This is a genomic window from Candidatus Paceibacterota bacterium, from assembly GCA_028714635.1.
GTDB lineage: Bacteria > Patescibacteriota > Minisyncoccia > Phycocordibacterales > JAQTLZ01 > JAQTLZ01.
This window is the reverse complement of sequence record JAQTLZ010000001.1, coordinates 115,343-230,685: the sequence shown is the minus strand read 5'-3', so window position 1 is coordinate 230,685 and position 115,343 is coordinate 115,343. Positions and strand designations below refer to the sequence as shown.

The following is a 115,343-nucleotide window of genomic DNA, read 5'->3' as shown; positions in this document are numbered from 1 at the left end:
AGCAAAAATCCCCAGATCGGTCTTTCCAGAATCTACTGCTTTCAGTACATTCTCTGCAGTCACCAAAAACTTTGGTTCGACTCGCATCTCCGAAATTCCATTTTCCTCGAGAAAACGCAAAAGCGCTTCATGAGTAAAGCATCCGTCGATACCGTGTATTCCTACGGTAAGAATTTTCTTCTTTGCAGGAAAAATATTTTTTATTGCTTCCATCCACTGAATATTCAAATTCGGCTTTACTCGGCTCTCTTTTGCGGATTTGAAAAAAGTCTTGGTCGAATCCACAAACCACTGATTGATCCATCTTCGGATACGATCTCTTTCTGCCGGAGCAATTTGAGTGATCTTTTTTGCTTGAGTGGCAATAGATTCCTCCACGCTTTCGAGAGAAATATTCTGTATTTCTTTGCAGGCTTCTTTTACAGACTGAAGCAGGTCGTGCGGGGCTTCGCGGATAATTTCGTTTCGAAGCCATTCGGGAGTGCTGTTTATCGTATGCGCGTATGCTCCAAAAATGGCGTTTGATGCCGGAACCGCCCATCGCATAAGTTCTTCCTGGGTCGGAGAAGATTTTCCAGCATCTTTTGCATAATTGCCAATAACTTTTTCTAAAATAATGGTGAGAACTTCCGGGACACTTAAAGTGATTCCCATCATAAAATCATGCTGATCTTCCGAACTGGCCGATAAAAATGCCACGCCTTGTTTTTTAAAAAAATCTATAAGCACTTTTGCATGAGGATTTTTCTCTCCATGAGAAGAAGTCTCAATAATCGCCCAGCGCTGGCCAATAAGAGGCACCTTCGCCCCATGAAGCGGATGCAAAGAAAGATGGGTTGCGCCAGTTTTCTCTATCACCTTTCCCAATCCCCTTTTGAGAGAACAGAGATCTATAAGAAGTTGTTTTTTGGTAAATTTTTTGCCAGAAAGCATTTCATCCAAGGATGAGCGAGGAACGGAAAGCCAGATCGCATCGGCTCTCCAAGCCTTATCCCAATCTGCTTTGGAACTATCGCGATTCACTTTCATTATTTTAGAAACGGGAGAAAGGGTATCGACCAAAAACTGGCCCATACTGCCTCTGGCGCCAATAATTGCTTGTGTAAATGTAAATTTTTTTGAATCCATTTGAAGAAAAATAAATTTGGGCTCTCGTCTGGATCTGTTAAAAATCCGACGAGAGCTCAAATTAGTTACTTTCGCACTTTCATGCAAAAGTCACTGGGTGCTTTTGAGGAGTTTGAATCCCGATGCGGTAATCCCACCGAAGAAAAGCATCGGCGGGGAGCCGAATACGTGCACCATGGTCAAACGGTGAAGCTTGCGAGCCGACTCAGTCGTCATGCAAGCTTCCACTTCGCCAACTGCGCACATCTCGGCCGCTTGTGCGTTGCTCTTCGCATCAACAAGTGTCGCCCTGTTAGCGACAAGTGTATCGAGAAGCGGAGCTGGAGAAACATGACTAGCGATCTTAATCCCCGAAAGAGCGTTCGGAGTCCCGCCTTGCTCGACGATTAAGGAGAGGTACTTCAGATTACGTACGGCAAGCTGCATTTCGTCGAGAGCCATTTGCTGTACGAAGAAAAGCGGCAACGTTGCGGGATTTCCGAAGAAAACCTTATGCAACCGAGCAAACACGGCGCACGTCCAGAACACTGCAAGAACACCGTCCTCCTGCATTGCAATTGCCCTTTTGACCGCCGTTTCTGGCAAATCGCAAAGCTCAATAACCGCTTTGTTCTCGATACCCATGTGAGCATGCCAGAGCCGCGCGACCTGCTCCATGTTAGTGCCCGCAGGCCCGAGAGCGTAAGAGACAACCGCCCTAATCCTGGGAGACAACAGTGCTTGGCGTTTTGCCAGATCATTCCACCTCACAGCGTCGCACGCTGGAAATGTTGGTAATTGGTGCATACGACCTCCCTTCCCCAAAAGCATGAAGAACGCATTCTGCCCGAAATGGGCATCCACAACCCGCACGGGCATGAATCCAAATCTTCTGACCTGGAAATTGAGAACTTGCTTTTTATCCAAACGCTCAATTTCCAGATGAGAAAAAACTCCCGTTTTGCGGGAGTTTTTCTTTGCTAGGTTTAAGTTATAAATAGCAACAAAATCTCCCGTTTAACGGCTAAAATAAAAGAAATGAAAGAATTTGTCAGCTAACATACTCATAAATCCAGTTTATTCCTACGCATCATTTTTGTCAAACAAACTGTTATACTACCCCAATGAGCTTCGTAGTAAAGATATTTGTCGCGGTTCTAGTCCTTGGCGGAATTTTTTTCCTTTTGGAAAAAAATTCCGCCTCTGTCACTCCGATTATTGCACCGACGATATCCCCTACCCCAACCATTTCCTCCACACCATCCCCTGTTTCAACTCCGAGAGCAAACCCGACCCCCGCTCCGTCTATTTCAATCACGCCAGCCAAAATCATTCAAGGAGAACCAATCCTAGTACAAATAAAAAGCGCCGACTTGCCGGAAATTAAAAATATTTCTTTCGATGGAAAATTTTTAGGAGTATTTTCATACAAATCGGAACCGAGTGCTTTGATCGGTATCGATCTCAATCAGAAACCTGGAACTTACAAACTTCTCGCAACTTTAACTACCGGAGAAAAACTTGAAAAAAATATAACCATCGGCATACGTCCAAAAGTCGAAGCCCCGCTTGGCATTCCAGAAAAACTTGGGGGAAACACAGAAGAAGCAGTAACGAATGTCATTAGCACTATGGCGCAGGAAAGCCAAACCCTCCTCGGCATTAAAACGGCAAGCACAGCGCTTTGGACAGTGCCTTTCCGGTTCCCGCTCGCAGGCAAGATAACTGTTACTGACGATTACGGCTACGTTCGTCAAACCGTCGGTGAAGCGATCAATCATAAAGGCACGGATTTCCATGCAGACGAAGGGACACCGGTACTCGCAATGAATACAGGAATTGTAAGAATCGCAAGGTTATACCAAATTTACGGAAACACTGTCGTCATTGACCACGGTCTCGGGCTTATGAGCATTTACATGCATCTCTCAAAAATAAATGTGAAAGTGGGAGAGAAAGTAAACATCGGACAGACAATTGCTCTCTCTGGCCAAACCGGCTACGCAGAAAGTCCGCATCTTCACATCACAGTAAGAATCAACGACATCTCAATTGACCCAATGAAATTTATGGCGTTTTTTGCCAAATAGGAGAAAAATGTTAGTATTCTCCGCGTGTGCGGCCCTATCGTCTAACGGTCAGGACGGAGCCTTCTCAAGGCTCAAATCAGAGTTCGATTCTCTGTAGGGTCACAAATAGCAAGGAAACGGTTTTCAAAGGCTTCAAATCCTTTTTTGACCTTGAATTGCAACACATCTTGAGCAATAGAAAGTTCTGAAAAGATTACACGAACAATCTGCTCTTTTTCGTGTGGTTTTGCGAATTGATAATATAGAGCAACGTTTTTGACGAGTTCTGAAAGTTTTTGAACCTCTTTCATTGTCTCGTGCATTGCGATGTCTGATGCTTGCTCTTCGCTCTGCAACAAAGAAAGTTCACTATCAAGTTTTGTTTCCTCGGTAACATAACTCTCAGGTGTATACACTCCAGCCTTCAAGAGAGGTATTTTGTTCGAGCGTAGGTATGCAAGGTCTTCTCGTATCTTTTTCTTTTTTCTCTCTACTTGGTCGAGTGTTTTATGACGCTTCTCTTCGAGCAACGCAATCTCTGTACCTGCACGAGCATCCATCTGTTCTATTTCGTCATCGGTAAAATGCAGACCTGTAATAAGTCCACTGATTTTCTTATCAATCTTCTCAAAACTCAAGTTCTTGTCCGTATTCTTACAGTCTTTTGTACAGCGTGAATTGTAGTATTGAATACCTTTCTTTATGTATGGTGTGTATACACGTTCACAATGTGCACAACGTACAACACCTCGAAGTGGCTGGTCGAGTTTTTCCGTATAGTGAACGCTCACTTTCTTCTTTTTGAGCACAGCCTGAACGTCATCAAAGAGCTCATCGCTTACGATAGCTACGTGGCTGATACTTTGGATATATTTACCTTCTGAGTTGAGGGTCCTTCCTGTATAAAAGCGATTAGTAAGTATTCTGCTGATATGGTTTTCGTTTACAGGACGTGAGGTCTTTTCTATTTCCTCAAACTCGTCTTCCTCAGCGAGCATTTCTTCTTTTGTCCTTCTACGCCTCATCGGTACTGTGGTAAAACCTTGGTCATTTGCAAAGCGAGCAATGTCTGACAGGCTCCAGTCTCCTGTAGCGTAATACTCATACATCTGCTTGATTATGGGTGCACGGAATGGGTCTAGTGGTTTATCTTCCATTTTCCCTTGATTGAGATAGCCGATTGGTGCTCTGTAAGTACATATGCCTTTCTCTCGTGAGTTACGGATGGTGAGCGTTACTTTCTCACTTGTAACACGTGAGTGATGTTGAGAGAACATTCCATCAATATCCATATGAAGAGCACCTGAACTTGTCTTCTCGTATTTAGCGTATACAAAGCGAAAATCTACACCCTTACGCATAAGCTTTCGGATAAGAGTGTCATCTCCTTTATTTCTACTGATACGGTCCCAACAAAGACATACGACACCTTTGAAATACCCTTGGCTAACGAACTGAAGCATTCTCTGGAACTTTGGTCTATCAATTCTGTATTGAACCAAACCGTCATCGGTAATGTTTATATCATCGTCCTCAGTAAACCCTGAGTGCTTTTCGGAAATGATGCCGTCAGCAGAGAAACCTTTGATGGTGATTTGTGCTATGGAAAGTTTTTCTCGATGTGCAAAACGAGTGTTCTCTATCTTTTGATATGAAATGGAGTTCTTCTGGTTGTCAGCTTCGTCCGTACTCTTTCTGTTATATATCAAATGACAATCACGGTATTTACCAGAGAGTATTTCGGCAATCAAATCTTTTTCAGTTTTGATATTAGGCTTTTTCATATACATTTACATTTTGCGGTACTACTTTGCGGATGTTTCCATCTACAATTTCGTATCCTTCAGATACCATTCTCCTGTGAATGTTCCTGAGAACACCACCGAGTTCTTCCAAAGCATCAAGGGTATCTTTCGAGAGCAGGTGCTTTGGACCTTCACACAAAAGCTGGTCCTGCTCCTTGGAAGGTTGCGGTTGCGGAGCATTATTCAGGCTTTCGTGTAACTTACTCATAATAACATTTTTGATTAGAACTCTCGACCTTTTTTGCTGACTTTGAGACCTTTTTCAGTCTCGTAAAAAGCACGATGCTGGAGCATTGCTTCTCGATAAAGCTTTTCTAGTCGCATCCGCTTCTTGGTTGGTTTTCCGTTGTATGTGTGTCGATGTGACTTCTCTTCGAGCCTGTCTATTTCCATCCTTAGCTCAAGAACTCGAAACATCGGATAGTGTTTGTACCCCTTGTTTACGTTTTTTGATTTGTAGGTGAGCTCGTAACAATGACGACAACCGAACCAATCACCATCTTTGTAGAGCACACCAACACGTCGTCCACATTGCTCTCCGTTTTTGAATAGAGAGCACTTGAACCAATATCGTTCTCCACCTAGATGACAAGGTGTGGTGATGATGGGGACCTTGTAGTCGAAGTCCTTCTTTTCACCTGTAGAATGGTCAGTTTGCGAGTAAATAAAGCGAGCGTATTTTTCTTCGTCCCATACAGATACCTGCACAGATACGCTTCCGTGTGAACCATTTTCACCCCAAGAAACAGTGGTGTATTTGTAACCACCTTTCTCCTTGATGTCTCGCAGGAGCCACCATATTTCTATTTTCTTGCAGTCATCTGCTTCTGTTTTACTCATAATGTTTTTATCTTCCGAAATCAATTGAGAACCTCACTGTTATTGGTCATTTTTGCGAAACGAACTATCCACGTTTACATCGACCACGGCTGGAATTGAAACGTCTTTCCCGTTTCTTTTAGCCTGTATACGCTCAAGCTCGTGAAGAGCCCTGAAGATGCTTCTTTCAATGGTTGTCTCGTATCGAAGAATGGTCTCGATACTTTCGTTGCTCAACATATTCTTTACGTTCTGTCGTTCTTGTTGCTCATCATCCTGTCCAATTGGAAAGAGATTGATGTCAGCTCGATACCAGTTCATCGTTGCAGTCTCGACAAAGACAGCTCTTCGTAGTCTCCAGAGATTTGATACAACACGGTCTACCAGCATCTTTTCTATCGGTCCTACTGGCTGAAATTGGTCGTGTACGCTTTGATTGAGTTCTAGGAGTGTCTTCTCATCTTCACCATCAACAAGCACCTCTTTTGAGAGCAATCCGTGTTTGATTGCGTTGTACTTCGAGATTGCCTTTCCTTCAGTTGTTTTTGGACCACCTTTTGACTTGTTTTCCATAAGAATGATTTAGTTATTGGTAATAGCTTCAGCATCGTTCACGACATTCACTTGTTCACCACGAATATCCGCATCGGTGATACCAAAGCGTTCCTTCCACATATCCAATCGCTTCCTGTTTTCCTTGAAAGAAAGTACGTATCCTTTTCGAGTTTTATAAGGCTTGAGTTGTAGTTTTGCTCGTAAATACCACCCGACTTTTCGAGCCTGTAGGGTGTCATCGCTTACATCTATTTCCTTGTTCACTTCGTCAGTAATCTGTTTGACTGTTAGCTCGTTTCCTTTCAATTCGTACTCCAATTTCAGGACTGCAAAAACAATGTCGCTTTCCCACGAAAGACCACGGTCTGCTACCAGTTCAGCGTTGTATTGAACAATGAAAGTCTTGAGCTGATTTCTGATACTCTCGTCTTTGATGATGGATAAAAGTGGCATAACGATTTGGTTCAGTCGTGGATGTATTCCTTCAATCAAATCGTGCCTACGTTCTATCGGCTCAAAGTAGTTCTTCAGTCGCCACATCAGGAGCTTGTTTCGTATCAATTCAGCACCCTCATAAAAGCTCTCATCAAGAGTGCGTGGGATGTCGGTACGCAACTTTCCAGCACCCATTTCTTCAACGAGAAATCGGCTCTCAAGTGCCTTGTCAGCGAAGGTCTCACGAGTGGCTACAATTTTCGGACAAAATACATCGTAGGCTTTTACTTCAAAGGTCCCTTTTCCTTCAGAACGAAGCACGGACATTCCTTTCTGGTATCCAGTGTTCAATATCTTCACAATCTCTGATGTCATATCCGAGAACTTGAAGTCAGCTTCGTCTATGATGAGCGTTCCTTTTACCTCATTGATGATGCGGAATATCGGACTTGGAGTAGTCGCACCTCCAGTAAATACAGGCTTGTAGCAGAGTATTCCGATAGCTTGGAGAAAGCGTGATTTACCGCTTCCAAAATCACCAATTGCTCGTAGATACGGGACCTCATTGAACTTGTCGAATAGCCACGTAAACAGAACGTAGTAAGTAGCTATACGCTCGAATACCTCAGAGATGTCTAGGTGTTTATGGATAAAATGCTGTACTTCAGTGAGTATTTCTTCCTCGCTTTCATAAGGTGTAGCAAGTGATGGAAACAAGATGACGTTCTTGTCCACGAGGTTGTAATCAGATGGAAGTGGTCGATACTTTCTTCCGCCAATTTCCACCTCTTCCAGCAGGGTCTCAATTTTTCCATCTCTATCAATTTTTATGAAAGAGGTTTTGTTTTCACTTCGGTCAAACACCATTTCGTAGAGCTCGTTTGGCGTTGTGATACTTGTCTTCAGGATAATTTTTTCTTGTCTTTCTTCTTTGTTTTGCATATACATTTCATTTATGGGCTAGTAAGTTTTCCGCATTCCGAAGATGCGTGATTTCAGATTTTTTCTGACGTTAGCGAACTCAAGAGGTCGGACCTCAATTCGATTGCTCCAAAAGCCTTCAACCGCATCCGTAATTGCAGGATGATTTTTGAATACGAAGGTAGCCTTGTTGTGGCTTATCGGTGTGATGTCTACCAATTCATATCCTTTACATATGAGGGTTGATGCGACATCAATATCGTTCGAGTAGTAATAGTTTTTGTAATCGTCCAAAGGGACGTTGTGGAGCTCATCGCTCTCATTGTTTCTTTTCATAATCATTTACATTGGTGTTTTATGAGTAAGTGAACTTCCGCCAAGAAAAGTTCTATAGATTGATTTTTGCTTTTTGAGATTGTTCTGCGTACTTCCTGAACATTCAGGAAAACGAAAAAACACCCTTTATTTCAAAGGTGTTTTAGTCAGGAGAACTTATCTATTCTCAGGAAGTTTCAGGATTAGCCAGCTTTATTGTTGAAACGCACTCCAAAGCCCTTTATAACTTCGATGAGTGGCTTGGAATTGTCCTCCGTATTTGGCAGTTTTGCATAGCGGATAAAGCCGTTGCTTTTATCAGTGAGATTACCTTGTATAAGCTTTCGCATTTCTTCGTCAGACTTCGCTTTGGTCTTCGGTATTCTGCTTTTGATTTCAGTTATAAGAGGCTTGTATTCAATTTCTCCACCTTGCGGAAGGAGTGCGTATAAAGCACAAAAAACTTTGTAGTAGTCGGCTTTCTTCGAGAGGTTCAGTAGCTTTCCTTTGTATCGAAAATCATCACCTTGTTTTGTGATGTATAGCTCTTCGGATGGAAAGATATTGGATAGCCTTTCTTTCTCTGCTGGTAGGTCAGTATCGTAGAACTTCTTTGTTTGCTGGCTCATATACCCATTGAGAGCCTCAATCTCTTTTGAGATAGCATCCAAAAAGCTCAACACCTCAACGTGAACTTTGTGAACTTCTGACTGATTATCAAACAGGTCTCTATCAGCTATGTCTTCACGGAAATTGATGAGCATAGGGAGCACGCTTTCTTCCCACACGACTTCAAGATAGTCCTGACTTGCGTAAAGGCTTGTTACAGGCTCAATGAAGTCCGTATAAGTGGGCGACTTCTTCATTTCAACAAAAGTGTCGTATGTATCGAGTAGCTCAATCATTCGCTTTCTGAGGACCTTGAAATAGTCATTGAGGTCATCAATGCCTGATGTGAGATAGAACAATCCTGAGCCTCTGTATGCACGAATAATCGCATCGTAGTAAGAGAACAGAACCTTTAGCAGATAGATACGCTTGTTAGGCTCCATCTCCTTGAAATCAATACTATTGAAACCCTTTATGAGTTCAGCCTTAGTCTTCAGCTTCTGAACTTCTGGTTTGGTGCTTCCGTCAGCAATTTCTGTAAACAGTAAGCGTATCCCTATATCACGTGCCTTTGAAGTAAGGTCCTTTTCAATAGCAGACATCTCTTTGCCTGATGTCAAAATGTCGGTCTCCGCACACTCAACAAGTTCCAAAATAATACCTCCAACTTTCGCATCATCTTCTACACTCCAGATACCACGTAGTCGGTTTGCTTTTGATTTACTTGGAAAGTCCAAGTCGTACATCTCACTGTAGACCGAGATATTGAAGTCATCTTTGAGGAACTTCTCGAATGATTTATCAGTAAAACTCAGCACATAGCCACCTTCCATATTGAAAAGCTTTTCAAGTATCTTCTTCTCAGTGGTTTTGAGGCTACTCATATACATTTACATTGGTTTTCACGGTCCGTGCACATTGTGAACGTTGTGAAGGTTATGTATAATAATGTTATCAAATGTTAGGTATGAAATCAACGAAAAAAACACCGCAAAATGATGGGGATTTGCCAGAACTTCTCACTTTGGAAGAAGCATCTGCTTATCTCAAGTGTCATCCCAACACGCTTCGGCAATGGGATAAGAAAGGCATACTTCCTGCCATACGAATTGGTGAACGTAGAGCAAGAAGATATAAAAAAGAGGACCTCGAAAAGTTTGTCCAGTCGCCAAAGTAACTTATTAGCTAATCAACCAAATGTATATGAAAAAAGACAACGAACAACAAAAGAACGGACAGACCAAGAGTGGCTCACTCTATCTTTCTGACAACGAAAAGCGAGACATTGTGAAGTTCCTCGAAGCTGGAAAACCCCTTCCAGAAAAGTACCGCTTCCTTCTCTTCAAAGATGACCGTGAAGTCGAGCTTGTTTGGAATGGAAAGACTAACGAAGTTACAAACGTAGTTCTTCCATTCCAAGTAATTGAGCAGATTGATGAACCACGAGAAGGTAAAGAGTTTGGCGACAAAGGTACGTTGTTTGATTTCTCTGGTAAGCAAATTACTGGCTGGACCAACAAACTAATCTGGGGAGATAACAAACTCATTCTCTCATCTCTCAAGAACGGTCCAATGCGAAAAGAGATTGAAGCTCAAGGGGGTCTCAAACTTATCTATATTGACCCTCCTTTTGATGTGGGAGCTGACTTTTCAATGAACATTTCAATTGGTGAAGAAAATGACAGCTTCACAAAGAAGCCCTCTGTAATTGAAGAGATTGCCTATCGTGATACGTGGGGTAAAGGTGCAGACAGCTTTATTGCAATGATTTACGAGCGTCTGAAGTTGATGCACGAGCTACTCGCCGAAGATGGAAGTATTTATGTGCATTGTGATTGGCGAGTTAGTGCTTTTATGAGAATGTCGCTCGATGAGATATTTGGAAAAGAAAACTTCAGGAATGAAATTATTTGGTATTACTCAACACTAGGAAGACCAGATGATAGGTTTGCACAAAAGCACGACACTATTTTTTACTATGGAAAATCAAACAAAACGTACTTCAACGAAAAAGGAGCTCGTGTTCCTTACTCTGATGAATACATAAAATCTCACTTTAGGGATAAAGATGATAATGGAAAAGTGTGTAGAAAAAGATTTGATGCAGGTAAATGGAGAACCTACTATCCAGAGGAAGGAATGATACCGAACGATGTGTGGGAAATCCCTTACGAAAACTCGATGTCAAAAGAGCGACTAGACTACCCGACACAAAAACCATCTGCCCTCCTAGAGAGAATTATAAAATCCTCCTCAAATGAGGGAGATTTAGTAGCTGACTTTTTTGTTGGCTCAGGCACAACGATTGCAACGGCTGAAAAACTTGGTCGTAAGTGGATAGGCACTGACCTAGGTAAGTTCGGTATACACACCTCTCGAAAGCGAATGGTTGGTATTCAACGTGAACTCAAAAAAGCAGGAAAAGATTTCCGTGCATTTGAGATATTGAACGTTGGTAAATACGAGCGTGAAAGCTTCCTAAATACTAACGATGACTTACGTGCTGAAGAGAAAGCAAAACAAGCAGACCGAAAAGAAAAAGAGTTCATCAAGCTTATTCTCTCTGCCTACAAAGCTGAACCTGTTGAGAGCTTCGCACACGTTGTAGGAAAGAAGCGAGACAGATTGGTAGCAATCGGTCCTATCAACCTTCCTGTATCTTCAAAGTTTATTCGTGAAATTGTTAGTGAGTGTAAGGAGAAAAATCTTACTAAAATTGATGTTCTCGGTTTCGATTACGAAATGGGAATGAACTTTGGTGAGTATGCTGACGAAGGTATTGATGTTGCTTTCAAAATCATTCCACGTGAAGTGTTTGATAAGCGTGCAGTTGAGCGTGGTCAGGTGAACTTCTATGACGTTGCCTACATCGACATCAAACCAATTATTACTGGTAGAGGTTCAATGAAAGAACTCTCAATTGAGATTACTGACTTCTCTGTTTTCTACAACCAAGACAATGGTGCAATTGATGAAGAACTAAAGGCTGGAAGGTCAAAAGTAATCATCGAAAACGGTCAGGTATTGAAAGTAACAAAGGACAAAGATACCGAACTTGTATCACGAGAGGTCCTCACAAAAAAGTGGAGCGACTGGATTGATTACTGGGCGGTTGATTACAACTTTGCGGACCGTAAAGAAATCATCAAGGTTATTGAGGACGGTGAAGAAAAAGATGTTTGGACTGGAGACTATATCTTTGACAACGAATGGCAAAGTTTCCGTACAAAGAAGAATAGAAATCTTGAGTTCAAGTCTGCACCAAAAGAGCTTCCAAAGGGAGACTACAAAGTTGCAGTAAAGGTCGTGGACATCTTCGGTAACGACACTACCAGAGTGATTGATGTAAAACTATAATCCTATGGCACTACACAAAGATTTTCCAAAAGACCCATACGCAATCCTCAATCCTGAAATTAGGTGGTTTCCTGCTGATGAGGACCTTCGAGAAAAAGGATTTGAGAAGCTCATTCCTCCTCTCGTTGCAGAACTTCGTAAGCAAGTAAAAGCGTGGCGAGATAATAATTATGAGGGTGCTAGCGATACCTCAAAAGCACTTTTGACGTGGTGGTTCAAAGAAGAACACACTCTCTACAATCAGGACGGTACATCCTACAACTTCCGATACTACTTCTCTCAAAGAGAGGCTCTGGAGACCGTTGTATGGCTCTACGAGGTCGCTCAGGTGAAGGATAAGTACGATTTGATACGCTACAACTCTACAGGCGTTTTGAGCCCTCAGATGTTCACCGAGGATTGGCTCCGATTTGTCATCAAGATGGCTACAGGAGCTGGTAAGACCAAGGTAATGAGCTTGGTGATTGCGTGGGCGTATTTCCATAAACTCTACGAAGAAGGCTCAAATCTCGCAAAGAACTTCCTACTCATCGCACCAAACGTAATCGTGTTCGAGCGTATCAAGAATGACTTTGAAGGAAACAAGATATTCTTCTTGGACCCTGTTCTTCCTGATAACGGTTATATGGGTCAAAACTGGCAGGATGATTTCCAGATTACACTTCACCTCCAAGATGAGCTCAAAAACGTCTCTGATACTGGAAACATTTTCCTCACTAACATTCACCGAGTGTTTGAAAGCGATGTAAAAGATTACGATGCAGACGATGAGGATGCTTCTGAGTATTTCCTTGGAGATAAGCCAGTTACTAAAACAAATCAAGGAACTGTTGATTTAGGAATGGTAGTCCGAGATATTGATGAGCTTATTGTTATCAATGACGAGGCTCACCATATCCACGAAGAAAATGCGTGGCTCAAATCTATTCGTGATATTGATAATAAACTCAAGCAAAAAGGTGGCGGTCTTTCTCTCCAATTAGACGTAACAGCAACACCTAAAAACAACAAAGGTGCGATTTTCGTACAGACTATTTCTGACTATCCGTTGGTTGAAGCAATTCACCAGCGTGTTGTGAAGCAACCAGTTGTGCCAGACGAAGCAAGTCGAGGAAAGCTCAAAGAAGGTCAAAGCGTTGTATTCACAGAGAAGTGGAGAGACCACATTCACCTTGGTGTTGAAGAATGGAGAAAGACATACGAACAACTCCTACCTACAAACAAGAAGTCCCTTCTCTTCATAATGACTGACGATACCAAGAACTGTGATGATGTCGCTCAGTATCTTGAAATGAACTACCCTGAACTAAAGGGTGCGGTCCTTACTATTCACACGAACAAGAGTGGTGAGATTTCTGAGAGTACAACAGGTAGAAATCAAGAAGAACTTGAACAACTCCGAAAGCAATCGAACGAGATTGATAGCTGGGAAAGTCCTTACAAGGTCATCGTGTCTGTAATGATGCTCAAAGAAGGATGGGACGTAAAAAACGTAACTACTATTGTTGGTCTCCGACCATACGCTTCAGATAGTAAAATCCTTCCTGAGCAAACGCTTGGTAGAGGTCTCCGAAGAATGTATTTTGGAAGAGATGACATTGATGAATACGTGAGTGTTATCGGTACTCCAGCCTTTATGGACTTCGTAGAGAGTATCAAGGGTGAAGGCGTACTCCTTGAAAAGCGTTTGATGGGGTCTGGTTCAAAACCTATTTCTCCTATGGTGATTGAGATTGATAAAGAGAACACCAAGAAGGACATTGGAAAACTGGATATTGAAATCCCTGTAATGACCGCCAGAATACAGCGAGAGTACAAAAATCTTGCTGACTTGGATGTTTCTACTTTTGGAAACGAGAAGGTGCAGGTAAAGACGTTCAGTGAGCAAGAGAAACGAGAAATTGTCTTCAAAGATGTGGTTGCTGAAGCGGTCCATCACACTACGATTTTGAGTGGTGATATTGAACCAAACTACCAGAGTGTCGTTGGCTTCTTTGCACAGGCAATAATGCGAGAAATGCGTCTATTCGGATGCTATGACATCCTCTTTGGCAAAGTGAAGGATTTTGTTGAGAACCATATGTTTGAGAGCAAGGTTGAGCTCACAGACCTGAATGTTCTTCGTAACCTATCCGAAGTTGAGTACATAAAACTCATCAAAGACGGCTTCAAGAAATCAATCAACGAGCTAACGGTCCAAGACAAGGGTGATACCGAAATCAAGAACTACATCAAGGTAAGTGATGCACGCCCTTTTGTGGTAAATGATAAGGCGTTCCTCATTCCTCAAAAATCCGTATTCAACCGAATTGTGGGAGATAGTAACTTTGAGCTTGAGTTCTCTGCTTTCCTTGAAAAATGCGATGACACTATCTCGTTTGCGAAGAACTTCCAAAACAAGGAAGCGACTGCTCTCCGTATTGAATACAAGAATGCTGAAGGCTTTATCGCTAATTATTACCCAGACTTCTTTGTGAAGGTTGATGAGAAACAGGTGTACATCATTGAAACAAAGGGTCGTGAAGAAGAGGACGACAAAATCAAGTTTGAAAGACTTCAAAAGTGGTGTGAGGACGTAAACGCTCGACAAAGTAGAGTTGTTTACAAGGCTCTATACGTCAAACAAGAAGACTATGAAAAAAATCCAGCCAAGAACTTCGATGAGCTGGTCCGACTATTCTCAAAGTAGTTGGTGAATGAGTGAACATCGTGAACCATTATGAAAATACTACTCGCAGGACCAGGGACTGGTAAAACAACAAACATAAAGAACATCATTCAATCAAAGCCAAATCTTGATGGTGTTTTGATTATCTCTTTTACCAACGCAACTGTTGAGGACCTGAAGAAGTCCCTGATACCGATTGGTGTCAGTCCTGAGAATTGTATGACCCTTCATAAGTTTGCTGTGAAATACAATCACGACAAAAGTAGGCACGTTCTCGATATGCTAGAGATTAGTGAGCTTTCTCAAATCTCAAAAAGCACTTCTATAGGGTTCGATGATTTGTGCAATTTCTTCTCAGCAACAACTTTTGACCAGATGATTGCTCGCTTTGTCAGCTATGCAAAATCAAACCCTGCATACCTCAAAGATAAGCTTTCAGCGTACTCCGTATTGATAGTGGATGAATACCAAGACTTCAATAAAAATGAGCAAGAACTCATTGATTTGCTCGTAGAAGTAATGAGCGAGAGTTATATTCTTGGTGATGATGACCAGTGTATCTACGACTTCAAAGATGCCGATAACGACAAGATTATTTCGCTCCACTCAGACCCTTCTCACGAGAAGCTTGAGCACGAACACAAGTGCTACAGATGTCCTGACAGTGTGGTAGATAGTGCTACGAAACTGATAAAGAACAACACAAAACGAGTAGACAAAAAATGGGAGAAGACAGGTAAAGCTGGGACTATTGTACAAAAACAGTTTCCTTCAAACACCAACACGGCAGACTATATCTTGGATGAGGTCCAGAAGGTCATTGGAGCTTCAACTGACGAGAAGGTTCTGATACTCAGTCCTGTGAGATTTCTCGTGGAGAACCTCACTAACCGACTTGATGGTTCTGGTATCGACTACAAGAACTATTTTGTTGCTAAAGTAGAGCCCGAAATCATTAGGAAATCGTGGGTACTGAGAAGTCTTTTTGGTAAGCATAAGTACCTCAATCTCGCATTGATTGGATACAATGTTTTGTCATCAAGAAAGAAGCTCTACGAGACCATCAAGAAACACTATGCCAGTGGACAGGACTTTGCAGAGCTATTTGGTGTGGTCGCAAGCAAACTTCCAAATGAAGCTAAAGCAACATATGTAGATATTGATACGGCACTTCAGGAGCCTTATTTCCTAGACCTAGCAGATTTCTACAACAATGCTGAGGGTGATACCGAAGACGAAAAGCTTGAAAACCTATTCGTGCTCATTGAGGAAGATGTGGAAAAACGAGTAAACATAATGTCTATACATAAGTCGAAAGGACTTGGTGCGGAGCACGTGTTTATGATTGGTCTTATTGAAGGTGTTATACCAAATCGTGCCAAAGGAAACGACACTATTGAGAGCCAACGAAGACTTTTCTATGTGGGTATGACAAGAGCAAAGAAAGCCCTGCATCTCATCTCAAGTATCAGTATTGAAGGAAAGCACGTGAACACAGTGAACAAAGATGACTTCAAGTTTGATGTACGTTCACGACTATGGAAAGGAAAAGCTTCGAGATTTATCGAAGAAATAAACGCATAGTGAATATGTGAACGTTGTGAACCATTCTATGATTACCCCTAAACCAACCAAAAAAGAAAGACAGATAATCACAGAGGATTTTGTACAAAAGTCTGTCATTAGACATCTTGAGCTAAACGGCTGGAGCAAATCACTAACTAGTAAGGAGTTGTGGGAGCAAGGTGTTGATATAAAAGTCCGAAACAATAACTTTGCACGATACTGGCTTATAGAAGCCAAAGGAGACCCCTCAATAAAGGTTATAAACCCTTCAGGGAGCCAGAGTAGTAGCTTCAACTCTGCACTGGGACAGATACTGACAAGAATGCACCGTAATGGAGCAAGAGGTTACAAGTATGGCTACAAATACGGAGTTGCTTTTCCTACATCATTCAGAAAAATGGTCATACGAAAGATGCCGTTTGATGTGATGGATAAATTGAACCTGTATCTCTTTTTTGTGGATGAATTAGGTACGGTCGAAGAATTGAGCTGGAAAATGATAAAGGAAATCAATGGTAGTAAAAAATAATAAAGTCCCGAACTGGACCAATGAAGAAAGAGATAGGATTGTTGGAGCGTTCCAAATACTTCTCAGGGCAGACAAGAAGCAAAACCCTCACCTATATGAAATCAAAAAAGAAACCAGTAATAGACGAAACAAGAAAGATACGAAACATAAGTGATTATGTTTATGATTGTCTCAATCGTCTACGAGACCAAGCCGACCTCATTCTGTATCTTGGCAAACACAAAGATGACTTTGCTGAAGATGAGCCGAAGCGAAGTCTAACCATTATTATTTCGATGGTTGATGTCTATTCACGAGATGCGATTGTCATTCTCGGTACAATTCTCGATGAAAACAGGCAGACATCATCGCTCTATACGATGACTGACCACATCAAAGATGAAAAGAAGCGTAAGCGTTACCAGAAAAGACTGGATAGTATAAAAGCATCAATAAACCAGATAGTCCGTGCCAGAGGAAATCAGGTTGGTCACTTCAATACAAAACTAAATATCCACGAGAATGGCTTCGTCCATATTAACGGTATTTTTCAAGTGGACCCACGTTTTACAAAGAAGATAGCGAACCGCATAGAAAGATTTTACTGGGATATTAGAGAAGAACTTGGTGTTGAAGGAACTTTTGTCTTTCATAAAGGTGAACCAATCGCAAAATCATTTGCGAGATTGGTTGGTAAAGGACCTAAGAAGCCATAAGTGCTTCAAGCTTTTCGACTGCTAAACCGATATACTGTCTCTGTTTAGTAAGTTCTGAAAGCCACGCAATGGGTTCACAGTTCAAATCTACCTATCCGGCGGAATTTCGTAATAATTTATGAGAAATTTTGTGATGTCGAAGAAAGAAGTGGTCAGCGTCTCTGACGCATAATTCGCTCCTTTTGGGTACACCATATACATAAAGACCAAAAACTTCGGATTATACGCTGGGAAATAACCGAAAAAGGAGTGGAGATAGCGGTCTGCGTAATAACCTTTTCCTGCCGGGTTTGCGATCTGGGCAGTACCGGTTTTCGCCGCTACGCTCCAATTCTTGAGCTTCATGGTGCCATGACGAAGTGCTTTATCCACCACTTCTACAAGCATTTTGGTGATGGTTTCTGAAGTTTCTTTTTTGAGAACTCGTTTTTCCTCTCTGCCAGTGAACAGATCTTTTGAAAGCCCGACCGTGTATTTGAGACTTTTTACCACATGCGGATCAATGAGAACCCCGCCGTTCCCAAGCGTAGAAAGCGCGCGGACAGTGGCGATCGGCGTAAGTGCAATTCCCTGCCCATACGCTGCTGTGGCATGCTCGATATCTCGAGGGCTTTTTAAGTTTTCTACAAGTCCAGCTGATTCATTCGGGAGGTCAATTCCAGTCTCCTCGCCCAAACCGTAATTCAACATATATTTGGAAAAGAGGTCCTTCCCCATTCGAAGAGCGACGGTTGCCGCTCCGGTATTCAAAGACTGATTGAGCACTTCCTGCATGGGAACAACCCCACGGCCGCGAAAATCGAAGTTCGAAATTTTCAAACCGTTCAGTTCCAGAAATCCTCTATCATCGTAAGTTGTTGTAGGAGTGACAGTGTCCGAATCAATTCCGGCTGCCATGGTAAGTGGCTTTACGATCGAACCCATCTCATACACGCTATCGACGAGCGGATTGGAAAAAACCCGCGGATTTTTTTGAAGATTAAAATTGTTTGGATCGAATGTAGGAAGCGAAGCCAACGCATACACTTCACCATTTGTCGGATCGATAATAATCGCGCCTGAAGTATCAGGATTCCATTCTGCTTGAAGCGACTTTAATTGTTTTTCAAGAAAAAGCTGGACTGAAGGCTCTATGGTTGAAACAATGTCCCCTTCCGCCTGTTTGTCGTCGACGAGCGTTTTGCTTACGTCAGAAAATATTTCAGCAAAAAAATTTACATTCAAATTTCGATCACTCCGATTCAGCTCGGCTTCATAATATTTTTCGAGACCATATTGACCGGCAACAGATTTCCCATCAGAACCAACAAACCCGAGCACGTTCGCGGCCATAGTTGTTCCAGGATAGTACCTCCATTTTTCTTTATAGAGAGAAACTCCGGGAAGTTTAAGGCTCTCGATTTTAGCGGCATCTGCTTCAGAAACTCTTCGAGCCACCTCCTCGTATGGATCAGCTTTCTTGCCCGCTTTCTCCAAAAAAGATTCTTTTTCAAGCGGAATCACGCTCTCCAACTTTTCGAACGTGGTTTCGGGATCTGTCACCAATTTAGGACTGAGTGAGACAAGATACCCAGTTTTCAAGGTCGCGGCGCTGACCAAATCCCCGCTTCGAGTTTGAAAAAAAATAGAACCTCTGTCAAAAAGGTTTTCGTTCGGTTTTACATACTGGCGATCGGCTTTGTCAGTATAAAGATGGCCATCTACCACTTGAACAAGATATAACTTTGCAACAATGAGTACCGCGAACAGAAAAAGTCCGATAGAAATGATGCGTATTCTAGATAATGAGTGGATCTTCATGCGCTCTCGAATTACTCAACCGAATTGACGGAGAGTGCTTTCGAAAGCGCTGTGCGAGAAATAAAGACAGGATTTTGAACCGTCTGAAACCCGAGCGATGATGCTAGATCGAGGGTAATTGAGTCTTTAAGGACGATATAGCGAGATTCAAGCTCTCCCACTGCGCCCCGAATTGAGGCGATGCGTGTCTCTGCCTTTTGTCTTTCTACCACATTACGGATAGTGCCGTTGAGAAAATACACATAAGAACAAACAGAAACTACCAAGAGCAAAAAAGCACCCCAGAAAAAGAGTTTTTGATAGTGATTGAATTTTTCTACATTGCTTCTCATCTTTTTTCTAAAATACGCAGTTTTGAACTTCTTGAACGCGGGTTTCTCACTACTTCCTCTCGGCTCGGCACAATTGGTTTTTTTGTTATTAAAATAGCTTCTTCAGCCTTTTCTTTTGATTTAAAAAATTGTTTTACGATCCTGTCTTCGATGCTGTGGAATGAAATGACCGCTATTCTGCCTTTCGGAGCGAGGATCGCGTATCCTTTTTCCAGTCCTTCTTTGAGCGCTCGGATTTCATCGTTTGCAGTAATGCGCAGTGCCTGAAATGTTTTCGTCGCGAAATGGATTTTTCTGCGGTGATACGGTGCTGGGGTCGCATTTTTGATTATTTCTACAAGCTCTCCCGTTGTTTCGATGGGCTTCACCGCTCTCGCTTCCACAATTCCCTTCGCAATCCGTCGTGAAAATGTTTCGCCTCCGTATCCGTAAATCACATCCGCGATATTTTCTTCGTCCCAGCTGTTCAAAATTTCTTTTACCGTCAAATCAGTTTCTGTCGGCTTTTCTTTAAAAGTCATAAGAAGCGGTTCGTCTTTTTGGAAAGAAAAACCCCTGCCCGAGTCTTCGAACTGATTGGAAGAGAGTCCCAAATCGTACAAAATCTTGTTCGCCCGTTGTATGCCAAATTTTTCAAGCACTTTGTTGACATTTCGGAAGTTATCCTGCGCAAGGAGAAACTTTGCTTTCTGTACCAAGAGCCGTTTTTCAGCCCTTTGGAGCGCACTTTCATCCATATCAATTCCGATGATTTGCACAGCTTGTCCGAATCGCTTAGCTACCTCTTCGCTGTGGCCTCCGCCGTTTATTGTGCAGTCAAGGAAAACATCACCATTTGTGATCGCTAATCCATCTATTGATTCCTGTAAAAGAACACTCGTGTGGATCATAGAATTCCGGCCTGTCCTAACTTCTCTGCCAATGAATCCGCCTTCTTCTCCACACTCTTCTTATATTCACTCCACGTCTTCTCATTCCAAATTTCCGCCCGATTTTCTACTCCGATAATTACTACTTTTTCCTGTAAATTTGATCTTTCGCGAAGAAAATCTGGAACCAAAATACGTCCGATCGAATCAACTTCCGCCTCTGTTGCGCCTGCGAACATAAACCGGTTGAAGCTTCTGTTGTCTCCCGACAGCATAGACGACTGCGAAAGCTTCTCCGAAATCTTTTCCCATTCCTTGGGGGCAAACACGGACAAACAATTGTCGAGCCACAGCGTGAGCACCACTTTTTTTCCCAATTCTTTTCGAAATTTTACCGGAAGCGAGAGCCGGTTTTTGTCGTCGATTGTGTGAGTGTATTCCCCGATGAGCATGATTCATAGTATAGAGTAAAAAATTATTATTTACCACTCTTTCCCACCTAGGCTCTATTTTATACCACTCTCCCCCACTTACCAACAGAGTTATCCACACCAGAATGAGACGAAAAATCGGCCCCGCAGGGCCGATTTTTCGTCGTTTTTCTTTCTTCGCTTCTAAAAATAGATGCGCTTAATGAGCGGATTAATACGAGTCACAATTTCGTTGTGTCCCGTATCTGCATGTTCTGCAAGTTCATACACGTCAATAGATTCATCTCGATCATATCCTATAAGCGTCACAACATCGCCAACTTTCACTTCAGGAATATCGGTGCAATCAAGAATGATCATATCCATCGAAACAAGTCCGATGATTTTCGCTCGCTTGCCGTTCAAAAGCACTTCAGCATTATTAGACAAGGAACGCGGAAGCCCTTGCCAATATCCAACGGGGCAAATTGCGATCTTCGCTCGCGAAGAAAGCTTATATGTTCGTTCATATCCCACAGACTCTCCCGCTTCAATTTCTTTTACTTCTGAAATAAGCGTTCTCCAAGAAAGTATGGGAGTAAGATGTATTTTTTCCTCAAAAGCTTCTCGTAATTTGTGAGATGGCCAGAGTCCAAAAAGGCCGGAAGCGATACGAACCATATCAAAATCTGCCTCTGGATAGAGAAGGGTGCCCGCTGTGGCGCCCGCATGGGTAACGAGAGAAAACCCTTTACTTTCAAAGCTTTTCTTCCATTCCAGAAACTGGCTGATCTGGCCTTTCGTATATTCAAGCGAAGACGGATTTTTCGCCTCTGCAAAATGCGTATACAACCCCTCCACTTTTACGAAATCTTTGTATTTTTCTAATGCTGAAAATAATGTCTCCTTATGTTCAGAAAGAAAACCTTGCCGATGCATTCCCGTATCGACTTCAATGTGAATATGTATTTTCTGCGATAATTTTCCTTTCGGCAAATTTTCAAAAAAAGACAGATCTGAAACGGTGAGGGAAATGTTTTTCTCCGCCGCTTCATGAACAAGTTCAGGCAAAGTGTAGCCAAGAACTAAAATCGGAAGCGTAATGCCTTCTCGTCGCAAAGCAAATCCTTCCACAACAGAATCAACACCGATCCAATCCGCGCCGAGTTTTGAAATCTCTTTCGAAAAATCGACGAGACTGTGGCCATAAGCATTCGATTTCACCACCGCCATCAACTTGCACGATTTTGGAATGAGCTTTCTGAAAATTTCGTAATTATGCGCGATTGCGCGAGTATCCACCTCGATCCACGTTCGAAGCCCCATTCGGTCATTTTTAGCGATCATAGCCTACAAAGTAGCAAGATTTCTCGTTCTCTACAACCCTGCCAGCCCGGACAGACGGTGTGTAAAACTTATCAAACAAGAAACGTCTTTCAGGATATACTGTATTTATTAAAAGGTAGGACTTATTCACCCGCCAAAGTTTTCGGGTGCATAATAAAAAAATCGATTTTTAAAATTAATTTATAAATTTTCTATAAGGCTGAGGTTGGTAAGAGCTATAGTAGAAAATTTAGGCGGGCAAAATGAAAAAGATATTTCTCTTTACAATAATTTTGAGCTTGTTCTCATCCGTTTCGGTCGCGCGCGCAGACGGAGCAAAAAATATGCTTTTCATCTTCGACGCTTCCGGCTCGATGCTCGAAAGCTTCGGAAACACCACCAAAATCATTGCTGCAAAATCAGCGCTCTCTGACATCATCACAAGCCTTCATGGAAGCATCATAACCGCGCTCCGTCCATTCGGAAATGTAAGAAAAACTACTCAAGCAGAAGCCTGCAAACAAACAGAGCTTCTCATGCCGTTCGGATCTGACAGAAATGCGATCATCGGCAAAGTAAATGCGATCGATGCTATTGGAACATACACCCCTACTGCATATGCTTTGAGCCAAGCTCAAAATGATTTCATAGCGGGAAATGACAACAGTATTATCCTGCTTACCGATGGAAAAGATACCTGTGGAGGCGATCCGGTGGCTTCTGCTAAGGCACTTTTGGCATCGTCCGCAAAGATAAAAACCTATGTTATCGGGCTTGGAGTTGACGACGCTTCACGAACGCAACTTTCGGCAATCGCGACAGCTGGCGGAGCAAAATATTTTGACGCCACAGATTCAGCATCTCTTATCTCCGGATTCAAAGCAATTCAAGATATCGAAAAGCCAATAGACAAAACAAACACCGATAAAGATATCGCGATCGCAATTCGAGGAGGAAATGGGTATGACACGGCGGTCGCGATCGATCCGGCCTCATATCATCTTGATCACAATCAGAAAAACGGCGACTACGATTATTTTAAAATCTCCGTAACAGAAAATGTCCCCATCACACTTACTCTCATCACAACTGACAAGGCAATCGGGTATGATTCCGCGACAAAGAGTTTCGTCCCAAGCAAGCAAATAAATGCAGGACTTAAAATTCAAGACAAGGACAGAGTGGAGATCGGCAAAACATACAGCGTGCAAGCTTCTACGAAAAATGTAGTTTCTTATACGCCAAGTTACACCGGATTTATTTATCTTTTAGTCGGACCGCTTCCCGATTATTACTCGAGCGCATATTATTCGATGGATAAAAGCACAACCTTCAAAATTGAAGTTGCACAGCCGAGTCCAACAGTCATCGCAGTAGCTGCCGGACAAGAGTTGGCTGTCACTCCAGTTGCTGAAAGTTCGGCCGTTCCCTCTCCTTTTGAGGGAGTGATGATGTATGTTGTTATGGGAATTGGATTTTTTGCACTTCTCATCATAGCTCTCATGATAAAAATCTTCCGAAGAAAAAGTTCTCCTGTTATTCCTTCTCCGGGCATGATGCCACCAGTTACAATGAAGCCAAATTATATTCCGCCTGCTTCAATGCCAGGAGCTTCTCCGATGTCCTCAATGCCCACTCCGCCGAAACCAGTCTCCACGGCTCCTGCTAGCACAGCATCGGTTATGCCTTCGACAATCCAAGTAATGCCGACCTCCCCGGCACAAGTGGCGAAACCAGCATTCGTTCCGCCAGTTGTCATTCCTCCTACTCCTCCAGCACCTCCTGCATCCGTCCAGCCTCCGCCACCCCCACCTCCACCAGTACAAACCATGCCAGTAGCTCCTACTCCGCCTCCCGCTCCAAAACCGGTATACGTGACACCAGTAGCGTCTCAAGTTGCCCCAACTGTTCCCACGATGCCGGTAACACCAGTAGCGCCGGTCATACCAACTCCGCCTCCACCTATTCCAATGCCAACGCCTCCACCACCGCCAGTGCCTCCGCAAATCCCGCCTGATATTCCAAAAACAATGCCTCCAGTAGGGTTATAGAGACTAAAAACTTCCGCTTTTGCGGAAGTTTTTAGTTATTGTGCGTCGGGTTGGAATTTCGGTTCTTACAGAACCAGTTTCCTCGATGGAGATTTTTTACGTTCGATTACGAACTTAAAAATCTGCTTATCGAGGCTTCGAATCCAACCACGCAAGACGCCCCCCCCCCGCGTCTTGCTCGGCCACAAATTAAAACTCCCCTTTCGGGGAGATTTAATTTGTGCGTCGGGTTGGATTCGAACCAACGAAGGCGTAAGCCAACAGATTTACAGTCTGCTCCCGTTGACCACTTGGGTACCGACGCATTTCCGTTACCTCATTACCCTACAAAGGTAACAGAAAATTCTTGAAAAAACAATGCGAAAGCCGCGATTGCCTTCAGACAATCGCGGCTTTTTAAGTATTCGTATTTTAAGCTACAAGTTAATAGCTACAACCTACAAGCTGCCCCTTTACTTCACCCCCTACCCTTCCCCCACCCGAATATTAAGACAAGAAAAAAGGACGGAGAGAATTCTTCTCCGTCCTTAACGCTGGCTGATAGGAACCTGCTTAAACAAGTTCCATGTCGAGCTTGCCACCTTCTTGGACAATACCGAGACCACCAGAAACGGAAATGAAGGAGAATCCCTCCTCTCCAATTTCTGTGAACCCGTGTGGTTCTCGCGCCGCTTTAGTGATAACATCACCCGCTTTCACCCTTTCGGCGTTTCCGCGCTCGACAAGTTTGCGAGCTGATCCGTGAGTAACGATCATGGTCGCTGCGCATTCGTGCGAGTGTAGTGGCACCTCACCACCACGCTCGATTGTAACTCGCAAGAACTGCCTACCGAGGGCGCTCGGCAATTCCTCAACCACTGTTCCCGGACAACCGGGTACTGCAACGGTGTTCATTTCTTCCTCCTTTCTTACCTATTCCCAATTCGATTATAAGTATGATATATTAGATATCAACAAAATTTCGAAAAACAGGCATTTTTTAAACAAATGGTTGAATCAATACTCAAGGAACGCAAAAAACTAGCCGAAACAATCTTAGAAGCTCTTTCTACAGAGCAATTTCTCAATGCATCCCAAATTCATAAAAAAGTAGTAGAGGTTGGCGGCAGAAAGTATACAATTCAAGGTCTCTATAAAGAATTAAAGAAACTCCAAGAGGAAGGAATGTTATTTAAACTAGAAACTCGCTATAGCTTACGATTACCGTGGGTGCTCAATTTTCTTTCTCTTGCAGACACTCTTTCCTCTACCTATATCGAAAGGCCTCGATCTCCGCTCGTTTTACCGGAAATAAATAAAAAGGAGATTTGGCATTTTACAGATTTACTAAAAATGAATGACTTTTGGTCTCATCTCCTTCTCATGATAATCCAGCAGTCGAAAAAGAAGATACTTCTTGGGTGGAATCCGCATCCGTGGTTTCACTTAGTTCAGACGAAACAGGAGAAGCAATATATTGAATCCTTGAAATTGGCAAAATCAAAACTTTATCTTATTGTTGGAGGTAATTCTTTTCTGGATAAATGGACAGAGAAATTTTGGGATAAAAAAGCAGTTGAGTATTCATTCAGTAAAAGCGACTTTCAAAACGAACGATCAACCTATATAAACGTCGTCGATGATTTTGTTGTTACAGTAAAACTTGATCCAAAGACGGCTGAGGAGATTGATCGAATATACGAAAAAACAAAATCATTAAATGATCTTGATCTCCAAGCTGTTCTTGCCATATTTCGAAAGAAAACAAAATGCAGTATCTGGCTCGAAAATAATCCAGAGAAAGCGAGAAAGATCACCATTAAGTTTAAAAAGTTCTGGGGAGTAGATTTTTAGACAATTTTCTAATTTTTAGAAAAATGATCGACGACAAACCAAAAGAATACAAAACACAGAAAGTCGATTTTTGCGGTGAGACATTTTATATTGACGAACGCGCTTACATCCCAACCATTGAAACCGAGCAGTTAGTGAATCTTGTTAAAGAGGAAGCGAATAATCCGTCATCGATTGTCGATGTTGGTACTGGTTCAGGCTGTATTGCTGTTACTCTTGCAAAGGAATTTCCGAGTGCAAAAATCTACGCCGTTGATATTGATGAGAAGGCTTTGAAGGTTACGCGCAAAAATGTAAAAATACACAAAACAGCAAATATAATCTGCAGCTCAGGTAATTATGTAGATAATTTAGATATTTTTTCCCCCAATATCATAGTTGCAAATCTTCCGTGGGGAGATGAAAGGTACGTGCTGAAAAGTAACTCGCCAGAAAAACTTAAGTTCGAGCCGAAAATCGCAATTTTTCATCCCAAAGGAATTTTGGGAGCATACGAAGAGCTGATCGCCTCTATCGTTGCCAAAAAATGGAAAACTAAATTATATTTTGAAACGGGTGAGATGCCGAAAATAGAAATCCAAAAAATAATTCCGAAAAATTTGAAATGGGAATACTACCGGATGCAAAATTACTCAGTTTCTAAGGTGGTCTTTACATAAACACAGAGATATTGTAGAAATAGTAAGGACTAGGCCTGGTTTGGAGGAATCATCATGGATGAGAAGGTTTTCTCTCATGTCGGCGATTTAAGGCAATTGGATTTAAGGACGGCTGAAAATAGCGTACTTTGTGCCGTGCTTGGCAGAACGTCTGCCGGGGATTTCATGGGCGAGTGCGTGAAGGCGTTGGCAGCTCGGGAACGAATTCCGGAAGATCTCAAAAACATTCCGGGAATTGGCTTCTGGCCGGTTCCGTTGTACTTTCCACTCATCTTGGCGCGTACGCTCTTCCTGCTCGAACAAACCATCGGAACACTTCGAACTGAGCGGGAGTGGTCTAAAGCGAAGAAGTTGGCGGAAGCACGCAAGATATTTGTCCACCTCTCGTGTGGACAAGAACTTGTCGAAGATGAGCAAATGTCCGATCTTAGCGGAGATCATTGCAGTGTGTTTCTCGAAGATCACCCCGCGATTCTCCGCCTTGAAAGGGGTACTGAGAAGAATCTGCCGTGGTGGCCATTCTGCCAATCGTTGCTCGCCAAACCTTCTGTCTTTCGTTTGCTTGGAGCGGTTAGTGACAACGAAGACGGCTCAATGGGCGAAGTACATGCGCTAGCCGAAACTGGGCTGTTGGCGGATGGGAAATTCTTCCGTTTGCACAGCGTCGCCGAAGAAGAACATGCGCGGTTAGCCAAGCAGATGGAGGAAATCATACTTTCCGAGCCAGAATGGTCACACGAATATCTGGTGGGAAAAGTTCAACATCGTATGCTGTACGCGCAAGTTGCGGGGGTGTGAGGAGACAGGATAATCGGAAGCATCTCCGGCGACGGCGATGCTTCTTTTTTTAAAGCCGAATCTCTCTGGTTACTTCACCCCCTCACCCTTAGAAATCTGAATATCAGAGACAACGCTTTTCTTTTCGCGTCGGCCAACTTTTTTCACTTCAAAAATAAATTCTTTTCCTTTCATTCCGACATACACCTCTCCGCCTTTCATAACCCCACGGGAAATCATAAGATTTGCGACTGGCGTCATAAGTTTGTCCTGAATAAGGCGTTTCAAAGGCCGAGCACCGTATTGCGGATTGTAACCTTCCTTCGCCAAGTATGTGAGCACATCTTCGCCCACATCGAGCTTGATTTCCTTCGAAACAAGCCTGTCTTTCACAACTCCGATCTGAATATCCACGATTTCTTTGATAGCTTCTTCGCTCAAAATATCAAAGACGATAACATCATCGAGACGGTTCAAAAATTCCGGTCGGAAATGATCTTTGAGCGCTCCTTGTACTTTTGATTTGATCTCCTGATAGTCGCTCTTTGCGTTTCCAGAACTAAAACCGATCTTCTGCATCTTATCAATGTAATTTGCGCCAATATTCGAAGTTAATACGATAATCGTATTTTTGAAATTTACCACACGACCCTTTGCATCAGTAAGTCTTCCATTATCAAGAACCTGAAGAAGAATGTTGAACACTTCCGGGTGAGCTTTCTCGATCTCATCAAAAAGAAGAATTGAATATGGCCGGTGTCGCACCATCTCCGTAACACCTCCCCCCTCCTCATGTCCTACATAGCCTGGAGGCGAACCGATGATCTTTGAGACAGAATGTTTCTCCATAAATTCAGACATGTCCACTCGGATGAGAGCTTTCTCATCGTCGAACATAAATTTCGCAAGCGATTTCGTAAGCTCTGTCTTTCCAACTCCAGTAGGACCGAGGAAAATGAATGAGCCGATCGGACGATTCGGATCTGCGACTCCAACACGAGAACGCTTCACCGCATCAGAGATCTTTCTTACCGCCTCATCCTGTCCCTTAATTCTCGATTTGAGTTCCTCCTCCATTCGGGCAAGCTTGCCGGCCTCCTCTTCGAGCATTCGAGTCACAGGAATTCCCGTCCATTTCGAAACAATGCCCGCTATGTCATTTTCAATAATTTCTTCCTTCAAAATTCGGCGGGAACTCTGTAATTTCTTAAGTCTCTTCACTTTTACTTCAAGTTCTTTTTCAAATTCAGGAATTTTCCCATAACGGATTTCCGCTGCCTTTGAAAGATCCGAATGCGCTTCTGCACTTTCTCCTTCCATACGAAGACTTTCGAGTTCTTTCTTAATTGTTTTGATTTCAGAAATGGTTTCTTTCTCGTTTTTCCATTTGAGTTCGATCTCCGCCGTCTTTTCTTTCAGATCAGCGATCTCTTTTTGAATTTTAGCCACGCGAGATTTTGCGATCTTTGATGTTTCAGCCTCTTTTTTCAGAGCTTCTTTTTCAATTTCAAGACGCATCACTTTTCGGTGGGTTTCTTCAAGAACTGGGGGCATATCTTCCAGAGAAATTTTGAGCGAAGATGCAGCCTCATCAATAAGATCTACTGCTTTATCAGGCAAAAATCTGTCGCTAATATACCGGCTTGAAAGATTTACTGCAGCGATGATCGCATCGTCGGTAATACGAACGCCATGGAAAAGTTCGTATTTTTCTTTGAGTCCCCGAAGAATTGCGATAGCGTCTTCAATAGACGGTTCGCTTACGTGCACGGGCTGAAAGCGTCTTGTAAGCGCAGGATCTTTTTCTATGTGCCGAGAATATTCTTTAAGCGTTGTCGCGCCGATCGCACGAAGCTCTCCGCGAGCAAGCGCAGGCTTTAGCATGTTTGATGCGTCCATCGAGCCTTCTGCAGCTCCGGCACCGACGATAGTATGAATCTCATCAATGAAAAGAATAATTCTGCCTTCGGAACGTTCCACTTCTTTAATAATATTTTTGAGACGCTCTTCGAATTCTCCGCGATATTTTGTTCCGGCAATGAGAGAACCGAGGTCAAGCGAGACGAGCTCTTTGTCTTTGAGAGACTCGGGAACATCTCCGAGCGCCATTCGACTCGCAAGTCCTTCTGCAATAGCTGTCTTTCCCACACCTGCCTCGCCGATAAGCATCGGGTTATTTTTGGTTCGACGGGAAAGGATTTGGATGATGCGGGAAATTTCAGCATCTCGGCCAATCACAGGATCAAGTTTATTTTCTCTCGCAAGCTTCGTAAGGCTTCGGGTATATTTTGAAAGTGATTTGAATTTCTTCGGCTGATTGACATCGGTAATTTTTGCGCTTCGAAGTTCTTCGAGCACGCGTAGCACGCCTTCTTTGTCGATTCGAAATCTAGAAAGAATTTCTCGGGCGCTTCCAGGAACTTCAAGGATAGCGATGAAAAGATGTTCTGTTGAAACGAATTCATCCTTAAGTCCTGCGGCAATTTTTGAAGATTTTTCGATCGCTTCCGCAAGTTCTGGGGTCAGATAGATCTGATACGATGGAGCGACAACAGCTCCAGATTCCGGGCCTTCGATGGCTTCAATGAGGGAGTCCGAGAGAAGAAGCGTGTCCACCTCAAGTTTGTCGAGAATAGACGCAACCATACTCTCTTCCTGGAGAAGAAGAGCAGTGAGAAGATGGAGAGGATTCACGTGGTTTTGTCCGCGCTCAATAGCAAGCTCATGAGCCCGGCGAATCGCTTCCTTTGCTTTAGTTGTAAAATGATTGAATGGAGGCATAAGATTATATATTTATTAAGAGATTTGCCTGATATACCTATAAGACGCTCCAAATACTCTTAATTTACCGTTCCCTATCTTGCATTATACAGTGAAAAAAGAGCAAATCAACTTTGACCGCTTTTCCTAAGCAAACCAGAGGAAAATTAGTTAGAGGAAGGAGGAATCTCGCCCTTTACTGTGTTTATCGGAGTATAACTGCTTCTCGAGGAAGTACCGTCACCCAAGAGATGAATACCAATGATTTCTCCGGAAAGATTTAAAAGGTAGTATCCGGAAGCCGGATCTCCCGCATTCAAATTTGTTTTTATAAGTGAAGGAATTTGGGGCACTGTTTTTGCTTTCTCCGTATCGGGATTGTTCATCAAGGAAATGCCAGAAATCACTCCGACACCGACAACATTTCCCGCGTCGCCTGCTCCCAAAGATATGACTGTTTGTCCAAGACGAATAGTGTCTGAATTAGAAATTTTTACGGGAGTGAAGACATATTTATCTTTTATACTATCACCACCAGTTTTAAATATTGATACGCTTTTCCCTGTCGTCTGCATCGCGAGGACTGGGTAGGATTTCCCATCGGAAAAAACTGCGCTCAACTTTCTGTTCGGGTCAAAAGCGACGCTGTCAGAAAGAATAATGCCATCCTTTGAAACGACAATTCCAAGCTGTGAAAAGCCTGGGATGTCCGCATCCTTTATCTCCACAAGACTTTTTGAATTCTGGTTCACTGCGGAGACGATCAGGTCTTCGTCGGTTACAGGAACTTCTTTTGTGACAATGATGGGTTGACCCGGAACAACTTTCTCGACTGTTCTCTCAACTATTCTATTAATAGTTTGGGTAACTCCCGGTGGAGCCTGATCCAAAAGAGAAACTGTTACGATTCCTGTCGCGATAGAGGTAATAAAACTCACGAGAAGCGTCAGTAAGATAATTTGTGATTTAGTTAATTCCTCCATTTTAGGTAGCTTGTAGCTTTAATACTAATGCGAAAAAGAGAAACAATCAATTTAAAATTTTTGGGAGAATTTTAAGAACTTTATCAAGTTCTGCTTTTGTTGTGCCTCTTCCCAGAGTAAATCGGAGCGACGAGCCCTTGCATCCATCTTTTCCCGGCAATGCTCCGATAACATACGAAGAAGGATTTTCGGAGAGATTGTTGCAGGCACTTGCCGATGCGCAGGCAATTCCCACCTCATCGAGTTTGATGACGGCAAATTCTGCATCAAGCCCCGGAAAACAAATATTTATGTTATTAGGAAGCCGAGCTTCCAAGTCGCCGTTCGGCGAGGATTTCTGGAATTTTTTCAAAATTTCAGCAATAAAAAAGTCGCGCAAAACTGTGAGGCGGGAAAATTCGCGCAAACGAATTTTCCCGCAAATCTCCACTGCATTTCCCATCCCCACAATCCCTGGGACATTTTCAGTCCCAGAACGAATCCCCCCTTCTTGTCCCCCACCAAAAAGAATCGGCTCCATTGCAACTTCTTTTCTCTTATACAAAACCCCGACTCCTTTCGGGCCATATATTTTTGAACCATCAAGCGTCATCATCGAAACCCCGAGTGAATCAACTTTGAGCGGCAAATAATTAGCCGCTTGCGAAGCGTCAGTATGGAAAAATGGATAGCTTGTAGCTGGTAGCTTGTCACTTGTAGCTTTTTTAAAATTTCTGATAACTCTCGCGATTTCGGAAATGGGTTGAATCGTGCCAATTTCATTATTTGCATACATAACAGAAACAAAAACCGTATTTTTTCGAAGAGCCTTAGCAATATCCTTGGGATTTACAATTCCATTTTCTCCAACTGAAACATAAGTTACCTCTCCCCCTTCGCGCTCGATTTGTTTACAGACTTCGAGAATCGAAGGATGTTCAATTGCCGTTGTAACAATATGAGGACGAGAATTTTTTTTCTTAGCAGAACGAAAAACCCCAAGTAGCGCCAGATTATTTGCTTCGGTACCACCAGAGGTGAAGATAATTTCTTCCGCGCGCACCCCAAGCTCATGCCCAATAATTTTCCTGGCCTCCATCACAGCCTTTTTCGCAAAAACTCCTTCCACATAAAGAGAGGAAGGATTCTCAAAATTCTCCGAAAAAAACGGCCTCATAGCTCTCAAAACCTCCTTATCCAAAGGAGTTGTCGAGGCATAATCAAGATATATGCGTTTTTTTACCATTGCCGCACAATATAGCAAAGACCTGTCAATTTTCCCAATTTTTGTACCCTGTAGTAGATTTTGCCATCGCGCCTCGCAAAAGGCGCAAAATGAACTCGGAATGGCAAAATTCACTACGGGGTGTTACAATTCCCTCCTATACGTGAACGCTATTGCGATGACGAAAAAACACTTAAATATCTGCCATGAAGCCCGAAAAGAACAACACGATAGTTCGCCCGCCTGTTATTGCAATAATGGGTCATATTGACCACGGCAAATCAACTCTCCTCGATTACATTCGAAAATCAAATATCGTAGACAAAGAAGCCGGAGGCATTACCCAGCACGTCGGTGCGTATGAAGTCGTCCATAAAACTGCCGACGGCAAAGAAAGCAAAATTACTTTCCTCGATACTCCCGGACACGCTGCTTTCACAGGCATCCGTTCTCGCGGAGTGCGCGTGGCAGATATTGCCGTGCTTGTTGTTTCTGCAGAAGACGGCGTAAAAGCGCAGACTATTGAAGCACTCAAAACAATTCAAACAGAGGAAATCCCTTTCATCGTTGCAATTACGAAAATCGACAAACCAAATGCAAATATAGAAATGGCGAAGCAGAGCATGGCAACCAATGAGATCTATGTCGAAGGGTATGGAGGTTCTATTCCCTGCATTGCTATTTCCGCAAAAACTGGCGAAGGCGTGCCCGAGCTTCTCGATATGATGCTTCTCGTTTCTGAAATGGAAGAATTGAAAACAGACACCTCAAAACCAGGAGAAGGAATAGTCCTCGAAAGCAATCTTGATCCGAAAAAAGGAATTTCTGCAACACTCATCCTCACTGACGGCACATTAAAGTCTGGCTCATTTGTAGTCTCCGGCAAAAGCACAGCACCCGTACGAATCATGGAAAATTTTGCTGGTGTGAAAATTACTGAAGCTACCGCTCCCTCTCCTGTAAAAATTATCGGTTGGAGCGAAATGCCCCAAATTGGAGAGCTTTTCAAAACCGTAGAAAATAAAAAAGAGGCGGAAAGTTTAGCTTTGGCATTCAAAGAAAAAGCAGATGCAACTCCGGAGAAAAAAGAGGAAACGACTGACAGACTTGAAATTCCCCTCGTCGTAAAAGCAGACGTATCAGGAAGTCTTGAAGCAATTCAAAGTGAAATCTCCAAAATCCCTCAAGAAAAAGTAAAATTAAAAATTATTCAATGCGGGATCGGAACCATTTCTGAAAGCGATGTGAAAGTTGCAAACGGAAGTGTGGGATCAATCCTCATCGGCTTCAGCGTAAAGATCGATTCTCAAGCAGAGAGCCTTCGAGAGCGACTTGGGGTACAAATGCAGATGTTCGATATCATATATAAACTTGTTGAGTACCTTGAAGAAACTGTAAAAACACGAACACCGAAAGTAATGACGGAAGAAGCGACTGGCCGGGCAAAAATTCTAAAGACATTCTCGAGAAACAAGGACCGACAAATTGTTGGGGGCAAAGTAGAAACAGGTGAAATAAAAACGGGAAAAGAGGTAAAAATCCTTCGCCGAGATGTTGAAATTGGGCGTGGGCGCATCAAAGAACTTCAGCAACAGAAAGCCAAAGCGACAGAAATACGAGAAGGATACGAATTCGGAGCTGATATTGAGGCAAAAATTGAGATCGCTCCGGGAGACCGAGTTGAATGTTTTGACGTCGTAGAGAAATAAACAATCATGGCCGAATTTCGAGACGAAAAAATCATAGCGATTATTAAAGAAGCGGCAGCGCAATTTCTCGCGCAAGAGTCCACTCGCGCTTCCCTTCTCACTGTCACAAAGGTAGTGCTCTCAACAGACGGGAAACAAGCGACCATTTTCTTCACCGCCTTCCCAACAGAAAAAGAAGAAACTGCGCTCCTTTTTGCAAAGCGAAAACGAAAAGAGTTTCAAGAATACATGCGAGAAAAAACTTCCCTCGGCCGAATGCCCTTATTTGATTTCGCAATCGATGAAGGAGAAAAGAACCGCCAAAAAATAGATTCTCTGTCGCAAAAAATCTAAAAAATGCTACACTAAACGGGTCGTGTTCATACGGCCACGTAGCCAAGTAGTAAGGCAGAGATCTGCAAAATCTCTATACGCGAGTGCGATTCTCGCCGTGGCCTCAGTCAATTTATAATTGCCCGGGTGGCGAAATTGGTAGACGCAGAGGACTTAAAATCCTCGGCCCCTTAAAAGGCATGCCGGTTCGAGTCCGGCCCTGGGCACAATTTGCTGAAGAGTCAAAATTCTGTTAGATTTTAGCCTGTTTAAAAAATTAAATAATGCGCCCATAGCTCAGCTGGTAGAGCAGATCCCTCTTAAGGATAAGGTCGAAGGTTCGATCCCTTCTGGGCGCACAGAAAATTTTGAAGAAATTTTCAGGCGCCCAAGCAAAGCGCGGGGCGCTTTGCGGGAAGGGATCGAAGCCCCGATGAGCAGATTTTTAAGTTCGTAGTCGAACGTAAAAAATCTCCATCGGGGATACTGGTCGTGTAACGACCGATATCCCAGGTGGACGCACCTAGTTAAAAATATAAATGCCGGGGTGGCGAAATTGGCAGACGCACTTGCCTTAGGAGCAAGCGGAGTAATCCATGGAGGTTCAAGTCCTCTCCCCGGCACAAATTAAAAACTCCAGCTTTTGCTGGAGTTTTTAATTTGGCACGGGAGTAAGTGCCAAAGGGCACTTACGGGAGAGGACTTGAAGCCCGATTGAGCATTTTTTCTAGCTTTATCGAGTGAAGAAAAAATCCAATCGGGGTACTGCTCCTGTAAGGAGAAAGATTCTCTCCCCCGACTTCAGCGAAATCGAAAAGTACCGGGCGTAGCCGACAAGTCCTCTCCTTTTATTCCAATAAAATCATCCTCTCGTCAAATTGACTTTTCTTTTAATTTATGCCATAAATAGCTACTGTTTCTCGCTTTTATAGAGAGAAAAGGCCGTAGCCTCGGCGGTTTCCGTGGCGTTGGTTCTTTGACGTTCAAGCAAAATGAGAGGAGTAACGCCATGGGTATCTTCACAAATGGTTTGTCAGCGGGAACGGTTGTTCTAATCATCGGAATCGTCGCAATGTTCATTTGGGCGGCATTTGAAATCGCGACGCTTTACGGCAAGCTGGAGATCTGGGTCAATAACTGGATCAAGGAAAAAGCGAGGGACCAACCCCCGCCGAAACCGAAACCGGGAGAGAGGCCGATTCCCGACAAGAAAGCGAAGTTCTTCGCTCTTCCCGTAGAAGGCGGGACGGTGGTGGCAGAGTTGAATCAGTCGCGCCATCGGCAGATCTTCCAGGAGAAGGGTTTTTTCTACGATTACAAGTACAGTATGCGAACGCCGGATGGGATGCATTTCAACCCCCTTTGGGAAAAGGACCACACACTGGCAAAGTTTCTTCCGGGAGAGCCGACGTACGAGCATTATGATCCGTTCTGGGATTACTATGGAGTTCTCAGACGACCATTTATCAAATGGTTCGATGAGTTCCTCTATAAAAAATACAAGGTGAGGTGGATCGGTCTTTTCGGAAATCAAAAAAGGTTCCGGGTCCAGTGGAATGGCGCCCGCAAGGAAGGGACGACCCAAGAGGCACCGAGGGATCAGGTCGAAAGCCACAACGAGCTTTTGAACTACATCCCCCATCACACATACGTGATTATCATCCTCAAAGACATCGAGGGAAAAGCCAATATTAAATCGGACTTCTGGGTTAAGACGAGCTACACAGCAGAACGTGGCGCGGAGCTTCTTTACTACACACTGCCTCCGGGAGCTTATATGGTTGACCTAGAAACCGGCATGCGAGCGCCCTTCCAGGATGTAGTCGCGAACAAAAGCGTGAAAACAGTTCGCGCAAATGCCGATATTGAAAACGCCGGCATCTTCAAAGGATTTCTCGCGAAGGTTCGCGACGAAATGCTCACAAAGACGCAGGGAAATATTTATATCGATAACCTTGCGCGCTTTGACTTTGAGACTGACGATGTCGCCGCAAAGGCCGAAGAGGCGGCGGAACTTGCCATACACAAGGCAAACGAGCAGACTGAATTAGCTCGCGGCAAAGCGGCAGAAGTGCTGGCGGTGGGCTTGGCAGAAGCAGAAGTCGCTGCGGCCAAGGATAAAGCCAAGGTGGCTGGCGATATTGAATATGCAAAGACGCTGACAAATATTAGCCCCGAAGCCGCGCACGTATTGGCTAATCAAGCACTTTCAGAGCTTTCGGAGACGAAAAATCTGAATAGCTTAACCTTGATTTTCGGTGATACCGGTGGCAAATACATACTCCCAGTATCGGGTGGCAGCAATCCAGTGCCAGCTCCTCAGGGCGACAAATCTTCCTCAAAGAAAGGAGGCAAAGGGGAAGAAAAAGCGGACACGTCGGCAGACGCTTCCGCAAAGCCCGAAGAAGCAGCCACACCGGCTCACTAACGCCCCAATTGCTTGAATATTGTAATTCCTATGGCCACTTTTCTGCGAAGAAGAGTGGCTATTTTCATATATATTTTACCTATCCGAAATATTTGACTTTTTATATGTTTTATGCTAGTATAAAATCTGGAATTTGGGTTGTTTTTTGAAAAAAACTTGGAACTTTTTTGACCCCTAAAGGGGCAGATTGGAGACACAAATGTTCGAATCGGCCATAGTTGTCGGAGGATTAGTTGCGATTATCGTGCTGGCGAAGGTGGCAAAGATCTTGCTGTCAGATCCGCCAGCACCAGTGGTGGTGCAAGTGCCTCAAGCACCTGCTCCACCTGTTGCGCCAGCAGTTCCGGCGCCAGCAGCTCCCGCAGCGCAAGTTGCAGGAGCAGCGAACCCGGCGGCTCCGGCGGCAAATGCGCCTGTGGCTCAAGCGGCTCAGGCAGCAGCGGCGCCGGCAGGACAAGCTCAACCGGCAGCAAACCAGGCGCAGGGACATCCCGTCCCAGCACCGGCAGCTCCGGCGGCACAAGCAGGACACCCTCCGGCCCAAGCGCCCGCAGCGCGTCCAGTTGGCTTTGGGGAAAAGGCTTGGAAATTCATCTGGACAGACACGTGGACGAACCCGTCAAAAGCGAGACTGCTCACCTTGGGTCTGCCCGCACTTTGCGTGGTGTTCGCGTGGTCGTTTCCGGATGATTACAAGGCAATGTCCTCCGAGTTAAAACAGAAGATTGCTGTAGCTCTCTTTTGTCTCCCCTTCTCCAGTGTCTTTTGGAACTGGAAAGGGGAAGGTGCTGGTAAACACTAACTGAAACCTGAAAGGAGATCGGCATGAGTGCAAGCAGCGGTGGAATCAATCTGAAACCGGGCGAGATCATAATGAAACTGATCGCGCTCGGTCTTCTCATCATTCCCATCTCGAGCGTAGTGATGTATATCCTCGAACACGGATATGGCACCACCACCCCCGAGGCAACAGCGCAACAGGCGCTGGAGTTGAAGAAAATCGAAAAAGCGCTAGCGCCGCAGAAAACAGCAAAAGCGCCAGCTCCATCCACCCGGCCCACGAAAACTGTAGTTCGGGTGGTCACAGCGAAGGTGATCCAACCACGGGTGCCTGTAAAGCTACCGTGTATCGTGGAAGTCCCTCCGGGCAAAAGCAAATTGGTTTGCCTGCCTGACGGAGGAGTGCACTACGAAATCCCCTCTCCGCCGAACGACTTCAATCCGCAGAAATTCAGCCGAACTTTCTACAGGGAAAGCGAGGCGGCTCCGGATGAGCGGACTGCGGACAAACGGATCGGCGCCAGCACGCCAAGAGACTATGAACCAAAATGGGTACTCATAGAAAACCTGAATCCAAGTCAGGTAAATGTAAAAATAGAACCCAGTAAACAATGTACAAATATTAGGTGATGGAAAATAGGCGAGGAGGGGCATTAGCCACTCCCCGCCTATTATTTTTGCCTAAATAAATCAGATGACTTAGAAAAGAATTTATGCTTACTGTATTGTGCTTTTGATAAAAGATTTTATAGCAATCGCAGCGGTCATAATAAAAAGCCCGATAAGTCCCCACATAATATGTTGGGCTCCAACTTGACGCGCTTCTTCATCATCGGATTTCCAGATAAATTGAACAACCCCATACACAAAAATAACTACCGCAACTCCAAAGAGGATTATGATAACGGGATTTAAAACGGCTGTTTCTAATTTACCAAGTAATTCCATAGGAAAAGAGGACGAAGAAAAGAGCTCGTGGATGAGCTCTTTTACTTTTTAATTATGAGTTGCAGGAAGAAGATTCGGAACGTTGTTTGCCTGATTCAACTGGAGCGAATCTCGAAGAAGATTCACCAAACCCCAGACGGATACCATCACGAAAATTGCGATAATACCGTAGATCATCGTGTTTCGCCCCGCTGATCGCTTTTCTTCATCTCCTCCCGCAAGAATATAAGTAAGAACACCGTAGAGAAAAAGTACGACTGCTGCAGAAATAAAAAGAGGAACGAGCTGGCTCAAAGTCCTTTGAGCAAGACCGATGATATTATCAAAACCCGCTGCGAACGCTAAGCCAGGAAGCGCCCAAACTGAAGCAATGATGAGAGATTTTTTCATACTATCTATTAATAAATAACTTAATAATAAAGTTTCGTTGAACGACTTTTTTAATGAAACGTACTTTAATGGTAACAAACCGAGGGAAATCAGCAAGAAAGACGTGTGGATATGAAATACGGCTTTATTGAAGGCCCGGAGTAAGTTGTGGCAACACTGGATTTGTACCAACGACACTTAGGGTAATAATCCCGACAAGAGCCCATAGTGTGGTGATAACGGCCAAACCGACAATACCATAAGTCATAAAACGTACTCCCTCTTTTCGTTTTTCTTCATCCCCTCCTGAATAGATATAACGGAGTACTCCATAGAGAAAACCGATGACAGCAACCCCGACCAGGACAGGAATAATCTGTCCCAAGTACCTTGTCATACAATCTGCCAAAGTGGTGAAGTCTATCGCACATGCTGCAGCAAGATTTTGTGATGGATTCATAGTAAATAAATAAATTATTAAATTATTGTAATTGTTTAATGGTGTTCTCAATGATTTTTGATAGAACAGTCGCTCCGAGAAGCACCCCTGCCCCAATCACTGTCCACATAAATGCCCTCTTTGCTGTTTCAAGCTCTTCACTATTCCCGCGAGCTTTTACAAAGAGAAAGCCGGTGTAAATAATAGCGAGCACAATGATCACTCCGCCAATCTGTTCGGCAACTTTTAGAATTTTATTGAGAAGCGTGTACAAATCACATGTATTTCCAAGAGGATTCGGCAATCTGCCATTGCTACCGGAACAACTGCCACCAGTAGTACCGAGATCAAACGGCTTCTTGCCCGTGTCACCCAAATCAAAGGGTGCTGGAGATTGATGAGGACCTCCCCCTAAAGCAGGATCGGAACAAGGACCACAAGAAGGGCTATCAATGCCTTGGTTCGCCTGACTATTTACACACGCAGACAAAGAAGGATAATTCGTGCCGTTTGCATCACAATAAGCTCCCGGCTCCGTATTGAGAGTAGGAAGCGGAGTCGTATTCCCCGCACCCTGATCTTGGCAAGGAGAACATTTTTCAGGCGAACCAGCCGCGGCAACACAACTGCTGAGACTATAGAATACAACATTGCCACCTCCCGAAGCGGCACACCAAGTCTGATTAATTGTATTATCCGCGGAATAAAGTGACATGTACGATCCAGAGCCGAATCCCAAAAGAATTCCATTTAAATTGAAATTAAAAAGGGAACCGTTTGTGGGTTTCGATGTTCCGTAATAGCCTTTGAGCTTATTGTTGATGGTAGCAATATCTGTAGAGGTACACTGCCTACAAGAACCGCCGGAGACTCCCGAATTTGCAATAGACTGGACACAGGCATCATTGGTGGGAAAAGCATTGACCGCTTTTTTGTCTTTGCCAATGGCACACCATACGACACAAGTACCGCACACATTCCAGGAAGCATCTCTTCCTTGGGTACACGCTGGACCCGAACCAAATACATGCACTACATTATTTGGATCTTTTGAACACCAGGTAGCAGCTGAAGCGGACGAAGGAAGCGCTCCTAAAATAAGAAACGAGATGAGAACAAAAAAGATTCCGAAGAAAAAAGCTGATTTATTTTTAAGTATATGTTCCACTTTTTCTACTGTTTTCATGGTAAGCATCTTGCGAAAATTAACCGAGCAAATTAAAACCTGAACCTTTCTCGACGAGCGCAGTAAGTATGGTATTTATGATGAGCCACGCAGCAAGCATAATAATAATTCCGACAAGCGCACTCCAAAAGATATGATGAGCCTCTTCTATTTTCCCAGGATTTCCTCCTGCGGTCAAATAAAGGAAACCGGCAAAAAAGAACGAAACAGCTGCAATTGGAATCGCGATATAAAGAAGAAATTGAATGATGTTGGAAACAAGCTGGAGGAAGGCGTTATATCCACAACCACTTTGCCCCGTGCGGGTGTCATTGAGATCAGAATTTTCTGCTGTAATCGAACCATCACAAGGAGGAACAACTGGCTGGAAAGGACTCCAGGCAAAAACGGGCAAAGCAACACTGAAAATAACGAAGAAAACAAAAAACCCGAGAAAGATTTTCGAAAGTATATTTTTTGAGGAAGATAAGTCTGCCATATTTTAGTTATTTTGGTTAAACAAAAGCTGAATCGCCTGGCTTCCCAACCCTATCGCGTCAGAATATTTTTCCTGGCCGGAAGATACTGTTTCGATCATCCGCTGGAAAATGTTTTTCGTCTCTGTCGGATTTGGGTCAAACCACGCGCGGGAACGAAGCGCGGAAGAATACATTACTGGACTCAATGAATCTTGCGGGGGTACTGCCAAAAGATCGAGACGGGTTGGAGGCAAGCCGCTGACTACAGCAAAATTTCTTACCACATCTTGCGACGTGAGATACGTAATCATATTGAGAGCACTCACGAAGTTCGGCGAAGTTTTGAGAATTGCGAGGCCGTACATTCTGCCAAAAGTCATTGAAACTGTGACTTCTTTCGGCTGAGGCATAAGTGCCATATCGAGATTGAGATTCGGATTTTTCTGTCGAAGTGTCTTGAGTTCCGACGCAAAACCAAAATAAACAGCGAGCTTGCCAGAAGCGAATGAATCAATAGAAAGAGGAAGAGAGCGGTTCCAGGTGTAGGCCTCGTTGGTCGGATTCCCGAACTGGGCATAAAAACGAAGCCCCTCTTCGGCGGAGTTTCCCGATGAATCAAGAGCAGAAACCCAGCCGATCTGGTCATATTTTGTAATGGGATTGCCCGACTGCAGAAGAAGTGTCGCTAGAATTTCTTTTGCATTGGAGACATTTTTAAACTCCCCCATCGCTCCCGCACTTTGAAGCAGTACGGATGCATTATTTTTAAGCGTGAGCTTTTTAGTAAATGCGATGAAATCACTCCAATTTTTCGGCGGAGCAACTACGGAAGCATTCGTGAGAAGATCGCGATTCCAATACATAACAAGCGGGTCGATCACGAAAGGCAAAGCGAGAATTCCATTGCCTGTGAGATACATATTCCCCTCTTGTATGAAAGTATCTTGAAATTGTCTTTGCGTAAGAGCGGTAAAAGGAATAAGAGCAATCTTTTCAGAGTGGCGGTAGATTTTATCTTGTCCTAAAAGAAATATGTCGGGACCGTGGCCTGTGGCGATAGCTTCTGCTAAATCAGTATCGAATGTGGCTTCATCTTTTTCAACATAACTTACTTTAAGCTCCGATTGCTTCCCTTGATTGAGCGCGGTGAAAAGAGCGTCAAATGTTTGTTGGGGAACCGTACCCCAGATCACCACAGATGCGGTCGCGCTTCCTTCCGGCGCCCTCACAATTGCAAAAGTAATGAGGCCGACGATAGCAAAAAAGATGAGAATTCCGATAAAAACAATTTGAAAATTGGACATAGCTATTTTTTAAAAATGAGTCCGTAATGATGATCCCCTGCCCGGATTTGGGTTTGCAGTGTGAGCCCCGCTTTCGTGAAAAGTTCTTGCGCCTTTTTTGCCGTAAAAATCGCATCAAATGCCGGCCCCATTCCCCCGTACGAATCGGTCCAATCAATCACCAGAATGCGTCCGCCTGATTTCACAATCCGCTTTGCTTCTGCGACGGCGCCGACTTTATCAGGAAGCTGGAAAAGAATGTTTGAAATGAGCACCGCATCAACTGAATCCGCTTTCAAATGCGTGCCTGCCGGTTTTTCCACATCCGCCCAGATGATTTCGATATTTGTAAATCCGCGTTTGCTTCCTTCATTTTTAATTTTTGCCAAAAGATCTTTTTGGACATCAATCGCATAGACTTTCCCCGCCCCGCCGACAGCTTTTGCAATTTCAAAAGCATAAAAACCGCTGCCGGCGCCGAAATCTGCGACTTTCGCTCCAGACTGAAGTCCAAATTGCTGTATGTTGTGTTCTGGGTCTGTAAAGGCCATAAAAAAGCTTATTAGCTGCCTGCCCCGTAGTGAGCTTTGCTCTACTACTGGGGTAGCTTTTAGCTGGTAGCTTCAATCCATATATTATACAAGAAGAAACCCCGCAAAAGAATGCGAGGCTGGGGACAAACTTTCATTCAAACTGATGCGCAGAAAAACAATCCGGCGCCTTCACGAAGGCACCGGATTGTTTTTTAGCTGATAATTTTAAGTTCGAGATTAGTGGAGCGGACAGTTCTCTGGAGCAGTGAATCGAGCAGCAAGAGAGCTGTATGCGCTGTCTGTGCCCGGAACTGCTGCGTTGAATGCATCGATGATCTCTTGAGTAGTGAACCCTGTCGTGAGTCCAGCAGAGGTGTTCAAGAGAGCGTTAACTGTTGCTCGGGCGAGCTGATTGATTCCACCGCCGTTCGCCTCAAGTGCTTGCTGAAGCGTAGGATTTGCCACTGGAGAAGGCTTGCCTTTTGCGCTCCACATAATTGAGATCTGTTCGAAGACACTACTGAAGAGCTGGCTTGGAGTGTATCCTGTCCAACTTGCTGGATGATTCTTCCAATATCCTGGAGAACAATATTGCAAGACTGGAGCTTTCGTGTTCGTGATCGTACAAGTCTTTGTCTCCCCTGGACCTACTGCAACATCCGTACAGGTATTTCCAGTCATGTTCCATCCTGATGGGGTGTTTTCCGTTACTGAATAGGTGCCCGGGGTAACTTCGTAGTCTTTATTTGCCGCATCAGTTATTGTACCTGCTCCACCACCAGTGATCGTTCCGCTTCCTGTTGCATTAATTGGGAAGGAAGTCGTATCGCCGGTTGGGTCGGTTACCTTATCAACGATAAGATGGCCTTTCTTTGTGTTGGTGAAGGTACATGTTACTGTCTGACCTGCAGCAAGCGTGATACTTGCTGGGGTATTTCCTTGACCGTCACACGTTGCGCTTGTCTGAACCCATCCCGATGGAAGAGTTTCAGAAACAGAATAGGTACCAGCGTTTAGAGTCTGGTCATTTGGTGCCGTAGCGTCAGTGAGAGAAAAGTTTGTGTATCCTGCACCTCCTGCAGTGAAATCAAAGCTTTGTGAATCGCCAGAAGGATTGGTTACTTTATCTACAATAATATGACCTTGAGAAACTACTGTGAATGGTTCACATTCGCCATCTGCTGCTGAGTAGGTCGCATCACCATTGTAGTGAGCTTTGAATCCGTAGCTACCTGCAGAAAGTGGTCCTTGGCTCGATGAAGGGTGTGCAACTCCGGAAACCAGAGAAACGCCTGAACCAGAAGGTGTTGCCTCACTAGAACAAGTGGTTGATGTGTAGAATGAGAAATCTACAGTTCCGGTTGGAGTTCCACCTGAACCTGAAACAGTAGCCTTATCATGCACTGTTACCGGAGCTATCACTGAACCACTGACAACCGCTTCAGAAGCATTGTGAACTTCCGTGACTACTGATGGAGTGAGCTTGTTTACAGTTAGAGGTTCACATGCTCCCTCGCTCGCATTGTAAGTATCGTTTCCTGCATAGCTAGCTTTGTAAGACATCGCTGGAGCAGCTGCAGCAACAGGAGTTGTCTCTGCATGTCCTGTGCCATCAAGTGCTACTACTTGAGGAGCACCATTTGTTGCAGTACATACGCCATCGCTGTAAAGCTGGAAGGAAACATTGCCAGTTGCAGTTCCACCCGTACCAGTTACAAGAGCATTATCATGCACCATATCCCCAACTGTTGCGGAAGTAATAACTGAGTGATTAGCACTGTGAACATCTGTAGAAGTGCGGGAATCAAGTTTTGTCGCCGTTAATGGCTCACATGCACCATCCGCTACAAGGTAATTACCGTCACCATTGTAGTGAGCTTTGTAAGAGAGACCTGTTGTCGGAACGGTTGTTGCGCTGGATTCTCCTACTCCCGCCGTCAAAGCAACTCCTGATTGCGTTGTCGGAGTCGCCTCACAAGTTGTGTTTGGGTAGAGATTAAAATTAACAGTGCCTGTAGGAACAGGACCGCCAGTTTCGCCAGTAACCGTTGCTTGGTCGTGTACAGAAGATCCGATCGGAGCTGAAGTGATGACAGCATGGTTTGCGTCATGTACGTTCGTAGTAACTGTAGGGGTGTGAACAACTTTCAGAATCTTTGACGCGCCAAGAGTTGGGCCCGCTGTCTCATCAAGAGTGTCAGCATGAGATTTTCCTCCGCTGTAGCTTGTGATCGCATCAATATGTCGTGTGGAATTCACCTGTTCATCTGCATGATTCACTGTGTAAGGAATGAGAGCCGATGAAAGACTCGCAACTCCCGTACCTCCAATTCGAGGCACAGCGCCCAAATTATGAGAAACACCATCTGGAGTAGTAAGTGTCCACGTTCCGCCTTCAAAAGCACAGTTCGGAGTAGGGAGTGCGGAAAGTGTCGCTTTATACTTAATAGCTTCACCGTCGGTCACTGTTCCTGATCCGATATTTGTCGTTCCATCAGCACGAAATGCTGCGACAGAGACTCCTCCGCCGTTATCGGTACAACCTGCCGGGTCAACGTCTGCTCTTGCAGGAGTTCCGGCAAAAGCGACCGCGAGCATGAAGCTCAAAACTGAAGCAGAAAGTATTTTGCTCCAAAACGATCTTTTTTCTATTGTTATCTGTTTCATAATGTTTGTATTAATTCTTGTAATAATTATTTAATTTTTAAATGTACAATTTTCGACCTCGTCATTATTTCCTAATTCTACCTGGTCTATTTTTTGATTGCACTCTTGATTTACGAATTATGTATTGTGTAACCCGTCCTGTATATAACCTGTGAATTAAATGTGGATAAAATAAAAACCTTTCATTATTCGACCTCTTTAGTGGTAGACGATGGGAATAAGCATTTCTTACTGAATAAAAATCCCCGCGAGAACCCAAAGGTTCTCGCGGGGATTTTTAAAAACCCGGGAAAAAATTAGCGAGTAACTGAAATAGTTTGACTAAGCTCAGCGTCTGGAGCCGATACAACAACACGATTACCAGTTGTCGTTGCAACAGTGTAATTAGTGTCATAAGTACTGCAGTCTGTATAAGAGCCGGTCTTTGGATCAAATGGTAGTGCTGGTATATAAGTAGGAACAAGACTCGAACAAATATCAGCTCCTCCGCTTTTTTTAATCTCTCTAACAGTATTATCAATGTTCGGAGGCAACTGGCCTTTATTGTCAGCACTGTACTGTCCGATAGCATTCAAAATTGCATTTACATTACTTACTCTCTGTGTGTTATTTGCTTGTGCAAACTGGCGAGCTGGGTTAATGGCAATAAGCACAATAGTTGCCAAAATAGCGATAATACCGATGACGACGAGAATCTCAATAAGAGTGAATCCCCCCTTTCTTGCAGATAATTTCTTAAACATATTTTTTATCTAAATTAGTAATACAATCTTCTGTTGCTTATATATAGCACCGGCAGACAAAAAAGCAAGCAATTTTAGTTAATCCTTAATTCTAAGGCACTTCTTCCCAAGAAAAAACTGAGAAATTCGCAGTATTTATAGTGACTTGCAAATTGGTTCGGAAACTGCTGTAAAGCGCGTGAGTTTTAATGACCCCGGCACTTATAGAATCTATATAACACTTGTCAGTGCTGACAGACACAAGCTCCGGGTAAGTATGAGCCGAACCATCTGCTACATACAAAATTGCTTTGTCCACGCAAGCTTCGGCGAGAGCATTTGTCCGCTCCTTGAGTTCCGAATCCAAAATATCAGAGCGCCCATAAAACCCGGTTAAGCTCGCCGTGCTCACAACAAGAAGCAAGACCACCGAGATGACGATGGTGGATATAAGAGCGATGAATCCTTGTTTTTGTTTTAAAATCATTTTCGTATGTATTTCGTTATTTCAAATGGAACAGTTCCGAGAGTAAAAGAAACTTTCACACCCGCTGGTCCCGTGCCCATCGCCGGTATGTAATGAAAAAGCAAATGAGTTGCCGCCACATTGGCTGTAGTGATCGGCAGATATGTCCCGCCCGATTCGCTCATCTCGATTTTGTCCGTGTTCAACCGAAAACGCACCTGATTCCCATCGTATCTGGGTATGGTAATGGTGTCGGCATCAGAAAAAGAAGAGAGGATATTTGAAATACCGCCAAGCGCCCAATCGATTTTGTGCAATACAAAATTCGCCTCTTCTTGTACCGCATTTATTCCAGATAGAGTATTGCTTCCCTGCAAAATTTGATACACCAGAGGCAAGACTCCTCCCATGATGAGGGCTAAAAGAGCGACGTAGACAACCGATTCGATTAAAGTGAAACCGCCTGTTGTTTTCATAGTCCTGGATATGCGACAAGGATTACCCCCTTATCGTTACTCGTCCTATACGAACCAACATAAATATAATTTCCCTCGCATCCTGATGCCGAACCGGTTGACCCGCTATGCACAATGTCGGGCATAAAGAATGATTTGACCGCTAAAATATTTGAGGGGTTCGAAATATTCCAGATTTGAAAATAATTAGTGGTGGTCAAAAAAGCGAGATAATCGCGGATAAGTATTCCGTTTGCGCTTTCGGCAGTGGCCAAGGCAAGAGTGCCGAGCGGAGCAGCTGGGAGAGAGGTGGGATTAGCATTGTTCAAAATGTAAAACTCTGGACGAGAATCCGTTGCTCCGGAAATTTTTGTCGCTGTCCTTCCAAAATATAATTTGTTGCCAACCAAACCAAGGCTTTTCCCGTTTCCCCCGACACCGCCGCTATCAAAAAAAGAACTGACGCGCTGGGGACTGGATAGATTGCTGATATCAAGAACTGTCAATTGTTCCGAAGACCCGCCGGCGAGGCCTGTAGGATGAGCGAGGTATGCATAATTATTCTTAACATAGATTGCGTTAATGGGGGCGCCCGAACTTCCAAATCCCAGTGCTGGGGATGGCCAACTGCCAACCCAGCTTGGATGCAATGGATCATGCACATCAATAATATGAAAACCTGGCCCATTTGAAGTGGTCGTCAATCCAAGATAAACATATCCATCTTTATAAAAAATACTTTTCCCGACAGCTTGATCGTTGGAACTTGTGACATTTCCCAGGACATACGGTGCCGTGCTCGTTGGAAGCAAGAAACTAGCTACGACCGAAGGAGAACTTGGACTCGTAACATCTATCACTTGCAGTTGCGAACAACCCGGTCCAGACGTACAGGTTTTAAAATTTCTATCATTTGCATTCCCTACATACGCAAACTGGTTTGCGCCATTTTTCGAAACTGTCACCGCATTTAATCCAGGAGTCAAACCATTCGTATCTCTGCTTATTATCTGGGTGGGGTGTTTGGGATCAGCGGAAAGATCGTATATATAAAAATCATCATTATGCCCATGAGTATTTGCTGTCGTAAGATAGAGTTTTTCATTGAAAGCGTACACGCTGGTCACGGGATTTCCGCTGGAGGTCGTACCCACATCAATCGGCTCGGTTATTTGCGCATCATTCCAATTACCCTCAAGAACAGAACTGCATGTATCTCCTCCGGCTACCGCCTGAGGGTTGGTAAGAAGCGTACTGAGCGTTACGGAGAGATTGCGGTCATTCGGACCAAGCCAGCTTACGATACTCTTTACTTCCTTGGTAAATAAATCCACCTGGTGCACTTCAAGTTTTTTTGTATAAGCGAGCGAACCGCTCACTTCTATTGTTGTGGTCGGATTGACGAGGCCAAAATCGAAGCGAGAATCGGCACGCGCACCCTCAAGCAAGGCTTCCGCTTTATGGAGCGCTTCATTGCTTACCTGAGTATCAATTAAGATCGATTGATTGCCGAAGACCACGAGAATAAGCGCCGTCAAAGCCAAAATGAGAATAGAAAAAGCAATGAGTATTTCAAGCGTGCTGAAGCCTCGAGAGTTTTTTATCTTTGGTTTTGTATTTTCAGTTTTCATGTTTGAGTCAGAAATTTTTACGCCTTCGGCTAAAAATCTTCTGACATGATTTTTGTGGTGCAAAAATCACCAATTGATCGTGCCTTCATTGTTGATTGAAATAATTGAATCGGGCCGGTCGGCCTGCTTTATGGTGATGATCAATTCGGTTGTCGCGGGAGAAAGTTGCGGGTAAAGTTTTCCGGTCAGCTGATCAAATACCACATCAATAGGAGTTATGATGGCTGTCGGATTAGCGGGGGTAATTTGATCGACCTCACTGTCACGACTGGCATAGTTTCCTCCCTCAAAAATCACGTATTGGTTGGACTGAATGGAGATACCGTGTCTTTTTCCTCCGACGCAAGAAGCGCCAAAACAAACATTATTCATTGCCTGACTGCGCGCCCTTTCCAAAAGACTCACCACAGTATCGCGCTCGGAACGCGAAGAAGCTCCGCGATAGGAATCAAATGTCATAAACAACCCGAGGCCAGAGAGAAGCGTGAAAATCGCCATCACGACCAAAATTTCTATTAAAGTGAAACCGCATGTCTTCTCTTTATGGATGAAGATTTTGGGTAATTTCATAGATAGGCGTTATGACCGAAACAGCTATAAATCCAACAATAAGGCCCATAAAGACCATAAGCAAGGGCTCGATGGAATTGGAAAGATTTTTGGTCAGATCGTCCACTTCCGCCTCTTCGCTTTCAGAAAGATAGATGAGCGTGTTGGAAAGGTTTCCCGTCCCCTCCCCGACCGCGACCATATGAGAGACAAGATCAGGGAAAAGTTTTCTATTCTTCTCCATGTAGAAAGAAAGTTTCTCGCCTCTCAGCACTCCTGCGGAAATATTATGGAGCTCTTGTTTGTAGATGACGTTAGCTGTGGTATCCGCGGTCACAATGACCGCCTCGCTCAATTTGACCCCGCTTTTCAAAAGAAGCCCCAAAGTGCGGGTAATGTTAGCAAGGTTATATCCCTGAAAAATCGTCCCTAAAAGCGGAATGCGAAATATATTCCTGTCGAAAAATTTTCGGAAACCTTCTGATTTCTTGAGGAAAATCAAAAATACTATAGCGGAAACGACGAGCGCTGCCAAAAGCCAGAGCCCATAGGCGCGAAGAAATGCGCTTGTAAAAATAAGTATTCTCGTGGTCAAAGGAATCGCAACCCGAAGACTAGTGAAGATCGGCTGAATTTTAGGAAAAATAAAAATGGTGAGCAAAATGGTGAGGGCCAATGTCGTTATGGTGATAAAAATCGGATAGACAAGCGCGCTCAATACTTTATTTCGAAGGACATTTTTCTTTTTCAGCTCTTCGGCAAGATACTGGAGATTTTGGTTTAAGGTCCCGCTTGATTCACCGACTCGAATAATATTCACTGCAAAATCATCGAACATTCTCGGAAATTTCACGAGTGCCTTCGAAAGCGTCTGGCCATTTGAAATATCAGCGATAATAGAATCGAAAAATTTCTCTTTCCTCCGGGAGCGATTTTGCTTTTGAAGCACAAAAAGAGCCTCGAGAAGCGGCACTCCGCCGGAGATAAGAAAAGAAAGGCGTTTGGCAAAATGGGAACGCTCTTTCATGCTGAGCCGCAACCTATTTTTTTGATCTGTTTTCCAATATGCTTGGACTTTCATCCGGAAGCCTCCCATTTTTGCTCTTATTTTTTTGCTCGAATGAGAAAGTTTGGGAACAATTGCGTGCCCGAAATGTTTTTTCTTTTCGACTTTGGGAAGAACTTTTTTCGCCATTTCAGAATGGAGAGACGGCCGATGGGAAGTGCGTTCTTTTGAAGTGTGGCGGGGATTATTCATGGCCGACACGCATTACTTCCTCAATGGTAGTGAGACCGCGAGCGGCTTTTTCAAGACCATCACGAACCATGGGAGTCATGCCTTCTTGCAAAGCTATGGTTTTTATTTCAGCGGCTGAAGTCTTCCGCAATATTGCCTCTCGAATAGCTGGGGACATGACAAGGACCTCGTAAAGGCCGATTCGTCCGCGAAAGCCTGCAGTGCTGCATTCGTCGCAGCCTTTCGCTTCAAAAAACGTGGGATTTTCCGGAAGCGGAACTCCGGCAAAAATGTCTTCGAGCGTTTTCTTTTCCGCTTCTGTAAGCGTTTTCGGCACCTTGCAATGCGGACAGAGCGTGCGCACCAGCCGCTGGCCGATAGCGACAGAGACAGTCGAAGCGACCAAAAATGGTTCAATGTGCATATCAAGAAGTCGCGGAAGCGTTGTCGCCGCATCATTTGTATGGAGCGTAGAGAGAAGCAAGTGCCCTGTGAGAGCGGTGTTGACTGCAATGCCGGCAGTTTCTGTATCACGGATCTCACCTACCATGATAATGTTCGGATCTTGGCGCAAAATAGAGCGCAAACCATTTGCAAAAGTGAGCGAACTTCGCGGGTCTACTTGGATCTGTTCAATCCCCTCAAGCGCGTATTCGATCGGATCTTCAATGGTAATAATCGATACTTCTTTGGTATTGAGCATCTTCAAAATCGTATACAGCGTCGTGGTCTTTCCAGAACCGGTCGGACCGGTAGCAAGGATCATTCCCGAAGATTTCTGCACAGCTTTCTTAAGTTTTTGGTAATCTCTCTCGTTTAAACCAAGCATGTCCAAAGAAATGCTTTCCGCTTTGTCTGACAGAAGCCGGAGCACCGCATTCTCGCCGAAAAATGTTGGAACAATAGAAACTCGCACATCTATCGGGAACTTCGACTTAAGCGAAATCCGGAAACGTCCGTCTTGGGGCGATTGATGCTCGTCAGTGCGCAAAGATGCCAGAATTTTGATTCGGGAAATAATTTCTGGATGAATGTCTTTCGGAAATACACAAAGCTCTTCCAAAACGCCGTCAATACGAAGCCGCACTCGCACTTTTTTCTCCGATGGATCAATGTGAATATCCGATGCGTGGTTTGCATGAGCATACTCAACAAGCGAATCGATAAGATTCACGATGGAAATATCCTTCCACTCTCCGAGCTCTTTTTTGATTCTCTGTTCTGCCATTTGTGTTTAGATTATGATCACCTGCGGGAAGAGAATTGCCCGAGAGAGGTAGAGTAGCACAAGCACTAATGCTAAAACAAGAAATCCGTACAGAATATGTTTTGGGTGCTGTTTTTTAACTTCAATGAAGATAAGAAGGACAAGTGAAAGAACAACGATGCCGGCAAGGACAATATATGCATCGCTCACTATTTTGGGATACAAAAGCACCGCTCTTTGATACCACGAAAGTTTCGGAAAAGAATTTCCATCTATAGCTTGTTGTGCGGGTGCGGAAGATACAGCGGCCTCATTTTTCACAGCAACAAAAGTCTGAAGCGGCGCTTCTGCCTGCACAAAATCTTTTTTCACACTCTCACCGGCTACTTCAGGAGAGACTTGTACCTGTGAAATAGGAGCAATGCTTTTCACCTCTTTCAAAACCGGCCGGACATTCCCCTCTGCAGATGCGAGAGATGGAGTTCCAAAATCTTGGACGACGAAAATCGTATCTCTTCCTTTATATACTCCGTGAGAAGTGGCGATGCCAATCTCCGTAAAATGATTATTGAGAATATTTTCCCGGTGCGTCGGAGAATTCATCCACGCATTCACTACTGTATCCGTGTCAGAAAAATTCACAGCAAGATTTTCTCCGGCATAGATATACGCGTAGCCAGCAAGATCAAACCAATGCCATGGAGTGAGCCCTTCCGGAGAGGTGTGGGCAAAATATCCTTTCTCCGCCATATCTTCTGCCTTGAATCCCGCCGATTTTTCTAAAAGCGGATTTACTTGGAGAGGAAGATCGCCCTGTGCAGTTCGGTTTTCATTTGTAAGATTAACAACCAGAGACGGGTAAATAGACGCCAAAATATTTGTTTTGGTCGCTACAATTCCATACGAAATTGAACCGAGAAAAAGAATGAGAGCAAGAGAGATGAGCGAAGCAATCGAAGCTTCTCTTAAAAAGTGTGGCTTGTATTCATTCCCTTCATGGGGAATAAAGTGGTGCTTGAGAAAATTACCCATGAACTATTAGAACACAAAAGGCAATTGAAAAACAAGGAGGATTTCCTCTCTCAAAGCATTTTACGGAAGTTGCGGAATCGGAAGGTTGAGAGTCGGACAAATATAATTATTGATGAAGCGTTGTGTGGTCTTGTAAACATATCCGGTCGGAGTATGTGCCGTTGGCAAGCCGAATGGTACCCAAGGAGCTAACACTTCTTGCCAATTCATAACCTGGAGTCTATTTACGGCGTCTCTCGTCATCGGACCATAAAAACCGCTAATTGGAAGATTGATTTTCAGATAGCTATTGAGCAATGTCTGGAGTCTTTTTACATCTTCTGGATCATTTTTCCATCCATAATGTATATATGTTTTGAGATACACACTGCAAGCTTCAGCTCCAAGCACTTCACCAGGCCCAGTGGATATTCCAAGCACACTACCACCTCCGCCCGTACCTACACGTCCCCCAGAAGATCCTGAATGATGCGGTTTCGGAGTTGGTGATGGCGTGGAAGAAGGAGTCGGAGTTGGTGTAGGATTTTCGCCTCCGCCATTGTTAGGAGTAGGAGAGGGAGTTGGTTCTGGAGTTGGACTGGCTGTTGGTTCAGGAGTCGGAGAGGCAGTAGGCTCGGGTGTTGGAGACGGAGTCGCTTCTGGAGTCGGGGTTGGAGTTTCCCCTCCGCCACCATCTGGAGTAGGTGTAGGACTAGGAGTTATTTCCGGAGTTGGGCTTGGAGTTGCTTGTGGAGTTGGGGAAGGAGTAGGTTCTGGTGTCGGTGATGGTGTTGGTTCCGGCGTTGGAGACGGGGTGGGTGATGGCGTGGGGCTTGGGGTTGGCGTCACGCTTGGTATTGGAGTTGGTTCTGGGGTGGGCGAAGGAGTAGGTTCTGGTGTCGGTGAGGGAGTTGGGCTCGGTGTTGGGGTTGGAGACGGTGTGGGGGTAGGTGTAGGAGAAGGAGTTGGAGTCGGAGTTGGACTTGGTGTCGGCGTTGGAGAAGGAGTTGGAGTGGGCGTAGGGGTCGGAGGAGGGACAAAAGTGTTCGTAACCGTGCAGGTCTTACTGTCTCCGGACGCTACTGAACCAGTACAATCGGCTGAAAAAGACGCGGTGTAGTCCGTAGTACTCGCTTCAGAAACACTGTAATCACCAGGCTGGAGACTTACAACTTGCCCCGGATATTCAACACCTGGAAATGATGCGGGAGAAGCGCCATTACCAGTTACATTTATAGTGAAGTCATCGGCTGATTGAGTACTGTTAACCACCTCTTTAATAACCGTAAGAGTCGCAGGAGGAATAATTACTGGAACATCGATCGTTGCAACATCCGAACCTTCTGCACCAGTAGGGTTTGCATGATAAATTCTAACCTGAATAGTATAGGTGCCGGCATTTGCATATACATGAGAAGCTGCCCAATCAGTTACTAAAACCTTATCATTGCAACCAAAATTTTGTAAAGTAACATCTTCGGGTGTAGGTAGCTGACCATGTGCAACATCCCAACTCAAAACAGAAATATGTTGTGCATCACATTTCCCGACAATAGGATCACCGCTTGCAGTACCGTTCAAAGTTATAGAAAATGGTCCAACCTGTTGCGAACTAAGAGTTATCTCGTAGTTACCAGCAGCAGCTGTCGCGCTCAAAGGAGCCACAACACCTAAAAGAAGTGAGGAAACTGCGATCACAGAGACAAGTCGATGGAGTTCTTTCCCCCACCGAGACGAGATGAGAACTTCGTCTTTTTGTATAATTTTTTTCATATTACCTAGTATTAAAAACTTTTAAAGATGCTTAATGGATGACGATTGCCCAAACAATAAATTACGTAGCCTTTCTCCCTACGAGAATTCTCGGGAAATGACTTATCTATACTCTATTTAAGAGCCTATACTCCTTAATGTCAATCAAAATAAGGTACTTGACTTTTTAAATCAGATATGGTAGTATTATAATAGGTAGTAAAGTTCACATGTTTACGAAGCGAGAAGAGCGGGGAGTCCGTCCCACCTGGTAGTTTCGATTTTTTCTTTTTCATCTGAAATTTTCGAAATACTCCCACCCCATATCCGCAGTTTTTAGCGGAATCCCCCTCTTCTTACTTTTAACCCCGATCTCACATGGAGATCGGGTTTTGCGTTTTCTTGCTTGTCCGCGCAAACTTTTTAAAAAGTTTGCGCGGGCGTATACTTATTTTCTATGAAATGGTTTATCATCGCACTCGCACCTCCCCTTCTCTATTCAATCAACAATCACGTTGACAAATACCTTGTCGAACGTTTTTTTAAGAACCGCACTTCTGAAAAAGGCGGAATTGGCTCTCTCGTTATTTTTACTGGCCTCATAAGTATCCTATTTTGCCTTGTAATTGGAATTTCAATTCCTTCCCAAATCAGCATCTCTTTCCCTCACGCCCTTGTCATCATCCTAAGCGGAATGTTTTTGGTTGGTTCCTACGTTCCCTATTTTTCCGCACTTGAATATGAAGAAGCTTCTGTCATCACACCATTATGGCAATTCATTCCTATTTTCGGCTATATTCTCGGATTTTTCTTTCTTGGAGAAACATTGCGAAATATACAAATTATCGGAGGATTTTTAATCATCTTGGGGGCTATCAGTATCTCAATTTCCTTTGACAAGAAATCGGCACAAATTAAAAAAGGTATTCTCTTGAAAATGATGGGCGCGGCGTTCTTGGTCTCACTTTCAATTCTCCTATTCAAAATCATCGCGCTCCAAGAGAATTTCTGGGCAAGCGTATTTTGGGAATATGCCGGTATTGTGATTTTCTCTCTCTTTTTATTTATCTGCATCAAATCTTATCGACAGCAATTTTTAAGCCTCATGAGACAAAATACGGCAGGATTTGTTCTTGTAAATATCCTGGGGGAAGTCCTAAGTTTTGTAGCAAAACTTGCTTCCAACTACGTAAGTCTTTTGGTACCAATCGCACTTCTCCTTCTTGTAAATAGTCTCCAGCCCCTCTTCGTATTTATAATCGGTATCATACTTACTGTTTTCCTCCCCAAATTGGGGAAAGAAAAACTCTCTGGACGAGACATCCTACAAAAATTTTTTGCAATCGGTGTAATGATCGCAGGAACACTGCTTCTTATTTTCTCCTAACATGAAAAACGGTAAAAAAGTTTTAGTTTTTGGCACCTTTGACGGAGTACATGAGGGACACCGGCATTTTTTGCGCGAAGCGAAAAAGTTTGGCGACATACTCATCGTAGCAGTTGCTCGTGATGAACACGTTGAAACATTAAAGAAACATTCTCCCCGCTTTTCGCTCCAAAAAAGAATTGCGGATCTGGGAGCAGAAAAAATTGCGGACTACGTAATTGAAGCCGATGAAACACTCGGAACATGGAATGTCATTCTCAAAAACAAGCCAGACGTGGTCGCGCTCGGATATGATCAAGATGGTTTAGGAAATGCGCTGGAAAATGCAAAGGGGAAATTCCCCTTCCCGATTGAAATACTAAAAATAAGTTCTCATAAGCCGGACATTTTCCGATCGGGTCTTTTAAATAGATAAAGGGGGTGCGGCAAAATTTTCTAGAAAATTTTGCCGCGGGGTGCTATACTAGGAGATTACCCCTTTTATTTACCATTTCTATGCAAAAACCTCGCGCAAAAATTGGGAAATATAAGACAGTTTTCAAGGGACACACCTTTGAAGTGAAGCGCGCTATCGCGGTAATGCCTTCTGGTAAAAAAGAAGTCTTCGAGACAATGCATCGTCCGCCAAGCGTTATGATCCTTCCTATCGATGCGAAGAAACGCCTTCTCCTCATCCGCGAATACCGTTCGCGAATCAAAAAATATATCTGGGCCCTGCCAGCAGGAAAAGTAAAGAAGGGAGAAACCCCTGTTCGGGCTGCACAAAGAGAGCTCCGCGAAGAAGCGGGAGTGCGGGCAAAAAATCTGAAACTTTTTCGTCTCGCAGAAGGCGGGCAATCCTGGGTATGGAGACGCTTCGCTTATGTTGCAACAAAACTCACTCCCGATCGTCTTCTGAAAGATGAGGACGAGGATATTAAGGTCGTACCCGTCTCTATAGACAAAGCATTTCAAATGATAAAAAAAGATCTGATCTATAACGAGAATATGGCATGCATGATATTCCGCCTCTGGTCACTGCGAAAAAAATTCGGAATCTAAAATGAAATTTTAGCAAGAGGCATAAGTGCTATACTAAATGAAGCAAAAGAGTTCTTGTTTTATTCATTAATATTTAATTAAATGGAACCAACAACAAATTCAAGTTCGAAAAATATGATTATCGGCATCGTAGTCGTTATTGTCGTCCTCGCGCTTGGAACATATCTTTTTACTAGAAATTCTACTCCATCAACGACAGAGGCAACGCCAACTCCAACAAACACAATGGTTTCAGCGGGCGGCGATAAGCTCGCAGTAGGTGCGCAATTCCCTGGCAGTACTCTCTATCTAGATTCAGTAACATTCGCGAATGGAGGATGGGTAGCAGTGCATGAAGATAATGCGGGAGTTCCCGGAAAAGTTATCGGCGCAAAATATTTTCCTGCTGGAACAAATCCAGGAAGCATCGATCTTGGCAACAACAAAATGGTTGAAGGAAAAGATTATATCGTAATGCTCCACTCTGATGATGGAGATGGAAAATTTGACGAGGTCAAAGACCCAGTCATTCGAGACACTTCCGGAAATATCATAATGCTCACGGTACGAGCTTCGAAGACGCCTGAGGAGGTGAAGGGGTAAGAAGACACTCACCCATACCTTTTGGAAAACAGCCCCACTGGTTCTCCGCTTAAACAATAGTCACTTTTCTTCACGGAAAATTGAAAACTCGAAAACCGCCCTTCTTACAGAGGGCGGTTTTCTCAAACAATTCAATTTTCCTAAAAAGCTCCTTTGTTTTGCGCAGAGCCCAGTGAGTTTCCCAAAAGATATGGGACTCGCTTACGTGGTAAAAAATAAAAAATGCTCCGGGTTCTACCAGAGCATTCGTCTTCATCTTCAAAAATCCCTACATCGCGAGTCCGCCGTCAATTGAAAGAACTTGGCCGGTGATGAAACCAGCTTCGGCAGAGCACAGGTAGGCCACAAGGCTGGCCACCTCTCCCGGCTTGCCGAAACGCCCAAGCGGAGTTTCTTTCAGGAACTGTGCCTTCTTGTCGAGCGGAATTCCGGCCGTCATGTCTGTCTCGATAAATCCGGGACAGATGGCATTCACTGTCACAGCCCTCGAAGAGAATTCGCGCGCAAGGGATTTAGTCATCCCGATGAGCGCAGCCTTGGCGGCGCAGTAATTTGCCTGGCCAGCGTTACCGGTAAAGGCAACCACCGAACTGATGTTCACGATCCTGCCCTGTTCCGACCTCATGAGCGCCCGAGCGAGAGCGTTGGAAAACAAGTATGCTCCGTCCACGTTAGTGGTAAAGACTTTTCTCCATTGCTCCAAGCTCATCCTCATGAAGAGGCCGTCGGCCGTGACCCCCGCGTTGTTGACCAGGATATCCACCGAACCGAAATCCTTGAGGATCTGTTCCACAGCACTCCGAACAGATACTTCAACCGAGACGTCAGCGGCGTAGTTTTTCTTCCCTGCGCCTTCGACCAGTATAGTGTCGGACTCCAGATCAGGATGTCTGCTCACGCACGCAACCCGCGCGCCCTCAATCATCAGCCGATTTGCAATGGCTTCGCCAATCCCTCGACTGGCACCCGTAACAACCGCTTTCCTACCTGTAAGACTTCCCATGGCACCTCCTCCAAACGTGGTTTAACGCCTAGCACTTCTCCAATTCCAGAACTCACAATAGAGGCCTTAAACCCTCCTGTCAATAAAAAAGCAGAGTTTGACTTTTTAACAGAAATTTGTTTAAATAGAAGCACGAAATTGAGCGATCGCTCGTTTTTTATTTACCAAAATGGAGATACGCAACATAGCAATCATCGCGCACGTCGACCACGGGAAAACCACTCTCACAGACGCAATTCTGAAACAAAACGGAATGGCGGAGGAAGGCGCTTCAATGGACTCAAATGCACTTGAAAAAGAGCGTGGTATTACTATTTATGCCAAAAACACTTCCCTCTTCTATAAAGACACAAAGATAAATATCGTGGACACTCCGGGACACGCCGACTTCGGTTCTGAAGTAGAACGCGTGCTTCGTTCTATTGATACCGTGCTCCTCATTGTCGACGCGCAGGAAGGTCCGATGCCACAAACGCGATTCGTGCTCAAGAAATCTCTCGAACTTGGTTTGAAGCCGATTGTCGTTATCAACAAGATCGACAAGCCTGCCGCAGACCCAGAAGGGACAAAAGAAGCGCTTCATGAACTCTTCCTCGAGCTCGGCGCAAATGACGACCAATTTAATTTCACGACAGTCTACGCTATCGGTCGACAAGGTATTGCAAAACGTGAACTCAAAGACGAGAGCGCAAATTTAAATCCCCTTCTCGACGTAGTTCTCGAACAAGTTCCTGCTGCAAACAAAAGTGCAGAAGCCCCGCTTCAAGCGCAAGTTTTCAACCTCGCATACGACAACTTCCTCGGACGCATGGGTATCGCGCGTGTCTACGAAGGAACAATCAAATCTGGAAGCAACGTCATTGCAAAAGATCCAACTGGAAAAGTGATCAAAGGAAAAATCAGCAAGCTTTTCACATTTGAAGGAACAGCTCGAAAAGAAACTCAAGAAGCTGTCGCTGGTGACATCGTCATGCTCGCCGGAATTCCAGAAATTTATATTGGAGAGACAATCACCGACAAAGAAGAAACTGTCGCTCTTCCAGCTATCGCAATTGATGAGCCGACTATTTCCCTTGGGTTTCTCGTAAACGATTCCCCTTTTGCCGGACGCGAAGGAAAATTTGTGACTGGAAGACAAATCCGCGAACGGCTTGAAAAAGAACTCGAAGTGAACGTCGGACTCAAGGTTGATTTTGATTCAGATCCGGAAGCCTACCGGGTGTTCGGACGAGGCGAACTTCACATTGGAATTTTGCTTGAAACAATGCGCCGAGAAGGATTTGAGCTTCAAGTGTCTCAACCAGAAGCGATCATTAAAGAAGTGAACGGCGTGAAAATGGAGCCGTACGAGGAAGCGATGATTGATGCGAAAGAAGAAGTAACGGGAGCGATCATCGAGAAAATGGGACGTCGAAAAGGCATTATGAAAGATATGAAAGTGAAAGACGGAAACGCTCGAATTCTTTTTGATATTCCAACTCGAGGGCTCTTGGGCTATCGAGGTGAATTCGTCATTGATACCAAAGGCGAAGGAATTCTTTCGTCACGATTTGTAGAATTCCGAGAATACGCTGGAGAAATTCGAAAGAAACCTGAAGGCGCAATGATCTCTATGGAAGCTGGAAAAGCGCTTGCATTCGCACTCTGGAATCTTCAGGAGCGAGGAGTCATTTATATCGAACCCACAACAGAGGTCTATCAAGGAATGGTAATTGGAAACACAACAAAAGGCGAAGAAATGTTCGTGAATCCATGCAAAGGAAAACAACTTTCCAACATGCGCTCATCCGGAAACGACGAAGGAATTTATCTCGTCCCCGCGCTCACCGTCACGATCGAGCGAGGACTTGAAACAATGAATGAGGATGAATATCTAGAAATTACTCCGAAGAATGTGCGACTCCGAAAGAAGAGTTTTGAAAACAAGAAGCGTACGTAAGAAAATTGGAAAAGCGCGCGAGTCGCCCCTCAAAGGACATTGGGGCGACATGATTTTGCTAAATCAGGTCGCGCGCTTTTTTGTTGATTATTTTTTTCTCAAGAGTATAGTAATTCCTAGTCCAAGAACATTTTCGAAGTTAATTCTAGCTAGGGAGTCGCGCAGATGCAAAAACATGAAAAAAATCCTGACACTCAACGCCTGGAGAGGCTCGGGGCGCTGGAAAGAGTAAAGCGTGATGAAGCACTCTTCCAAGTTCTCATGGAAAGCAGCAACACGTGCAGGAACAAGAGTTTAGGAGGCACCAGAAAGTGTCTCAGACCTCGTCAGATCAAGAAGCGCGCGACTAGTTGCTAGTCGCGAGTTTTTTTATTTGATTATTTTTACCCCAAGAGTATAGTAATTCCCAGTCAAAGGGTACCCGTCTCATTGTGGAGGTAAATGCCATGTCATGGAACAACTCTTTTTACGCACCCTCTCGCGAGGATTACGAAAGGAAGCCCGACCCTTTGCCACACTGGCTCAAGATGAAACCACCGAGCCCGGGCAAAATCAAGGCAGCCCAAAACCGACAGAGGCGCCACGGTCGCGGTCGAAATCGCCACCTGCGCCCGACTGGCCTGATTATCAACAACCTGATGCCGATTTAATCCTCGCTTCAGGTCAGTAACGCACGCACCTTCACTGGTTCGTGCGCTTTTATTTTTCTATACAATAATTTCCCACTTTTGTGCGGACAATATTGAGAGCTAATGCACCAGTTCCTGTCTTCTTGCCAATTTCGTGTGCAAGTGAGCGCATATAGGTCCCACTACTACACGCGACTGCAATTTTAATTACAGGAAAATTTTGACCAAAGAGTTTTGAAAGCGTTTTTTGCCACAATTTAAGAATTTCTTTTTGGCGGAAATCTCCTTTTACACGGGCAATGTCGTCGGAAATTTTCGCCAGAAAATTTCCGACCGAAATCTTGTATTTTTCTAAAAGTTTTATTGAATAAATCTCAATTTCTTTGGTGGGAATCTCAATATCATCAAGTTCGCCGCTTTTTGCCAAAGCAAAAAGCGGCTTCCCCCCCACAGTCTTCGAGGAATATGGCGGATAGGATTGGGTACGCTTTCCGACGAAAATTTTGACGAGCTCGTCAAAATTTTCGTCATCCTTTATCAAGGTTAAACCTTGATAATTTGTAACCTTCCCCAAAATGTCATAAGTATCCGTCTCAATCCCCATCAGGACATCCACTTCATACTCTTTATCGAGTCCCAAATATTTCTCTTTCTTTTTACATTCCTCGCCGACAAGCGCGATCAAAACTCCCTCAGCAAGCGGGTCCAACCGCCCAGCATAAGTCATCCTCTCTTTCACTAATTCCGGCCGAGTAGCCCGAAACCGCTCCAAACACTCGAGCGGAGTCTCCCCTTTTTCTTTCCACAAAGAAATCATTTCAGTACACTAAATCTTTCTAATGCTTTCTTTGCAACATCGACATGCCAGTTTTCATCAACCCCATACCATTTGCCAGCACTTTGGATCTCACTGTAAGCGTATGGAGTGGTGGTGGGCCTTTCTTCTGGCGGTAAACAAAAACTCGACCAACGTAAGAACTGAAATCCTTTACACTCGGAAAGCGGGACGACCACATTCCTCTCTTTCTTCTCATCTTTATAGTCCACAGCAAGCAAACTTCCGGGCGGAATACGAATATTGTTCATAGTCACTTCCGTAAGAAGAAGCGCTGATTTTTCGCCGTCAAATTTATGAAGCGCAATCGGATTCCCCGCATCATCAACTATCAAATTGAAATCTCTCGAAGCAGAATCCTCATCATTCATAAATTCAAAAAAGAATTTTTCTGCACTGGTACAATCCCCCACTTTCTCTACCGTCCTCTCAACCGGTAAAGTCGGTAAGTTTTCCGCAATTTCCTTTGGACATCCAAAGACAACATCATGGATCGTCCCGGTCACTATTTTTTCTCCGACAGTTTCCGCACGTTCTTGAATGTCGAGGAAAACTTTTTCATCACAGAAATCTTTCAACTTTGGCACCATAGCATCCAACTCTCGTGATTCCATGTTTGGATTCTTTCTGTACAATTCCTCCTCAGCATTATCCCGAGCAATCACCGCCGGAGTTTTATCAGAAAAAAGAAATTGTTTTTTCCTTCCCTTCTCATTCGTAAAATCCCGAAAACACTTACCGGCCTGGAAAAAAGCTCCGCCGTGGCGCATTTGCATCCCATCTTTCACTACCTCATTAAATTGAGATACATAGAGCTCATAAAGCGGGTAACCAAGAGCTTCATACGCTTCCGGAATACGCTCGATGGGACTTTGAAAAACTTCCGCCGTAGACAACTGCGGAGGTCTTTCTTCCATCTCATCTGGTTCTGGTGTTGTCGGTGCACTTTCAATCATGGTATTCTATTTTACCAAATAATACGCTACAATACTCACATTATGTCTGACAAAAAACTGTCTACTGATGCCTACAAGGGCGTTCGGGATTTCTATCCCGAGGATATGGCAATACAGAACTATATTTTTTCAATCTGGAAAAAAGTAGCTGAAGAATTCAAATATCAAGAATATAGCGCCTCTCTACTCGAATATGCCGAACTTTATCGAAGCAAAGGAAGCGATGAAATCGTCAATGAACAGATGTATATTTTCACCGACAAAGGCGACCGCGAAGTAGCACTTCGACCTGAAATGACGCCGACCCTCGCCAGAATGGTGGCGGCAAAACGAAAATCCTGGAAATTCCCCCTCCGATGGTTTTCCATCCCGAATTGTTTCCGCTATGAACGCCCGCAGCGAGGCCGCAAACGCGAACACTGGCAGTTAAATTGCGATGTTATGGGTATCGCAGGAATTGAAGCAGAAGTTGAGATCATTTCTCTCGCCCACAAGATAATGAAAGAATTTGGCGCGAAAGATGAGGATTTTGAGATACAGATAAATTCAAGAAAATTGCTTCAAGAAAAATACGGAAAAGAAATGTTCCGTCTTCTTGATAAAAAAGAAAAAATGGAAAAAGCGGAGTTCGAAGCGGAGTGGCAGAAACTTTCCGGCAAACCGTATGAAGAGGCGGAGCTTTCCGAGAGCCCGGAGCTTGCTCAAATCATCGATGCACTCGAAAAAAAAGGAATCAAAGCGAAATTTACCCCCTCAATCGCCCGCGGTTTCGACTATTACACCGGAATGGTCTTCGAAGTATTCGATACCAATCCGGAAAATCGCCGAGCTCTTTTCGGTGGAGGCAGATACGACAATTTACTTGAAATGTTCGGCGTAGAACCAGTTCCCACCGTTGGCTTTGGAATGGGAGATGTCACTATGCGGGATTTTCTGGAAACCCACAAGCTCCCGTTAACAAAATAAAATTAAGAAAACCGCTTATTATGCGCAAAGTAGTTTTTGATATTGAAACAAAAAACATGTTTTCCGAAGTCGGTTCGAATGACCCAGCAAAACTCGATATTTCTATCGTGTGCGCTTATGATTCCGAGACCGGAGAATATTCTTCATACCTCATGGAAGAATTGCCGAAGCTTTGGCCTATTATAGAAAAAGCAGATATGCTCGTCGGCTACAATAGCAATCACTTCGACATTCCCCTCTTGAATAAGTACTATCACGGCGATCTTTCAAAAATAAAAAGCTTAGATATTCTCGAAGAAATTCGCAAAGTCCTCGGCCGAAGAGTAAAGCTCGACCAAGTTGCCGAAGCGACCCTTGGCACCAAAAAATCCGGCCACGGCCTTGATGCGATCGTCTGGTGGAAAAAAGGCGAGATAGATAAGATCCGCAAGTACTGCCTCGATGACGTGAAAATTACAAAAGACGTCTATGAATACGCCCTCAAAAACGGAAAGCTTCTCTTCAAAGAAGGCGGAAAAGCAAATGAAATAAAGCTCGATACATCAGGCTGGGAAAAGAAAAATGAAAGTGCGATGACGTTTAGTTTGCCGTTCTAAAAAGAGTGCTATAATAGCCAAACATTACCCATACATTAACTAATTCCTTATGAAATTAAGCACCCCAGTCGCAATCATCGTCGCCGGAGTTATCATTGCCGGAGCAATTCTTCTTGTACAAACAGGTAAAGTCGGAAATAATAACTCTGGCCAGAATGGAGTTGCAGTGCAAGATCACAACGAGAACATAGCTCCTGTTACGGCAGATGAACATATCCAAGGCGATATACATGCACCAATCGTAATGGTTGAATACTCCGACCTTGAATGCCCATTTTGTAAGATATTTCACGAGACAATGGAAGGAATCTGGAGTGCTTATCACGATGACGGAAGGATTGCTTGGGTCTATCGTCATTTCCCTCTTGATAGACACCCAAAGGCACCAGCTGAAGCACAGGCGAGCGAATGTGCTGCAGAACTCGGCGGAAATATTGGATTCTGGCATTTTATAACCCAACTATTCGCGGTCACTCCTTCGAACAACGGAATGGATATCGGAGTTTACAATACACCAAAACCAGCTCCTACTGATGAGAATGGTAAGCCATATTACAAAGAGGCAAAGCCAACAAGCGCAAAAGACGCTGGAATGCTTTCAAAGATCGCTGTGCAAATCGGACTTGAGAAAGCAAAGTTCGAGGACTGTCTTGCAAGCGGAAAGTATAAGCAGAAAGTGGCTGATCAGCTGGCCGACGGAGTGCAAGCTGGCGGAAATGGAACTCCTTACACGATAATGGTACTTAAAAATAAGATTCCCGACGCAGCAAAGAAATATATCACCGATACAAATACTGGGTTCTTGAAGCAAATTAATTCTCCCGGCACGCCAGACCTCCTCTTCGTCACAAATGATGGAATGAGAATTGGAGTGAGCGGTGCGCAGGATCCCGCTGTGATGAAGAAGATTGTTGATTTGGTGCTGGCAGGAAAATAAGTAGCTCGAAACATCTTTTTGAATCAGCAGAAAACCGCCCCAGCCGGCGGTTTTCCTCATCCTCGGCGGGTTCCGCTGTGGTATAGTTTTTGCCCGAAGCAAAAATTACACCACATCGGACCGTGCAACCTCGCCTGCGGACTGATTCAAAAAGATGTTTCTCGCTCGCGCGCTAATTTGTTTTATTGACATTTTAATATAGATGATGTATAAAATACGCCAGGAAGGAGGTGTGCTTTGTTGGACAAAGACAAGCAGGAAAAACTGAATCTGAAGGTGGCTGAAATGCGAACAGCATTCGAGAAATACGCCATTTCCGAGGGAATGATCCCCGATGGCAAATCTCTCACCATTCGGTTCAGTGTTGCTTCACCGGTTGTTGAAGTTTCCGAGAATGAGACCATCGACGACGGAAAGGAGGAATTACTCTCGATGCCCCTCAGAAGATTCTTCACCGCAGAAAGACTAGCGGGAGCAGGAATAAGACGCACTCAGGCCATTGCCCGATTACTTACGGCGTCAGACCGTTCAGAGGGTAGTGATAGTCTAAAGACCGTGGAAGACTTGACCCGCCGGACGAAGACAGAGCTGATGCGTCGTTATAAGAACTGCGGCCAAGTGGTGGCAGAGAAAGCCAACCAGGTTCTCATGCAATGCGGACTTTCGCTGCGAAAAGAATAGAGGTGCGGGGTTCAGACAATCACCATTCGTCTGGACCCTGTTTTATTTACAAAGTTTCTTTTTTCATACCGCACCACTTGCAGTCCTTGTCGTCGCAGGTTTCAGTCAAAAATGCGCCGGACCAGACACTCTCGATGAGTGATTGGATTTCGTCTTTCACTCTTTTTTCATCTGCCGAAGTTATGGGGAGTGTTATCGTCGGACATCTACCTTTCGAGTCCGGTTTTATGAAAACAAGCGCGGGTTCGATAGATTTATTTTTGTACTTTGTGTTTCCATCGAGGAGAATCTTGTAGAAAATGAGCTGGCGGAAATAGTTGCCGTCGCTGTCGGTTTTCGTCTCGCCTTTGAGCGCATTGACGCTCATCGCCTCGCGAGTTTTGTAGTCATACACCAGCGTCTTGTCCTGCCCGTCCACCACGGCGTCTAGCTTCCCGTGAAGCCTCAAAATGACCTCTTTTGAGGCATATTTGCCTTCATACGAGGCCTCTACCCACGTCTCGGTCAATACCTTCCCCTCAACATTTAGAAGCGAAATAAGGGCTTTTGCCACTTTCGGAGCATCTGCGAGAAGCGTCTCCACTGCCCCCTCTTTTTCAAAAAGTGGAAGGAGCGAGTGGTCGAAATAGGCCTTCACCGTACTCTCTATCGTCGCAACAATCATCTGTTCTAATTTGTTTTCCCTAAACCGAATCTGCTCTGCAGATTCGGTCGGGCGAACATTTTCTTCTGAAAATGTTTTAGCCTGATGCCACACATACGAAAGTGCTTCGTGCATTGCATTTCCTTTTTCCGATGCGACACTCGGCGCTTCCGGCACTTTCAAAATACTTTTGTATAAAAATTGGCTGGGGCAGGTCAGAAAGTGATTGAGTGCCGTTACCGAAAGCCCCGATTCGGTCAAAACATTTTTTGCATACTCCATAATCTCCGCCTTCTGTTTTTCATCCACATCTCCGTTTGATTTTGCCGTATGATTTTCAAAACTCGCTGGTAAGTCAGTCTGCGAGACGGATTTCGAGTCGAGTTCGGAAATAAACCGAAGCGGAGTAAATTCTTTTTTCAAAGCGTCTTGGAGCGGAGCAATGATTGAAGCGTGTTTTTTGGCACGAGTCAGTGCCACATAGAAAAGCCGCCTTGCATCACGCACTTCGTCCTCATCCCCTTTTTCACGAGGCAAAATAAACGAGCTTCCGTGTCCGCGGGAAAGCCACGCTTCGTCTGTCGCATATGGCAAAAAGACATAATCAAACTCAAGCCCTTTGGAGCCGTGAGCAGTCATCACCCGCACCTGCGAATCCGGCCGGCCGACTGTTATCTTGACACTCTTCGTCTCCGCCGATTGCCGGTATGCCAGAAGTTCTTCAATTAAAACGCTCGGTGATTGAATACTTTTTTCCACCGCAATGTCTCCCGCGAGAGCAACAATCGTTCGCCAAACTTCGGCAGAAAGAGGATTTCTTTCCGCGACCGCTTCAAAGCCAGAAAGTTTCGCAGCCAAAACGAGAAAGTTAATCGCACCGTCTTTGGTAATTTCTTTCTGAAGCTTCGCAATGGCGGGAATTTCGCTCCGCGAAATTCCCGCAAAGTCCCCTGCTCGTATCAAACGAATAAGTGCAGTCTTCCGCGGAAAATCGAGATGCCACAACCCCCCAGCAACAGTCCTCGCCAGAGCCTCCACATTCCCCGGATTCGCCAAATATTCAATCAAATCAAAATACAGCGCCCCGACAGGATGCGAAAAAATATCCGCTCCGCGTTCCGCCGAAGCCGGTATTCCATTTTGCTGAAGTAAGGCAAGTATGCGCTCCACATCCCGATTTCGTCGTACAATTATGGCAATTGTTGGTTTCTCTCTCACGCTTCCATTGTATCAAAAATCAGAATGGAAAAAATTAGATAAATGAAAACCCGCAAAACTTCTGCAAGGTCTTCTTTAGATCCTTTTAAAGTTTTGCGGGTAGTTAGATCGCGGTCTCTGCTTCTTTCGCCCAGATGCGCATCTCGCGCACACCGAGATAAGAGTAGAGAACGCCACTTGCCCCGAGGAAAATGATTCCGGCAACTGGAGATGCTTTCAACAATTGAATAGCAACCCAGAAGAGAATGTTCAACCCCGGAACGATGGCGAGGGAACGAATACAAAAACTCGTATCGTCCCACTTTTTTACTGCCTTTTTCATGGCTTGTCTCCCAAAGAGCCCAAAATCAAACCTTCACTGATAGTATTATAGCATATATACTGCCTTTTTGTCAAGTATATTAAGACTTAAAAATAGCCCTTAGTTGAGAGCTTTTTTACCTTAACATTGAGCCCCTCCCCCAACCTGCTATAATCAGGATACATGGGAAACTCAAGCGGAAAAAACAGTGGTGGTGGTGTCGCCCGCCTGCGCGCGGCGCGCGGGCAGGTACATAGCATGCCGGCGGATTTGCGAAAGGCCATTGCCTCTGACAAAGCGGTACTCTCACTCTGGCAGGATATTACGCCGCTCGCACGCAATGAGTGGATTTGCTGGGTCATCTCCGGCAAAAAATCGGAGACGCGAGACATCCGCATCAAAAAAGCCCTCTCGAAAATGAGAGGCGGAATGCGCCGCCCGTGTTGTTGGGTGGGCTGTACTCATCGCACGGACAAATCGATGAGTCGTTCACAAAAATTTGTGGTTGGAAGGGGGTCTAAAAAAACTTAAAACAAGAACCTTTCGCAAGGTCGATCCTTGTTAGCTCAAAAACCACCTTTTGATAGCAACGAAATGAAGACCGTTTTGCCGTCTTCCGAATAATTTGCGATTAAAACCGCCTCTGCGGTTTCCCCCACAGGAATTGGTTTGAGGACTTGGCCCGCGCCAAAAACCTCGTTAAACTTCTCAATTTCTGCCATGAGTTGCTGACGATCCAGATTTGAATGCAAAATCCTTCCCATCTCCTTCGCAGCCGCTTGATTCACACGGCTCATTGTCTCAAAAGAATTGCCTACGACATTGGTGATAGCACTCGATGATTTCTCTGCGTGTTCCATAATAGATAGCTTAATTTTTAATATCCATATTATAGCAAAAGTAATATTACATTTCGATCACAACCTTCCTTGGGCTAGCAAGAACAACTCTTGCGAGCTATGGAACCATTCGTACGAATGGTTCCATGAAATGCAATAAAAAAAACCGGCGGACAGTGAAGCTCGCCGGTTTCGAATCATAGATTCTGTCCCCAATAATAGAGAGCAGACAAACTCACCGCACTAACGCAAACAACTTGCTCGGGCTTTCTTCCAGAAGTTTATTTTCGGGAAGAGAAAGAATATCCCTGAGCGCCTGAAGCGGTTTTCTCCGGAGAGAATCGGCTCTGAAAATACCGAGGGCATCCTCCATTCCCCGCAGAACCGCTTCCTTGTCCGATTGAAGAGAGCGGAAACCTCCTTCGGCTCGAGCCGAGACAAGGAGCTCAGTGAAAGCCTTGCGAATATTCACAAAGACGATCTCCTCAACATCCCCAACCTCTACGTTTCCCGGCACACAATCCTTGAGCGCTTGCACCGCTTCATCCGCCCGAAGCAGACCAGAAGAAACAATAACGAGCATGATTTCCACCTCCTTCATCAAAAACTGCGCCAGAAAATCAACAATTCGTGTGGGGAATGGGAATTCCCCAGTCTTGCATCGCCTTAGCTCTCGCCAAAGCCCTGCGAGCCATCGCGCTGAGAGATTCGTCGGAAGGAGTCGCCTCCTTTGAACCGACTTCTCTTTCAGCATCCGGTACCGCATCTTTCTGTTCCATGACAAAATCCTCCAGGTTCCAAAAACACATTAACGCTAATTTTTCAAAATGTCCACTATTTGTTCCACCAAATACTTGTCTCCCGCTTCTACATTCCCCGCCATAACAATTTCGACAGGCTTGGCGGCCGCGCCTTCGGGCGCGGCCGCTTTCAATTTCACTCGCAGATTCTTGTGCTCCCCATCGGCATAGTTATTCTCAATCATAGCAAAACTGGCGTCCAAAATACTCTGATGCGAGCGGTAGTTGCCCGTGAGCGAAATGACCTTCATGCCCTTCCAGAGATTTTGAAAACGCAAAAAGTTCTCGACAGACGCGCCCTGAAAGCGGAAAATAGCCTGCTTCTCATCCCCCACCACGAAGAGATTGGGATTGTCGAAAAAGTCTGCGATAGCGCGAATGAGCATATTTTGCGAATCATTGGTGTCCTGATGCTCATCAACGAGAATGTAGAGAAATTTCTCCTGGAGCATTTGGAGAAGTAATTTGTCGGTACGGAGAGCGGTGAGAAGCTCGATGATGAGATCGTCAAAATCCATCTTCCTATCAGCACGTTTCTTTTCTTCGTAGGCGAGATAGGCATCGGCAAAGATAATCGTGCGCTCGCATTTTTCAATTCGTTTCAATGCATCGCCTTTGAGCTGCCCCTTCGTCGGCCCGCGGGTAGAAAGAGAAGATTCGTCCCGCTTCACCCGCTCAATTTCCTCTTTGGCAAACGTGCGCACAATTTCCGGCGTCCAAGCTTCTTTTTTGGAATCGCGGATTGCGCCGAGAATTTTGCCAACATAGAAATCAGGCTCGCCGGCAGGGCGCAGTTTCGCAAATTTCTTGTCGCGCAAAATCGTGCGGACGAGAGTTTCCGATTCGATATCGGTGATCTGTTTGGTGCGGGAGAGATGCGGAAAATGATCCGGGAATTCAGCAATGACAGACCCCGCAAAGCCGTGGTAGGTGTGGACACGGACTTTTTCGGCATCACTGCCAATAATTTCCCGGAGTCTCCTTTTCATTTCCTTGGCACCAGCCTCAGTGAAAGTAAGGCAGAGAATCCCGTCCGGCGAAGTCCCATTTCCACTAAGCAAGATTTTGGCGATTCTTATCGCCAAAATCTGTGTTTTTCCAGTTCCGGGTCCTGCGATTACCATGACAGGTCCGTCAATCGTGTCGACAGCTTCCTTTTGCTTGGAATTTAGATTTTTATAGAGTTCGTTGAATTTCGCCTCGTTCATGCTGATATTGTAGCATTGAAATTAGGGCGGAGAAAAAACTTATAGATCCTGTAATTTCAGGTCCAAATCTTCATTTGCCCGGGAAAATTCTCTCTTTATTTCCTCTTTTTCTGTATCAATATCAAATAGCTTTGCAGTTTCTGAAAGTTCTTTTCCTAACTTTTCTAATCTACTCTTCTTCTCTTCCAATGAGCCAGAACCTCGAAAAACGCTTGCTAAATCTTCCCTAAATTTTTTTAACAAAATACCCGTCAGCTGAGATTTACACTCATTCGGAAAGTAATCAAGCATTTCCGGATGAGAAACAAGAAATGGAATGAGTAATTGTGTACGAGAATGTGATCCCGAAAATACGTAGTCCCTACATATATAAGCAAATGTTTCTGATGCCAAATTCGGTCTTTCTTTTGTAAACTGTATCGCTTTCTCTATCAGGGATGAATGAGAAAGGATGTCTAGCTTACCCTGAAGCGCATTGTCTGATTCCGAAACAGGGTCGGGAGAAAAAGAGGGTGGTGTCACAATGCCCGAATAGAACATTATATTTATTGCGTCTCGTGTCCCTTGTGGCGGTAAATTTTTCAAATCAAAACTGGTGCTAGAAATTCTTGGCAACTTACTCCGTGGTGCCATTTCCTTGAAAGGCCGATAACCATAATCATATTTAATAATATCTTCAGGCTTACCAAACTCAAATGGCTGGTCCAAGTGAAAACCACTGAAACGTATCGCTCTGTTATCTAAAATTTCGATTACACCTCCTTTATATGACTCCCCGCCAACAATTTCTACCTTTTTGGGAAATTGTATTTGCTCAATTTTGCTTTTTTGAACAAGAGCGCCCTGTTCATCAGGTTGTTGTTTGTTTGGATCTTCGATATTCATAGAGATACTATAGCGTAAGACATAAATTCAGCAATAAACATCCAGGCGGCGCTTCATCTCCTTGCCAAAAGTATTTTTCTGCTGAAAAATCTTTCAGCCCTGCCTCGGCACGACTGCCTCCGGCCTTGCGAAAGTGATACCCATCACTTTCTCACTCCAGCTTCGGTGAAAGTCAAACACAAAATCCCGCTGGCAGGCGTGTCAGTCTTAAGCAAAATATTCCCAATCCGCAAAGCCAAAATCTGAGTCTTCCCAGTCCCCGGCCCCGCAATGACCATAACTGGACCTTCAATGGTATCCACAGCTTCCTTTTGCTTAGCGTTGAGTTTCTTGTATTCTTCCTCAAATTTCATGCCTCAATTGTAGCATCGAAAATCGGAACAAAAAATGACTACTGTTCAAATGAAACATGCCCACGGCCCGCCTGAGCAACTGAAATAAAGGTTGGTGGAATTATTTTTCCATCACAATTTTTAAACGTAACCATAGAACCTGAGATAGCAGCCGCAGCAGCTAACTGGACCATGACTTGTGGAATGACTATTTGCTTATTTAAATCTATTGTCAGATTTGCACCTGACTGCACAATCTGCAACATTGTCTGAGGTATTAACATGGTCTGTATTATTTAAATATGATTAATTCTCCAAGCATTTCCTTCGCTATCATACCCAACGATGAGTATTTTACCAGATTGAATATTTTTTTCGTCAAAAACCTCTGATACAGTAAAAGTATCTCGAAGAGAAAGAATTTTTTCAGAAATTTCCTCTTTTTTGCGAGCAGAGAAAAAGACATTGACAGGAAGAGGTGACGACAAAGACGTAATCCAAAATTGAAGTTCAGGCATTCCAGGAACATCTTCCGAAGAATAAGCAAAAATTTTGACGAGTAATTCCCCAAAGGAGTCCCATTTTTTCACATCTTCGACCATTTCTTTTAAAGGAAGATTGGCGAGAAAAAACTTAACTTGCTCAGTATCCTCAGCACCTTTTTCCTTATATTCGTTTAATACAACATCAGCCACTTCATTGAAAAGAATTTTGGCGTCCTTGCCTATTGTCTCTTTATGACCAGCCGACAATTTATTAAAAATATTTGTTCCTAATGTTATCATTTTTTTGGTATTTCTCTTACAAGGGCAGCCTTCAGTGCAATATCAAGTAAATCTTTCTCGATTTTATAGGAATCGTCAATCTTAGTTAGAAGTCCTTGATATTCACCAATATCATCCGGTCGTAATTCAAATCCAGACTCCACTCTCTCAATGGATCGCTTCGCCCCAGTGAGACAAATACGAGTCAGAGGAGCTTCTGCAACAGACGCAAATGCCGAGGCCGCTCTAAACCACCAAAGAAATGCTGTTGCGTAACTTTTTTCACTATCCCAAAATTGCCCGAGAGTACGATAAGTTTGCCCTCTAAGAGTACCTATTGCCGTATCATGCTGAGCCATGCCCGTTGAGAACATACTCTCCAAGTTTTCCGTTTTTTCGTCAAAATCTTTTTGAATCTGTTTTCTAAGTTCAACAAAATGTAAATCAGTTTCTTTTTTTATATGTTCTTTAGAGGTTTTCCAATTGAAGAAAATATAAAACGCTATTATCGCACCAACGATTAGTGAAAAAATTGCAGTTTGAGCCTCAAGAATATTAGAGAAATACCCTTGTGCTATCTGGAATTGATCTGTAGCATGTTGAACTTCTGATGAGGTTGCGAGTGTTGATAAAGAAGTAGAATTAGTCACATTTTGTTTGGTTGATATATATTCTAGCATAAGAAAAATCTAAGTGAGAACACTTTCTTCCAAATCTTCTGACTTATCATTCAACATTGGAAAACATTCCTTTATCTTTTTTGAGCTTAGAGCTGATACGCCTCTCTGCTGAGAAAATCCATAAGCGAAATCGACCAGACCAGAACGACCAAGCAACACAGCAATAAGATGGGCGCAGGTCAGCAGGTTGTTAGGCCTTCCAGCGTTCGGACTATATAATTTTCCCCTACTTCGTCCCTTAGTATGATATTTTACATCTTCATTCAGAGCGATAACATCCAAGTAATGCAGAAAAACCTCAAGTGGAACATTGAAAACGCTGGGAATATCTTTCTGAATTTCCTGAATAATTTGTAGGGAAGGATTATATACAACTCGATTATCTTTTATTTCGTGGTCCAACATGAGAGCTGAGCGCGCAAGCAAACAGGCTAAAAGTTCCAGAGACTCGCGGCTCTTATTCACCATCTGTTCCAATTCATGAAAGATATCTCTAAACGATGCACTTTTGGGTTCAAAGTCTTCACCCTTTCTCATATACGGCCACATATCGTTTATGTTTGCGTCTTTTCTCTCTGTCTCTTTCCCAGGCTTTCCTACTCCAACTTCATAGCCACCACCAATCCATAATTTGTGATAAATACGAGCTTTCTGGGAAGGTCCAGCAGGAAGAGTTATAGCATCCTCAATACTCTTGATTCGTAACGCTTTTGCGTCCTTTAGCCCTTTCTTATCGAGACGTAGAATAGCGTTGAGTTTTAACTTCATGGGAGGTTTGGTTAGTAAAAATATTAGATAACACCATTCACAATAGATCAAGATTGATCAAATGTCGATCAAATGATAGAATTAAGAGGAAATGAAAAAGCTCACAAAAAAGATACGAGTTGCTGAACTTTTTGCCGGAGTTGGAGGATTCCGGATCGGACTTCAGCAAGTAGCTTCATCCGAAGGAGAATTCGACGTTGTGTGGAGCAACCAATGGGAACCCGCGACCAAGACTCAGCACGCATCAAATATATATGTGAAAAGATTTGGAGTTGATGGACATTCAAATGAAGACATAGCAACGGTTCCAACAAAAAAAATACCTGAGCACGACCTATTGGTCGGAGGATTTCCTTGCCAGGATTATTCTGTAGCGAGAACTTTAAGCCAAGCCGCTGGGCTTCAAGGAAAAAAAGGTATACTTTGGTGGTCCATACATCGAATCCTAAAAGAAAAGGGAAAAGATGCTCCTTCTTTCTTGATGCTCGAAAATGTAGACAGATTATTAAAATCTCCAGCCTCGCAACGAGGACGCGATTTTGGGGTCATGCTTGCTTCCCTCTCTGACCTCGGTTATGCAGTTGAATGGAGAGTGATAAATGCAGCTGACTACGGAATGCCACAGAGACGAAGAAGGATCTATATACTTGGTTACAAAAAAGGAACAGGAGTGCATAAAGACTTGTCATCTATTGGAGCAACAGAGTGGCTTACTAATTCTGGCGTAACTGCCAAAGCATTCCCTATCGAAAAACCTGATGTGGCAGAACCATTTGAAATAGAGGGCGACCTCTCAGATGTGACGAAAGACTTTAATAAAGAAAAGTTTTCTAGTCCATTCGGAACTTCAGGGGTCATGATAAATAGAAAAGTTTGGACATTCAAAGCCATTCCTAAATACAAAGGTAAAATGGCAAAACTCAAAGATTATCTCGAACCTGACAATAAAGTTCCCGAAGAATATTTTATTGATGAGAAGTCATTAAAAGAATGGAAATACTTAAAGGGTGGGAAGAAAGAAAAAAGAAAAACTAACGCTGGTTTTGAATATGAATATAGCGAAGGGCCAATGGCTTTTCCTGATGCTCTAGATAAACCTTCAAGAACAATAGTTACTGGAGAAGGGGGTCCTACTCCATCCAGGTTTAAACATATAATCCAAACAAGGTCAGGAAAATTTCGACGACTTACACCAATCGAGCTTGAACGACTTAATATGTTCCCAGACGGACATACAGAGGGAGAATCTGCCGTCAAAAGAGCTTTCTTCATGGGAAATGCTCTGGTTGTTGGTGTGATCGAGCGCTTAGGAAAAGAATTACTTAAATTTTCTAACGGGAACAAGAGCCCTCAAAATTCTATTAGAAGTCGGGCCTGGGCGCTTCCTAATCTGGCACTCCCAAAGAACTAACACTTTCCAACCTTCTTTCTTGAGGCGAGCTTTAATCCTCCTATCTCTGAGAACATTGGTCTCAAATTTTTTTCTCCAGAATCCCCTGTGGGTCTTGGGCAGTCCATCCTTGCAATAAGGGCAGCGGTGCCAATAGCAACCATTTACAAAAAGGACCAAATTCTCTTTAGGAAAAACAATGTCGGGCCTTCCGAGCAGGTTCGAAGGATTTTTTCGAAATTTAGGAAAATCCCCTTTTCTCAAGATACTTTGCACTATTTTTTCAGGCTCAGTATTCTTAGCCCGATTTGCGCTCATGACCCTAGAGATAGTGGTAGACTTTGGTTTTGGAGCTCTTCCATCACGTAAATATCGCATAAATTAGATTAAAGCATTTTTTGTGTAACAAAAACAGCCGTCTTACCAGCGACTGTTTTCATGGTATATTATTTTGTTTCCTATACCGACCCATTACTTATTTAGTGCCATAAGGACTTTGGTTCGTCGGCTTTAAACTCACACCGTTTTGTCCTGCTCGATTACGAACAGAATCCTCTGTGCGACCGAGAAGTAAGCCGATTACTCGTGTCGGGGTATTCTTCTTAGCCAGTTCTGAAAGTTTTCTTTCATTTTCAGGCGTCCAGGGCTTGCCTGTATTTCTAATATATCTTGGTTTCATCTTATTTTTAGACTAAAAACTATTTCTAAGGTATCGACCTTTCACCAAAAACAAAAACGCGACCCTTTCGGTCGCGCTTTTTGGTAAGATTTTGTATTTTTTGTTAAGCGTGATCGAAAGGTGAAAAAGTGTTGTGTTCAAAATAAATTTGTATTGTGAACCCCCCGATTTTAAATGTCTCGTATTTAGATTTTGATGAACTACTCAAAAGTTTACTCTTTTTAATGCGAAAGTCAAGAAAAAAAACAGAAAAATTATTCCAAACCTTCTCTTTCCGCCCAGATGCGAACTGCCTCATGACTTCCCTCCCAAGCATCCCACACAGACTGTGACCATTCGTTGATGCGCGTGTCAAAAGTATTTTTCTGCTGAAAAATCTTTCGACCCTGCCTCGCGTCGACACGCTCCGGCCTTGCGCCTTGGGTCCCATCCCAAGGCTCACTAGCCGCGCCGGGCGAGATATTCATAACATCCGAAACTCGAATCTTCCCTCTTTCTTTCGGCAGAGCAAAAGTCGGCCAAGGCTTTTTGTCCTTATTATGATTCGCGAGAAGCATATGAGGATTTTCCTCTATGGAACCATTCGAGCGAATGGTTCCATAGAGGAAATGGAGCAAAATATCAGAGCATATCTATAACACTTTTTACAATCACCGGAAGTTTTGGCGCAAGGGAAAATTGAGCCGAGAGACTTCTCTGTTCCCTCTCCACAATATCAGCACCAAGAAGCACAGCGAGATGTTTGGAGGTGGCTTTAAAAGAAAGCTTGATATTCTCAGCGATCTCACCTACATTCGCCTCTTTGTTTATTTTCAAATATTTTATAATCTCGAGCCGACGACGATTGGCAACAGCTTTGAGAGGTTTTTCATACTGCTTCATATATTTTATTATACACCCATGGAACCATTCGTACGAATGGTTCCATGGGTGAACATGAGGCGATAATTACATGTTGCATTTTTTACATCGTACCCCACCAAGATTCAATTAAGAATTGCGTTTTACCGCTCGCAAAAAGTAGACGGCGACGATGATGGCCGCTACGATGAGGGTGATGTGAAATCCAATATCAATTTTGATGAGGCCGGAGAGATTCATGCCGTTGACGCGGTGAAGATTGTCATGTGGCCACCAATTCATAAGAAGCCACGCGATTGAGATGTATGTTGCGAGAGCTCCCCTTTTCGCTTCAGGCATTGCGTTTTTTACCGACTTGTATCCAAAGAGAAGGAATGAGACACCAAGACCAAAGGCAATATCTTCCACGATTGCGACAATGATAAAGAATGGGAGCTGGAAGCTTGTCGGCACTGGAGCGCCCATCATATCTGGCCAAATGACCCGGGCAAGGAGAAACGTAATAACGGTGAGCACAAGAGTAACAATGATGACTTTTGTTTTTGTTTTCATATGCAAATATAGTACACCTTTCAGATTTCATTTGCTAGAAAGTGGCGCGGCCTTGAAGGCCGCGCCGCATTTAAGTGCTATAATCAAACAGTACTTATTATTTTTTTATTTATATATGAATAAAATTATCACCACAATAATCGTGCTCGCAGTCGTTGGCTTTGCTGGATATTATTTGGTTTTCAATAAAAATTCGGGCCCTGCACCGGAACCCTCACCTACTCCGACGCAAGAGCCAGTGACTACCACTCCTGCCTCAACAACAGCTAACATAATTATTCAAAATTCCGCTTTTAGCCCGATGACTATCACCGTCAAAGCCGGAACAAAAGTCGTCTGGACGAACAAAGACGGCGTCGCCCACACAGTCACATCTGATGCCGGCACGCCTCAATCCTTCACCTCACGCTTCCCTGGCGGCGGAACATTCGGCGCAATTTTGACCGCACCAGGCATTTACCACTATCACTGCGACGTGCACCCGGGGATGACAGGCACTGTAATAGTGACGCAATAAAAAAACACCTCCTACTGGCAAGGACAGTCCTTTGCTATGGGCAAAATTGACAAAGTTTGGGAAGAGGCACAGTATTGAAACAGATTCGGTTTAAGAAACCCTTTTGAAAAAGAAAGCGAGGTGCACGTGCCCAATTTTCGCTTGAAAAGAAGTATGAAAGGACAATTCGGAGGGTACGGTTTTGTCATACCCCTGGTGCCTTTCACAATGGCCATGGTTTTTATCCTACCAGCAATCGGTAGGATGCTACACGGACAAGAGCTTGGTACTAGGGGCTGGTTTTCGCTTGCGATTGGGACCATAATGCTGGGCCTCAGCGTCTGGACCTTTCTTACAACCCCTCAACGCTTTTGAGTTCCAAAGAGGCTTTGCTGTTTTACCGGCAAAGCCTCTTTTTTCATTTCGCAAGAACAGTGATTCATTTCGCCATAGGGTCAGGTTGGAAGATGCCGAAGGTATTGCCTTCTAGATCGAGGAAATAGCCTTGCCAGCATACACCTCCGACTGCAAATTTTGGTAATGCCACTTGACCGCCAAGGCTCGTGATCTTTTGGGCTGTTTCATCGAAGTTTTTCACCTCCATCGAGCAAACATAGGCATTGGTTCCGGACTGCGGAGGCGGAGTTTTTGCTGGACGCTTGAGAAGTCCGCCGCGCGGGCCTTCTGTTTCTATGCGCCAATATTCAATAGGCAATCCTTCTGCTTTGGTGAATTTCCAGCCGAAAACTTCTCTGTAGAAGTTTTCGGCTCGATTCACATCATCCGCCTGGATTTCAAAATATGATGGTTGGTTCATATAAGTAGTTTTAGTGGTTCCCTCTTACATACTCTTCGGCTGAAGGAGACTCACGCGATTGCCTTCGGTATCTTGAAAAGAGATCCAAAGACCGACACCGGGAATATCCTGCGGTTTCATCGATTGCTTACCGGATTCGTCCATCGCTCCCAAAATTTTCCCTCCACCTTTTTCGACTTCCTTCATGGAAGCTTCAATATCTTTGACCGCAATAACGACTGACGGCGCGTGAGAAAGAGGATTTTCGGTCTTTTTATAAAAGCCTCCGTTAATATTGCCCGGTTTTTGCACCATGCCTTTGGCGTCTGTTTCTGTCGTCTGTGCCACGATATAACCCCCCATCTCTGGCCCCATCTGCTGGAGCTTCCAATCGAAAACGGTTTGATAAAACTTCTTCATCCTCTCTCGGTCATTATAGCCCATCTCGAAATGTACGACTGGATTGATATTTTTCATAGTTTTTTTAATGAGTTAGTAATATGGAACATTCCTATAGACGTTGCACTTATCATTTTACAACAGAAATCGAAAATTGTGCGTAACTTTTCCCAACAAGCCACGTCTACAAGGATATGAACTTAGCATGGCTAAAACAAGCGCGGAACGTTCTCTCTCTCGACTATGTTGAAGTGTGTTTTGTGGCTGGGTTCAATGTACTCATAACGCTCGCAATGCTCGCGGGAAGGATGAAATTTCTTCAAAGCACCTCTCTCCTTATGGGAGTGGCAGTGATCATTGCCACGCTTGCTTTTATTCTTATTGAGCGAGTTTCATATAAAATGACAACACGAGAAGAGAATACTGACATAATCATGGCAATCTTTTTTGAAGCAATTCTCCTTTTCGGCCTTCCGATTCTTCCAGCAACCGCAAGCGTCCTGTTTCTGGCCTTGCAATTCCTTGCCGTTTTGGGAGTTCAATCACTCGCTATCGCCTTCTTTTGGAAAGCCTTCAATATTGAAATCGCCGAGATCTTCGTGCTCGTTGGGCTTACTGGAACGATCGCCTCCGAAAGAGCTTCGCACCAGCTTTCATATTTCACGTCTGGAATGAAAATTATCCGGGCGAGACTCGGCCAACTTCATATTCTTCACGCACTCTCTGCAAAGAAAGCCAAAGCTTCTCCTTAGCCTTCTGCTTTTTTATTCTCCAACACAAAGGCCCTTGCCGAGACAAGAGCCTTTTTCATACGGAACTTTTCTATCGGACATTCAGTACGGTTTATTTTTTCTTTTCTTCTTCATCGTCCTTACTACTAGCATCATCATCGTCGCCATCCATATCCAACATAAAAGCGTTTCTCGAGTAAGCGAACGTTCGCGACTCCCGAAGATTCAAAGTGAAACCTTTTCCAAGAGGTTTATTCCCCATATCCATTACATACTTCTGAAGTCTCAATACGCTTTGGTTTAACATTTTAGTTTTGGTTAGTTATTAAAGGGTCTCGGAGCCCTAAGTATTGATTTTAGAAACCTTTACTTAGGGACAATCAACCCCATTCACCTTCGCTTAAAAGTGGTGCATGTATACTTCATGTATACCGCAACGAACTCGCTAAGCTAAGGCAAAGAAATACGACTATTTCTTTTCCACTATCAATGACGCCTGGTGTTTTCATTTGTTACAGAAGAAATAACAGAACAATGGATAACATTGTTCTGTCAAATTTTTGCTATAGAAATTAACCCTATTTTAACAAATAGAGCTCTTGATTATACTCCCCCACTCCGAGATACTCCGCTTCCCCCTTGAGAATTTTTTCGAATGGCCGGCATGCAAAACAGCCTTTTTCACCTTTTGGGCAGAGAAATTCTTTTTTCTCCCGCGCTTCTTTCACTTTTTTGGCTTTTTCTAGGACATCCGCCCGGGCCTTTTCGTAATCAGGCAATTTTACAGCGATTGGAGTATCATCTTTGTCTAAATACCAATACGAGGCCCCTGTCACTTTTCTTTTCTGGAGATTTTTCAAAAGAAGCAAATAGATGGGGAGCTGGAGTGAATCTTCTTTTTCTTCATTTTTACCGGTTTTGAAATCGAGAACGCGGATACTGTCATCCTCTGGAATATATTCGATCCAATCAATTTTCCCGCAAAGAATGATGTTGTCGGATTCTGAAAGAAAGAAATTTGGCAGCATTTCCCTTTCCGGCAATTTCACTGTTTTATTTTTGAGAGGTCCAGGATTTGCGATAACTCGGCGAATCATTGCGAGCCCGCGTTCTTTTGCCTCCTTTTCGTCTTCTGCACTCAAAAATCCCCCCTTTTTGCCGGAAAATTTCTCCCAAGCTTTCTGAAATTCTTCTTCAAGATTTTGCGTAAACCTTTCTTCAACTTTAAAAGCACCGAGCCCTTCCACTACTTGATGTACTGCGGAACCAAGCGAGAGCGCAGGACTGACAATATTTATCTTCTTCCCAGTTTTTGGATTTTTGTAGACATTTTTCAAATAGTAAGAACGTGGACATTTCAAAAAATCCCCGAGAGAGGAGTGGGAGACCCAGACCGCACTGTATTTATCTTGTGGCATAATGCATCCAAATCCTTCAGTCCTTAATTCTACAATGCAAAAGGATAAAAACGAAAATCTTGCATTCATTGTATTGAAAAGCTAGTATGACAGAAAATGGTTCTTACAGAGGAGGGATTCTCATGCAAACCCCGTCACTTTTAGCGGTAGGAAGGGATAACAACATTCCAGTTGATTATACACGGGAACTCGGGGATCACCTCAAGACTGCCCGCGTGTCAGTATCAACCTGGGATTTTGCTTGCAGTACCAGTCCAATTGCCATTCGAGATCGAGACAAAGATCAAGCTCTCATCTCAGTCGGACATTTTGTGCCGATAGATTTCGATCCCTTAATGCACGGCTTACCTCGCCTGATTCGAGAGGCAAGGAAATACGGCGAGCCAGCAAGTGTGCTCGAGCTTCTGGCTCTGAAGGCGGGAGGGGAAATATTAAACCTCCTAACTTCAGAGACAAATCCTCTAAGCAGATTGCCAGCACTTGGCACACCTTTAGAAGATTGCGCCATCGTGCCAGGAATCTCCAGAATTCCGCAAACCAAATACTGGAGGCTCACACCGATACGGGCACATGAGTGGCTCTCCGCACCTCACAGTATGCTCATCAGTGTGGTGCTAGAAAGAAATGACTTTAAAACGTCGGCCGAATCAGAATACTGATCCGGTCGGTTTTTTAATAAAATTTTTGTTGAGCACGAAGAAAATTCCGCCACTGGCGGAATTATTCAGTTTTCCGAAAAGGTATGGCTCGCTTCTTAATAATTCTTCAAGCGATTCACCTTATCATGTGAGCGGATTTTTTCGTGCGCCTTTGCTTCAATTTGTCGGATACGCTCACGGGTCACGCCGAATTTTTGTCCCACTTCTTCGAGGGTATGCGTAATGCCGTCAATGAGGCCGTGACGCATTTCGAGGATCATTCGCTCTTTCGGAGGCAAGTCATTCAAAATTTCTTTTACTTGGTCGGCAATGATTCTACGTGAAGATTCTTGATCTGGAGAGAGAATCTTGTCATCTGAAATAAAATCCCCAAGCGTTGATTTATCATCTCCTTCATCCCCCACTGGGCTTTCAAGCGATACCGTGTTTTGATCGATTTTTTCAATATTGTAGACTTTATCTACGTCCAATCCCATCTCAACGGCAATCTCTTCGGGAAGCGGGTCTCGTCCCAAATCCTGCGAGAGTCGGCGAACAACCTGCTTGTATTTTGCAATTGTTTCCACCATGTGCACCGGCACGCGAATGGTACGTGACTGATCTGCAAGCGCACGAGTAATAGCCTGACGAATCCACCACGTAGCATAAGTAGAGAATTTATATCCTTTGGTCCAATCAAATTTATCTACAGCTTTAAACAATCCCAAGTTTCCTTCTTGAATCAAGTCCAAAATAGTAAGATCCGGTGAACGACCAACATACTTCTTTGCGATCGAAACGACAAGACGAAGGTTTGCGCGAGCAAGGAGATTTTTCGCTTCGGTATCCCCTTTTTCAATTCGTCTTGCAAGCTCTTTCTCCATAGCAGCGGGAATGAGCGGATACTGACCGATCTCTTTCAAATACATCTGGATAGAGTCGTAGGAAGAATCGCTTTTGCCTCCGTAGGTATATTTCTTTTTGGTAACATCTTCTTCGCCCGCTTCATCCATATCCAAAAGTCCCCCGCTGTCGAGAATATCAATTCCGCTTGTGTGAATTTTTTCGTAGAGAGAATCGAGAAATCCGATATCGTCTTCGATCGTCGGGAATTCTTTCAAAATTTCGTCGTAGGTGACGAACCCGCGTTCTTTTCCTTTCTTGAAAAGGATATCCGCTTTTCGATTAAGCTCGATTTCTTTTTTGTTAAGTTTTCCTGATCTCTGGATGAGCGGACTTACCTTTTCCACTTTCGCCTTTTTTTCCTTTCCAGGAACAACCTTTTTCTTGGAGCTCTTCATCCGAGCCAATTTGGCCTTTTTGAAGACTTTTGGAGAAACTTTTTTCTTATAACCTCGTGTTTTCTTGTGTTTTTTAGGCATAAAATATTCGCTGATTATACATTAAAAGTGAGATTTATTCTAGTTTTGGAAGTCTTTGCGAAGTTTGGTTAATTCCTCCCCTATTTCTTTGCATTTCTTAAGAAGTTCAGCTGCTTTTTCACTTGATTTATCCTTCTCTGCCTGGACGAGCTCGTTCATGGTTTTCGCGAACTCGGCTTTGAGATAATCTTCTTTCAAATTAAAAATGAGCTCTTTCAGATCCTTTTCCAAGTTCATCGCTCCGGAAAAAAATGTTTCTGCCTCAAAAATGACTCTGTTTTTCTCTTCTTTTGATTCTTCGAAACGCTTTAGTTCATTTTTTCCGGCAATTCTCTCGAATTCTTTTCTCACTTCAACTGTATCTATCACTGACTTCGGCAAACCTTCCTGCCAAAGAATGAGCCCGACAAGTTTTTCTTCAATTTTATTTTTGCGATGACTCTCTTCTTTCTTCTTCTCGCTTTTTAACTCTTCAGCATTTTCTTCTTTAATACCTTCGGTCTTTTTCAAATCTTCCCAAATAGCGTCCTCGGGAATATTAGTTGCTTCGGAAATTTTTCTCACGAAATGCGATTGTTCGATCCTGCTTTCAAGGGAAATAACATAGGGCAGGACTTTTTTACGGATTTCTTTGCCAAGCTGGCGTTCATCTTTTTCGTCTTTCATCACCTTGTGAAGGAGAAAATCGATGATATGGATCGCTTCTCCGACCGCCACTTTCCAGTCTTCCGGATTTGAAAGAATGAGATCTGCCGGGTCTTTCCCGCTTTTTATTTCAACCATTTTCACTTCCATTCCAAGCGAGAGCGCGACACGAGCGCTTTTTTCTGCTGCATTAAAGCCGGCGCTATCAGCATCAAATGCGAGCACCACCTTTTTCGACAATCGGCCAAGCATTGAGAGATGTTGCACTGTGAGCGCTGTGCCAGAAACTGCAACGGTATTTGTAAGGCCCGCTTGCTGTGACATAAGAAGATCCATCTGGCCTTCTACAAGTATTGAGAAATCCTGTTTTTTTATTCCCCACTTTGCGATATGGTAGCCGTAGAGAACTTCGGATTTGTTGAAAAGCGGAGTATCGGGACTGTTTAAATATTTTGCAGATTTTTCGTCGTCTACCAGAATTCTCCCAGAAAAAGCGATGACTCTGCCGGACGAATCAAAAATCGGAAACATAACCCGGCCACGAAATCTGTCGTAGAGACGAGGCGCTCCTTTGTCTTCCACTGTGCTTTCTGCTTTTTTCACAAGCCCTGCTTTTTCCATAACCCCCTCACTGTATCCTTTGTTGTTGAGATGAGTAAGAAGCACTCTCCAATCAAGAGGAGCAAATCCGATCTGCCAATCTCGAACCGTTTCGATTTTAAGTCCGCGTTTTTTTAGATAGAGGAGCGCTTCTTTATTTTTCGCCAAATTTTCTTGGAAGAAGCGTGCTGATTCTTTCATCACCGCATACAATTCATCTCGTTCGCTTTTTTCTTTTGGATTCTCTGCGACAAGCGGAACTCCTGCTCTTTGGGCCAAAACTCGAAGCGCGCCCATAAAATCCAATCCTTCAAATTCTTCGACGAAAGTGAAGATGTCGCCTTTCGCTCCACAACCGAAACAATAGTAGGAATTACGAGCCACAGACACGAAGAAAGAAGGCGTCTTTTCGTTGTGAAAAGGACACCTTGCTTTCATATTAGCTCCAGCTTTTTCGAGTTTAAGATAGGAGCCAATAACATCGGCAATCCCGAGCCGTTCTTTTATTTTTTCTACAGTTCCACTAGACATAGGGTGTAGGGTACAGGGTTGAGGGTTGAGGCAGAGAAAAATACAAAAGAGAACGAATTATCTTTTCCACCCTTTCCCCTATCCCCTTTACCCTTCTTAGTTTACTCTTCGGATGATTCGTTTTCCACCACTCCGTCTTTCTGCATCAGTTTCCACTTCGGACCGCCTTTAAAACCGGTTCCGGCAGGGATGAGCCGTCCAATAATAATATTTTCTTTAAGACCTCGAAGCGAGTCGGCAGTACCTCGAATTGCGTTGTTGATGAGTACGCGAGTAGTGTGCTGGAATGAAGCAGCTGACAAGAAACTCTTTCGAGAAAGCGAAACTTCAGAAATACCCATGACGATCTGTTCTGCTTGTGCGGGCGCTCCACCCTTTTCTTTCATTCTCACATTTTCAGCAAGAAGATGGGTGTTTTCGATAATATCTCCTGAAGAGAATGCTGAATCTCCCGCGTCAGTCACTTTTCTTCGAGAGAACATCTGTCGAACAATAACCTCAATGTGCTTTCGAGACACCGTTTCTCCCTGAAGTTCGTAGATCTTATTTACTTCGCTGATGATGTAGCCTTCAGCTTTTTCTTTGCCTCCGTATTTGAAGATCTCATCAATATCAGCGGAACCATCGGTGAGAAAATCTCCTTTCTTTACTTTGTCTCCGACTTTCATGAGCACAACTCGCTTGTAATTCGCACTGTATTCAATTTCTGCATCTGGCTTCTTCTTTGTTGGCTTTATTCGGTCTTCAAGGTCAGGCAAAACGGTGATCACTTTTTCTTTTCCGAGATCTTTTACAGCAGTAACAACTCCTCCCACTTCGCATACAACAGCGGGATTTTTTGGCTTTCGTTTTTCAAAGATTTCCTCAACTCGAGGCAAACCTTGAGTAATATCTCCGCCGACTGACGCAGTACCTCCGGCATGGAACGTACGCATAGTAAGCTGTGTTCCAGGCTCTCCAATAGCTTGAGCGGCGACAGTTCCTACTGCTTCACCAAGACCGATGAGCTCATTCCGTCCAAGATCAAATCCGTAACACTGGATACAAACTCCCTGCGCAGATTTACAAGTAAGCGGAGAGCGGACAGAAACTTCGACAGCGTCAGAAGCTTCAATTTTCTTCACATCTTCCTTGGTCATGAGATGTGCTTTCTTAAAGAGCACTTTGCCTTTCGAATCCACAACATCCGCCGCAGTAACTCTTCCTTTAAGATTTTTTCCGAAGTTTGGATCGATAGAATTGCCGTGCATTCGAGAAATCTTCACATGGTCTTTCGTACCGCAATCCTCTTCCTGAATAATCGCATCCTGTGCAACATCGAAGAGACGTCTCGTGAGATATCCTGCTTTTGCCGTGTTGAGAGCGGTGTCAGTCAAACCTTTTCGAGAACCGTGAGTGGTAATGAAATATTCGATCGGAGTAAGACCGTTTTTGCTTGAAGAAAGAATTGGGAATTCGATCGTCTCTCCGGCGGTATTGGTGATAAGACCTTTCATACCAGCCATTTGAGTGATCTGAGAGAACGAACCTCGGGCACCGGAATTGATCATGTCATAGACAGAGCCGTGCTTTACAAGTGTGTCTGGCATGAGCTTTTCAACTTCATTTTTCGCCTTGTGCCAAATTTCAACATTCTTTCGAAGCCGTTCTTCTGCTGAAAGAAGACCTTCATTGAATTGCTCCTGAACAGTTTCAGCTTGCACTTTTGCTTCATTGATAACCTTCATTTTGTCTTTCGGTTCCTGAATATCATCAATTCCCCAGGTGGTTCCGGAAAGGGTAGCGTGTTTGAAGCCGAATGCTTTGATCTTGTCCACAATGTCCGCGACGTTGTAAATTCCATACCTATCGATGAGATCATCAACAAGCACAGACATTTTCTTTCGGGTCATTTCCTCGTTCACGTACGGATAATCTTTTGGAAGAACAGAGTTGAAAAGAAGCCGGCCTACAGAGGTTTCGAATATCTTTCCTTCGAATTTCGCATAACGAATATCTTCAGTCGGAAGCACTTTAATGAGTGCTCGGTATGACACCTCGCCGAAATCGTATGTAGTGATAGCGGTATTTGGTCGAGAGAAATATTTTCCTTCGCCTTTTTCGCCCGGAATAATTGTGGTCATCCAGTAACAGCCGAGCACGATGTCGAGCTTGTCCACGGAAATAACGATGTTTCCTGATCCAGGTTTTAAGATGTTTTTGTCCGACGCCATGATTTCCTTTGCCTCGATTTGTGCTTCGCGAGAAAGCGGAACGTGAACAGCCATCTGGTCTCCATCGAAGTCAGCGTTGAAAGCGGTACAAACAAGCGGGTGCACTTGAATAGCATTTCCTTCAATAAGAATAGGTTTGAAAGCTTGAATACCAAGTCGGTGAAGGGTCGGTGCGCGGTTCAAAAGCACATATTTGTTAGAAATGACTTCTTCAAGAATCGCCCACACTTCCGCGATACCGTCATCGATAAGTCGTCCTGCTCCACGAATGTTATAAGCAAGTTCTCGTTCAAGAAGTTTTGAAACAACGAATGGTCGGAAAAGTTCAAGCGCCATGTGCTTTGGAAGGCCGCATTGATTGAGTTTGAGTTCAGGTCCGACAACGATCACAGAACGTCCAGAATAGTCTACTCGTTTTCCAAGAAGATTTTGTCTGAAAAGTCCTCGCTTTCCTTTCAGGTTATCTGAGAGAGATTTGAGTGCTCGTCTTTGTGATTGGGTGAGTGCAGCTGAAGAACCTCCTCCATGTCGGATAGAGTTATCAACAAGAGCGTCAACTGCTTCCTGAAGAATTCTTTTCTCGTTTCGCAAGATTACATCCGGAGCAAAAATCTCTTTGAGTTTCTTGAGACGATTATTTCGGTTGATGACGCGTCGGTAAAGATCGTTTACATCTGATGTCGCATATCGTCCTCCATCCAATGGGACCATCGGTCGAAGTGCGGGAGGAATAACTGGAATAGAAGTGAGGAACATCCATTCTGGACGAATCTCGGTATTGATCATTGATTTCACGAGACTCAATCTCTTGTTGAGCTTCTCTGTCTTCATTGGGCCAGCCTTCTCAATTTCCGCTTCAAGATTTTTCGCGAGTTTCCCGAGGTCGATCTTTCGGAAAATATTATAGACCGCTTCAGCTCCGATTCCAGCCTCAAAAAGCGTGCCGTATTTTACGGAGTAGTTGTGATACGAAACCTCATCGAGCACCATTCCTTCCTGAATAGCTTCAATTTCTTTCTTAGTTGCAGAAAGTTTTTCTTTGATCGCGTCCCGAGATTTTTCATCAACGAGAGGCTTCACTTTTGCTTTGTATTCAGAATCTACGTCTTTCAAAATTCTTGCTCTCTCTGCCTCATCAACTTTCGTGATGATGTACCCAGCAAAATAGATAACTTTTTCAAGGTCAGCAGTATTCATGCCGAGGATCATTCCGATTCGAGATGGCATGCTTCGGAGAAACCAAATATGAGAAACTGGCGTCGCAAGCTCGATGTGTCCCATTCGTTCTCGTCGCACTATTGAACGTGTGATCTCCACTCCGCATTTCTCGCAGACAATTCCTTTATATCGCACTCCCCGGTATTTTCCGCAGTAACATTCGAAATCCCGGTCAGGTCCGAATATCTTTTCATCGAATAGCCCGCTCTTTTCAGAACGCTGGGTTCGGTAGTTGATTGTCTCCGGCTTCAAAACCTCTCCAAATGACCATTCTTTAATTCGATCAGGAGAAGCGAGCTTCAACGTGATCATGTCGAACTCATTCAAATCTCCCGGTTTTGTGATGTTTGTTTTCATAGTTTTAACAGGGTTTAGCGTAAAGCGTTTAGCGTTTAGGAATCCCCTATCCGCTCGACGCTATCCGCTGTCAGATTACTTCTCTGATGAATTAGCTGATAATGATTTTTTGTCTTTTTTGAGTTCGATATCAAGCGCGAGTCCTCGAAGGTTGTTGAGGAGCACGTTGAATGAAGCAGGAATATTCGGTTCTGGAATTGGCATGCCCTTCACGATTGCATCGAATGCAGCAGAACGTCCTACAATATCATCTGATTTTACGGTCAACACCTCGCGCAGAGTATGAGCGGCACCGTGACCAAGGAGCGCCCAGACTTCCATTTCTCCAAATCGCTGGCCTCCTCCCTGTGCCTTTCCTCCAAGAGGCTGTTGGGTAATGAGAGAGTAGGGACCGATTGAACGCATATGGATCTTGTCTTCCACCATATGGTGAAGTTTCAAGATGTACATGTATCCGACTGCAATATTTTGCTCGAATGCCATTCCAGTTCGTCCGTCATAGAGCTTCATCTTTCCATCCTCGCTGTATCCTGCCTTTTTGAGCTCTCCTTTGATTTCAGCGTGAGTCGCTCCGGCAAATGGAGGAACAACTGCTTGGTAATTCAAAGTATGCGCAGCAAGTCCGAGGTGAAGCTCGAGAATCTGTCCCAAGTTCATACGTGATGGCACACCAAGAGGAGTCAAAATAATATCGATCGGAGTTCCATCTTCCATGTGCGGCATATCCTCGATAGGAAGAATCTTTGAAATAACTCCTTTGTTTCCGTGTCGTCCTGCAAGCTTGTCTCCCACAGACACGCTTCGAAGCTGTGCAACTTCAATATGGATTTTCTTTATGATTCCAGATTCAAGCTTGTCTCCTTTTTCTCGGGAGAATACTTGTACGCCGATAACACGTCCCCGCTTTCCGTTTTCAATTCTCTTTGAAGTGTCTTTGACGTCTCGAGCCTTTTCACCGAAGAGTGATCGAAGAAGTCTTTCTTCAGGAGTAAGCTGTGTCTCACCTTTTGGAGTAATTTTACCAACAAGAATATCGCCAGGGCGTACTTCTGCACCAACGCGGATAATTCCTTCTTCATCAAGATTCTTGAGTTTCGCTTCTCCGACGTTTGGAATATCGTGGGTGGTAATTTCGGGACCGAGTTTGGTGTCGCGGACGTTTACGGTAAATTCCTCGATGTGGACAGAGCTGAATTTACTCTCTCGCACCAGTCTTTCAGAAAGAATGATAGCGTCTTCGTAGTTGCTACCACTCCATGACATGAAGGCAACAAGAATATTTTGTCCAAGAGCCATCTCCCCCGCATCGGAAGAAGAGGTATCAACGAGCACATCTCCTTTCTTCACTTTTTGACCGACATTCACTGCTGGTCTTTGGTGGAAAGAAGTAAATCCGTTTGTTCGTGAGAAATGCACAAGCCGAGTTTCTTGCTCTTTTCCTTTTGTATTTTTGACGACAACTCGATCAGCATCTACGTGAGTAACTGTTCCTTCTTCACTCGCGATGACAAGTCGTCCTGTGTCTCGAACTGCTTTTGCCTCAATTCCAGTCGCAACAAGCGGAGCTTCAGGCAAGATACAAGGAGTTGCCTGCTTCTGCATGTTCGAACCCATGAGCGCTCGGTTTGCATCATCGTGGTTTAGGAATGGAATAAGGGAGGTTGCAACAGAAAATGCCTGATTCGTTGCCACGTCAATAAAATCAACTTTATTTTTATCTACAAGACCCGGATCTCCTTCGATGCGAACTTCAACTTTTTCGTCGAGAATATTTCCCTCTTCGTCATAGTTAGTCGCAGCGTGAGCAATATTAAATTTCTCCTCTTCGAGAGCGTTCAAATACAAAACTTCGTCAGTGATCTTTCCATTCTTTACTTTCGCATAAGGAGTCTCGATCATTCCGAAATCATTGATTCGAGAATAGAGAGCGAGGCGCAAGATAAGACCGATGTTCGGACCTTCTGGGGTGTGGATAGGACAAAGTCTTCCGTAGTGCGAAGGGTGCACGTCTCGAACTTCGAATCCTGCTCGAGAACGAGTAAGACCGCCGGGACCGAGCGTGGAAAGGGTTCGAAGATGCTCGATTTCCGTGAGCGCATTTTCCTGCTGCATAAATTGTGAGAGCTGGTTGGTCGTGAAGAATTCCTTAAGTCGAGCTTGAAGCGGTTTTGGAGAAATAAAATGCACAGGAAGCGTCATGTTCGTGTCTATAGTAGACATCCTGTTTTGAATATTTCGTTTCATCTGGCTCATTCCAACACGAATTTTCTGTTGCATAAGCTCTCCCACATATCGAACACGTCGGGAACCGAGGTGATCGATATCATCTGGAAGAGAGCCGGGAGTTGTGTTCAATACAATAAGGTGATTGATGATGGTAACAAGATCATCGAGAGTAAGGGTTCTCTTTTCGATATCTTTTTCCGCCATGCTCTTTGCAAATCGGCTGTTGAATCGGAATCGTCCCACTTTCGAGAGATCGTATCGTTCTGTTCCGAAAATAGATTCGATAAATTCTCGCGCGTTGTCAGGTGTTGCAAGATCTCCGTCTCGAAGTCGCTTGTGAATTTCAATCGCAGAATCATCAGCAGATTTTGCTGGATCTTTTTCGATTGAGTTTTTAATGTATTCAGTCGCAGTGGAATTTCCTTTGAAAAGCGCGAGAATTTTCTCGTCTGTCGGAGCGCCCATAACGCGAAGGAGAGATGCAAGGGAGAATTTTCGCTTTCGGTCAATGCGAACATAGAACGTATTGTCTACGTCTGTTTCAATTTCTACCCATGCTCCTCGGGAAGGGATGATCTTTGCGCCAAAATATTTCTTGGCCTTGATTTCTGTTGCAGTGAAAAATACTCCGAAAGAACGCGCGAGCTGTGGAACAATAACACGCTCTACACCGTTAATAATGAATGTTCCGTGGCTTGTCATGAATGGAAAGTCCGCCATGAAAATTTCCTGTTCTTTCGTCTCACCAAGGATCTTATTTTTGAGCTTTACTGTAACTTTGAGAGGCGCTTCGTATGAAAATTTCTTTCGTTTTGATTCAAATTCGTCGAGTTTCGGAAATCCGAGCTCAATTTTTGTGAACTCGAGATCAAATTTCTTTTCCGAATAGTCTTTGATTGGAGAAAATTCCTTGAACACCTCCTTGATCCCCTCTTCCATGAGCCACTTGAAAGAAGCCACTTGGGATTCCACCAAGTTTGGCATAGGGGTCAGAGCCTTTTTCCATCTTCCGAAATATTTCTTCGGTCTCTGTCCAACTGTCAGCACAGACACTTCCATTTTCTTTTCTTTCGGACTAGCCACTACGTTTGAAGATGTTTCCATAGGTTTTTTCTACTAATGCTAATAATAAAGATTAATAAAAGCTCTTTGCGCGCACAAAACAAAAAAGTCGCCCGTTGCCGAGCACTTTTTTGTTTTTTATTATTTATTTCGTCTTGTGTTGCAAGATATGCAATGCTTAAAGAGCCAAAATGGCTCTAAATAATGACGAAAATCACCCGTGACTCAATCTTGCTGAAGTGGCAGAATTATATTCCTTTTCAAATTGAATGTCAACAGGGTAAAAAGAGCGTTGGGGATAACTTATTCCCCTCTCAAACCGCCTTGGGGATGGATGTTTTTATCCTGTATGCTATAGTCTCTTCTACAAGATTAATACAATCATATGTCTATAGAAAATAAAAAGATTCTTATTATTGAAGACGATGCATTCTTTGCTGATCTCGTCACGAAAAAGTTAGGGAAAGTTGGAGCGGTCATGTCTCACGCAGGAAGCGGAGAAGAAGGACTCAAGATGGCAGAAGAAGGAAAGCCGCAACTCATTCTCTGTGACGTGCTTCTTCCTGGAATTGACGGATTTGAAACGGTGAAGAGACTCAAAGCCAGCGAATCAACAAAAATGATTCCGATTGTCATCCTTTCAAATTTCGGTTCCGACGATCAGATCAAACAAGGACAAAAACTCGGCGTTACAACATATCTCATTAAGGCAACAGTAACTCCTGAAGATATTATTAAGGAAGCGGAGTCGATACTCAAATAGGCCGCTCCCCACGAACTTTTCGGAAACCAGAATAATTCCGCCTGCGACGGAATTTTCCTCACGCTCAGCTCACGGCTGTCAATGAGCCCCGCCTCTTACAGGGCGGGGACGTTGACAGACCATGCCCGTGGCTTCCGCGATGTTTCCGGAAAGTTGTAGGTCGCTTTAGTGCTAAATCTAACTTTGTATTATTTTCAATACTTTCTGAAAAGTCGCCCTGGGATCATTCTCAGTATTATCTATTTTGTATTCATTCTTTAATAATTTTCTTTCTTTCAATTTTTGATTCCAAGCGAGAGCTTTCTCTGTATTGACGAAGCCGCTATTACGAATCGTTATTCTGTTTTTGAGTTCTTTATCGGAATCTACCACAAGAGAAAGAATTACGAAATTATCTTTCGAAAATAATTCTGGACACATCTGTACCCTTTCATCTGTTAAATCAGAGACGAGGATGTTTTTATATCCATTTTTTATATAATTTCGGAGAATGTAGACTAGATTGTCGAAAGCAATTCCCTCTTCTTTTTCACTAGCATCACTCCAATCTGGTTTCAAATGAAATTCACGAAGCCAGCCAAAATCAATATAGGGACACTGAAGTTCTTTCTGAAGAAGTTCCGCGATAGTCGATTTGCCGCTTCCTGGAGCACCAGAGAGAATAATCAAGTCTTTCATAGTAAAAGTATAACAGAATTGAGGTTTAGACCGCAGGAGCTGGAGGTATTGGCGGATTCGATGCTGGTGGAATTTTGTTTTGGACTGTTGGATCGGGATTTCCAGCATAGAGAGGTACGGGAGCTGGCGTTGGCGGAACTGGGGCAGGAGCCGGAGTTAGTGGTGCAGGCGGAGTCGTCGGTGGTGTAGGTGTTGGTGGGGTCGGCGGAGGTAATGGTGGATTTGTTGGAGGGTTGGGCGGAGGAGGAGTTTGGTCCTTCAGCACTCCGGAAGTTGAAATGGTGTAGCTCTCTTTGATCATTCCGCTCTTCCCTGCCTGAATGGTTGGAGAAGTGAAGACTTTCGTGTATGTTCCGTCATCATTTTTCTTTTCAACTGTAACGTAGTAGTTCCCGAATGGAACAAGACAGTAGTATCTGCCGTGAATATCGGCAACTCGATGCGTCATCTCTCGACCAAGGCTTACAGAAAACACGCGAACGATTGCAAATGAAAGTGGAAACTTGGTTTCTTTATCAATAAGACTGCCAGTCGGCGTCGGTCGGAAGACAAAGTATTTAAGAGCAAGCATAAAGAGGTACACAACGAAGACAATAATATTGTAAGGCTCTGGAGCAACGAGAAGCGCGGCAAAAGCGATAACAAGACCGACGTAGAAAAAGATGTTTGAAATTCTGTGAATGAGAACATCATGCTTTGAATAGAATTTCGTAAGCTGTTGCTTGCCTTTTGCAAATTCATTGAAGTCGAATTTTATTGGGTCGAGCGGAATATTTTTTGTAACCGTCTCCCCCGCTTGGCCCACAACGATCGGCTCGCCGAAATAGAGGTCTTTGTAGAGAACGTCTTCTGTCTTGCCTGCAAGTGCCTTAGAAGGGAATGTATAGTTCGTTTTATTTGCCACCAGTTTATACGTTCCAGGCTCAAGCAAAAATCCATAACGGCCATCGAGGTCGGTGATTGACGAAGTGATTTCCTCACCCTTCCCGTCCTCAAGAACAACGTATGCGGGATCGAGAGGCTGTTTGGTTATTGAGTCGTAGACGACTCCCCACGGCTGGCGTTTTTTCTTTTTCAGACCAAAGAAACCGAGAAGGAGGCTCCATAATCGAAGAGGCAAAAAGATAAGCTCTGAAAACACAATAGGTGTCGCAAAAACAGCCCCTGCTGCAGCACCCGCTTCCGTAACAACTCCGACAGTCGGCAATACTTTAGTAAGCACTCCGCCGGAAGGAGTTTTGATTACTTCTCTCACAGTAGTTGCTCCAGCATCAATTGCATTCTGTACGGCAGGGGGAAGCGGAGGGAGCGGAGGGAGATCAAGAGGCGGGAAAAATGGTTCTGACGTCGGCGTCGGAGCCCCTGGACCCGGAGTTGGGGTCACTCCAGGCTCACCTGATGTTGTTGGTGTCGGCGTTTCGCCTGGCCCAGGAGTCGGTGTCGCTCCGATTGGAGTTGGCGTAGGTTCATCGGGACCTGGGGTTGGTGTTGGAGTTCCGCCTATCGGTGTCGGAGTTGCTCCAAATGGAGTAGGGGTCGGCGTCTCACCTACCGGAGTTGGGGTGGGGGTCGGAGTAACTACGGGGGTAGGAGTCGGTGTACTGCCGCCCCCGCTGCTACCTCCTGGAGTTGGCGAAGGAGTTGGAGTTGAAACAGGATCAGTTTCATCATCATCAATTCCAGTCGAACAACCCGGATCATCCGGATAGTCGATTATCGTGTCTCCATCATTATCAGTACTATCACTACATTGAAATGCTCGGGCACTCGCGGGTCTCCAGTCAGTAGAAACTTTAAAATTCCCCACTCCCAAATCGTGTGTCGCTTTATTAAAAACAATCCAGCCGTAATTTTGGCTCCACGCATATCCGTTAAAATCTCCGTTGGAGTCAATGGTCACCGGCGCTACCCCGCTGAAAGTTGGATGAAAATTTACCCATCCGGTTTGTTCCCCCCAGGCTCCACCACTCGGACAAGCATTTCCCAAATTTCCTTCTCCATCGTTTGTTACTCCGCAACCAGGTGGTGTCAGATTTATCCATCCCACGCGGTCTCCCCACACGCATCCTGTAATGAGAGTATCGGTTACATGCACGACATCTGTCGTACAGGGCGTTGTAGAACCGATCACGCCAAAATTTATAGTTCCGAGACTCGTGTCGTAAAATTTCGCATACTTGTTTGTAGAATCAATTGTCCCATCCGTGTGAGAAGCAGACGCACCGAACGCAAAAAAAGTTGCTCCCAAAAGGATCAGTATGGAAAGAAAAAAGATACGTTTCGCCGTAGAAGAAAGAAACTTCACACCTCTATTGTACTATGAAAAAAGGAGGTCTTTTAGAGAAATGTGGAAAAGCTCAACAACACTATAGGGAAAACAGAAGGTTTATTTTCGCGCCCTCCACTCGTCAATCTTGCCGTGATGTCCAGAAAGAAGCACTTTCGGTACCTTATATTTTTTACCCTTATGAGTGAGCACTTCTGGCCTTGTGTAGACTTCAGAGCTTGAAACACGGGATTCTTCGAGAGAATTGAAATTTCCTAGTACCCCTGGGATCTGACGGGAGACAGAATCAATGAGAACCATCGCCGGCAACTCTCCTCCAGTTAACACATAATCGCCGATCGAAATACTTTCAGCCTTGAGAATTTTCTGCACTCGTGCGTCAATACCTTCGTACCTCCCACAGATAAGAATTACATCCCCCACTTTATGAGCTAGTTCGCTTGCTTTTTTCGTTGTAAATTTTTCTCCGCTTGGCGTAAATAAAATTATTTTTACTTTCTTCTTGTTCCCTTTTGCTTTTGCAACAGCTTTCAAAATTGGTTCAGCTTCCATCACCATTCCTGGTCCCCCACCGTATGGCTTATCGTCCACCCGAGCATAATTATTATCCCTGCCTCCCCGCTTGCTCTTAGGTACAAAATCCCGAGGATTGTAAAATTTCACAGAGATTTTCTTCTCTCGAATTGCGCGAGCGATAATAGACTCATTGAGATATGAGGAAAAAGAGTCGGGAAATAAAGTAATAACGCTGAAATTCATTGTGCTACTCTAACACATTTTTGACTTTTTTCAAGATTTCACAAACCTCGCACCAAAAGTAAACCCTGGAAAATTTTTGAGAAGAAATGCTTCTCCGTAATTCGGTTTCCCGTCATTATCAAACTTTGCTGAACTTCTCTCTTTGGTGAATGGAAACTCGATCAAATCATCCAGAGTTTTCAGCACCTTGAGACTATTCTTTCCTGCCAGAGAGATAAGTTCTCTTTTCATTCTTGTACTATCGCGCTTTTTTGCAAAATTTCCGTACAAATCTTCTGCGATAACAAAACTTCCACCTCGTTTCAGTACTCGTGATACTTCCTGAAACACAATTTCGATATCTCTTTGGTGTCCGCTTCGCCTCACGAGATCATGAAAAAGCCTGTTCGTAAAAACGTAATCAAAAATTTCCTCGCCAAAGGGCAAGTTGCGAGCGTCTGTCTCCATGACATTTTCTGTATTTCCCCATTCCCTTTTGATTTTCTCTACGGATACAGGATCAATATCAACAACAAACGGTTCTATTTTCTGGGAGATTTTTTGTGCAAAATTTTTAAATTCGCGGGCAGAATAAGACCCGAGCGAGCCCAGGAGAAGAAATTTTGCCTCGCCTACTGCGCGAAGTCGTAACACTTCTTCTGAACCTATGAGCTCGCAGTAGCTCGGCTCGTCGGTTCCAAAAGTGACAGCTTGCGTAACAAAATGCGTATCGAGCGTGTCCTCGAGTTGCGGAATTTCCGAAACCACACTTCGTTTTATTTCTGTTTCGATAAATTCTTTTTTGCTACCGCTATAGCCGCGTTTGAGAGCTTCTTCATAGATACGGGAAATGTATTCTTCCATATATACACTCTAGACCATTCCTGTATTTTCTCAAATTTTTTAACTTAACAAAAAATATCCGATAAAAAAACGAGGTCCGTCATAACAACGAACCCCGCGAACACCACATTTACAAACTATAGTACTTACCTTCCCGGCCAAATTGGACCTTGGCGCACAGAGGAGTGAAAAGTTTCTGGACTTCGCCTTCAAACTTTTCGAGGTCCCCAGTGTGCCGCTCCGGATCATGGTGTCCGAGAATAAGAGTGCCGATCGGCTCCTTACAAAGCCTCACGACTTCGTGAAGCATTTCAGGCGTGGAATGCCCCCAGCCTTTTCGAGGCATCGGAGTGCCACCGCATATTCCGACCGTACCATCATACTCACGAGCACGGTACTGCAGATCGTGATAGAGGATCTTTGCTCCCGAGAAAAATGCTGCGCATTTTTCTCGGTACGTCGGGTCCTGTCCGATTTCATGATCTGTAGCGACAACGATTGTTCCCCGAGCCGTCTCCACTCTGAAACCCAGAGAGAAACCAGGAGACTTGCGAACCACATCAAAGCCGTGGTTTTGCAAATACGTCGCCACTTTCACGGCGCCGAGATCGAGCAGAGATTCGGGCATAAAGATCTTCGGCCTTTTCGTCTCCACCGGTCCGACCGGCCAATCCATAAACGATCTCTGGAACGTATCAGCAGACTGTCCGAGAAGTCTCGGCCAGAAATACTCTTTGAGCATTCCTGCCGATTGCCCTAAGAATGGATTTCTGTGGAGCGTATCGATATGGTCCTTGTGTTCGTGAGTTTGAAGTCCGTAGACAGAAGGAACTTCGAGAAGCTTCAGAAACTCAGCAACGTCAGTAATGCCGCTTCCCGAATCCACAAAGATCCCCGTGTCGCCCGCCGCGATTCCAAGCGACGTGGTATGAATGCCGAAACGACCGCGTTCGAGAGGAGCTTTGAACAGCGTCTCCCCTTGAAACCACATCTTCTGAAACACTCTCGGGCTGCCTGAACCGGACACGCCTCCGAGAAACAATCCGTACCTGTCGGCCATGATAGGCCTCCTTTCCGGGCATGATAGCCCTGTTTGTAAATGCTTGTAAAAGAACCTTTTCGCATTTCCTCTTTCAATGTACCTTTTCTAGACAAGCTCACAATGGGTTTTGTCGAAAATTTGGACAAAATTTTCCTTTTCCTGTAAACTCTAGATATGAAGCCAGAAAATATAGCTCTCGCCTGCGGGCTCACAGAGAAATCAGCTAAAGCTTATGCCGCGCTTATTTCTCTTAATGAAGCGACTATGGCGGAAATTGCCGTAGCATCGGGAATAAAACGAACGACCCTCTATTCCCTTCTTCCGGAACTTGAGAATTCTGGGGCAATCTTTGAAATACTTCGGGGTAAAAGAACGTATTGGAAAGCAATCGCCCCAGAAGAGCTCGCGAAATTGGCGGAAGAAAAAATCCAAGACGCAATGGCGATGCAAGGACACGATTCGGTTCAAAAAAAGCGAAATCCCCTCCCCCGTATTTCTTTTCTTTCCGGGCCAGCGGGATTCAAAAAAGTTTGGAATATGCTATTTGAGTCGAAGGAGCGGGAGTATCTCATTATCACCGATGGACGAAGCTTTCTGGATTTTGTGAAAGAAAAATATATTTTAGACGACATTATCGACAAAAAAAAGAAGTTAGGGATCAAAAGCAGACAGATTATTACTGATACAATCTATGCAAGAAAGATTACCAAGAAGGACATTTCTGAAAACCGCGTTTCTCGGCTCCTTCCGGAAAAACACGGGATATTTTCTTCTACTGAAATTATTTCGACTAAATTTGTGGCTTTTCTTGCACGGAGATACGAGGGTTCCCTTTTCATTGTAGAAGATCAGAAATTCGCAGAAGCCAGAAAAATACTTTTTGAAACACTTTGGGATTCACTTCCCTCTCCGGAATAGAACAACCCTACTAGTGAAGACTCTTCCGCAACTCTTTCCACCGAGGAATCTGTTTTGCGACCAATGCCCAAAATGCGCGGGAGTGATTGAACTCGCCCAAGTGGCAAAGCTCGTGGACGATAATGTAGTCGCGATGCTCCGGCGGGAGAAGGGCGATTTTGTAATTAAATTGAAGATTTCCTTTCCGCGACGCGCTTCCCCAGCGGGTTTTTTGGTTACGAATTGAAACTTTTTTATATTTAAAATTGTAAAACTGATTGAAATGTTCGAGCCGGGAGATTGCGAGCGCGAGCGCCGATTTTTTAAGGCGCAAAAAATCGGCTCGACTCGATTTGATATGAATTTTGTGTTTCCTCTTTTGAAAATACAAAACTTTCTTCTCGATCCGGGGGCGTACCTCTTCGAAAAACGCCGCAAGTTTCCGCTCCGAATACCCCACCGGCATAACTGCTCTTACCTTCCCATCAACTTCGACAATAACCCGCAAATGCCGAGCTCGCGAACTTTCTTGTATTTCTACCTTCTCCCCCAAAATAGAAATTTCCATTATTTATTTCCCCTCATCCAAAGACGTTTAAAGAGAGAAATTGAAAGCGTAGAAAGAAGAAATCCAAGAGTGGGGACAATAGCATTCACAAACGGATTTGGTAAATGAGCAAAAGTGAAGAAAAGAACAATGACAATGTACGTCAAAACGGCAATGAGAATCTTACGAAAAAGACTTGTTTCCCAAGCCTTGTCCATTTCAACTCGAGTGTTCCTTTCCTTTATCTCCTGTATATCCTTTTTGACTTGTTCCAATTCGTTCATTCCTAAATGCTAGCATTTTAAGAACAAAAGAAAAAATCTCCTTTCGGAGATTTTTTCTTGAAATTTTTGTATTAGATCTTCAAATCCGCCATAGCTTCATCAACACTTTTCATATTCGGGGTTTGAGAGGGGTATTCTTTTTTCATTCCTCCTTCCGGCTCATTGATCTTCAAATTTACTCGAGCATTATTCTTCATTCCGACAACTCGCAGTAATGTTCGAATAGCCTTTGCAGTATTACCCATTCGTCCGATGATCTTTCCCATGTCCGCTGGATTGACAGAGAGAGTCATGAGAACTCCCATCTCATCCACCGTTCGCACAATCTTTACGTCCCCTGGATTGTCTACTAAAGCCTTCACTGTGTACTCGAGAAACTGCGTGTCTTGTTCGTTCATGATATTTGCCTTAAACCTCCACTTTTTGAGTGTGCGGTCGTTCTTGTAATGAAATTATAATACTGTAATTCGGAAAAATTATCAAGAACAGTAAAACCCTCGTTATTTCTTGTGTTTCTCCGCAAGCGCGACGATAAAAGCCTCGGCAAGCTGGCGATTGGTGATAAGAGGAATATTGTGATCAATCGCTTTGCGTCTGATGATAAAGCCGTCTTCGCGTTCGCGGGAAAGTGCTCGGGCCGGAATATTAATAATAAGGTCAAGATTCCCGCCTTCAATAAGCGAGAGCACATTCGGAGTTGAACCGGTGTGAATTTTAAAAACTTTTTCGCATTTTATATTCTGCTCATTCAAAAAATCAGCGGTATGTTCCGTCGCATAAAGAGTAAGTCCAAGCTGTGCAAGCAAGTGAAGCGCCGACAAAAGTTTTATTTTATTTTCTTCCTTGCCGAGCGAGATGAGCACATTTTTCTTCGGCAGCCGCATTCCCGATGCCTGCATTGAAGAAATAAGTGCTTCTCCAAATGAATCTCCGAAACAGGCCACCTCTCCCGTCGAACCCATCTCCACATAACCGATCGGATCAGCGCCTTTGATGCGTCCGTATGAAAATTGGGGTGACTTTACAACCACATGATCAAGGTCCAGCGTTTTATATTCCCCGCGCACATCCTTCCCGAGCATTGCCCGAGTGGCAATTTCGATAAAATTATATCCAGTAGCTTTTGAAACAAATGGAAAACTTCTCGAAGCCCGGACGTTGCATTCAATAACCTGAATACGATTATCTTTTGCCAAAAATTGAATATTAAATGGACCGGTAATTTCAAGCTCGGCAATCACCGCTTTTGTAATTTTTTTAGCGCGCCTCACTGTCTCAAGGAAGGTGCGTTGAGGAGGGAGCACAATTGTAGCATCACCGGAGTGAGTGCCGGCATTTTCCACGTGTTCGGTAATGGCATAAATGACAAGTTTTCCGTTTTGTGCAACGCCATCGATTTCTATCTCGCGTGCGTTCTCGATAAATTTTGAAATGACTACAGGATGATCACTTGAAATATCGGCCGCTTTTGCCAAACATTGAATAAGAGACTGCTCATCATAAGCAACACTCATAGCCGAACCGGAAAGCACATATGAAGGCCGGACCAAAACGGGATAGCCAAATTCACTCGCATAGCGAAGCGCCTTTTCTCTGTTGGTTGCCTCGATCCACTGCGGTTGATCAACTTCATGAAGATCAAGAAGTTTTGAGAATGTGTGCCTATCTTCCGCTCTATCAATATCATCGGGAGAGGTGCCGAGAATTTTCAAGCCGTTATTTTTGAGCAGAAGCGCAAGGTTATTGGCGATCTGCCCGCCAGTAGAAACTACAATTCCTTCAAGTTTTTCAAAATCCGCGATATCGAGCACTCGCTCAAGCGTAAGTTCTTCGAAATAAAGCCGATCCGATTCATCATAATCAGTGGAAACCGTTTCGGGATTGCAATTTATCATCACAGTCTGGCGTTTTTCTTTGCGAAGTGTTTTCAAAACCTGCACGCATGACCAATCAAATTCAACCGAAGATCCGATACAATATGGCCCGCTTCCAATAACAGCGATCTCCCGCTTCCCAGGTTTTACGTCATCTTCCGTACCATGGTAAGTCACATACAAATAATTTGTCCGCGCGGGAAATTCTCCGGCAAGGGTATCGATCTGTTTTACAACCGGCAGAATTTTTCTGCCTTTTCGAATGGTACGGATTCTTTCTTCCGTAGTTTTGTGAAGAGTTGCGATCTGGAGATCAGAAAATCCGTTCTGTTTCGCTTCCTTCAAAAGAGTGTCATCGAGTTTCCTGGCCTCTTGTATCTTCTCCTCTGTGAGAATGATATTTTTCATTTTTTCGAGAAACCACTTGTCGATCTTTGAAAGTTCATGGATTCTCGCAACGCTCATGCCCGAACGGAGTGCTTGAGCAATCGCAAAAATTCTTCGTGTGGTCGGCTCGCGTATCTCTCCCTCAACATCAGCGATTATAAATCCCCCATTATGCTGGGCGGTAAAACCATCTGCACCGATATTCAGCGACCGAATCCCCTTCTGAAGCACTTCCTCAAAACTTCTTCCGATCGCCATCACTTCCCCGACGCTTTTCATCTCCGTGCCGATACGCGTCGCGGCATTTTCAAATTTCGCCAAATCCCACCGCGGAATTTTCATGACGAGATAATCGAGCGCTGGTTCAAAGCATGCAGTCGTACTTTTCGTTACATTGTTTTTAAGCTCGGGCAAGGTGTATCCCAAAATAAGTTTTGCGGCGACGAATGCGAGCGGGTATCCAGTTGCTTTCGAAGCGAGAGCGGAAGAGCGCGAAAGCCGAGCATTCACTTCAATGACCCTATACTCGCTCGTTTCAGGATTGAGAGCGTATTGAATATTGCATTCACCAACAATTCCAAGATGGCGGATCGTTTTGATAGCCACTTCGCGAAGCATATGGTACTCGCGATTGGAAAGCGTTTGCGATGGCGCAACTACGATTGATTCGCCTGTGTGAATTCCCATCGGATCGACATTTTCCATATTACAAACAGTGATGCAGTTGTCAGACACATCCCGCACCACTTCATATTCAACTTCTTTCCATCCGCCAAGATATTCTTCGATGAGAACTTGTGAGACAGAGCGAAATACTTCTTTCGTTTTTATCTCAAGGTCTTTTTGATTTTTTATCATCCCTGAACCCTCGCCACCCAAAGCAAAACCAGAGCGCATCATGAGCGGAAAGCCGATTTTCTTGCCAGCTTCAAGGGCTTCTTTCGTATTCGATGTGGCAAAACTTCTCGCCGTGTGAACATCAATTTCTTTCAAGCGTTCCGTAAAAAGGGCGCGGTCTTCCGTATCGCGAATAGCTGAAGTTGGAGTTCCCAACACGATCACTTTATATTTTTCCAAAATTCCGCTTTCTTCAAGTTCGAGTCCGAGGTTCAGCGCCGTCTGTCCGCCAAAAGAAAGGGCGATGGCATCGGGGCGCTCATCGGCAATTATTTTCTCAGCATATTCCAAAGTGAGCGGGAGAAAATACACTTTATCGGCAAATCCTTCATCGGTTTGAACTGTCGCGATATTTGGATTCATGAGGACCACTCGAAGGCCGTCTTCTTTGAATGCTTTGATCGCCTGTGAGCCGGAATAATCAAATTCTCCCGCTTGGCCGATTTTGAGTCCGCCGGAACCAAGAAGAAGTATTGATTTTATTTTATGATTCTTTTTCATTTACCCGCCGAAATTTTCTACTATGACTTGTAACACATTAAATCTTTATAGAAAATTGGATTAATTGATTAAGGATTTTTATTTATGCACCCGAAAACTTTGGCGGGTGAATCTTGATCGAATTTAAAAATTCATCGAAGATCCACGCGGTATCTGTCGGACCCGGTGCTGCTTCCGGATGAAATTGAACGGCTCGAAAAGGGAGAGATTTGTGCATAATACCCTCCACACTTCCATCATTCGCGTTGGTAAACCACACCTTCCAATCTTTCGGCAGACTTTTTGCGTTTACCGCAAATCCATGATTCTGCGAAGTGATATAGCACCTTCCTGTGAGGAGGTCCGTGCAAGGCTGATTTTGCGAGCGATGTCCATATTTTAATTTGAACGTCTTCCCGCCTGAAGCAAGGGCGAGAAGCTGGTTTCCAAGACAAATACCGAGGATTGGCTTTTTCATTTTCATCGCCTTTTGGATATTCTCAATTGTCGTTGTGCACATCGCGGGATCGCCGGGACCATTGGAAATAAAAAGGGCGTCATATTTTTCTTTCGTAAAATCATAATTCCAGGGCACGCGAACAACGGTAACACCGTCGCGGGCAAGAGAGCGTGCGATATTTTCTTTCATTCCGCAATCAATAGCAATGATTTTTATCTTGCCCGAGCCATATTTTTGTTTCTCTTTTGTGGAAACTTTTGCGACAAGATTTTCTTCATTCGGATCGGTAAATTTTTTCGGCACTTCTTCGGCAAGCGCACCAAGCATCACTCCGCGTTCGCGAAGTTTTTTGGTGATTGCGCGCGTATCGACTCCGGTAATTGCCGGGATTTTAGCTTTTTTGAGCCACTCTGCGAGAGATTGTTTCGCTTCGTGGTGCGAATAATTTTCTGAATATTCCGATACTACAAGTCCGGCAATTTGAATTTTTTTTGATTCGAACAAAGAAGAACTTGGTACGCCGTAATTTCCAATGAGCGGATAGGTACAGACGAGAATTTGGCCTGCATAGGACGGGTCGGTCAGACTTTCCACATATCCAACCATGCTCGTATTAAAAACTACTTCGCCGTTCATCGAAACTGGTGCGCCAAAGCTTTTTCCTTCGTATGATGACCCGTCTTCAAGAAATAATTTCATAAAGTAGAAAAAATCCCCTGAAAGGGGAAATAATGAAAACTATTCTTTGGGGAATTTTGCTTTGTTGGTTTTTGGAAGACTTTCTGTATACCGAGGCTCATTAAAAACATACTATACACCTTTTTAGAGAAAAAACAAAAGCTAAATTTAATGCGACACACATGTTAGCGAAGGAAAAGCCCGCGACTAACGTCGCGGGCTTTTCGAATTTAATTATGCTTTTGCTTCCTCTTTTTTCTCTTCTTTTGGAGCTTCAGGAGCAGCCTCCGCCTTAGGAGCCTCTGGTGCCTTCGCAGCCTCCTCTTTCTTAATAGGAGATTTCTTTGGCAGTACGTTTCGTTTCTTTCCGGTAATGATTTTCTGGCTAATGAGGAAATTGTGCATCGTGTCGGTTGGTTCCGCGCCCTGTGCAATCCAGTGCTTTACTCGCTCTGCATCCACAGTCTGTCGTTCATGGCTTCGAGCATCAAAAGAGCCGAGTACTTCAAGGTACTTTCCGCTCTTGGTAGAGTTCTTAGAATCAGTCAAAACAACCCGGAAAACCGGTTCATGCTTGCGTCCTACTCGCTGTAATCTGATTTTTAACACCCGAAGATAGTAGCAAAATGAGCCTGAAAGGTCAAATTTGGGCAAATGAAAAAGCCTCGCATGTAGGAGCCGAAGCTTTTCCATACGAGGCCAGTATCCCAACCTTACTACTTTTTTTGTCTCTCCTCCCAACTGGTAACCGGAGCGATGTTCCCTTCACGGATTCGCCAATACAAATTTTCGAGATCATTCTCGTCGCCGCCGTTGAGGGTAGAAAGCCGGAGGTAATACTCTGGACCACTACCACTTGGACGAAGATCCAGAAAACCGCGGGCTCGTCCTTCTTCATGGACGACCTCATCAGGAACATCTTGGTACTCTCCTGTGCAACGATGAGCCACTTTCAGCCAAGAGGCAGAGAGGCTGAAAAACTCCACCGATTCGAAAAAATCCTCGGGAATCGACTCACCTGATTCCATGGTGAAAAAAAGCCTGCCAAATTTATCCCGGGAAAGCGGAAAGTTTTTCTCTCCCCAATAAATACTCCCTGGCGCAACGTCTCGGAACTTTTCATTCTGTGCAACGCCCGCCTTAAGGTACACTCGAATCTGCATGCTACTACTCCTTTCTTTTTCGCTCCGTCTTTTTCCGCGGGGTTTTGGCCTCCGACGGGACTAGATGCGATGCCTGCTGGATTCCAATCCAACAATAACAGTATATTATCATTTTTATATACTTATGTCAATATTTACTTTAAACCCTTACAAAACAAGGTATTTTCTGCTATAGTAGCCGAATGCACAAAAAGACTCAAGGCGGACACGAGAAACACGGCAAAAAGACCGATAAACCCCACTCAAAGTCTCATCACGACAAAACTCCAATCAAAGGCCCGCTTCTCATGGGAAGTATTTTTGTTACTGCAAAAGGTGTTGGATATGCTGAAATTCAAGGCGCCCCAGAAAGTGCAGAGGATATTGAAATTGCTCCGGAACATTTAAATACTGCTCTCAATAACGACGAAGTAGAAATCGGCCTGTTCCCTCTCGCACCCGGCAAACGACAAACTGGAAAAGTCGTACGGATTATAAAGCGAGCGAAAAATACTTTCGTCGGCACAATTCATATCAACAAAAACACTGTTTTTCTTATTCCTGACGACAAAAAAGTTTACAAAGATATTTATATTACCGACACGGGCACCGATAAGCGGATGAAAAATAAGATGAAAGCGCAGGTAGAAATTACCGAGTGGACAGATCCGGAAAGAAATCCGAAAGGAAAAATTATAAAAATAATCGGCAAGAAAGGCGACAATGATGCAGAAATGCATTCAATCGTCCTCGAAAAAGGATTCGACACCGACTTCCCTCCTGAAGTTGAGGCTGAAGCGGAGCATATCGAGAGAACTGAAAAGCCGATTCCGCAAGCAGAGATAGCAAAGCGAAAAGATTTCCGCCATACGCTCACTTTTACCATTGACCCTGTTGATGCGAAAGATTTCGACGATGCGATTTCTTACAAGCCACTCGAAGACGGTAATGCAGAGATCGGCGTGCATATTGCTGATGTTTCGCACTATGTGCGAGAAGGGACCGCGCTTGACCGCGAAGCAGTCAAGCGCGGGTTTTCCGTCTACCTTGTAGACCGCACTATTCCCATGCTTCCCGAAGTTCTCTCAAATGATATTTGTTCTTTAAACCCCCGCGAAGACAAGCTTACTTTCTCGGCAGTATTTATTATCGACAAAAATGCAAAAGTAAAATCAAGCTGGTTTGGAAAGACGATCATAAATTCCGACAAACGCTGGAGCTATGAAGAAGCGCAGGAAAGAATTAATCAGGGTAGCGGTGAATATGCAAAAGAACTTATCGAACTCAACCGTCTTGCAAAAATAATGCAGAAAGAAAAATTTAGTGCTGGCGCAATTGATTTTGAGCAGACTGAAGTAAAATTCGAGCTCGATGAAACGGGAAAGCCCATTCGAGTTTATAAAAAAGAACGGCTCGACACCCACAAACTCGTCGAGGAATATATGCTTCTTGCAAACCGAGGCGTAGCAGAGTTTATTTCAAAAGCATACAAAGCGGAAGGAAAGACAAATGCCGCGATGATCTACCGCATTCACGATCTGCCAAACGCAGAAAAAATTAAAGATCTTGCAGTATTTATCAAAGCGCTCGGATATGAGCTCGAAGAAAAAAATGGAGAAATTCATTCGAAAGATCTTACAAAACTTCTCACTTCTATCGAAGGAAAACCAGAGGCGGGACTCATCAGAACTGCAGCAATCAGAAGCATGGCAAAAGCCGTCTATTCGACCCAGAATGTCGGACATTTCGGGTTGGCCTTCAAATACTACACCCACTTCACTTCCCCGATCCGCCGATATGCCGACCTCATGGTGCACCGCCTTCTCGCACGGCATTTGAATAAAGAGCCGATCCAATCAGGTGAAATTGCTCGCTACCAATCCCTCGCGACCAAAAATACCGAGAGAGAAATTTCTGCTGCCGAAGCGGAGCGAGCAAGTATCAAATACAAGCAGGTTGAATTCATGCAGGATAAAGTCGGCCAAGTATTTGACGGAATTATTTCCGGCGTGACTGAATGGGGCATCTATATTGAAGAAAAAGACACGCGATGCGAAGGAATGATCCGCCTCCGAGATCTCACTGACGACTATTACAAACTCGATCAGAAAAATTACACCCTCGTCGGAGAAAAGAAACACAAAAAATATCGCTTGGGCGACAGCGTGAAATTCCGCGTCATGAAAGCGGATCTTGAAGCGAAAACGCTTGATTTTGCTCTTGTATAAGGTAAGGTGGAGACAGAAACACTGTGTTCGATAGATTTTAATACTAGCCGAGGAGGAAGGAACATGGACAAGAGCAAACTTGCCAAGATTCCACGCCTTCTTCGGCACTTGGAATCTTTTGTGGGAAAAAATCTTGCAGCTTCACTGCGAGATCAGATCCGAGCAGAGGATCTACGGAAAGAAATCACGGTTATTACGAAAGAGTGCCGAAGAACGAAAATGTCTCGGACCTTGCCACTTCTCGACGAGATGGTCTCACTCGCCCTCTCTGGTCTTCATGCGTCCGAAAGAGAACACGGAAGTATCATAAGTACGCGACAGGAGATCGTGGATATTCTCATCGAAAATTTTTGCACAGAACCAAATCAGTCAAGCGTGTATTACCTCTTATTTACATTAGGTAAAATAACACAACAAGAATTCGAGACGCTGCGCCTTCAGGGCAGAATCTGAACAACCCACCCTTGCCCGGTGGGATTTTTAATACGTCTCGTCGCGTTTTTCTTTCAAGAATGAGAGAAACCCGTCTGACGTAGCGAGCACAAGCTTGAACGGCACTTCAATAAGAAAATCCATCACAAAGACGAAGACATTTACTGAAGCAAATTTCACAGAAAGCCATCTGCCCATTCGCACGATCGGAAAAGTAAAAACATTCCAAAGAAGAGTCAGGGTTTTTTCGTCTTCGTCCCGAATCCTCCATCTTTCTGCATTGTAGCGGATACGCAGGCCGAAATAACTGACAAATGTAAGGAAGGTTAAGAAAAGTAAAATACCGACAACATTGAATCCGAGAGACAGGAGGACCCACAAAATACAGCCGAAACTTACAAGGAAAAGAAGTCCGTAAAGCAAGAAAAATGTCGTATCGAGAAGAATGCCGGATGTTGAGGGTTTTACGTACATTTTCTTCACATCGCTCGAATAGAGGACCTTGTGAATTCCCTCGGTAATTTTTTTCGTATTTTTCTCACCGAGAGGTTTTATATTTCTAGTCATCAGAAAGAGGAGAAACGGGTGAAAAAGAATATTAGTTACGAATGCAACATAATTGACAGAGTGGATGTAGAAAAGTTCATACGGCAACTCAAGGAGAAATGCCAGAATGATTTTAGTGCAAAAAACATATACGATAGCGCGCTTCCCGCTTTTTTTGATGCGGTTATTTTCTTTTTTGTATTTTTTATCGAGAACTTCAGAAATATCGCCGTCAAGATGGTGCTTATCGGACAAAACCTGCTCGCTTTCAGCGCCGTATTTATCGATAATTTCTTTGAGCACCGAAAAATAGAGCCCGTGATTTCGAAGCTTCGCTTGGATCTGAAAACGGATAGGATCTTCGATTTCAAGGATAATATTTTTGATGAGCACGAAAAAATCGATGTTCAGTTTTTGCAAATCCGCTTCACTGGAAATAACCGGCCATTCCGGGACAGATTTCAGCCAAAGCGCATAAAAGACAGTCGGATCATCATCTTGAAGAAGCAGGCGACGGCACGCAATATAAAGTTGTCTGCCGAATTGCATATTGGAAAGCTCGCCTGAATATTTTATTGAGCCTTTGACAGTCGAATAAAAAGCCTCGACAAGAAGATTGTCGTTGGGACGCGGAAACAAGAAGAGATCTATTTCGGTTGCTGCGAGATTAATGAGACGGCTTTTTAATTTCAAATTCCGAAGCAGTTTTGGGCCAATATGTTTTTTGACGATAAGAAATCTATTCAAGATTCGCTGAATGTCTTTTGCAACATCCGCGCCCACGCGATCGTTCGGCAAATATCCCCCGCCAACCAACTCTTCGAGAAGAGAAAGACCGACGTTATTATCGATCTCGATCATCACTTTTCGCTTGATGATTCTTTCGATTGCAGAACGGCGAATCGTATGTTCTTCTTTATAATCAACAAAATAGCGCACTTTTTCATAAAAAGCGCCGGCTTTTCCCGTTAATTTATTGACCTTAATAAAAGCATCGCTAGAACCACCGAAAGAGCCAGTTTTCCCCGACTGGTGCTTAAGATCGTCTACAAGCCTTTGTATAGCAGGTGAAAACATTTAGGCGTAGATTCTAGCCGATTTTGGGCCTAAAAGCGAGTATTATTTAGCGACAGCTGCTGCTTCTTCAAAAGCAATAGAGAGAAGCTTTGAGATACCGTCAGAACCCATTGTGATCCCATAAAGAATTCCGGCACGAGACATTGTCTCTCGATTGTGAGTGATGAGAATAAGCTGGGAATATTTCGAAAGATTTTCGATCATATCTCCGTATTTTTTTGAATTTGCTTCATCGAGCGCGGCGTCTGTTTCGTCAAGAATAATGAATGGCGGAGGATTCACTTGAGAGACCGCAAAAATAAGGGCGATGGAAGTAAGCGCTCGCTCGCCTCCGGAAAGCATCGTCAATCCTTTCACTTTCTTGTGCGGAAGGGTTACGGAAATATCAATTCCTTCTTTTCCTTCCTCTTCAGGATCGCCCATTTCTTCTGGCACTTCATCCATTCCTTCCAAATCTAAATCCGTCAAAGCTTTCTTTCTCTTCACTTCTCGAACCACCTCAAGCGCTGCCGTTCCACCTCCAAACATAAGCGCGAAAAATTCCTGGAATTGCTTGTTAATTTTTAAGACTCCCTCTTTGAATTCAATATCAAGACGCTGTTCAAGCTCTTTAATGAGAATTTCAAGCGATGCAGAGGACTTTTTAAGATCTTCGAGCTCACGGGTCAAAAAAGCTTCGCGCTCGGATACTTCACGAAATTCTTTCATAATATCATCTGCTCCGCCTCCTCCTGCGTCTTCCAGACGTACTTTAATTTTTTCAATTCTCTTTCGACGTTCTTGTTGTCCAGATCTTTCAGTCTCAAGCACCTCTCCCTCTATTTTGAAATTTTCGTACTCAACAATTGCCCGCCCCACAAGATGCCCCGCTTCCCCAAGTTCACGCTTAAAATCTTCTTCATCATGATGATACAGTTCTTCCCGCACCTTAAGTACGCTGAGTTCCCCATGAATCTGATTCTGCTCGGCCATGATCTTGAAAATCGCTTTCTCGGCATCCCGGCTCGAATCTTTTTCCTTTTCAATGTCATTTTTGAGCGTTTCGTAAGCTTTGTGATACCCCGCTTCTTCCTTTTTGTCTTTTTCGATCTCTACTTCGATGCCCTTCTTTTCAGAATTCAGCCGTGTTAATTCAGCCTCGGCATCTTCAATTTCTTTCGGCGCACCTCCTTGTTTTTTGTCTGAAATAAATCGAGCGAAAATATCTCGGATACTTTTCAAAATTCCTCGCACCTTTGACAGATCTTCACTTCCCTCTGCCTCACGCAAAGTTTCATCAATTTTTTTACTCAAATCTTCGACATCTTTGAGATGCACCAATTTCTCATCAGCATTTCCAAGCGCGTGTTTAGCTTTCTCTCTACGCCTTTCTTCCGCAGAAATATTTCCTTCAAGTCGTCCGAGCGAACGGGAAAGAACATCCAGATTTTCCCGGACAATCCGGATCTTTCCTTCAAGAGATACCAACTCATTGCTTTTCTTGTCTTTAGTACCAGATTCAGAAAGTACAGCCTTTGCAGATCCAAGCTCGCGTTCGAGTTTTGCGAGAGCTTCAGTCGGGCCACGCTTTGCATCTCCCAAAGTCTTTTTTTCATGTTTCAAATATGCATCTTCTCGTTTGAAATATTCGAGATACAGATTCGTGAGCTCATCTTTCATCACCAGCGCTTTCTCAACCTTCTCAACCTGCTTTTTCAAAAAAGTGAGATGCGGAGTGATTTCTCGGCGAAGCGACTCAACTGATTTAATATTTTCTTCTGTCTTTTCGAGTTTCCGCTCGCTTTCTGCTCGTTTGTATTGATAAATTTTAAGTCCAAGCGCATCCTCAACCATCTCGCGACGTTCCTTTAAATTTGCGTTCAAAATCCTGTCCGCTTCGCCTTGGGAAATGATGTGGTGGCCAGATGAGCCGATATGCGCTTTCGCTAAAATCTCAATAATATCTCTGAGGCGCACAGCTGAACCATTGATGAGGTATTCATTCACCCCATCTCGATGAACTACGCGCTCGATCGAAACATCGTCAAAATCAATATCCAAAACACGTTTCCGATTATCAAAAACCACTTTTACGCTAGCGCGATTCTGTCGCCCGGCTTCTTTTGTGCCGTTAAAAATGAGGTCTTCCCCGCGCTTGCCTCGCATTGATTTGATAGACTGCTCGCCCAAAACAAACCGAAACGCTTCGGCGATGTTTGATTTTCCAGAGCCGTTGGGACCCACAATAGAGGCAATCGGTGAATTGAAATCCAGCGTGCTTTTCTTCCCGAAAGATTTAAAGCCAGAAATCTCAAGCGATTTTAAATACATGGCTATAAATGTAGCATTTTTTTACTGTGTTTCAAAACAAGTTATACCGAGAGTAGATTGACAAAAACAGAAAAAAGTATCTAATGATAGACGGGAAATTGGAGTTCTTGGGTTACAAGGGGGGGGGGAACAATGAGTACAGTCACGGATCGGAGCTGCTCCTCTAAAAAAGGAGTGGCTAAAGAAAAGCGCGTTCGCGGAAAAGGTCAGAGGAAAGCCGTCGGCATCGGCTTAACTCAAAAAGCTCAAAGTCAGAAACACGAGCAACCTCTTCTTCGAATTGTACCGCCGGAAGAGGAATCGCCCGGAGAAGTTGTCGTCAGGTTGGTGGATTGGAGCCCGGAGCTCGCTTCCATCTCAAGAATAATGGAGAGGACAGTCGAGCCTGTGCAGTCGGCGATTCTCGCCGAGATTGGACCGCCTCCGTACAAAGTCTTATTTGCGACTGGAAAAGGAAGAGAGCAATGTTTCCTCATCGCAAACAAAGACGGGAAGGATTTCCGCGACTCCGGCGAGAATTCCTCTTACGTCAACGCGGCATATTTTCAACCGCTTTGAGGATTCACATTGACCGTTTCGTGCTCGCGCGCGACTCGGTCATTTTTATTTTATCCGACTCCCTTCTGAAGAAGGTCGCTGGATAAGTGTCGAGTTGAAGGTTACTTCAACTCTACCTTACCATCCGCTGGTCTTGAGTGCTCCTTCAGCCGCTTTTTGCTCAGCTTCTTGCTTTGACTTCCCCTCTCCTTCAGCGAGGCATGCTTCATTGAGATAGACACCGATGAGAAAATGTTTATCGTGATCTGGTCCTGATTCTCGGATGGTTTTATACGCAGGCGTGACTCCTGTTTTTTCTTGTGCCAATTCCTGAAAACGGCTTTTTGCATCGATCCAGGCACCTTGCGCGACAATCGAATCAATGAGACCGAAAATATTTTCTGAGATAAATTGTTTTGCTACTTCGTATCCTTGGTCAATATAAATTGCTCCGATCACAGATTCCATGGTATCTGCCAAGATTGATTGTCGCGCTCGGCCGGTATCTCTCGCTTCGCCTTTCGAAAGAAGAAGATAATCGTTGAAACCTAGGGACTCTGCAACGCCAGAAAGCGTCACTGCGTTCACAAGAGATGCTCGATAGGAAGTAAGATCGCCTTCTTGATTGTCGGGATATTTGTGATAAAGATATTCGGTCACGATAAGCTCAAGCACTGCGTCACCCAAAAATTCCAGTCGTTCGTTGTGAGCCATTTTAAGAGAGCGATTTTCATTCAAATAGGAACGATGAATAAAAGCTTGTTTGAGAAGCTCTTTGTTTTGAAATGTTACTCCAATTTTTTTTTCAAAAACGCCTAAATCCATAGAATTATTTTGCCTTCAATAAGATATTCACTGCTTTGGTGATAATAGGAACGAGATCATCGTAGAGCGTGAGCTCGCCGATTTTTTCAAGAGGAAACCATTTTGCATCATCCAACCCGCCAAGTTTCTGCAATTTCAAAGTTTCAAACGGAGAAGTGCATTCTGCGAGAAAATAAACAACTGATTTTCTAATCTTTTTCTTTTCTTTGTTGTAGGTAATGTAGGAATTCTCGCCAAGTTTTTGTTTGATATCAATATCGACTCCCATTTCTTCTTTTATCTCTCGACAAGTTGCTTTTTCATCGTCCTCACCCGATTCAAGTTTACCTTTCGAAAGCGTCCAGTGTTTGAAAATATCGTGGACAAAAGCGAGATACATCTGGTTCCCCTTTTTCATATAGACGACTGCTCCGCCAAGCTTTTCAATGGGCGCTTTGTCATCCGGCACCTCGTCTTTTTTCTTCTTTGACGTTTCGTCTTTACCCGGCTCACCAAGTTCTTTATAAACTGCGCCCAAGACTCCGTTTACAAATTTGCCCGATGTCTCTCCGCCGAATGTTTTTGCAAGCTCGATCGATTCATTGATAGCAACTTTTGCCGGCACTTCTCCG

The 115,343-nt window shown here is 44.1% G+C and carries 112 protein-coding genes, 6 tRNA genes and 1 pseudogene (2 of these 119 running past the window's edge); 39 read left to right on the top strand and 80 right to left on the bottom strand.

Going from position 1 to position 115,343, the window contains the following annotated elements; all coding sequences use genetic code 11:
- Together PHS53_01155 and PHS53_01150 are read right to left on the bottom strand one after the other, a co-directional pair.
- Positions 1–1,128: the 5' portion of a prephenate dehydratase domain-containing protein gene (locus PHS53_01155; protein ID MDD5356740.1), read on the bottom strand. 408 nt of this gene lie to the left of the window's left edge; only the first 1,128 of its 1,536 coding nucleotides appear in the window; the start codon lies at positions 1,126–1,128; the stop codon falls past the left edge of the window.
- 90 nt (positions 1,129–1,218) lie between these two features.
- Positions 1,219–1,914 (bottom strand): hypothetical protein, encoded by a 696-nt coding sequence (locus tag PHS53_01150; protein ID MDD5356739.1) that lies wholly within the window; start codon positions 1,912–1,914, stop codon positions 1,219–1,221.
- A 317-nt stretch (positions 1,915–2,231) separates the two neighbouring features.
- On the opposite strand from PHS53_01150, the gene PHS53_01145 reads away from it, so the two are divergent.
- Together PHS53_01145 and PHS53_01140 are read left to right on the top strand one after the other, a co-directional pair.
- Positions 2,232–3,197 (top strand): peptidoglycan DD-metalloendopeptidase family protein, encoded by a 966-nt coding sequence (locus tag PHS53_01145; GenBank protein MDD5356738.1) that lies wholly within the window; start codon positions 2,232–2,234, stop codon positions 3,195–3,197.
- A 30-nt stretch (positions 3,198–3,227) separates the two neighbouring features.
- Positions 3,228–3,299 (top strand) — tRNA-Glu (locus PHS53_01140).
- Here PHS53_01140 and PHS53_01135 read toward each other — a convergent pair.
- The 7 genes from PHS53_01135 to PHS53_01105 all read right to left on the bottom strand — a co-directional run bounded on the left by PHS53_01135 (position 3,269) and on the right by PHS53_01105 (position 9,519).
- Complete coding sequence (locus PHS53_01135) at positions 3,269–4,960, bottom strand: recombinase family protein (GenBank protein MDD5356737.1); 1,692 nt, start codon at positions 4,958–4,960, stop codon at positions 3,269–3,271. The two genes, PHS53_01140 and PHS53_01135, sit on opposite strands and share 31 nt — an antisense overlap.
- Positions 4,947–5,189, bottom strand: coding sequence for a hypothetical protein (locus tag PHS53_01130; protein ID MDD5356736.1), 243 nt, complete (start codon positions 5,187–5,189; stop codon positions 4,947–4,949). The genes PHS53_01135 and PHS53_01130 overlap by 14 nt, the downstream gene beginning before the upstream one ends.
- Before the next feature lie 14 nt (positions 5,190–5,203).
- Positions 5,204–5,821, bottom strand: coding sequence for a hypothetical protein (locus tag PHS53_01125; protein MDD5356735.1), 618 nt, complete (start codon positions 5,819–5,821; stop codon positions 5,204–5,206).
- A 39-nt stretch (positions 5,822–5,860) separates the two neighbouring features.
- Positions 5,861–6,373, bottom strand: a complete 513-nt coding sequence (locus PHS53_01120) for a hypothetical protein (protein ID MDD5356734.1) — start codon at positions 6,371–6,373, stop codon at positions 5,861–5,863.
- A 9-nt stretch (positions 6,374–6,382) separates the two neighbouring features.
- Positions 6,383–7,732, bottom strand: a complete 1,350-nt coding sequence (locus PHS53_01115) for a hypothetical protein (protein MDD5356733.1) — start codon at positions 7,730–7,732, stop codon at positions 6,383–6,385.
- Positions 7,733–7,750: 18 nt separating this feature from the next.
- Positions 7,751–8,047 carry a DUF5659 domain-containing protein gene (locus PHS53_01110; protein MDD5356732.1) on the bottom strand — a complete coding sequence of 99 codons (297 nt, stop codon included), beginning with the start codon at positions 8,045–8,047 and terminating at the stop codon, positions 7,751–7,753.
- A 182-nt stretch (positions 8,048–8,229) separates the two neighbouring features.
- On the bottom strand, positions 8,230–9,519 hold the full coding sequence (locus PHS53_01105) for a hypothetical protein (protein MDD5356731.1): 1,290 nt from the start codon (positions 9,517–9,519) through the stop codon (positions 8,230–8,232).
- An 83-nt stretch (positions 9,520–9,602) separates the two neighbouring features.
- On the opposite strand from PHS53_01105, the gene PHS53_01100 reads away from it, so the two are divergent.
- From PHS53_01100 to PHS53_01075, 6 genes are all read left to right on the top strand, one after another.
- Positions 9,603–9,812 (top strand): helix-turn-helix domain-containing protein, encoded by a 210-nt coding sequence (locus tag PHS53_01100; protein ID MDD5356730.1) that lies wholly within the window; start codon positions 9,603–9,605, stop codon positions 9,810–9,812.
- 26 nt (positions 9,813–9,838) lie between these two features.
- Positions 9,839–11,992 (top strand): site-specific DNA-methyltransferase, encoded by a 2,154-nt coding sequence (locus tag PHS53_01095; protein MDD5356729.1) that lies wholly within the window; start codon positions 9,839–9,841, stop codon positions 11,990–11,992.
- Between the two features lie 4 nt (positions 11,993–11,996).
- Positions 11,997–14,681 (top strand): DEAD/DEAH box helicase family protein, encoded by a 2,685-nt coding sequence (locus tag PHS53_01090; protein MDD5356728.1) that lies wholly within the window; start codon positions 11,997–11,999, stop codon positions 14,679–14,681.
- 30 nt (positions 14,682–14,711) lie between these two features.
- Entirely contained in the window at positions 14,712–16,244 is a 1,533-nt protein-coding gene (locus PHS53_01085; GenBank protein MDD5356727.1) for an ATP-dependent helicase, read from the top strand.
- A 28-nt stretch (positions 16,245–16,272) separates the two neighbouring features.
- The gene (locus tag PHS53_01080) at positions 16,273–16,755 is read left to right on the top strand and encodes a hypothetical protein (GenBank protein ID MDD5356726.1); all 483 of its coding nucleotides are present in this window, start codon (positions 16,273–16,275) and stop codon (positions 16,753–16,755) included.
- 95 nt (positions 16,756–16,850) lie between these two features.
- Positions 16,851–17,450: a hypothetical protein gene (locus PHS53_01075; GenBank protein MDD5356725.1), complete on the top strand. Its 600-nt coding sequence runs from the start codon at positions 16,851–16,853 to the stop codon at positions 17,448–17,450.
- Positions 17,451–17,537: 87 nt separating this feature from the next.
- Here the strand turns inward: PHS53_01075 and PHS53_01070 are convergent, their stop codons facing one another.
- From PHS53_01070 to alr, 5 genes are all read right to left on the bottom strand, one after another.
- Positions 17,538–19,250 (bottom strand): penicillin-binding protein 2, encoded by a 1,713-nt coding sequence (locus tag PHS53_01070; protein ID MDD5356724.1) that lies wholly within the window; start codon positions 19,248–19,250, stop codon positions 17,538–17,540.
- Between the two features lie 11 nt (positions 19,251–19,261).
- Positions 19,262–19,582: a hypothetical protein gene (locus PHS53_01065; GenBank protein MDD5356723.1), complete on the bottom strand. Its 321-nt coding sequence runs from the start codon at positions 19,580–19,582 to the stop codon at positions 19,262–19,264.
- Positions 19,579–20,472 carry a 16S rRNA (cytosine(1402)-N(4))-methyltransferase RsmH gene (rsmH, locus tag PHS53_01060; protein MDD5356722.1) on the bottom strand — a complete coding sequence of 298 codons (894 nt, stop codon included), beginning with the start codon at positions 20,470–20,472 and terminating at the stop codon, positions 19,579–19,581. Before rsmH ends, PHS53_01065 begins: the two co-directional genes overlap by 4 nt.
- A complete protein-coding gene (gene mraZ, locus PHS53_01055; GenBank protein ID MDD5356721.1) occupies positions 20,469–20,903 on the bottom strand; it encodes a division/cell wall cluster transcriptional repressor MraZ in 435 nt (144 codons plus the stop codon). The genes rsmH and mraZ overlap by 4 nt, the downstream gene beginning before the upstream one ends.
- Positions 20,904–21,065: 162 nt before the next feature.
- Entirely contained in the window at positions 21,066–22,208 is a 1,143-nt protein-coding gene (gene alr, locus PHS53_01050; GenBank protein MDD5356720.1) for an alanine racemase, read from the bottom strand.
- A gap of 242 nt (positions 22,209–22,450) precedes the next feature.
- Between alr and PHS53_01045 the strand changes: the two genes are divergently transcribed.
- Positions 22,451–24,238 (top strand): VWA domain-containing protein, encoded by a 1,788-nt coding sequence (locus PHS53_01045; protein MDD5356719.1) that lies wholly within the window; start codon positions 22,451–22,453, stop codon positions 24,236–24,238.
- Between the two features lie 221 nt (positions 24,239–24,459).
- On the opposite strand, the gene PHS53_01040 is transcribed toward PHS53_01045, so the two are convergent.
- Both PHS53_01040 and PHS53_01035 read right to left on the bottom strand, forming a co-directional pair.
- Positions 24,460–24,542, bottom strand: a tRNA-Tyr gene (locus tag PHS53_01040).
- A 248-nt stretch (positions 24,543–24,790) separates the two neighbouring features.
- On the bottom strand, positions 24,791–25,132 hold the full coding sequence (locus tag PHS53_01035) for a cupin domain-containing protein (GenBank protein MDD5356718.1): 342 nt from the start codon (positions 25,130–25,132) through the stop codon (positions 24,791–24,793).
- A 93-nt stretch (positions 25,133–25,225) separates the two neighbouring features.
- Here PHS53_01035 and PHS53_01030 point away from each other — a divergent pair, with 93 nt between their 5' ends.
- Genes PHS53_01030 through PHS53_01020 form a run of 3 tightly spaced genes read left to right on the top strand, consistent with a single transcriptional unit; the run spans position 25,226 to position 27,528 of the window.
- Positions 25,226–26,071: a hypothetical protein gene (locus PHS53_01030; protein MDD5356717.1), complete on the top strand. Its 846-nt coding sequence runs from the start codon at positions 25,226–25,228 to the stop codon at positions 26,069–26,071.
- 23 nt (positions 26,072–26,094) lie between these two features.
- Positions 26,095–26,730, top strand: a complete 636-nt coding sequence (locus tag PHS53_01025; GenBank protein ID MDD5356716.1) for a methyltransferase — start codon at positions 26,095–26,097, stop codon at positions 26,728–26,730.
- Positions 26,731–26,784: 54 nt separating this feature from the next.
- Complete coding sequence (locus tag PHS53_01020; GenBank protein MDD5356715.1) at positions 26,785–27,528, top strand: hypothetical protein; 744 nt, start codon at positions 26,785–26,787, stop codon at positions 27,526–27,528.
- Positions 27,529–27,597: 69 nt separating this feature from the next.
- Here PHS53_01020 and PHS53_01015 read toward each other — a convergent pair whose 3' ends face one another.
- The 3 genes from PHS53_01015 to PHS53_01005 all read right to left on the bottom strand — a co-directional run bounded on the left by PHS53_01015 (position 27,598) and on the right by PHS53_01005 (position 32,475).
- On the bottom strand, positions 27,598–30,288 hold the full coding sequence (locus PHS53_01015; protein ID MDD5356714.1) for an AAA family ATPase: 2,691 nt from the start codon (positions 30,286–30,288) through the stop codon (positions 27,598–27,600).
- 146 nt (positions 30,289–30,434) lie between these two features.
- On the bottom strand, positions 30,435–31,250 hold the full coding sequence (locus PHS53_01010) for a hypothetical protein (protein ID MDD5356713.1): 816 nt from the start codon (positions 31,248–31,250) through the stop codon (positions 30,435–30,437).
- Positions 31,251–31,296: 46 nt separating this feature from the next.
- On the bottom strand, positions 31,297–32,475 hold the full coding sequence (locus PHS53_01005; GenBank protein ID MDD5356712.1) for a cysteine desulfurase family protein: 1,179 nt from the start codon (positions 32,473–32,475) through the stop codon (positions 31,297–31,299).
- Between the two features lie 185 nt (positions 32,476–32,660).
- On the opposite strand from PHS53_01005, the gene infB reads away from it, so the two are divergent.
- The 7 genes from infB to PHS53_00970 all read left to right on the top strand — a co-directional run bounded on the left by infB (position 32,661) and on the right by PHS53_00970 (position 36,903).
- The gene (infB, locus tag PHS53_01000) at positions 32,661–34,163 is read left to right on the top strand and encodes a translation initiation factor IF-2 (GenBank protein ID MDD5356711.1); all 1,503 of its coding nucleotides are present in this window, start codon (positions 32,661–32,663) and stop codon (positions 34,161–34,163) included.
- A 6-nt stretch (positions 34,164–34,169) separates the two neighbouring features.
- On the top strand, positions 34,170–34,496 hold the full coding sequence (locus PHS53_00995) for a ribosome-binding factor A (GenBank protein ID MDD5356710.1): 327 nt from the start codon (positions 34,170–34,172) through the stop codon (positions 34,494–34,496).
- Positions 34,497–34,528: 32 nt separating this feature from the next.
- Positions 34,529–34,600 (top strand) — tRNA-Cys (locus PHS53_00990).
- A gap of 16 nt (positions 34,601–34,616) precedes the next feature.
- Positions 34,617–34,702: transfer RNA gene (locus PHS53_00985), tRNA-Leu, on the top strand.
- A 59-nt stretch (positions 34,703–34,761) separates the two neighbouring features.
- Positions 34,762–34,834, top strand: a tRNA-Lys gene (locus PHS53_00980).
- Positions 34,835–35,016: 182 nt separating this feature from the next.
- Positions 35,017–35,098 (top strand) — tRNA-Leu (locus PHS53_00975).
- 386 nt (positions 35,099–35,484) lie between these two features.
- Positions 35,485–36,903: a hypothetical protein gene (locus tag PHS53_00970; protein MDD5356709.1), complete on the top strand. Its 1,419-nt coding sequence runs from the start codon at positions 35,485–35,487 to the stop codon at positions 36,901–36,903.
- Positions 36,904–37,142: 239 nt separating this feature from the next.
- On the opposite strand, the gene PHS53_00965 is transcribed toward PHS53_00970, so the two are convergent.
- Positions 37,143–37,424 carry a hypothetical protein gene (locus PHS53_00965; protein MDD5356708.1) on the bottom strand — a complete coding sequence of 94 codons (282 nt, stop codon included), beginning with the start codon at positions 37,422–37,424 and terminating at the stop codon, positions 37,143–37,145.
- Positions 37,425–37,728: 304 nt separating this feature from the next.
- On the opposite strand from PHS53_00965, the gene PHS53_00960 reads away from it, so the two are divergent.
- Complete coding sequence (locus PHS53_00960; GenBank protein ID MDD5356707.1) at positions 37,729–38,313, top strand: hypothetical protein; 585 nt, start codon at positions 37,729–37,731, stop codon at positions 38,311–38,313.
- Positions 38,314–38,400: 87 nt separating this feature from the next.
- Here the strand turns inward: PHS53_00960 and PHS53_00955 are convergent, their stop codons facing one another.
- From PHS53_00955 to PHS53_00875, 17 genes are all read right to left on the bottom strand, one after another.
- Positions 38,401–38,631 carry a hypothetical protein gene (locus tag PHS53_00955; protein ID MDD5356706.1) on the bottom strand — a complete coding sequence of 77 codons (231 nt, stop codon included), beginning with the start codon at positions 38,629–38,631 and terminating at the stop codon, positions 38,401–38,403.
- Between the two features lie 48 nt (positions 38,632–38,679).
- Positions 38,680–39,021, bottom strand: a complete 342-nt coding sequence (locus tag PHS53_00950) for a hypothetical protein (GenBank protein MDD5356705.1) — start codon at positions 39,019–39,021, stop codon at positions 38,680–38,682.
- Between the two features lie 124 nt (positions 39,022–39,145).
- Positions 39,146–39,460, bottom strand: coding sequence for a hypothetical protein (locus PHS53_00945; GenBank protein ID MDD5356704.1), 315 nt, complete (start codon positions 39,458–39,460; stop codon positions 39,146–39,148).
- Between the two features lie 22 nt (positions 39,461–39,482).
- A complete protein-coding gene (locus PHS53_00940) occupies positions 39,483–40,625 on the bottom strand; it encodes a pilin (protein MDD5356703.1) in 1,143 nt (380 codons plus the stop codon).
- A gap of 19 nt (positions 40,626–40,644) precedes the next feature.
- A complete protein-coding gene (locus tag PHS53_00935; protein MDD5356702.1) occupies positions 40,645–41,103 on the bottom strand; it encodes a pilin in 459 nt (152 codons plus the stop codon).
- A gap of 3 nt (positions 41,104–41,106) precedes the next feature.
- Positions 41,107–42,387, bottom strand: a complete 1,281-nt coding sequence (locus PHS53_00930; GenBank protein MDD5356701.1) for an extracellular solute-binding protein — start codon at positions 42,385–42,387, stop codon at positions 41,107–41,109.
- Positions 42,388–42,389: 2 nt separating this feature from the next.
- Positions 42,390–42,917: a methyltransferase domain-containing protein gene (locus PHS53_00925; GenBank protein MDD5356700.1), complete on the bottom strand. Its 528-nt coding sequence runs from the start codon at positions 42,915–42,917 to the stop codon at positions 42,390–42,392.
- 219 nt (positions 42,918–43,136) lie between these two features.
- A complete protein-coding gene (locus PHS53_00920) occupies positions 43,137–45,566 on the bottom strand; it encodes a hypothetical protein (protein ID MDD5356699.1) in 2,430 nt (809 codons plus the stop codon).
- 296 nt (positions 45,567–45,862) lie between these two features.
- Entirely contained in the window at positions 45,863–46,309 is a 447-nt protein-coding gene (locus PHS53_00915; GenBank protein ID MDD5356698.1) for a type II secretion system protein, read from the bottom strand.
- A 91-nt stretch (positions 46,310–46,400) separates the two neighbouring features.
- On the bottom strand, positions 46,401–46,775 hold the full coding sequence (locus PHS53_00910) for a hypothetical protein (protein ID MDD5356697.1): 375 nt from the start codon (positions 46,773–46,775) through the stop codon (positions 46,401–46,403).
- The gene (locus PHS53_00905; protein ID MDD5356696.1) at positions 46,772–47,230 is read right to left on the bottom strand and encodes a type II secretion system protein; all 459 of its coding nucleotides are present in this window, start codon (positions 47,228–47,230) and stop codon (positions 46,772–46,774) included. The genes PHS53_00910 and PHS53_00905 overlap by 4 nt, the downstream gene beginning before the upstream one ends.
- Complete coding sequence (locus tag PHS53_00900; protein ID MDD5356695.1) at positions 47,227–48,840, bottom strand: hypothetical protein; 1,614 nt, start codon at positions 48,838–48,840, stop codon at positions 47,227–47,229. Before PHS53_00900 ends, PHS53_00905 begins: the two co-directional genes overlap by 4 nt.
- Positions 48,841–48,906: 66 nt before the next feature.
- Positions 48,907–49,410: a type II secretion system protein gene (locus tag PHS53_00895; protein MDD5356694.1), complete on the bottom strand. Its 504-nt coding sequence runs from the start codon at positions 49,408–49,410 to the stop codon at positions 48,907–48,909.
- Complete coding sequence (locus PHS53_00890; protein MDD5356693.1) at positions 49,382–50,584, bottom strand: type II secretion system F family protein; 1,203 nt, start codon at positions 50,582–50,584, stop codon at positions 49,382–49,384. Before PHS53_00890 ends, PHS53_00895 begins: the two co-directional genes overlap by 29 nt.
- A 55-nt stretch (positions 50,585–50,639) precedes the next feature.
- Positions 50,640–51,854, bottom strand: a complete 1,215-nt coding sequence (locus PHS53_00885; GenBank protein ID MDD5356692.1) for a GspE/PulE family protein — start codon at positions 51,852–51,854, stop codon at positions 50,640–50,642.
- A gap of 6 nt (positions 51,855–51,860) precedes the next feature.
- Positions 51,861–52,865, bottom strand: coding sequence for a CAP domain-containing protein (locus PHS53_00880; GenBank protein ID MDD5356691.1), 1,005 nt, complete (start codon positions 52,863–52,865; stop codon positions 51,861–51,863).
- Between the two features lie 60 nt (positions 52,866–52,925).
- Positions 52,926–54,617, bottom strand: a complete 1,692-nt coding sequence (locus tag PHS53_00875; protein ID MDD5356690.1) for a hypothetical protein — start codon at positions 54,615–54,617, stop codon at positions 52,926–52,928.
- 436 nt (positions 54,618–55,053) lie between these two features.
- Between PHS53_00875 and PHS53_00870 the strand changes: the two genes are divergently transcribed.
- The 4 genes from PHS53_00870 to PHS53_00855 all read left to right on the top strand — a co-directional run bounded on the left by PHS53_00870 (position 55,054) and on the right by PHS53_00855 (position 57,606).
- On the top strand, positions 55,054–55,983 hold the full coding sequence (locus PHS53_00870; GenBank protein MDD5356689.1) for an EamA family transporter: 930 nt from the start codon (positions 55,054–55,056) through the stop codon (positions 55,981–55,983).
- 1 nt (position 55,984) lies between these two features.
- Positions 55,985–56,398 (top strand): adenylyltransferase/cytidyltransferase family protein, encoded by a 414-nt coding sequence (locus tag PHS53_00865; protein ID MDD5356688.1) that lies wholly within the window; start codon positions 55,985–55,987, stop codon positions 56,396–56,398.
- Positions 56,399–56,478: 80 nt separating this feature from the next.
- The gene (locus tag PHS53_00860; protein MDD5356687.1) at positions 56,479–57,024 is read left to right on the top strand and encodes an NUDIX hydrolase; all 546 of its coding nucleotides are present in this window, start codon (positions 56,479–56,481) and stop codon (positions 57,022–57,024) included.
- An 81-nt stretch (positions 57,025–57,105) separates the two neighbouring features.
- Positions 57,106–57,606, top strand: coding sequence for a hypothetical protein (locus PHS53_00855; GenBank protein ID MDD5356686.1), 501 nt, complete (start codon positions 57,106–57,108; stop codon positions 57,604–57,606).
- Positions 57,607–57,874: 268 nt separating this feature from the next.
- On the opposite strand, the gene PHS53_00850 is transcribed toward PHS53_00855, so the two are convergent.
- On the bottom strand, positions 57,875–58,609 hold the full coding sequence (locus PHS53_00850; GenBank protein ID MDD5356685.1) for a 3-oxoacyl-ACP reductase FabG: 735 nt from the start codon (positions 58,607–58,609) through the stop codon (positions 57,875–57,877).
- A 169-nt stretch (positions 58,610–58,778) separates the two neighbouring features.
- Here PHS53_00850 and typA point away from each other — a divergent pair, with 169 nt between their 5' ends.
- The gene (gene typA, locus PHS53_00845; GenBank protein MDD5356684.1) at positions 58,779–60,548 is read left to right on the top strand and encodes a translational GTPase TypA; all 1,770 of its coding nucleotides are present in this window, start codon (positions 58,779–58,781) and stop codon (positions 60,546–60,548) included.
- A 699-nt stretch (positions 60,549–61,247) separates the two neighbouring features.
- Here typA and PHS53_00840 read toward each other — a convergent pair.
- Together PHS53_00840 and PHS53_00835 are read right to left on the bottom strand one after the other, a co-directional pair.
- A complete protein-coding gene (locus PHS53_00840) occupies positions 61,248–61,994 on the bottom strand; it encodes a hypothetical protein (GenBank protein MDD5356683.1) in 747 nt (248 codons plus the stop codon).
- Positions 61,991–62,968 carry a hypothetical protein gene (locus tag PHS53_00835; GenBank protein ID MDD5356682.1) on the bottom strand — a complete coding sequence of 326 codons (978 nt, stop codon included), beginning with the start codon at positions 62,966–62,968 and terminating at the stop codon, positions 61,991–61,993. The genes PHS53_00840 and PHS53_00835 overlap by 4 nt, the downstream gene beginning before the upstream one ends.
- 42 nt (positions 62,969–63,010) lie before the next feature.
- On the opposite strand from PHS53_00835, the gene PHS53_00830 reads away from it, so the two are divergent.
- From PHS53_00830 to PHS53_00815, 4 genes are all read left to right on the top strand, one after another.
- Positions 63,011–63,934 carry an ATP phosphoribosyltransferase regulatory subunit gene (locus PHS53_00830; GenBank protein ID MDD5356681.1) on the top strand — a complete coding sequence of 308 codons (924 nt, stop codon included), beginning with the start codon at positions 63,011–63,013 and terminating at the stop codon, positions 63,932–63,934.
- A gap of 20 nt (positions 63,935–63,954) precedes the next feature.
- The gene (locus tag PHS53_00825) at positions 63,955–64,530 is read left to right on the top strand and encodes a ribonuclease H-like domain-containing protein (protein ID MDD5356680.1); all 576 of its coding nucleotides are present in this window, start codon (positions 63,955–63,957) and stop codon (positions 64,528–64,530) included.
- Positions 64,531–64,579: 49 nt separating this feature from the next.
- Positions 64,580–65,467 carry a thioredoxin domain-containing protein gene (locus PHS53_00820; protein MDD5356679.1) on the top strand — a complete coding sequence of 296 codons (888 nt, stop codon included), beginning with the start codon at positions 64,580–64,582 and terminating at the stop codon, positions 65,465–65,467.
- A 240-nt stretch (positions 65,468–65,707) separates the two neighbouring features.
- Complete coding sequence (locus PHS53_00815) at positions 65,708–66,148, top strand: hypothetical protein (protein MDD5356678.1); 441 nt, start codon at positions 65,708–65,710, stop codon at positions 66,146–66,148.
- A gap of 46 nt (positions 66,149–66,194) precedes the next feature.
- Here PHS53_00815 and PHS53_00810 read toward each other — a convergent pair whose 3' ends face one another.
- Together PHS53_00810 and PHS53_00805 are read right to left on the bottom strand one after the other, a co-directional pair.
- A complete protein-coding gene (locus PHS53_00810) occupies positions 66,195–68,009 on the bottom strand; it encodes a PD-(D/E)XK nuclease family protein (GenBank protein MDD5356677.1) in 1,815 nt (604 codons plus the stop codon).
- A gap of 103 nt (positions 68,010–68,112) precedes the next feature.
- On the bottom strand, positions 68,113–68,331 hold the full coding sequence (locus tag PHS53_00805; protein ID MDD5356676.1) for a hypothetical protein: 219 nt from the start codon (positions 68,329–68,331) through the stop codon (positions 68,113–68,115).
- A gap of 162 nt (positions 68,332–68,493) precedes the next feature.
- Here PHS53_00805 and PHS53_00800 point away from each other — a divergent pair, with 162 nt between their 5' ends.
- The gene (locus PHS53_00800; protein ID MDD5356675.1) at positions 68,494–68,841 is read left to right on the top strand and encodes a YdeI/OmpD-associated family protein; all 348 of its coding nucleotides are present in this window, start codon (positions 68,494–68,496) and stop codon (positions 68,839–68,841) included.
- Positions 68,842–68,876: 35 nt separating this feature from the next.
- On the opposite strand, the gene PHS53_00795 is transcribed toward PHS53_00800, so the two are convergent.
- The 10 genes and pseudogenes from PHS53_00795 to PHS53_00750 form a co-directional block, all read right to left on the bottom strand.
- The gene (locus PHS53_00795) at positions 68,877–69,170 is read right to left on the bottom strand and encodes a hypothetical protein (protein MDD5356674.1); all 294 of its coding nucleotides are present in this window, start codon (positions 69,168–69,170) and stop codon (positions 68,877–68,879) included.
- Positions 69,171–69,384: 214 nt separating this feature from the next.
- Positions 69,385–69,750, bottom strand: a complete 366-nt coding sequence (locus PHS53_00790) for a hypothetical protein (protein ID MDD5356673.1) — start codon at positions 69,748–69,750, stop codon at positions 69,385–69,387.
- A 19-nt stretch (positions 69,751–69,769) separates the two neighbouring features.
- A complete protein-coding gene (locus PHS53_00785; GenBank protein MDD5356672.1) occupies positions 69,770–69,928 on the bottom strand; it encodes a hypothetical protein in 159 nt (52 codons plus the stop codon).
- A gap of 35 nt (positions 69,929–69,963) precedes the next feature.
- On the bottom strand, positions 69,964–71,157 hold the full coding sequence (locus tag PHS53_00780; protein MDD5356671.1) for an ATP-dependent helicase: 1,194 nt from the start codon (positions 71,155–71,157) through the stop codon (positions 69,964–69,966).
- Positions 71,158–71,196: 39 nt separating this feature from the next.
- Positions 71,197–72,042 carry a hypothetical protein gene (locus tag PHS53_00775; GenBank protein MDD5356670.1) on the bottom strand — a complete coding sequence of 282 codons (846 nt, stop codon included), beginning with the start codon at positions 72,040–72,042 and terminating at the stop codon, positions 71,197–71,199.
- A 152-nt stretch (positions 72,043–72,194) separates the two neighbouring features.
- Positions 72,195–72,395, bottom strand: a pseudogene (locus tag PHS53_00770) (UvrD-helicase domain-containing protein).
- 38 nt (positions 72,396–72,433) lie between these two features.
- Positions 72,434–72,658 carry a hypothetical protein gene (locus PHS53_00765; GenBank protein ID MDD5356669.1) on the bottom strand — a complete coding sequence of 75 codons (225 nt, stop codon included), beginning with the start codon at positions 72,656–72,658 and terminating at the stop codon, positions 72,434–72,436.
- A 12-nt stretch (positions 72,659–72,670) separates the two neighbouring features.
- Complete coding sequence (locus PHS53_00760) at positions 72,671–73,159, bottom strand: hypothetical protein (protein ID MDD5356668.1); 489 nt, start codon at positions 73,157–73,159, stop codon at positions 72,671–72,673.
- Complete coding sequence (locus PHS53_00755) at positions 73,156–73,818, bottom strand: hypothetical protein (GenBank protein ID MDD5356667.1); 663 nt, start codon at positions 73,816–73,818, stop codon at positions 73,156–73,158. Before PHS53_00755 ends, PHS53_00760 begins: the two co-directional genes overlap by 4 nt.
- Before the next feature lie 9 nt (positions 73,819–73,827).
- On the bottom strand, positions 73,828–74,586 hold the full coding sequence (locus PHS53_00750; GenBank protein ID MDD5356666.1) for a hypothetical protein: 759 nt from the start codon (positions 74,584–74,586) through the stop codon (positions 73,828–73,830).
- 91 nt (positions 74,587–74,677) lie between these two features.
- On the opposite strand from PHS53_00750, the gene dcm reads away from it, so the two are divergent.
- Complete coding sequence (dcm, locus tag PHS53_00745) at positions 74,678–75,997, top strand: DNA (cytosine-5-)-methyltransferase (protein ID MDD5356665.1); 1,320 nt, start codon at positions 74,678–74,680, stop codon at positions 75,995–75,997.
- A gap of 454 nt (positions 75,998–76,451) precedes the next feature.
- Here dcm and PHS53_00740 read toward each other — a convergent pair whose 3' ends face one another.
- From PHS53_00740 to PHS53_00725, 4 genes are all read right to left on the bottom strand, one after another.
- Positions 76,452–76,655, bottom strand: coding sequence for a hypothetical protein (locus tag PHS53_00740; protein ID MDD5356664.1), 204 nt, complete (start codon positions 76,653–76,655; stop codon positions 76,452–76,454).
- 254 nt (positions 76,656–76,909) lie between these two features.
- Entirely contained in the window at positions 76,910–77,272 is a 363-nt protein-coding gene (locus PHS53_00735; GenBank protein ID MDD5356663.1) for a hypothetical protein, read from the bottom strand.
- Between the two features lie 4 nt (positions 77,273–77,276).
- Positions 77,277–77,537: an ArsR family transcriptional regulator gene (locus PHS53_00730; GenBank protein MDD5356662.1), complete on the bottom strand. Its 261-nt coding sequence runs from the start codon at positions 77,535–77,537 to the stop codon at positions 77,277–77,279.
- Positions 77,538–77,645: 108 nt separating this feature from the next.
- The gene (locus tag PHS53_00725; GenBank protein MDD5356661.1) at positions 77,646–78,068 is read right to left on the bottom strand and encodes a hypothetical protein; all 423 of its coding nucleotides are present in this window, start codon (positions 78,066–78,068) and stop codon (positions 77,646–77,648) included.
- Positions 78,069–78,183: 115 nt separating this feature from the next.
- On the opposite strand from PHS53_00725, the gene PHS53_00720 reads away from it, so the two are divergent.
- Positions 78,184–78,585: a cupredoxin domain-containing protein gene (locus PHS53_00720; GenBank protein MDD5356660.1), complete on the top strand. Its 402-nt coding sequence runs from the start codon at positions 78,184–78,186 to the stop codon at positions 78,583–78,585.
- Positions 78,586–79,003: 418 nt separating this feature from the next.
- Here the strand turns inward: PHS53_00720 and PHS53_00715 are convergent, their stop codons facing one another.
- Both PHS53_00715 and PHS53_00710 read right to left on the bottom strand, forming a co-directional pair.
- Positions 79,004–79,381, bottom strand: a complete 378-nt coding sequence (locus tag PHS53_00715) for a VOC family protein (protein MDD5356659.1) — start codon at positions 79,379–79,381, stop codon at positions 79,004–79,006.
- A 24-nt stretch (positions 79,382–79,405) separates the two neighbouring features.
- Entirely contained in the window at positions 79,406–79,837 is a 432-nt protein-coding gene (locus tag PHS53_00710) for a VOC family protein (protein MDD5356658.1), read from the bottom strand.
- A gap of 116 nt (positions 79,838–79,953) precedes the next feature.
- Here PHS53_00710 and PHS53_00705 point away from each other — a divergent pair, with 116 nt between their 5' ends.
- Complete coding sequence (locus tag PHS53_00705) at positions 79,954–80,511, top strand: hypothetical protein (protein ID MDD5356657.1); 558 nt, start codon at positions 79,954–79,956, stop codon at positions 80,509–80,511.
- Between the two features lie 91 nt (positions 80,512–80,602).
- Here PHS53_00705 and PHS53_00700 read toward each other — a convergent pair whose 3' ends face one another.
- Together PHS53_00700 and PHS53_00695 are read right to left on the bottom strand one after the other, a co-directional pair.
- Entirely contained in the window at positions 80,603–80,797 is a 195-nt protein-coding gene (locus PHS53_00700) for a hypothetical protein (GenBank protein MDD5356656.1), read from the bottom strand.
- Positions 80,798–81,068: 271 nt separating this feature from the next.
- Positions 81,069–81,908 carry a PD-(D/E)XK nuclease family protein gene (locus PHS53_00695; protein ID MDD5356655.1) on the bottom strand — a complete coding sequence of 280 codons (840 nt, stop codon included), beginning with the start codon at positions 81,906–81,908 and terminating at the stop codon, positions 81,069–81,071.
- An 86-nt stretch (positions 81,909–81,994) separates the two neighbouring features.
- Between PHS53_00695 and PHS53_00690 the strand changes: the two genes are divergently transcribed.
- Positions 81,995–82,567 (top strand): hypothetical protein, encoded by a 573-nt coding sequence (locus PHS53_00690; GenBank protein ID MDD5356654.1) that lies wholly within the window; start codon positions 81,995–81,997, stop codon positions 82,565–82,567.
- 95 nt (positions 82,568–82,662) lie between these two features.
- On the opposite strand, the gene PHS53_00685 is transcribed toward PHS53_00690, so the two are convergent.
- The 4 genes from PHS53_00685 to PHS53_00670 all read right to left on the bottom strand — a co-directional run bounded on the left by PHS53_00685 (position 82,663) and on the right by PHS53_00670 (position 92,822).
- A complete protein-coding gene (locus PHS53_00685; protein MDD5356653.1) occupies positions 82,663–83,928 on the bottom strand; it encodes a sigma-70 family RNA polymerase sigma factor in 1,266 nt (421 codons plus the stop codon).
- A gap of 39 nt (positions 83,929–83,967) precedes the next feature.
- Positions 83,968–85,704 carry a DNA primase gene (dnaG, locus tag PHS53_00680; protein MDD5356652.1) on the bottom strand — a complete coding sequence of 579 codons (1,737 nt, stop codon included), beginning with the start codon at positions 85,702–85,704 and terminating at the stop codon, positions 83,968–83,970.
- Positions 85,705–85,805: 101 nt separating this feature from the next.
- Positions 85,806–89,492, bottom strand: coding sequence for a DNA-directed RNA polymerase subunit beta' (gene rpoC / locus PHS53_00675; GenBank protein ID MDD5356651.1), 3,687 nt, complete (start codon positions 89,490–89,492; stop codon positions 85,806–85,808).
- Between the two features lie 75 nt (positions 89,493–89,567).
- Positions 89,568–92,822 carry a DNA-directed RNA polymerase subunit beta gene (locus tag PHS53_00670; protein MDD5356650.1) on the bottom strand — a complete coding sequence of 1,085 codons (3,255 nt, stop codon included), beginning with the start codon at positions 92,820–92,822 and terminating at the stop codon, positions 89,568–89,570.
- 343 nt (positions 92,823–93,165) lie between these two features.
- Between PHS53_00670 and PHS53_00665 the strand changes: the two genes are divergently transcribed.
- A complete protein-coding gene (locus PHS53_00665; GenBank protein MDD5356649.1) occupies positions 93,166–93,543 on the top strand; it encodes a response regulator in 378 nt (125 codons plus the stop codon).
- Positions 93,544–93,720: 177 nt separating this feature from the next.
- Here PHS53_00665 and PHS53_00660 read toward each other — a convergent pair whose 3' ends face one another.
- The 5 genes from PHS53_00660 to PHS53_00640 form a co-directional block, all read right to left on the bottom strand.
- Positions 93,721–94,329: an AAA family ATPase gene (locus PHS53_00660; protein MDD5356648.1), complete on the bottom strand. Its 609-nt coding sequence runs from the start codon at positions 94,327–94,329 to the stop codon at positions 93,721–93,723.
- A complete protein-coding gene (locus PHS53_00655) occupies positions 94,247–96,526 on the bottom strand; it encodes a carboxypeptidase-like regulatory domain-containing protein (protein MDD5356647.1) in 2,280 nt (759 codons plus the stop codon). Before PHS53_00655 ends, PHS53_00660 begins: the two co-directional genes overlap by 83 nt.
- Positions 96,527–96,607: 81 nt before the next feature.
- Positions 96,608–97,267, bottom strand: a complete 660-nt coding sequence (gene trmD, locus PHS53_00650; GenBank protein ID MDD5356646.1) for a tRNA (guanosine(37)-N1)-methyltransferase TrmD — start codon at positions 97,265–97,267, stop codon at positions 96,608–96,610.
- 30 nt (positions 97,268–97,297) lie between these two features.
- The gene (locus PHS53_00645) at positions 97,298–98,110 is read right to left on the bottom strand and encodes a class I SAM-dependent methyltransferase (GenBank protein ID MDD5356645.1); all 813 of its coding nucleotides are present in this window, start codon (positions 98,108–98,110) and stop codon (positions 97,298–97,300) included.
- A 109-nt stretch (positions 98,111–98,219) separates the two neighbouring features.
- On the bottom strand, positions 98,220–99,149 hold the full coding sequence (locus tag PHS53_00640; protein MDD5356644.1) for an MBL fold metallo-hydrolase: 930 nt from the start codon (positions 99,147–99,149) through the stop codon (positions 98,220–98,222).
- Positions 99,150–99,305: 156 nt separating this feature from the next.
- Here PHS53_00640 and PHS53_00635 point away from each other — a divergent pair, with 156 nt between their 5' ends.
- Positions 99,306–100,049, top strand: coding sequence for a helix-turn-helix domain-containing protein (locus tag PHS53_00635; protein MDD5356643.1), 744 nt, complete (start codon positions 99,306–99,308; stop codon positions 100,047–100,049).
- 10 nt (positions 100,050–100,059) lie between these two features.
- On the opposite strand, the gene PHS53_00630 is transcribed toward PHS53_00635, so the two are convergent.
- The 7 genes from PHS53_00630 to PHS53_00600 all read right to left on the bottom strand — a co-directional run bounded on the left by PHS53_00630 (position 100,060) and on the right by PHS53_00600 (position 106,798).
- Positions 100,060–100,596, bottom strand: coding sequence for a M48 family metallopeptidase (locus PHS53_00630; protein MDD5356642.1), 537 nt, complete (start codon positions 100,594–100,596; stop codon positions 100,060–100,062).
- Entirely contained in the window at positions 100,596–100,859 is a 264-nt protein-coding gene (locus PHS53_00625) for a hypothetical protein (protein ID MDD5356641.1), read from the bottom strand. Before PHS53_00625 ends, PHS53_00630 begins: the two co-directional genes overlap by 1 nt.
- A 71-nt stretch (positions 100,860–100,930) precedes the next feature.
- A complete protein-coding gene (locus tag PHS53_00620) occupies positions 100,931–101,257 on the bottom strand; it encodes a KH domain-containing protein (protein MDD5356640.1) in 327 nt (108 codons plus the stop codon).
- A gap of 102 nt (positions 101,258–101,359) precedes the next feature.
- A complete protein-coding gene (gene carB, locus PHS53_00615) occupies positions 101,360–104,518 on the bottom strand; it encodes a carbamoyl-phosphate synthase (glutamine-hydrolyzing) large subunit (GenBank protein MDD5356639.1) in 3,159 nt (1,052 codons plus the stop codon).
- A gap of 82 nt (positions 104,519–104,600) precedes the next feature.
- Positions 104,601–105,656, bottom strand: coding sequence for a glutamine-hydrolyzing carbamoyl-phosphate synthase small subunit (carA, locus tag PHS53_00610; protein ID MDD5356638.1), 1,056 nt, complete (start codon positions 105,654–105,656; stop codon positions 104,601–104,603).
- Positions 105,657–105,869: 213 nt separating this feature from the next.
- Positions 105,870–106,328 carry a 30S ribosomal protein S16 gene (rpsP, locus tag PHS53_00605; GenBank protein ID MDD5356637.1) on the bottom strand — a complete coding sequence of 153 codons (459 nt, stop codon included), beginning with the start codon at positions 106,326–106,328 and terminating at the stop codon, positions 105,870–105,872.
- A 23-nt stretch (positions 106,329–106,351) separates the two neighbouring features.
- Positions 106,352–106,798, bottom strand: coding sequence for a hypothetical protein (locus PHS53_00600; GenBank protein ID MDD5356636.1), 447 nt, complete (start codon positions 106,796–106,798; stop codon positions 106,352–106,354).
- Between the two features lie 182 nt (positions 106,799–106,980).
- Between PHS53_00600 and rnr the strand changes: the two genes are divergently transcribed.
- Positions 106,981–109,005: a ribonuclease R gene (gene rnr, locus PHS53_00595; GenBank protein MDD5356635.1), complete on the top strand. Its 2,025-nt coding sequence runs from the start codon at positions 106,981–106,983 to the stop codon at positions 109,003–109,005.
- Between the two features lie 63 nt (positions 109,006–109,068).
- Positions 109,069–109,458 carry a hypothetical protein gene (locus PHS53_00590; GenBank protein MDD5356634.1) on the top strand — a complete coding sequence of 130 codons (390 nt, stop codon included), beginning with the start codon at positions 109,069–109,071 and terminating at the stop codon, positions 109,456–109,458.
- Positions 109,459–109,485: 27 nt separating this feature from the next.
- Here the strand turns inward: PHS53_00590 and PHS53_00585 are convergent, their stop codons facing one another.
- Positions 109,486–111,060 carry a hypothetical protein gene (locus PHS53_00585; protein MDD5356633.1) on the bottom strand — a complete coding sequence of 525 codons (1,575 nt, stop codon included), beginning with the start codon at positions 111,058–111,060 and terminating at the stop codon, positions 109,486–109,488.
- Between the two features lie 42 nt (positions 111,061–111,102).
- Positions 111,103–113,370, bottom strand: a complete 2,268-nt coding sequence (locus tag PHS53_00580; protein ID MDD5356632.1) for an AAA family ATPase — start codon at positions 113,368–113,370, stop codon at positions 111,103–111,105.
- Between the two features lie 174 nt (positions 113,371–113,544).
- On the opposite strand from PHS53_00580, the gene PHS53_00575 reads away from it, so the two are divergent.
- Complete coding sequence (locus PHS53_00575) at positions 113,545–113,928, top strand: hypothetical protein (protein ID MDD5356631.1); 384 nt, start codon at positions 113,545–113,547, stop codon at positions 113,926–113,928.
- A gap of 117 nt (positions 113,929–114,045) precedes the next feature.
- Here the strand turns inward: PHS53_00575 and rnc are convergent, their stop codons facing one another.
- A complete protein-coding gene (rnc, locus tag PHS53_00570; protein MDD5356630.1) occupies positions 114,046–114,732 on the bottom strand; it encodes a ribonuclease III in 687 nt (228 codons plus the stop codon).
- Positions 114,733–114,736: 4 nt separating this feature from the next.
- Positions 114,737–115,343: the 3' portion of a transcription antitermination factor NusB gene (gene nusB, locus PHS53_00565; GenBank protein ID MDD5356629.1), read on the bottom strand. It continues 296 nt past the right edge of the window; 607 of the gene's 903 nt are visible here — the last part of the coding sequence; its start codon lies beyond the right edge, outside the window; it ends in the stop codon at positions 114,737–114,739.

Bases quoted from the DNA above. Each gene is read 5' to 3' on its own strand.
- PHS53_01150 (MDD5356739.1), bottom strand. From the start codon at position 1,914: ATGCACCAATTACCAACATTTCCAGCGTGCGACGCTGTGAGGTGGAAT.
- PHS53_01145 (MDD5356738.1), top strand. From the start codon at position 2,232: ATGAGCTTCGTAGTAAAGATATTTGTCGCGGTTCTAGTCCTTGGCGGA.
- PHS53_01135 (MDD5356737.1), bottom strand. From the start codon at position 4,960: ATGAAAAAGCCTAATATCAAAACTGAAAAAGATTTGATTGCCGAAATA.
- PHS53_01130 (MDD5356736.1), bottom strand. From the start codon at position 5,189: ATGAGTAAGTTACACGAAAGCCTGAATAATGCTCCGCAACCGCAACCT.
- PHS53_01125 (MDD5356735.1), bottom strand. From the start codon at position 5,821: ATGAGTAAAACAGAAGCAGATGACTGCAAGAAAATAGAAATATGGTGG.
- PHS53_01120 (MDD5356734.1), bottom strand. From the start codon at position 6,373: ATGGAAAACAAGTCAAAAGGTGGTCCAAAAACAACTGAAGGAAAGGCA.
- PHS53_01115 (MDD5356733.1), bottom strand. From the start codon at position 7,732: ATGCAAAACAAAGAAGAAAGACAAGAAAAAATTATCCTGAAGACAAGT.
- PHS53_01110 (MDD5356732.1), bottom strand. From the start codon at position 8,047: ATGAAAAGAAACAATGAGAGCGATGAGCTCCACAACGTCCCTTTGGAC.
- PHS53_01105 (MDD5356731.1), bottom strand. From the start codon at position 9,519: ATGAGTAGCCTCAAAACCACTGAGAAGAAGATACTTGAAAAGCTTTTC.
- PHS53_01100 (MDD5356730.1), top strand. From the start codon at position 9,603: ATGAAATCAACGAAAAAAACACCGCAAAATGATGGGGATTTGCCAGAA.
- PHS53_01095 (MDD5356729.1), top strand. From the start codon at position 9,839: ATGAAAAAAGACAACGAACAACAAAAGAACGGACAGACCAAGAGTGGC.
- PHS53_01090 (MDD5356728.1), top strand. From the start codon at position 11,997: ATGGCACTACACAAAGATTTTCCAAAAGACCCATACGCAATCCTCAAT.
- PHS53_01085 (MDD5356727.1), top strand. From the start codon at position 14,712: ATGAAAATACTACTCGCAGGACCAGGGACTGGTAAAACAACAAACATA.
- PHS53_01080 (MDD5356726.1), top strand. From the start codon at position 16,273: ATGATTACCCCTAAACCAACCAAAAAAGAAAGACAGATAATCACAGAG.
- PHS53_01075 (MDD5356725.1), top strand. From the start codon at position 16,851: ATGAAATCAAAAAAGAAACCAGTAATAGACGAAACAAGAAAGATACGA.
- PHS53_01070 (MDD5356724.1), bottom strand. From the start codon at position 19,250: ATGAAGATCCACTCATTATCTAGAATACGCATCATTTCTATCGGACTT.
- PHS53_01065 (MDD5356723.1), bottom strand. From the start codon at position 19,582: ATGAGAAGCAATGTAGAAAAATTCAATCACTATCAAAAACTCTTTTTC.
- rsmH (MDD5356722.1), bottom strand. From the start codon at position 20,472: ATGATCCACACGAGTGTTCTTTTACAGGAATCAATAGATGGATTAGCG.
- mraZ (MDD5356721.1), bottom strand. From the start codon at position 20,903: ATGCTCATCGGGGAATACACTCACACAATCGACGACAAAAACCGGCTC.
- alr (MDD5356720.1), bottom strand. From the start codon at position 22,208: ATGATCGCTAAAAATGACCGAATGGGGCTTCGAACGTGGATCGAGGTG.
- PHS53_01045 (MDD5356719.1), top strand. From the start codon at position 22,451: ATGAAAAAGATATTTCTCTTTACAATAATTTTGAGCTTGTTCTCATCC.
- PHS53_01035 (MDD5356718.1), bottom strand. From the start codon at position 25,132: ATGAACACCGTTGCAGTACCCGGTTGTCCGGGAACAGTGGTTGAGGAA.
- PHS53_01030 (MDD5356717.1), top strand. From the start codon at position 25,226: ATGGTTGAATCAATACTCAAGGAACGCAAAAAACTAGCCGAAACAATC.
- PHS53_01025 (MDD5356716.1), top strand. From the start codon at position 26,095: ATGATCGACGACAAACCAAAAGAATACAAAACACAGAAAGTCGATTTT.
- PHS53_01020 (MDD5356715.1), top strand. From the start codon at position 26,785: ATGGATGAGAAGGTTTTCTCTCATGTCGGCGATTTAAGGCAATTGGAT.
- PHS53_01015 (MDD5356714.1), bottom strand. From the start codon at position 30,288: ATGCCTCCATTCAATCATTTTACAACTAAAGCAAAGGAAGCGATTCGC.
- PHS53_01010 (MDD5356713.1), bottom strand. From the start codon at position 31,250: ATGGAGGAATTAACTAAATCACAAATTATCTTACTGACGCTTCTCGTG.
- PHS53_01005 (MDD5356712.1), bottom strand. From the start codon at position 32,475: ATGGTAAAAAAACGCATATATCTTGATTATGCCTCGACAACTCCTTTG.
- infB (MDD5356711.1), top strand. From the start codon at position 32,661: ATGAAGCCCGAAAAGAACAACACGATAGTTCGCCCGCCTGTTATTGCA.
- PHS53_00995 (MDD5356710.1), top strand. From the start codon at position 34,170: ATGGCCGAATTTCGAGACGAAAAAATCATAGCGATTATTAAAGAAGCG.
- PHS53_00970 (MDD5356709.1), top strand. From the start codon at position 35,485: ATGGGTATCTTCACAAATGGTTTGTCAGCGGGAACGGTTGTTCTAATC.
- PHS53_00960 (MDD5356707.1), top strand. From the start codon at position 37,729: ATGAGTGCAAGCAGCGGTGGAATCAATCTGAAACCGGGCGAGATCATA.
- PHS53_00955 (MDD5356706.1), bottom strand. From the start codon at position 38,631: ATGGAATTACTTGGTAAATTAGAAACAGCCGTTTTAAATCCCGTTATC.
- PHS53_00950 (MDD5356705.1), bottom strand. From the start codon at position 39,021: ATGAAAAAATCTCTCATCATTGCTTCAGTTTGGGCGCTTCCTGGCTTA.
- PHS53_00945 (MDD5356704.1), bottom strand. From the start codon at position 39,460: ATGAATCCATCACAAAATCTTGCTGCAGCATGTGCGATAGACTTCACC.
- PHS53_00940 (MDD5356703.1), bottom strand. From the start codon at position 40,625: ATGAAAACAGTAGAAAAAGTGGAACATATACTTAAAAATAAATCAGCT.
- PHS53_00935 (MDD5356702.1), bottom strand. From the start codon at position 41,103: ATGGCAGACTTATCTTCCTCAAAAAATATACTTTCGAAAATCTTTCTC.
- PHS53_00930 (MDD5356701.1), bottom strand. From the start codon at position 42,387: ATGTCCAATTTTCAAATTGTTTTTATCGGAATTCTCATCTTTTTTGCT.
- PHS53_00925 (MDD5356700.1), bottom strand. From the start codon at position 42,917: ATGGCCTTTACAGACCCAGAACACAACATACAGCAATTTGGACTTCAG.
- PHS53_00920 (MDD5356699.1), bottom strand. From the start codon at position 45,566: ATGAAACAGATAACAATAGAAAAAAGATCGTTTTGGAGCAAAATACTT.
- PHS53_00915 (MDD5356698.1), bottom strand. From the start codon at position 46,309: ATGTTTAAGAAATTATCTGCAAGAAAGGGGGGATTCACTCTTATTGAG.
- PHS53_00910 (MDD5356697.1), bottom strand. From the start codon at position 46,775: ATGATTTTAAAACAAAAACAAGGATTCATCGCTCTTATATCCACCATC.
- PHS53_00905 (MDD5356696.1), bottom strand. From the start codon at position 47,230: ATGAAAACAACAGGCGGTTTCACTTTAATCGAATCGGTTGTCTACGTC.
- PHS53_00900 (MDD5356695.1), bottom strand. From the start codon at position 48,840: ATGAAAACTGAAAATACAAAACCAAAGATAAAAAACTCTCGAGGCTTC.
- PHS53_00895 (MDD5356694.1), bottom strand. From the start codon at position 49,410: ATGAAATTACCCAAAATCTTCATCCATAAAGAGAAGACATGCGGTTTC.
- PHS53_00890 (MDD5356693.1), bottom strand. From the start codon at position 50,584: ATGGCGAAAAAAGTTCTTCCCAAAGTCGAAAAGAAAAAACATTTCGGG.
- PHS53_00885 (MDD5356692.1), bottom strand. From the start codon at position 51,854: ATGGCAGAACAGAGAATCAAAAAAGAGCTCGGAGAGTGGAAGGATATT.
- PHS53_00880 (MDD5356691.1), bottom strand. From the start codon at position 52,865: ATGGGTAATTTTCTCAAGCACCACTTTATTCCCCATGAAGGGAATGAA.
- PHS53_00875 (MDD5356690.1), bottom strand. From the start codon at position 54,617: ATGAAAAAAATTATACAAAAAGACGAAGTTCTCATCTCGTCTCGGTGG.
- PHS53_00870 (MDD5356689.1), top strand. From the start codon at position 55,054: ATGAAATGGTTTATCATCGCACTCGCACCTCCCCTTCTCTATTCAATC.
- PHS53_00865 (MDD5356688.1), top strand. From the start codon at position 55,985: ATGAAAAACGGTAAAAAAGTTTTAGTTTTTGGCACCTTTGACGGAGTA.
- PHS53_00860 (MDD5356687.1), top strand. From the start codon at position 56,479: ATGCAAAAACCTCGCGCAAAAATTGGGAAATATAAGACAGTTTTCAAG.
- PHS53_00855 (MDD5356686.1), top strand. From the start codon at position 57,106: ATGGAACCAACAACAAATTCAAGTTCGAAAAATATGATTATCGGCATC.
- PHS53_00850 (MDD5356685.1), bottom strand. From the start codon at position 58,609: ATGGGAAGTCTTACAGGTAGGAAAGCGGTTGTTACGGGTGCCAGTCGA.
- typA (MDD5356684.1), top strand. From the start codon at position 58,779: ATGGAGATACGCAACATAGCAATCATCGCGCACGTCGACCACGGGAAA.
- PHS53_00840 (MDD5356683.1), bottom strand. From the start codon at position 61,994: ATGATTTCTTTGTGGAAAGAAAAAGGGGAGACTCCGCTCGAGTGTTTG.
- PHS53_00835 (MDD5356682.1), bottom strand. From the start codon at position 62,968: ATGATTGAAAGTGCACCGACAACACCAGAACCAGATGAGATGGAAGAA.
- PHS53_00830 (MDD5356681.1), top strand. From the start codon at position 63,011: ATGTCTGACAAAAAACTGTCTACTGATGCCTACAAGGGCGTTCGGGAT.
- PHS53_00825 (MDD5356680.1), top strand. From the start codon at position 63,955: ATGCGCAAAGTAGTTTTTGATATTGAAACAAAAAACATGTTTTCCGAA.
- PHS53_00820 (MDD5356679.1), top strand. From the start codon at position 64,580: ATGAAATTAAGCACCCCAGTCGCAATCATCGTCGCCGGAGTTATCATT.
- PHS53_00805 (MDD5356676.1), bottom strand. From the start codon at position 68,331: ATGAAAAAGGCAGTAAAAAAGTGGGACGATACGAGTTTTTGTATTCGT.
- PHS53_00800 (MDD5356675.1), top strand. From the start codon at position 68,494: ATGGGAAACTCAAGCGGAAAAAACAGTGGTGGTGGTGTCGCCCGCCTG.
- PHS53_00795 (MDD5356674.1), bottom strand. From the start codon at position 69,170: ATGGAACACGCAGAGAAATCATCGAGTGCTATCACCAATGTCGTAGGC.
- PHS53_00790 (MDD5356673.1), bottom strand. From the start codon at position 69,750: ATGAAGGAGGTGGAAATCATGCTCGTTATTGTTTCTTCTGGTCTGCTT.
- PHS53_00785 (MDD5356672.1), bottom strand. From the start codon at position 69,928: ATGGAACAGAAAGATGCGGTACCGGATGCTGAAAGAGAAGTCGGTTCA.
- PHS53_00780 (MDD5356671.1), bottom strand. From the start codon at position 71,157: ATGAACGAGGCGAAATTCAACGAACTCTATAAAAATCTAAATTCCAAG.
- PHS53_00775 (MDD5356670.1), bottom strand. From the start codon at position 72,042: ATGAATATCGAAGATCCAAACAAACAACAACCTGATGAACAGGGCGCT.
- PHS53_00765 (MDD5356669.1), bottom strand. From the start codon at position 72,658: ATGTTAATACCTCAGACAATGTTGCAGATTGTGCAGTCAGGTGCAAAT.
- PHS53_00760 (MDD5356668.1), bottom strand. From the start codon at position 73,159: ATGATAACATTAGGAACAAATATTTTTAATAAATTGTCGGCTGGTCAT.
- PHS53_00755 (MDD5356667.1), bottom strand. From the start codon at position 73,818: ATGCTAGAATATATATCAACCAAACAAAATGTGACTAATTCTACTTCT.
- PHS53_00750 (MDD5356666.1), bottom strand. From the start codon at position 74,586: ATGAAGTTAAAACTCAACGCTATTCTACGTCTCGATAAGAAAGGGCTA.
- dcm (MDD5356665.1), top strand. From the start codon at position 74,678: ATGAAAAAGCTCACAAAAAAGATACGAGTTGCTGAACTTTTTGCCGGA.
- PHS53_00740 (MDD5356664.1), bottom strand. From the start codon at position 76,655: ATGAAACCAAGATATATTAGAAATACAGGCAAGCCCTGGACGCCTGAA.
- PHS53_00730 (MDD5356662.1), bottom strand. From the start codon at position 77,537: ATGAAGCAGTATGAAAAACCTCTCAAAGCTGTTGCCAATCGTCGTCGG.
- PHS53_00725 (MDD5356661.1), bottom strand. From the start codon at position 78,068: ATGAAAACAAAAACAAAAGTCATCATTGTTACTCTTGTGCTCACCGTT.
- PHS53_00720 (MDD5356660.1), top strand. From the start codon at position 78,184: ATGAATAAAATTATCACCACAATAATCGTGCTCGCAGTCGTTGGCTTT.
- PHS53_00715 (MDD5356659.1), bottom strand. From the start codon at position 79,381: ATGAACCAACCATCATATTTTGAAATCCAGGCGGATGATGTGAATCGA.
- PHS53_00710 (MDD5356658.1), bottom strand. From the start codon at position 79,837: ATGAAAAATATCAATCCAGTCGTACATTTCGAGATGGGCTATAATGAC.
- PHS53_00705 (MDD5356657.1), top strand. From the start codon at position 79,954: ATGAACTTAGCATGGCTAAAACAAGCGCGGAACGTTCTCTCTCTCGAC.
- PHS53_00700 (MDD5356656.1), bottom strand. From the start codon at position 80,797: ATGTTAAACCAAAGCGTATTGAGACTTCAGAAGTATGTAATGGATATG.
- PHS53_00695 (MDD5356655.1), bottom strand. From the start codon at position 81,908: ATGCCACAAGATAAATACAGTGCGGTCTGGGTCTCCCACTCCTCTCTC.
- PHS53_00690 (MDD5356654.1), top strand. From the start codon at position 81,995: ATGACAGAAAATGGTTCTTACAGAGGAGGGATTCTCATGCAAACCCCG.
- PHS53_00685 (MDD5356653.1), bottom strand. From the start codon at position 83,928: ATGCCTAAAAAACACAAGAAAACACGAGGTTATAAGAAAAAAGTTTCT.
- dnaG (MDD5356652.1), bottom strand. From the start codon at position 85,704: ATGTCTAGTGGAACTGTAGAAAAAATAAAAGAACGGCTCGGGATTGCC.
- rpoC (MDD5356651.1), bottom strand. From the start codon at position 89,492: ATGAAAACAAACATCACAAAACCGGGAGATTTGAATGAGTTCGACATG.
- PHS53_00670 (MDD5356650.1), bottom strand. From the start codon at position 92,822: ATGGAAACATCTTCAAACGTAGTGGCTAGTCCGAAAGAAAAGAAAATG.
- PHS53_00665 (MDD5356649.1), top strand. From the start codon at position 93,166: ATGTCTATAGAAAATAAAAAGATTCTTATTATTGAAGACGATGCATTC.
- PHS53_00660 (MDD5356648.1), bottom strand. From the start codon at position 94,329: ATGCTGGAAATCCCGATCCAACAGTCCAAAACAAAATTCCACCAGCAT.
- trmD (MDD5356646.1), bottom strand. From the start codon at position 97,267: ATGAATTTCAGCGTTATTACTTTATTTCCCGACTCTTTTTCCTCATAT.
- PHS53_00645 (MDD5356645.1), bottom strand. From the start codon at position 98,110: ATGGAAGAATACATTTCCCGTATCTATGAAGAAGCTCTCAAACGCGGC.
- PHS53_00640 (MDD5356644.1), bottom strand. From the start codon at position 99,149: ATGGCCGACAGGTACGGATTGTTTCTCGGAGGCGTGTCCGGTTCAGGC.
- PHS53_00635 (MDD5356643.1), top strand. From the start codon at position 99,306: ATGAAGCCAGAAAATATAGCTCTCGCCTGCGGGCTCACAGAGAAATCA.
- PHS53_00630 (MDD5356642.1), bottom strand. From the start codon at position 100,596: ATGGAAATTTCTATTTTGGGGGAGAAGGTAGAAATACAAGAAAGTTCG.
- PHS53_00625 (MDD5356641.1), bottom strand. From the start codon at position 100,859: ATGAACGAATTGGAACAAGTCAAAAAGGATATACAGGAGATAAAGGAA.
- PHS53_00620 (MDD5356640.1), bottom strand. From the start codon at position 101,257: ATGAACGAACAAGACACGCAGTTTCTCGAGTACACAGTGAAGGCTTTA.
- carB (MDD5356639.1), bottom strand. From the start codon at position 104,518: ATGAAAAAGAATCATAAAATAAAATCAATACTTCTTCTTGGTTCCGGC.
- carA (MDD5356638.1), bottom strand. From the start codon at position 105,656: ATGAAATTATTTCTTGAAGACGGGTCATCATACGAAGGAAAAAGCTTT.
- rpsP (MDD5356637.1), bottom strand. From the start codon at position 106,328: ATGGAAAAGCTTCGGCTCCTACATGCGAGGCTTTTTCATTTGCCCAAA.
- PHS53_00600 (MDD5356636.1), bottom strand. From the start codon at position 106,798: ATGCAGATTCGAGTGTACCTTAAGGCGGGCGTTGCACAGAATGAAAAG.
- rnr (MDD5356635.1), top strand. From the start codon at position 106,981: ATGCACAAAAAGACTCAAGGCGGACACGAGAAACACGGCAAAAAGACC.
- PHS53_00590 (MDD5356634.1), top strand. From the start codon at position 109,069: ATGGACAAGAGCAAACTTGCCAAGATTCCACGCCTTCTTCGGCACTTG.
- PHS53_00585 (MDD5356633.1), bottom strand. From the start codon at position 111,060: ATGTTTTCACCTGCTATACAAAGGCTTGTAGACGATCTTAAGCACCAG.
- PHS53_00580 (MDD5356632.1), bottom strand. From the start codon at position 113,370: ATGTATTTAAAATCGCTTGAGATTTCTGGCTTTAAATCTTTCGGGAAG.
- rnc (MDD5356630.1), bottom strand. From the start codon at position 114,732: ATGGATTTAGGCGTTTTTGAAAAAAAAATTGGAGTAACATTTCAAAAC.